We start from the raw sequence: 115,343 nt of genomic DNA on the forward strand, positions 1-115,343 counted from the left end.
AAAGAGGCTAGAAACTTCCCACATAATCCAATGTGCCATGCCATTTAAACGCAATACTAAGGCGAGTGAGACAGCAATTGCACCAGCGCCGAGTAGATCACTCAACCAGAGATGGATTGATAGCGAAGCGACCGCAAAAAGGAGAATATAATTTGAGGCTTCCACCCAGAAATTAAGCCCCGTAACCAAACGCATCTGTTTATGCACCGTCACTAAAAATCCGTCCATTGATTCTTTGGCATAGGCAGTCTCTCTAGCGGTATGCGAGAAAAGTTTTACGGTGGTAATGTTGGAATAGGTATCTACGATTCGTCCAGTCATTTGCGAACGGGCATCGGCCTGCTCCATCGAAACCTTCTTCAGCTTAGGTATGTACCAGCGCAGAATTGCAGCATAGGCAAGCACCCAAGCTAACATCGGCAACATCAACCGCCAATCTGCATACCCCATGACAACGATAATAGCGGACATATATACCAGCGCGTAAACCGCTACATCAAGTAGCTTCATGACCGCTTCTCGTACCGCCAAAGAGGTCTGCATAACCTTCGTAGCAATTCGTCCAGCAAAGTCTTTCTGATAGAAACTAATTCCGTGACGAAGCAAGTGCTGGTGAGACTGCCAGCGAATTGCCATGGGGAAATTCCCCAATAAACTCTGGTGAGATAATAGTGAATGCAGCCCGACAAGGAGCGGCGCACCAATCAGAATAAATGCACCAATCCAAGCAAGTAGCTCACCCTTTTCGGCTAATAACTCTTCTTTGGAGTAGACACTCAACCAATCAATCAGCGTTCCAACAAAGTTGAACAGGGCAACTTCAAAGCCGGCGACAATGGCGCTTAGCACCGCCATTAACAATAATGGTTTTTCAAAACCCTTCGTAAAGTGACGACAAAACCCCAAAAGACCTGACGGTATCGGACTATGATCTATGTCCGGATAAGGCTTCGTCCAACGTTCGAACCGCTTGTACAGCCACTTCATGAGTACTAATTCCTCTAAGGCAATAAAAAGCGGCTACATCAGCCGCTATAGTTAATCTTCTTTTGACCGGAATTCAAAAGCGAGTTCCGAATTCAATCGCTCCACTCATGAAACTTGGATCCGAATGGGTGCCACTCGTATCAAACCAATCCTGCGAAACACTTGCTTTGATGAACATACTGGAATCAATCTCCCAACGAAGACCAACGGTCGCACCATAGCCCAAATTCGTTTCCGTGTAGGTTTGATAGTAGTCATTACAAATGTAGCCCCAATAGGGATGCCAATAGCAGCCTATCACCGGATCGCCATCAATGATATTGGAATCAAAGTACTGCCAGCCGGCCGAGGCTGCAACATACGGAGTGAAAGCGCCCGAAAAAAAGTTGTACGTGCCATTAAACATAAATGAGGTAAAGTCGCCCTTGTGACCAAACTGAATGTCTGGCTCGCCGGGCGTCGCCGAAATTACATTCGCTTGGTAATTGGATCTTAGGTAATCCACATCAAAGCCAACGCTAAGATGATCGGTGAAGTTGTAAGCGAGACCGAACATGAAACCATAATCTGATTCGAACTCAAGCGATGCCCCCTCTTCGCTCCCCAGAAACTCACTATCCTGGTACTTGAGCCCAAACGTTGCCTCCCAATGGCCGCCTCGCTTTCCAATTGCTGAGGTCCATTGCGCGTTGGTACTTGTTGCCAGCATGACCGTTACCAGCAGCGTAATTACTCGAATCATGATCCACCTCTTTTTAACAAGTTCGATACCTGAGTAATAATAGCCTGCAGCGACGCTGTTAGTGGGTTTTTAGCAAATTTAATTGCATATTCACCGTTAGCAAACGGTCTAGCTTGTGCCAGCGTTAATCAGAGAGAGCAATTGGCCAATCTACTGCGTCCACCCATGGTGCGACATACTCATTGGAATTATCTAGCCATTTTCGTGTATAACGACCGTCTGCATCGTAAACAGCGGACTGCTTTTCGAGATTAAAGTGTCGGCCACCTCGGGTATCGGCTCCTACACCGGCAATGTACTGCCAATTACCCCAGTTCGCTGCAACATCGTAATCAACGAGATACTGCTCGAAATAGGCAGCACCAAACCGCCAATCGCAGTTCAATTCGTTCACCAGGCAACTGGCAACAATCTGTCTTGCGCGATTCGAGATATAGCCAGTTGCTCGAAGTTGGTTCATGCAGGCATTAACGAGTGGAAACTCAGTGGAACCGGCGCACCATTGGGCGAACCGTGTCGCATTAAAAAAGGTTAATGGCCGTCGAGAGGCACTGCCCTGAAACCGAAATGATTTGGGTCCTTGACGAATAGCCAAGTGATGGAAATATTCTCGCCAAAGTAATTCAAAACGAATCCAGTAGGTAGAGGTATTAGCGATATGCTTCCGTTCATAGTCACTAACGGCAGACCATACCTGCCTAGCCGACAGATTTCCGATGGCTAGATAAGGGCTAAATTTGGTGGATGAATCCCAGTCATCAAGCGCATTTCTCGTGTCTTTGTAGCAGGCTGCGTTCGCACTGCTAAAATAATCTATCAAATGCTTTTGAGCGGCAACACTTCCGCCTTGAAACCTGGACTGAGAAGGCGTTGCAAGCTGAGGCCACCGCTCTTCAATGCGCGAAAATATCGTCTCTAGTGACTCAGTACTGGCTACGGAAGCAAGCTCGAAGCTATGTGACGGGGATGGCGAACTTAGCGGTAAATCACTGCTTTCAACATACTTTCTAAATTGACTAAAGCTAGTCATCGTGGGGTGATCTTGCGCGAGCTGGACCGAATTGAATAGCGTAAGGTCCGTGTTGGTAATAACTCGTGAAACGTTGGCAGCAACAGCGCTAAGTTGTTGAGCCTCAAAGTAACCAGTCGGTGTTGAGCAACCCAATAAATCGGCGTTCCAACTACGTAATTGAAGCGATAGCTCGGTGATTGGGTCGCCGACTAAGAGTGTCAGTGCGTGCCCTTTGTCCTTAAGTTGTCGATGTAAGTCGGATAAGCTTTGCTTCAAGAACTGCCAGCGAGGTGCGGCCATTCTCGGCTGGTGAAAACGAAGTGGATGAAACCATCTGGGGTCGATAACGTAAACGAAGCCCACGCACTCACTTCGATTTAACAGCTCGCGTAGTGAGTTGTTGTCATCTAAACGAAGATCTGCGTTGAACCAAAATAATCCAGTTTTCATAAGCACTCCTTCCTACGAAGAGTACGCCACTGGAAGCAGATTGGTTCAATCAAGTGCGGCAGAGGGGTAACCGATACTCCCGTTACCCCGAACTTAGAATCTACTCCTCAAATTGTGCAATTTCGCCGGGCTTTCGAAGCATCTTATTCACTTCATCTCGGTGCATTTCTTCAAGCATAATCATCTCTCGTGCATACTCTTCTAGCAGTACTGACTTACCCTCTACAATTTTCAGCAAGTCATAATACGCGGCTAGCGCAGCACCTTCATGTTCCAAGCTTTCACGCATGATATCTCCCACATCATGCTTCTCAGTCTCAAGAAGTGGCCCAATCTTAAGTGAGGGATGCCCGCCAAGTAACGTAACAAGCTCTCCCGCTTTGTGTGCATGATCCAAGCTTTCGGTGGCGTTTCCCTTAAGCCACGAGACAATGGGAATGCGGTTATAGCCGAAAATCATTAGTGAGTAATGGGTGTATTTGACTACGCCCGCTAGTTCGTACTCCATAATGGTATTCAGAGCCTCAATAGCCTCTTTAGTAGTAGCTTCATTCATCATCATTTCCTCAATAGCTTTTTCAGTTTATAAATGGGTGTAGAGTCAAAATTTGCAGCAAAAGGCCACTAAAAAGACCTTACTTGTTAGGTAATGAGCAATTAATAGATAAATATAGTCGCAGGCGATAAATTTGCCAACTAAGCAACTAAATCCGAGGTAGTACTCAGATTGAGCTAGGTTTGAAGAAACGAAGGGGTTGCAACGTGCGTCATTCGGCCGCTAGAGGCGTTAAACTTTATTGGAAGTCTCTACGCTTAGTATCCGCACTAAGGTTTGTTAGGCGCTAACACCACAATTCAATGTAGTGAGTTCAAAAACCATATAGACGTTACTATACGGCTTTGCTCAGTTTAGATGTGCTGGTCAATTAGGATAACGTTGCCATCTGGGTCTTGTATCGAGAAGCTTGCCGGCCCCTGATCCGATTCAATGGAGGATTGGGTCACTTCTACGCCATTAGCCTGACAATGCTCAATCAATTCTCGAGCGTCAGTAAAATCGCCAATCGGTTCTGCATTTTGATCCCAACCCGGATTAAAAGTAAGGATGTTACTCTGAAACATACCTTGGAAAAGCCCAATATTCGTATCGCCATTTTTCATTATTAAAAAATTATGCGCTTCATCGCCGGCAAAAGTGTGAAAGCCGAGTTGCTCGTAGAATTTCTTCGATTCCTGTAAATTCGTCACCGCTAGGCTGACCGAAAAACAACCTAATTTCATATCAAACCCTCCCTAAGTGAAATAATTCACCCATCGCTAATTACTGGCTGCTGTAACACCGACTGAGCTGGCACTCGCTGCAGCGGCAGCTTGTTGGCTGGCAATCTGATTAGCAATCACCGAAGCGCTCTGTTGCTCACTAGCCATAATACACGTGCTATAACCTAATCCCTTGAGCGGGTTCGTCCAAACAACGCTCCCATCACGGATGTTAAGACAAACGAGATGACCGCCTGAATAGGCAAAAACTTGATCATCTTCGTAATAGACATTCGTGATGGTCGAGCTTTTCAACTTGGTTCGCCAAAGCTCCTTGCCGTCGCGCTTATCAATACACACTACGTGACTCTTTATACCTAAAAATAATTTATTCAAAGTTCAGCCCCTAACGGAAATTATCGAAAGTTTCTATCGGTCGTACTAGAACGCTAGCCACTTCTGAAAAAGGGCGAATTGTCATTTAGTTGTGGCTCAAAGAGCTATCTAAACGAAATCCACCCATTGCAGAATGACGTTATAGGTTCTTAGCATTGTAATTATTCTTACTATTCCCGGCACCATTAAATTATACCTTAATGGCCTTCTTTAATTGTTCACGTACTCCCACGAATTAAACTAATAAGCCCCTTGAGAATAGGTGAGCTCGTAGCTGTGTGAATAAACTTCGAAAATTAAGCCAAAGGGATCTTGTACATAGCACATTCTATAGGGCTTTTCACCGGGATAGTATTCGCGAATTGGCATTCGCTGCTTACCACCATGATCAACAATCTTCTTCACTAAGCCCTCAATATCTGGATCCTGAACGCAGAAGTGGAAAGTACTTGTCTTCCAGTACTCAAACTCGGTTGGCGTCTCATTGTTCTTGAATTCAAACATCTCTACACCAATTTTATCGCCAGTAGACATATGCGCAATTTTAAAAGAGCCCCAGCCGGTACCAAAAACATCAATACACATTTGCCCAATCGGCGTGTCGGCTTCTTCATAAATAACGGTTGGCTCCATAATATGGTACCAGCCCATCACTTCACTATAAAATTTGGCGGCCTTTTCTACATCAGGTACGGAGATTCCAATATGAGAAAAAGTTCTTGGATAAGTTGACATAGTATTTCCTTTCTTACTGTCACGCATCTACTGACACGAGGAGAGCGAAATGCTCCACCCTCTTCCAATGATAGCAGTATATTTTGACATAATCGGTTCGACTGGGCTGGGCTGGGCTGGGCTGGGCTGGGCTGGGCTGGGCAATTTTTCATTAAGCTTAGATGTGATTGCCCCCGCTACCATGAAAAGGTAGGGGGGCAATTTAAGTGATCTAACGCGTGTGAAAGATCGCGTCTCACCTGAGTGTTCACTGTCGAGAATGACTTACAGCGAACGTTTGATGCGTTAGAAGATGAACGTATATAAATACCCAGCTGTGATTGCCATACCAATGATCACTGTCAAAAACGCCAAGATCATTGGATTTTTGAAGATCGATTTAAGCAATATAACTTCGGTTAGGCTCGCCCCTGCACTGCCGATAATGAGTGCCATCACCGCGCCCAAACTCATTCCCTTCGCAGCGAGCGCAGCACTTAATGGAATCACCGCTTCTGCACGAATGTAGAGAGGAATACCAATGATCGCCGCTATCGGTACAGCAAACGGGTTATCCTCGCTAGCCACTGCCGAGACAAATTCAGTTGGCATAAAGCCATAGATGACCGAGCCAAGCGCAATACCACCCATTAAGTAAGGAAGTACTTTCTTAAAATCGTTCCAAGTTGACAACCAAATTAGCTTCCATTTGCTATCTTTCACTGATGACTCAGAATTCCCCTGACAGCCTTTTTTCACTGGATCTATATAGGCTTCTGCCTTGATATATTTTTCGAACCCGAGTTTTTCCAAGGTATAGCCAGAGATAATCGAGACACTCATAGCTACCGTGAAATAGAAGATAGTAACGCCGATACCAAAAGTCACTGCGAATAAGCCGATAATTATTGGGTTCAGCAAAGGGCTTGCAAACAGGAATACCATCATCGTACCAAAACCGGCTTTAGCGCGAAGCAACCCTTTCAAAAAGGGTATCGTTGAACAAGAACAAAAAGGCGTAATCGCACCTAGGAGACTTGCCACAACATAGCCCTTGCCATTTTTGCTACTCAAAATGGTTTGTATCTTGCTAGGTGGAATGTATTCCTGCAGCACTCCAACCAAGTAACTGATGAGTAGAAACAGCAGAGTCAACTCAACGGCCAGAAAAGCAAACATTGCTAAACTATCTTGTAACATTTCCATTGTAAATTTCATATTAACACCATACCTATATTTCTAGAATAATCGAATTATAGACGCAGACATTCCCTTGTCAAGTTATTTCTAGTAATATAGAAATATATTTAACGAGGACACATCAATGAATATTGAAGAAGCGGCAAAGGCACTCAAAGAACTAGGTCATCCATCTAGATTAGCAATCTACAAACGACTCGTTAGGGGCGGTAGCAAGGGCGTTGCTGTTGGCACAATTCAAGATGAACTCGACATTCCCGGGTCAACACTTTCCCATCACTTATCGAGTTTAACCTCAGCCGGTTTGATTCATCAAAGACGCGAGGGGAGAACACTATTTTGTGTGGCGCAGTTTGAGCAGCTAGATTTAGTCATTACGTTTTTACAGGATGAATGCTGTACGGACTAACATGACGAATGAGGCTTTAGCCCCCCGGCGTAAACAAAAAACGTGTGATCAGCTCACGGTTGAGTGGCGATAGTTGGTTCATTAGGTGTCTAGGTCCGAGTGTTCTTTACGGTTTTTTCGAGCTAATAACTGCGTTATTTGATCCTCTTCCCACTCTTCGCCAAAAGGTTGAAATACGTGAATGGCCAGCCCAATAATAATTGTTGCAAACGATAAGAACACGACAATTAGCGGAGCCAAATTCTCTCCGCCATTGTAGTTAGGTAGCATTAAAAGAAGAAAAATAAGCGTGAGTAACCCGCTTAGCCCGTAAAAATACTTTTTTGATTTTATCTTCTCTTGAGCCTGCTTATAACGGGAATTATCTTTATCTTCGACAACTAATTCATCGTCCCCTACCTGGGATTCATGGCCAATCACAGCGTTAAGCTCTTCGATTGAAATTTCAAAGACGGCAGCCAGAGACTTCAAGGTTTCGCTTCCTGCTTTTTGCCCCTTTTCCACTCGCTGTATTGTTCGCACATTTAAACCACTTAAGTGCGCTAGTTGCTCTTGCGACCAATGTCGTTCCAATCTCAATGCTTTCACAAAGCTCTATCCTATTGCTGTTAAATACTGAGCCATTTTATAGCACTAATAGCGTGTCGGCAGTGACAAGTACCCGACTACCCACCGACAAAGCTACAAATTAACTCGCTTTATCACTAAGGAAACGAATATTAGCGCAACATCGCCTTCAACAAAATATCTCAGCGTTACCGAGTTCGAAAAGTAATAACGATTGACGTTCAATGAATACTTACAGTGATTTGCCACGTAGCAACACCGAGAGAAGAAACTTTGAGCACATCAAATTTGGTACGAGCAAGAGAATTTACGCGCGAAGAGTGAATTTTAATCTGAGGAGTTTATCCCAAAAACCTGGCACCGATGCAAAAGCGCCATCAAAAAATCGCCGTTCCTTCCAACTGAAAACGACCGCGAGTAGGTTCGCGCTTATTACTCGCGTGGCTTACTCGCTGACAACCTGCTCATATAATTCTAGAGGAAGCCCATCCGGATCGCTAAAGAAGGCAAACTTTCTTTGGGTATATTCATCTATCCTAATTGGTTCAACGGCCAAACCCTCGGACATTAGATAATCTCGAACTAACTCTACAGACTCAACGTTAAAGGCCAGATGTCTGAGACCTACAGCTTCAGGAAAGCTGGGTCTATCTGGGGGGTTAGGAAATGAAAACAACTCGATCTGCCCAGAATCGGGCAACCTAAGATCAAGTTTAAATGAGTCTCTATCTGCTCGATAATTTTCAGCGATCACCTCCAGACCCAGAAGCGAGACGTAAAAGCGCTTAGAACGTTCGTAATCTGAGCAAATTATCGCTGCATGATGAATGGATTTGAGCATATGACCTCCTTAGCCTATGCGGTTAAATGCCCCCGCCGGAATGCTTCGTGGATCTTAGTTGGCAGTGAACCGCGCGCTAGTATACTTAAAGTAGCGACGGAGCGTGACACGAATGGCTGTGATCGAGCTGAGCGCCCTACTTCCTTACAATATGTGCTGATAAGTGGCTTCGTTTTAGTCTCTTTCAAGCTCAATTTCAGTGGCATAGTGCTGACCATCCTTGTACTCAAAATCTATCTCAACGACTTGCCCTAATTGCAGGTCAGAGAATTGATTTAGACCATCATCGTAATCGGTCGAGTCCGTTGCATGAAAGGTGATGCCTTGAACAACGAGAGACTGGGATTCCTGATCAATGCTTTCGATAGCGCCTTCGATGTCGTTAGCGAATGACGTCGCAGAAAATAACAGACCAGTAGCAATGAGAATTGTTTTTAAGCGGTTATCCATAGCTCTATTCCTTCAACTTGTTCAATTAGCAATTGAAATATAGGTCGTTGCAGGCAAACGCAAGCTTCGTAGAGCTTGCTACGCACTGAGCTTCGCATCCATTTTCAATTTGTAAACCAAGCATAGTCAATGGCGTGTAGTCTGCAGCTGATCTTGGTATTAGCAAGGCGCTATCAACGAGAGAATAGCTCGTTAGACACAAATATTAAGTAAACCAAGATCAACAACACCAGAGCAAAATTAGCAATGAGTCACCTCGCGTTAAAGACGCGTTATGATCACTATGACCTAGAGAGCTTTATAATAATCATGGAAGCCCGTTAAGATATTAGTGATGGCAATCGATGAAAGAATTAGGCCCATTACTCGGCTGATTACACTTGCACCGCTTGTACCGATAAGACGAATAATAAAACCAGCCAGTAGCATTAATATATAAGCTAAAACCAGGACAGCTAACATTACCAACGCAGTTTGCGTTTGCTCCCAAAGCGTATAGACAGAGTTTTTAGTTAAGAGTACCGCCGCTAACATCGCTCCAGGACTGGCTATGGAGGGCACTGCAAGGGGAAAGATCGCCGTTTCTTTGTGAGAATCTTGAATTGATTTTATCTCTTCATCTGGCTTGCTATCGCCAAAGATCATATTGAGAGCGAATAAGAACAGAACGATCCCACCTGATATTTGGAAGGCGGGAAGAGGAATAGAGAGCGCCGTTAATACAATTTCACCCACAACTAAAAAGAACAACAACACACAGGCCGATACAAAGGTTGCGAGCAGCGCAACTCGACGTTTTGTTTTTTCGTCATATTTAGCGGTTACGGCTATAAATACCGGTACGGTACCAATAGGATCAATCACAGCAAAAAATGTTATAAATACAGCTAGAATATCAATCATGTTGTATCCACGTGTTAATCAGCAAACGTTAAGCGGCATGTTCATCAAAGTACAGAACGTGTGAGTCCAAGTCAGTGTTTTTCGCTGGCGTTTTAATTCACCAACTTTTTACGAATTGCCGTAATTATAGTCACTTTCTAGATAACTAAGTGGCTGCTAGAAAAATACAGAGCTATCCAGAAAGTTCTCGGCCGCTGCTATTCGGTATGCCCGCATCGCTGCTCCAGATTTATCATAGACTCAGCGAACGCCCTGCCAAGACGGATGAACCCCTCCGTGTTGTAGTGCCAACCATCGTCCAGGTAGGGAAGATCATTGGTAGCGGTAACGTAATCTGCACAGCTATCGTTTTTCACAAAATCCTGCTGCGCATGCTGGACGGTTTCGATGTAGTCCATTACCGAACCATCGTCCGACATTCCCGAATCCGTTATTCTCCCAATGACCACGGGTAAATCGTCAACGCGTAATGCTGCACGTAAAAGACCCATCAATCTTGCTAGGTTTGCGCGGTAATCATCTGCGGCAGCCTGACTGCTCTCTGCGTCGGCCTCACCTTGCATCCAGACAATACCAGAGGGAACGAGACGATCTGCGATTCCGTCGCCGTCAAGATCGCTTGGTACCAGTGCATTACGCAGAGTCTTGAGCGCATTATCATATTGGTTGATGCCTGCTCCGTCAGAAAAGTCGGGATGCCAGTTGCTATAACCAACGCCCTCGGCCAAGCCCGATCCGCCCAATGCATACTTGATGATCGCAACATTCTCATCATTCGATTGTTCAGCCATGGTCAGACCGAAAAACAACTCGGGCCCGAATCGATTGGACAACTCATTGGTGGTACCATCCGTTTTGAAGCCGGTACCAAGTCCGGGAGTTAATGGCTGCCATACTCCCACGCCGCCGTGCGTTTCATTGTCGAACGCCATCTGCCCCACAAATATCATCGTATTCTGGGGTGGATTAGAAGTATTCGCTGGTAATTCCTCGGCAAACCCAAAGCCCTCCATATTCGACTGGCCGCCAAGAAAATACAGCTTATAAGTCGAGCCTTCATTGATAGGCTTACTGGTTGCGTTGTCAACGTTGATTATTGAGAACACCATAAGAAAGATAATTAGAATCTTAACGTTACGCATCGTGTATCACCCTCTTTCAAGTAATTGTCGAATTCAGTATGGTCATCGCCGTGCTGCAGCCACGAGTCAATAACAACCGTTGCTCCCTACCTACCAATTCGGTGGACCAGGCGTGACGGATAGGTTGACGAAACGGCGTGATCTGCTGAAAGCGACTATTCGCACTGCCATTAAGTGTATCACCCTACGCTGCCGCTGATACAAAATGCTTTGTCGTTGGCAAACCCTTAGCAGCAGATTGATAAGTTGAACCGTAAATAATCGCTTCCCAACCGCCAAAATGGAGCTGAGGAAGGACTTGATTAACGACTAAACATTGAAACTGCTGAGAATCATCAGCAACAGAATGATTACGGCTGCTAAGACAAAATATTTACCCAAATGGGCGTTAGCCTCGAGGTTAGCTTGATGCTGTGCTAACAATGACTGCAATTCAACTTCTGACAAATCTGAGCAGTGGACACATTCGGTATGTTTTTCAGGAGTCTGTAGATTGCAACGAGAACAAAGCCTCACTGGATCCATCCGTCGCCTAGGTATCAATCTCATTTATATTCCATGTTCGCATGACGCCGCTGTTAATCGCGTTCGTGTCTTTTTCGGCCGTTGATTAACGGCAGCTTTGTTAAGTGTTTTTCGCATGCGTCATGCTGAGGTTAGGTTTCGTAACTAAAGACACCCTAGATTTACCATACTTCATTTGAACAACGAACCTAAGAAATTAACAATATCTATAGCGAGAATAGGCGAATCAACATCCGCCAAAGAGCTTTCTTTATCTGGATACCGTTTAAGCATACTTTTCAATGCGTCTTTTTTAAACCATATACCTTTACAGACCGGACAATAATTCGCGCCATCTATGTTTGCAATGGTATTTAAAGAACCACAATCTGATGGGCATAGAGAATTTGTACTTTCAGAGTTATCAGCTGATAAATCGAGAAAAAATTTATCAGCATCAAAATCCTTTGAGTATTTAATTGAATCAATATACCTTTGAGGTAACCAAGAACCTTTGCATGCAGAACAACCATATCCCGTATGATCTTCGGCATTATCAGCAATCAAAACATTCCCATCAGTTGGACACTTCAATACTACCCCCTAAAACATAACGCGTTGATAAACGGCCCAGAAAGGCGCAGCCTTTTAGGCTCCGTTTGAGGGTCTATGGCCCAGAACGAAATTGAACGGTTCGTTATGAACCTTGCTGACCGATTGCACTTTTGAACCCCTCTACGTCTTTCGGTGAAACGAGAATCGTTTTACCTTTGCCATAACCAATCTTAAGTCTTTTTAGAGATAGTGCCGGAGCTGACAACATTGAACGGCTTGGCGTTACAGAATGGATATCACCCAGCGGGATAGACACTTTCATTGGTCCTGAGCGAATGTTGAGTGTTTCGCCTTCAACCAAATAATAAGTGGATAGAATAAGCCAAATTGGTAGACCCACTGCTGATACCGTCACAATGGCAACAATACCTATTGTAACTGCGTCTGTGCTCTCCGTTTTCACCACCACATAAACTATCACTGCAATAGGAAGCACAATTGCCAACAAGTAGAACCACGGCGCCACGGCGCTTGGAAATTTCATTGCGTTCATATTTCCTCTAAGTTTAGATAACGCCTTTCTAAGCGCTCAAAAGAAATTGTTGGCTAAAATTTTCGACGTAGGAGCAAAAGCCAACTGTTATCTGTCCTACTTTAACGACTTGTTAGTTGCTACTTTGCTCTATATTTTTTATGAACATAGACTATGGATACAACTAGGAAAGCCATTAACCCCATAGCAAAATATATTATAAAGAACGTAGAAAGCAGCTCAAAACCAAACAACAGTAAAAATACAATAATTATAATTGAAAGCAGCATAAGAGTATTACCAATTAATGCAGCTGCTTGTTGAGGATCTGTATATTTTGCATCGTCCCAGCCCGAGATTAAATAACGGTGCTGTTTTACAGATATGTAATACCCTGCGACTGCACAGGGTAGGACCGCAAATAAAAATATGAAGAAAATAAAAAAAGTAGATTCAGACATGAAATATCCTTATAGCAACTGACGCTTCAATCAGCCGCCGCTTAAGGTGATAGGCTGGTGTGACCTGTTATATGCTTATGCCGCAAAGAGAGGATCTACGCGCAATTCAGAGCGGTGAGACTCTGCTTGCCAAAGGTCATACTGAGTTTGCTGGTTAAGCCAGCTCTCGGAAGACGTGTCAAAAGCAATAGATAAGCGAACAGCCATTTCAGGGCTTATTCCAGCTTTGCCATTAATAATACTAGATAGTGTTTTTCTGCTGACCCCCAGAGCCTTAGCGGCAGCAGTAACGCTTACACCTATTGGCTCAAGGCAAAGCTCTTTGATTATTTCGCCTGGATGCGGCGGATTGTGCATTAGCATAATGTCACCTCAATGATAATCTTCATAATTGACGATTTCTGCATGCTAACCGTTGAAACGGAATGTTACACGCCAGTTACCACTAACTCTAACAGACCAAATATCAGAGCGATCTCCGGTTAACTGGTTCAGATATAGTCCCGGTAGATTCATATCTTGAGGGCTAGTTGAAGCATTCAAGCGACCAAGAATTAACTTAAGTCGCTTACTGTGCTTAGACTGTATGCCTAAGGATTTCCCAGTTTTGAAGAATCTCTCCAGCCCTTTATGTGTGAATGAAAGAATCATTTACAGGCTGTAACCTGATACCACTCAGGTGTCAAACTGTGATTACATATAACGCCAAGCTAAAGCGCCTCAGTATGCGGTCACATTTGAGCGCCTTGTTAGCACTTTCTACGATGCCAAAGCTCTAAGAACAATGCCAGGTTCTTTGGCAACAACATTTAGTAAGACCAATGCTGGTCCTTGTGGGGTCCGGTCACCACGCTCCCAGTGACGGAGTGTACTCACGCTAATACCAAAAGCAGACGCAAATTCATTTTGAGACATGCCTACCTTTGCCCTGATATTCTTTACATCCACTGGGCCGAACTTGTGGACGACCGCATTTTTAACTTTACCCTCAGAAAACTCAATTGCTTCGGATAGGCCCTGTTTGATACTTGAGAACGCGCTAGCCATTTGAACCACCATAATACTTGAGTAAAAGTTGAGTTAATTTAGCAAGATCATTGCGTTCGGCTTTGTTGATATTAGCCTTTTCGCCCTTACCAAAAACCGTTAAGAGAAAGAGCGGTACAGCGCCATTGTGATAATAGTAAACCACCCTGACTCCACCACTCTTGCCCCTTCCTTGAGCAGACCACCGAAGTTTCCTGATACCCCCAGTGCCCTGTATAAGATCACCAGATTGAGGATGAGAGGCTAAGTAGTTGATAATACTTGTCTTTTCATCATGCTTGAGTAAGCCATCGGCTCGTTTCTGGAATTCTGGGAGTTCAACAATTGTCTGCATAGGTACGACTATAATCCATTGGATTATAGTTCGTCAATACGTGAGTTTTGAGTGCTAACGCTTTGCTACGCGGAAAATAATGGTTGGCTATAATCGCGAAGCGATAGCCAACTGTAATTTTTCCATTTGAGCAACTTGTTAGCTGCTGGTTATAATTAATAGTGATAACGACAAGATATAATTGTAATATGACTATCATTAACGGCATATACAAGACGATTGGACTCATCTACACGTCTTGACCAAAAACCTGATAAATTCTCTTTTAAAGGTTCAGGTTTTCCGATTCCCTCAAATGAAGAGCGCTGAGTGTCGGTAATTAATTGATTAATTCTTTTAAGCGTTTTTTTATCTTGTCCTTGCCAATAGACATAATCAGCCCAAGCATCATCAGTCCAGGCTAACAACCTAGTCATTTGATATTTCTCGCTCAATCACTTGAGACGATTTAAATTGTTCAATAGATCGAGTTAAATGCGCTGCGTTAGCAGGTGATTTTAATAAATGAACAGTTTCCATCAGGCTATTGTAATGATCCATAGACATAACAACAGCATCCTCAGAATCTCTACGTGTAATTACAGTGTAATCAGCGTCGTTTACCACGCGGTCAAGTACAGATTTAAGCCCATTTCTTGCTTCAGTAAAAGATACAATTCTCATAATACTCTCATTCTTAGTTGTACGCTTAATCAGACAAGTCTAACTAAAAAGAGTTAGTTGTGCAATATGATGTACAAGTTTAATTGAAACAGCTAACATCCCGTTAAGCGTTTGTTAACTGTATGTGGTGAGCTTGAACTCTAAGTTCTCTTTTACTGGAAGCCACTCAAAATTGATGATCGAAAATACAACCGTATCTCTATACCCACCGTTCTGTAGCTTTTGATGATTACGAAGAATACCATCCTGTTTTGCACCTAGCCGTGCAATTGCAGCTTTAGAGGCTTGATTGTGCCAGCTAGTCCTAAACTCTACTGCTATCGCTTCGAGACTTTCAAACGCATGAGTTAAAAGCAGCAACTTACATTCGGTATTACATGAACTTCGTTGATAGCTTTTGCTATACCACGTATAACCAATTTCAACACGTTGGTTAGTTGAGTCTGCATTACAAAAGCGAGTTGAACCGATGATTTTTCCTGTCGATTTATCAACAACTACAAATGGTAAAGCTAAGCCCTTAGACTTTTGTTCTAGCGCCTCTGAGACGTACTTTTCGATATTCTTGGCACTTGGTACAGGGGTAAACCAAAGTTTCCATAACTCGCCGTCCGTTGCTGCCTCAACTAAAGCAGCTGAATGAGTCACTGATAAGGGAATCAACTTGACTGATTGAGACTCAAGGTCAACGTCTTTTAGCCACATATTACTCTCCATATATGTGCGAATTTACCTAATACAGCTAACGCCCGCATTTGTCGCTGGTTTGGAGCGCTCCGGAAACCAGTCCGACAACATGCGCTTGTTATGCATAACCCGCTGAGTCAGCTAGCAGGAATTTCCCTCTGACAAATACACCATTACCACGACCAATTTCTCTACCTTCTGAATCGTAAACGACTGACTCTGCGATAAATTGGGATTTATTTCTATTTACTACCTTACCAATAGCTTTCATCTTTCCAGATGAAACAGGTCGCGTAATATAAGTAGTAAACGAAGTTGTTAACACGAAGAATTGTTCTTCAAGCGAGTTAGCTGCAAAAAATGCAGCGTCATCAAGCATTTTAAAATATACACTACCATGTACACCTCCAGCCGAGTGATGATATTTTTCAGACAACTCAATTTCGATAGTGGCCTGACCTTCTGACACTTCCATTACGGGCTCATAGATACTATTGACTGGCGCTGCGGCATACATACTTTCAAGGTTTGTGTAATGTTCTTTTTTAGCCATTTAGTAATCTTATTCATTATAGGTGCATGACCCTGAGCGCAGGGTCGAGTGGATTTTGATTCATTGTGCAAAAACCCAGCGCGAAGCGCAAATGCACCATAAGCGAACGTCTACGAGTCCGACGAGCCATAGCCAGTGTATTGCTCAAGCTTGTTATACGCGCTCTTTAAGGAACGAGATATAGATGACCGCTGCGATTGCAGGAACTGCGGCAACTCCAATTGATGGAATCGCTGCAGGAACCGTAAAGAGCAGATACACCAAGTAAGCAAAGATCGGGGCTAATGCTAGTGAAGTGCTACGAACTGCCTTTAATGCGGCAGCTTTATGTAACGCAGCCACGATACCCACTGAAAAAACAGAGGATAGAATAATAATTAGTATGTTCGGATATACATTCAATGCAAAATACGTATAGCCTGCCAAAGCGTCAGGAGTAACAGCTCCAGCCCCTATTCCTACAATCCAAATAAATGAATACGACAAAGCTAACCCTAGAATCAGTGAGACAGCAGCGTTCTTAAAATTCATAGTACATTCCTTGTGGTTGGTATGGCGCATAACACCTGCCGCAGCCGACTGCAAAAACTGGCGGGTATTTTGACGTTTTTTTGGCAAAAAAAGTGACAGTTTTTGCAGTCGGTTGCCGCACCTGTTAAGTGGCGTGCTGACGTAACTTGCACACGTATTTGTCATATTCTGTTTGGCTGTAATTTTCGGAGCGTTTATTCATGAAACCATGTAATCCATTACTACTTTGAAGCTCTATGCTACCAAATCTGGCCAAACTTTCCTTTAACTCTGAAATAGAAAAATGCTCTTCATATCTTGGCATAACTATGTTTAATGCTATCTCTGGAATTATTTCTAAATGGTTGCGAATTTGAGAGCCATAAAATAAGTATGCTGAACTCACATTCATTTGGTTTAACTTATCAGAGCAACACCATATGGCTGAAGCTCCCATGCTAAAGCCTATAAGATATACAGACTCATCATTTTTTGTTATTTCGTGATGAACTAGCTTAGCGTACTCACCAAGATCACAATGCTCAGTAAAATAGATGTAAGCATCATTTTCATCAGTGAATAGATTTTTCTTACCTTGATAAGGATCTAAAATCACAACATCTTCAGCAATCAAATTTCTAAGTTCGATTAACTCATCTGTGAGTCCGAAAATATCTGATACTAGAATTCCTCGCATACATTCCTCAGACACTTAACGCCGCCGTTAATCGCGGCCTTGATTTTAAAGGCCGTCGATTTAGACGGCTTTGTTAAACGTCAGGCTAAGCCACACCAACACTTATTTGATGCGCTGATCCTAACGCCCTGCTCCATGCTTGATAACGTCCAACCTAGTACGCCCAACCGGCGTGTACGTCAGTTGACGCAAGGTCTATCACGTAACAAAACGTTGTTTACGCTAGCTGACGCAAGGTATATCACGCAACAAAACGTTGTCTACTCAACGATATCATCGACGGACAATCCAAAATGAGGGGAATTGGGAACCTGGAGTATGAAGTGCGGGTAACCATTCCTTTGGTTGCGTTGTTGCTAACGTCGAAGACGTTTAACGCCGCCGTTAATCGCGGCCTTGTTTTTAAAGGCCGTCGATTTAGACGGCTTTGTTAAACGTCAGGCTAAGCCACACAAATACGTATTTGACGCTCTGATCCTAACGCCCTAATCCATGCTGGATAACATCCAACTTAGTACGCCCAACCGGCGTGTACGTCAGTTGACGCAAGGTCTATCACTTCACAAAACGTTGTGTACGCTAGCTGACGCAAGGTATATCAAGTAACAAAACGTTGTCTACTCAACGATATCATCAACATCAGCGACGGACAATCCAAAATGAGAGGAATTGGGAACCAGGGGTATGAAGTGCGGGTAACCATTCCTTTGGTTGCGTTGTTGCTAACGTCGAAGACGTTTAACGCCTGCGTCACAGGCTTAGTTGTAGTTGTAAAGTTTTGCGCGACGATGGCGAAGCCCGGCGCAAAACGAGCAACGCAAACTTAGTCTTGTGCACGCACTTGTTAGGGGCAATTTAAGACACGCTCAATAAACTGAGCCTTTGCCTCTCTATATTCGTTCTCAGACATATTGCATGCAGCACACTTGATGTCATTGTATTCCGCGAGTAACTCCCTTGAACTCAAGAGTTGATCTCTAAAGGTAATAAAGAATTCGTAAACAGATTCATTCTCTACTACTTGCACCGCAACGTCTATATCGTACAAATCAGTAGTCATCATGCACAGCGCTTGATCTCTGTGTGTGTCATGCTTGATATGAAAGCCATGCTCACTGAGTGTGGCGATACTTTTGCTATGTAGGGCGCGATCAACACCTAAGAAAATATCCACGTCACCTTTAGTCATGCTTCCAGGGATGGCTGTGGAACCAATATGCTCAATTCTCGCATAAGGGAGCAAGGTGCTAAGTCTACGAGCCGCATCATCAAAAACTACGTTCGTCTGAGGAGCGATACATTCGTATGGCTTTAGCTGCATAGATGCCCCCTAACGCTTAGCACAGCGGGAATTTAGTTTTGATTTGTTTTGTGCCATTTAGGCACAAAACGAAGCAAAGGTAAATTGTCCGATGCTGCGACTTGTTAGGTTTTACACGAGCGAGATACCGAAATGGGGTTAGAGATTTCAATCTGTGCATGGCTGCCAGATTCACACAACACTCTTATGCTAGGTGGTCCAACCAGCGGAGTAGATAGGCTAATTTCTAAGTGAGTGAGTGGTAGGAATCTTGTGCGTGCAAACTCACCAGAAGCTAGCTCCTCTAGCTCATTCGTCAAGTGACTAGTGACGGTTCGATCATGCTCGATCGAAACAATTAAGGGAAGCGCCTTGAAGGTTATCTTTCGTGGAGTCCTAGATTCGACTAGGGCTGTACGCTCAGTTATATAGGTGAATCTACCGGAATCCTCTACATATCCTTGATAAGGGAAGTAGTGAAATGGTAAAGGACCTGAATACTGTTCTTGGTATCTACCGTCTATTAGCTTTTCGTAAATGATCTCATGTGACATAAGCTTGCCTTTCAGTGCAAGATGAGAGCCATGATTTCTAATCACCGTAACTCTCAGCGCCCCATCACTGGAACTGAATGTAGCTGCTTTCCCTGTTATTCCTACGTCTGCATAAGCGTATGCTGACAATACAGCCAATATTAAGATAAGAAGTCGAACCATAAGAAACCTAACGCCGCCGTTAATCGCGGCCTTGATTTTTAAGGCCGTCGATTTAAACGGCTTTGTTAAATGGGTTATACCACCCTACTTTGCATGGTATTTAGCCTCGGCTCGTAACAGCACTACTATTTATCGACAGATTCGTTATACCGACGCTTGAGGTACTTAATACTAGCGTTAAGTTCCTTTATTTCAGACTGAGTGGCGACGTGTATCGTTTGAATCTGCTTGAGACAGCGATAGGTGAGAAAAATAAAGATTGGCGCACCCAACCAGAAAAATGCCATTACTAACTGCAATAACTGACCGGCTCCTCCTAGCGTTGCAATGATGTGATCCATACAAACTTCCCCATTTAACGCCGCCGTTAATCGCGGCCTTGCTTTTAAAGGCCGTCGATTTAGACGGCTTTGTTATAAACTAAAATCGGTAACCACCACCGAACCCTCCTTGAAATCTACCTCCGTGATCAGCAGACCCAGTACCGGCAAATACAGTCAAATGAAATCCAGGTTGATCAATACCGTTAAAATTGTAAACATATAAACCTAGTAGCCTGCCCGATATATCACTTTCTGCATCGCCTATCTCGGCGTCATAGTACATCGCACCCAAATGTATTCCAACACTATGGTGATTATTAGAAAAAGGAGACGAAGTTAACCAACCTACTCCAGCTCCATAACGGTGATCGGTAGAACCAGCAAAGTGCGTAAATCCGCCGTATCCTAAGCTGGCGTAGAACAACTGATCTTCATTGACTTTAGATAACGATACACCAGCACCGTTATACTCGGCACTTAAGCCAACGCCTAAACGATACTCTTCCTCTGCTAATAATTTTGCAGAGGAAAATAAAGCAATAAATACAACTAATAGATATTTCATCGAATTTCCTTTGTTTTAAAGGCCGTCGATTTAGACGGCTTAGTTAGAAGCGGCGATTGCAACCTCTTTGGTGAAGCCCCAAGTATCTTCCACCTTGATGTCGTCATACTCCATGCTGGAGTAGTCCTTGTCGGGACGAAAGCGCACCGTAAACGATCCATTCCCATTGAAGACGCGGGAAGCATTTTCTAGTTCAAAATCAAGATCGCTCGCTGCTACATATCCAGAGGCAGCATCATTACAACGCTGCATTAGAAAAGCGGCGTCAAGCTCGCTCGAAAGCTCAGCGTCATCTATTGTGCACTCGAACTTAGCTTTATCCGATTCCAGTTGAACATCAAAAACGATATCGTAGCGATACACATCGTGGCTAACTGAGGCACACCCAGACACTACTGCGATGATTAAGATTAGAATTAGAGAGCGCATTTTTTATCCTTATAACACTAAAGCTTTGCAGCAGACGCGAAGCGGATGACTGCAAGAGCGGTTTGTTATATTCAACTCCCTAAGAAGCACGATCCCCCAGATTATGAAGGACTCTCTTACGGCCTAGTGAGTTGAAATGCTAATTTAATAACGAGGACTCGAAGGGCAACGAGAAAAAGGTAAGTACGTTTCTTGGTTTAGCTTCCCGTGAAGCTGATGTTCCGTCTGACTCCAAGCCCTGTTGGCTTGTGCAGCGTAACAGACGCTTCACGGTAGCATAAAAAATAACCCAAGAAACCAGCCTTATTCTGTCGTTTCCCTCTCGTCACTCGATAACTATACTTTCAATGCACCAGCGCTCGACGAACCTGCCAAACCCGGTGATATCGGCTCGATAATGAGCCGAATATAACTAATTTAGTCTACGGAATCCCTGATCCCGTTTCGATAACTGAATGGTCTTTATAGTAACGCCACCAGCTTGTTGTTTAGTCCATTAGATCACAAAAAAGAGAATTTAATCAAAGGGATAATTCTAAAGTTTGATTCTTTGTTATCAGATCTCTTGTCCACACTGTCCTGATAGCTCACTAGATCGATAATCTATGCTTTTAGGTAGCTTTATATCATGAAGGTCAGTGCTATCTTGTGACCCACGAAATCAAAGGCGTGAAACGTTATTTTCACTTTGCTGGCTGTTCAGCGGAGGGGAAATTCGCTATCTCGTCGGGTGAAAAGGCGGAATGACGTCTAATTCTTGGTTTGGGGGTTATGAGGAATGGCGAAAAGTAATGGGGTTTGGGGTGCTATTGGGGGCGGCGGGAAGCGCAAAGCGTTTCAATCAGCGCTTATTGCGAGTTACCTCAGTGATATTGATGACCATCGCGTTGAAAATGAACCGCCTTACTATTCCGGTGGTGAGCCTCGTCTACAAACCCTTTTCCGAAATCGCTGCAGACAACGGGGCTTTTCGCATCGGACGGTGAAAACCTACTGGCATTGGATTCGCCAATATCTTAAATACTTTAACTTCAAGCACCCGCGGGCGTTAAATGAGCGTGACGTTGAGGCATTTCTCTCTCACTTAGCTCAGCATCGGCAGGTATCTAAGGCCACTCAAAACATCGCCTTTAATGCGCTACGATTTCTCTACCTTGAGGTATTACTACTACCGTTTGATAACGTTCAGGCCATTCGCGTGAAACGCGAGGCCCGCGTTCCTGAGGTGTTCACCCACGAAGAAGCGCTAAGGGTCATCAGTCATTTAGTTGGGCCGTATCAAGTGATGGGGCAACTGATGTATGGCTCAGGGCTACGCCTCAGCGAAGTCTATCGATTACGAATAAAGGACGTTGATATTCAGGCGGGACAAATCGTGATTCGAGCAGGGAAAGGCGAGGTTGATAGAATCACCCTTCTTCCTCAATCGGTCATCCCTGCTCTCACCGAGCACTTGACTAAAATACAGGCGCTCCACGATAGCGATATCGCACAGGGCTTTGGGAAGGTGTCTATGCCGAATGCGCTGGCTAGAAAATACCCGTCTGAACAAAAGTCATTGCATTGGCAGTTCGTATTCCCTGCTAGTCGTCTAGCCAGAGAGCCGATAAGTGGTGAATGGGTTCGCCACCACATCCATGAAACGAGTATTCAGAAATCGGTGCGCAAGGCTATCCGCTCAGCACGGATTGGCAAGCGATCATCGTCGCACACCTTTCGGCACAGCTTCGCTACCCGGCTCATCCAACGAAGCGTTGATATTACTACGGTGCAAAAGCTTCTCGGCCATAAGGATGTTCGTACCACCCAGATCTATCTTCATACTGCGGGTGGTATCACCAACATCGTTAAGAGCCCCTTAGACTGAACCCTGTGTTCCCGAGCTTAGATCTCGCTATCGTGGCCGTGTGCTAGGTCCGTGTTCCGCCAGCGCTTCGTCACCACATAGGCTAGAGGTATCACAATCAGCGTAACGAGCATGGCACTAATCATTCCCCCCACCATCGGTGCAGCAATACGCTGCATGGTTTCACTCCCTGAGCCGCTGCTTTGCATAATCGCCAGTAAGCTGAAGATTACCGTTGCAGCCGTCATGCAGATGGGCCTCAGTCGGCGTGACGCCCCCTCTAATACAGAAGTTTGCACCAACAGGTTCTCGTTGATCTTAGCCCGCTCTCCAAGCTGCGTTGGGATGGCTCTGTCAGCCTCCAAAGCAGACGCAGCCGCCGAAGCATTATCCTCGGCGCCATCAACGACAACGTCCTCGGCCGCACCTTTAACCTCTGATAACTTAAGATAACTGAGCATCAGCACGCCTAATTCCACCACTAAGCCAGCCAGAGCTATAAAACCTACCGCTACGGCAATCGATAGGTTGTAGTTCAACAGCCACAGTGCCCACACCCCTCCGCTTACGCCTAAGGGCAAGCACGCGGCAATCAACAGAACATCCGTTGTCGAGCGAAACGCCAAATAGAGCAACACGATGATGATGGTTAACGTTAGAGGAATGATGAGCTGTAACGTCTGTTTTGCCTCGGCGAGGTATTCAAACTGTCCCGCCCATTGCCAGCTATAACCCGGCGTTACATTCAGCTGTTCGCTTAACAGCGCCTCAGTCCTTGCCACGTAGCCGGCAATATCATCATCTTCCGGTGTGATATACACATAGGCTGTTGGTAGTCCGTTCTCGGTCTTTATTGCCCCAGGACCTTCATTAATCGTAACGCGAGCTACGTCGCCAAGTGCCACCCTCGCCCCGGAGGCAGTGACAATAGGCAATGCCGCAAGACGATCATCCGAGGAGCGATAGTACTGCGGGTAGCGCAAATTAATGGGGTACCTTGCCACCCCTTCAACGCTGTAACTCACGTTCATACCGCCCACGGCATAACGTACAACCTCTTGAATATCCCGGATGTTCAAGCCGTAGCGTGCGGCTTTGTCTCGATCAATATCTATATCTACGTAGCGGCCGCCTACCGTTCGCTCGGCATAAACGGATTGCGTTTGCACATCGCCACTAAGCAGCGTTTCAATCTGTTGGGAAAGCGCTTCAATCTCCGTCAAGTCTGGGCCTGATACCTTCAAGCCCACGGGCGTTTTGATACCCGTCGAGAGCATATCGATGCGCGTTTTAATAGGCATCACCCAGGCGTTGCTAAGCCCAGGCAGGGCAACCTGCTGATCGAGTTCAGCAATCAGATCGTCGTAACTTAAGCCAGCGCGCCACTGCTCTCTTGGCTTCAGTTGGATCACGGTTTCTATCATGGTCAGCGGTGCCGGATCCGTTGCGGTATTAGCTCTACCCACTTTCCCGAATACCTGTTCTACCTCTGGAATCTGAGCAATCAACCTATCCGTCTGCTGGAGTAATTGACGTGCCTTACCAATGGATATTCCGGCATCAACCGTGGGCATATAGAGAATATCACCCTCATTTAATGGTGGCATAAACTCCTGACCTAATTGTTGCGCGGGATACCAAGCACTCGCGCCGAACACGAGAAAAGCGAGAATCCACAGTACCGGCGTGCGCAACATTTTTGCTAACAACCATTGGTAGCCAGTCACCATTTTATGGCCTAGACCGCTGTGTTTTGGCGCCTTGAACTCACCCCTAATCAAGTACCCCATCAGCACGGGAACCACCGTTATCGCCAGGCCAGCTGCAACCGCCATGGCATAGGTTTTGGTGTAGGCTAAGGGGGCGAAGAGTTTGCCAGAGGCTCCCTCCAGCGCGAAGACAGGTAGAAAGCTCACGGTGATAATCAGCAGCGAAAAGAATAGCGGCGGCCCCACCTCAATGGAAGCATCACGGACACATGCCCAATGGCTTCGCCCTCGTTTCGCGCTGAGGTGACGGTGGAGGTTTTCAACCATCACAATGGCACCATCCACCATCGCCCCAATAGCAATGGCAATGCCACTCAAACTCATAATGTTTGCATTAATACCCTGCGCGCTCATGATACCCAGCGCTGCAACAATACCCAGCGGTAAGCTAATCACAATTACCAGTGTTGAACGGAAATGCCAGAGAAAGATGCCGCAAATCAACGCGACAACAAATAGCTCTTCGCCAAGACGTTCAATCAGATTTTGCTGCGCCCGTTCAATCAGCTGTGAGCGATCATAAACCGGCTTAATCTCAACACCCTCGGGCAAGCTAGGCGCTAACTGTGATATTGCAGCTTTCACTCCGTTAATGGTGTCTAGCGCATTCTCTCCCGCGCGCATCACCACAATTCCGCCTACCACTTCGCCGGCGCCGTTGAGTTCCGCAACGCCTCGGCGCATTTCCGGCCCTATTCTTAACTGCGCAACATCACCCAGCTGCAGACTCGCACCGTTATGAATTAATCCCAATGGAATGGCACGCAAATCTTCGAGTGACTGCACATAGCCGGAGAGCTTGACCATGTACTCGGCTTCGGCCATTTCAATGACGGATGCGCCAATCTCCTGATTGCCACCCTTAATCGCCTGTTCAACATCCTGCAAACTCAAGTTGTAGGCGCGTAGCTGGTTTGGGTCAACAATAACCTGATACTGCTGAACCATCCCACCCACTGTTGCGATCTCGGCGACGCCGTCCACGCTTTGTAGGCGGTAGCGAATAAAGTTATCGTGAAGACTGGTGAGTTCGGCGAGTGTGGTTTGCTCCGTTTCGTCAACCAGCGCGTACTGATAAACCCAACCTACCCCACTGGCATCGGGTCCAATCGATGGCGTGACGCCAGCGGGGAGCTCATTGCCCACTTGGGCTAGGCTCTCCAGTACTCGGGATCTGGCCCAGTAGGGATCGGTACCATCTTCAAAAATCACATAAATGAAGCTATCGCCAAAGAAGCTGAAGCCACGCACGTCTTTCGCCTTCGGTACCGACAGCAATGCCGTGGAGAGCGGATAACTAACTTGGGCCTCTACCACCTCGGGCGATTGCCCCGGGTAGGACGTTTTTACAATCACTTGTACTTCGGATAAATCGGGAATGGCATCCACGGCCAAACGCTGTGCGCCCACTAAGCCGGACACTAACAGCAACACTGCCAACAAAAGGGTGAACCCTCGGTTGGCAATCGCGATATTGATAATCCACTTAATCATATCGCCACCTATTGTCCATTAATGCGGTTGGAAGCCGCCGAGATATTGGACTCTGAGTCAATTAAGAACTGTCCCGAAGTCACTACCTGATCACCCTCGGACAAGCCGCGCAGAATGATCACGTCGCCATCGGCAGCAAGTCCAGCGCGCACACGGACGCTCCTAAAGCTGCTTTCGCCCACTTTGATCACCACTCTGTCGCTGCGTTCGCCTTTTATGAGCGCTTCCTCTGGAACGATAATCCCCGCCTTGGTCACGCCCGCTTCAATCCGCAGTTGCGTGAACATATTGGGCTTTAACGCACCGTCGTTGTTATCTAATACCACTCGCAGCTGGGCGGTTCGCAGTGCATTACTGACTACCGGATAAATATAATCGACTTCGCCCTCCCACTGCCTACGTGGCATACCGGCTACCCTTACATTCACGGGCTGACCTTGCTCAACCCAGGCTTGCTGTTGTTCAAATAACTCAGCACGCACCCACACTTCGCTTAGGTCAGCAATGGATAGCAATTCTAAAGATGGCTCTACATACATTCCCTCGCGCGCCATTAAGGTTGTCACTACGCCATCGGAGGGCGCCAAGAAGGCAATCGAATCCACCACTTCGCCACCACGCTTTATGTCGGCAATAGTCTCATCATCTAGGCCCATCAATCTCAACCTTCGTTCCGTCGCCGCAATCAACGCGGTGTTATTGCGCTGCACATTAGCGATAAGTTCGTTCTGCGCTGAGACTACCTCGGGAGAATAGAGCTCGAATAACGGCTGCCCTTTACGAACCTCGTCACCAATCGCATAGACATAAACTTTTTCAATCCAACCCTCAACACGCGAGTGCACATGACTCACATCATCTTCGGCATAATCCACGAAGCCAACGGTATCCACCGCTAATGCCAATCGCCCCGACTCCGCTGTCACCGTGGTAATGCCAAAGCTCGCCTGAAAACCCGGATCAATTTGCACCAACCCTTCAACGGACTCTTCGTAAACCGGGACTAAGTCCATACCCATGGGGCTCTTGCCAGGTTGATCTCTTCGATAGTTACTATCCATGGGAGCTACCCAATAGAGCGGCGGCTCGGCATCGGAGGCTTCTGCACTCATGGAGCTTGGAGAGGCCTCGTGTGCGATCATTCCGTGATCGTTAATGAGTAGTTGGGCGAACCAACCGGCGGCAAATAAACTAAGGCCAACTAGGGCGGCTACAAGTAGTTTCTTCATAAAAGAACCTGATATTTCTGAACGACGTTATTGGGTATGAGGGCTCAAAAAGCGGCTATCACCGGAGTGAAAATTCGAACAAATTTAAAGCTAACTCATCAATTTCGCAGCTACCTACTCAGTAATTCAGACTGTAATAAGTAACATTAAGGGGCGAGACTTAACGAATCGGAGGACGAAGTCGTTGGGAAGGTAAGGAATCTATGGGGGCTGGCACTTCAGTCGTAACAAACGTTTGGCTTATCCGCATCAACTGCTGACTACTACGCATCACCAGTCCAAAGCTCAGTGCAGAGCAATCCATGAAGCAACTTAAGGACATCAGCTCACTACCCGTTACGTCGGTCGAGCAGCAGTCGTGATTGACTAACTTCACCGCCGAAGCGCTACCAGGTTGGGCATTAGCCTCGCTACTGAGCTTTAGTCGGCTGTGGTGATGAGACATATCGTTGATAATGGCCGAGCTATGAGACACTTGGTGTGCTTGATGATTGTCACGTTCGCTATCATTAGTAGTCCGATGAACCTCAAACGGGCTGAACTGCATCGAGTTACTCGTAGAAACCAACGAAACATCGTTGAGCGGAACATCGGTATCAGGCGCCCAGGCGAGTGTGATTGGCGAAAAAACGGCCAATACAACGCATAACCAGCTCACTAATACTGTTCTCATTAAACTGCTTCCAAATGTATTATCAAGACTTTAGCACGATCAGGGATAAGAAGCCAACCCGAACTTACCGAAGTGCGGCGCCCTCTGCCATCGCTCGCTCCATCCGGTATGTTTTCGGTCATTGAGTTGTCGCATCACTCGCCTTGACTCACTGCTACGCTGCCTAGTTAACCCCGTCTCGCCTTAGACATCCTGCACTGAGTGAAAATACGAGCGGAAATCTTCGCCGTGAATGGCCAACAATGTGGTTAGCAGCAAGATTTAACGAAAATATTCAAATGGCTTGTGAGCGTATCGATGAAGCGCAAGTTCGGTGACTTAATGAGTAATAACTATCAATGATTTTTCTTGGTAGTGTCCAAAGACGACTGCACATTCATAGAGGTTGCGATAAACTCATTTGAAATCTAAACTGCACTGATAAATATATTTAACACCTGTTCGATAAAATCAACCGAACGTCTAATGCAATCAGCAGATAAACAATTCAGCTGATAGAACCTTACGAAGCTTGGAGGCTAACATGGCACTGCAACTGAAAGATCCCTCACTACTGCAGGGGAAGTTACTCATTAATGGACAGTGGGTTGACGCTGATTCGGGCGAAACTGTGGACGTAACTAACCCCTCAACGGGTGAAATTGTTGCCAAAATAGCTAAGGGTGGTCAGGCCGAAACTCAACGTGCGATCGAAGCCGCTGAAGCCGCGCTTCCCGCATGGCGTAACAAAAGTGCCAAAGAGCGTGCTGTATTATTACGCAACCTCTTTAATCTAATGATCGAACACCAAGATGACCTGGGCGCTATTCTTACAGCCGAGCAAGGCAAGCCTTTGGCGGAAGCTAAGGGCGAAATTGCCTACAGTGCAAGCTTTTTGGAATGGTTCGCTGAAGAAGGAAAGCGTCTCTATGGTGATGTGATCCCAGCACCCAGTGCCGACAAACGAATGGTCGTGATCAAGCAAGGTATCGGTGTAGTAGCCGCTATCACGCCGTGGAACTTCCCATCCGCAATGTTGGGTCGCAAGCTAGGGCCTGCGTTAGCTGCCGGTTGCACCGTGGTTTGTAAGCCAGCTAATGCTACGCCACTTTCGGCCTACGCAATTGGTGTACTTGCCCAACGTGCGGGTCTTCCAGACGGTGTCATCAATATGATTACCGGTCGTACTTCGGAAATTGGTGACGAGCTAACGGGTAATCCAATTGTTAAGAAAGTAACCTTCACGGGTTCAACACCTGTAGGTAAGCACCTGATGGCACAGTGTGCGCAAACGGTAAAACGCACCTCGATGGAACTTGGCGGTAACGCTCCATTTATTGTCTTCGATGACGCAGATCTAGACGCCGCAGTTGCCGGTGCCATGATGTCGAAGTACCGCAATGCTGGACAAACCTGTGTTTGCGCTAACCGCCTATTAGTTCACGAATCCGTCGCAGAAGCGTTCACCGCTAAGTTAGTTGCTGCGGTTGCAAAGCTAAAGATGGGTGACGGGTTCGGAGACGGAGTTACGCTCGGGCCGTTGGTTGACGAAAAGGCAGCCAAAACCGTCAAGACATTCATCGACGACGCAGTAAGTAACGGCGCTAAAATAGCGGCTGGCGGTAACGACGGAGGTCTAGGAGGCTGTTTCGTAGCGCCTACTATCCTGACCAATGTGACCACTGATATGAAGGTATTCCGCGAGGAAATTTTCGGCCCAGTTGCCCCCATCTTTACCTTCAAAACGGACGAAGAAGCGGTCGCTATGGCAAATGATACTGAGTTTGGCCTAGCGTCGTACTTCTATTCCCGTGATATCGGTCGGGTTTGGCGTGTCGCTGGACAGCTAGACTACGGTATTGTCGGTATCAACGAAGGTATCATTTCTACCGAAGTGGCGCCTTTCGGCGGTGTGAAGGAATCCGGTAACGGTCGTGAAGGTTCCAAGTACGGGATGGATGACTACACTGAAATTAAATACCTCTGCATGGGTGGACTCTAAGCTAGTCACCGCAAGCTTTGAGGTACTGAACGCGTCAGCAACAGATTCTCAAGCAGTTAATCCTTTGAAAGCACGCTAACAACTAGCGTGCTTTTTTATAACTACTTGAAACCATTCCGTTTGTACCCGACCCCAAGTTCCGACCCCAAGTTCAAGTTATGTACCCGACCCCAACTGCTACCTCAACTGAATTGAGGCAGAACGCAAGTTTCGGTTTATCTAGGTAGCGCTTCGGTAGCGACAAACTATAGAATGACGAGTAATCGTTAGTACAAGAATTTTGGAATCCAATTATGTCGTCCTTTCGTCCCGCTCGCGGACTTAGTAATCCCCATCTTCAGTCTATTTTATCCAGTATGGGGCCACGCAAAGTGTTAGAGCCTAAACGGGCTAAGAAACTGACCCAGAATGCCGAAGAAGTGGTCATCGAAACGCCGGAAGGAGTGAAGCTACTGGCATATCTAACCAAGCAGTCTTCGATATCGAGTGGCACGGCTAAAGGCCTGGCAATTATTCTTCATGGTTGGGAAGGTTCATCAGATTCGCTTTATGTACTCTCAACGGGCAGAAAGATGCTAACGGCGGGTTATGATGTACTTCGTCTTAATTTACGTGATCATGGCAACAGCCATCACCTTAACGATGAAGTATTTAACTCAACCCGTCTTCAGGAAGTTATCGACGCCGTGAAACTAGCCTGTGATGCTTGGGGTGGCCAACATAATGTGCTCTGTGGGTACTCACTGGGTGGGAACTTTAGTGTCCGCGTGGCGCGTTATGCGCACGAAGCCCATATCAATCTGCATCAGGTAGTGGCCATCTGCCCTGTCCTGCACCCTCCCACTACCATGGAAGCACTCAACAACGGAGTCAGTCTCTACGAACAATACTTTGTCCGTAAGTGGAAGAAATCCCTAAACACCAAGCTTACTCATTTTCCGAGCCTAGATTTCGGTCCAGCACTTCCCAAACTTAAGACCCTAGATCAAATGAATGATTTCTTTGTGTTGGGTTACACGGACTTTGAGCAGACTAATGATTACTTCGAGGCCTATGCCATCGTGGGTGATTTTCTGGCGGAGTTATCAACGCCAACCACAATAATTACCTCCGCGGATGACCCAATGATTCCCCCTGCTCACCTGAAGGAACTAGCACCTTCCGGTTATCTGACGGTTGAGCTAGAGCAATTCGGTGGTCACTGCGCGTTCATCAAAGATTGGCGCTTTGACTCGTGGGCTTCGGATCGCATTGTTGAGATAGCACACAGTAGCTATTCCCAGCAGTAGCTTACTTTGTGAGCAGATCTGCACGAGACACCGAAAGCCCCGTGTAGTGAAGACCTGACGGATGGATCATACGCAATGGCTGGCTTTAACCACCGTACTCGTCGGAATAATATCGTTTAGTAGCGTCATCTAATGCCCCTACCATCGAGGGAGCGCTGGCTTTAACCCGCGATAAAAACTGCTGTGGGGTTTCGCCTTTGTGCGGCTTGATGCCTTCTCTTCTTAGCGGCTTTAACGCCCGTTGATAGCGTTTCGCAGCCGCTGAGTAACGCGGACGATTACGCCAAGTCTGCCAGCCCAGGGACGCGCCAATGATCACCAACATTGTAGCCAACAGTGCTGCCGCGCTCTGCCAGATCGAAGCGATACCAATGCCATCTAACCAACCTTGGCGACGCTGTTCATTAAAACCGGACACCCAGTTAGCGAACCGGTAATTCACGGCGTCCAAGCGGAGCGCCAAGCTTCGTAACATCTCATTACTTGAAGACTGCAACCAACCCTGATCGGCCAACCAACTTACAGCCTCGCCGTCGCCATCCAAACCGCGCTCAATCCGCTCAGGCGCAACATAGGCAGTCGGGTCAACCTGGACCCAACCCTGCCCAGCTATAAAGATTTCTGCCCAGGCATGTGCATCACTCTGTGCCACTCGGAGGTAGGGTTCAAAGGGAGATTCCTCCCCTCCCTGATAGCCAACCACTACTCGGCTTGGAATACCCGCGGCACGCATCACAAAACTAAAACTGGAAGCAAAATGCTCACAAAATCCACGTTGTGTTTGAAATAAAAATTCGTCCACAGAATCATCACCCAACCCGGGAGGTTCAAGTGTATAGGTGGCGTTGTAAAAATAGTGTTGTAATACCGATTCAACCACCGCGTCTGGGCTACCCAGTTCTGCTAACTCTTCGCCCCAAGCCCTTGCCATGGGGTTGTTGTCACTTAATCGCAAATAGTAGGCGCGTTGATCCTGCGTTAGCACTCCCTGGCCAAGCTGGCGATCTTGCGCTTCGCAGAGACGATAGCTTAACCGCTTCGCCAGCGGCTGCTCCGAACGTAAGGTTTGATTCGAATAGCGGCGTATCTCGGCACTGGGCGAATCGGCCCCCTGAAGCTGAAATAACCAAGGTTGAAAATGCGGTTCGACGCTTAGCGTGTACTCGTAACTGCTGTGTTCACAATTCGTCATTCCCTGCGGTGCGTAACCTGACGGTGAATAACGCCCGGTGCGCCATGCTCGACCGTCAAAATAATCCAATACCAGTGCCCGCCAATAGCGATCACGCGGCTGCGGGTAGTCACCACGTACCGTCTCAACCCGAAACGCCGTGGCATTAGACTGAGCTAACGATGCGATATCACCTGGGCTTACTCTATCGCTGAGCCCTGTGACGGCCCTATCGCGCTGCAATGGAATTTGCCAGAGTGAACCGGTAGCGGGGAGGAGAACAAAGAGTATTACCGCAATCAGCAGACTGACTAGCCCCGCTACTGTGGCCCTGGCGATAGACGAACGGAAGTTATTGCTGTGAACGAAGACTAAAACGCTTAGCGCATACACACTGAGTAGTAATGCCCAGAGGCTAAAGAGTAAGGTCTGCGCGTACAGTAGTCCACAAAACGCCACGAAGAAGGTTAGCAAGAGTAAGATATAGGCATCACGCAGACGCTGAGACTCCAAAAACTTAGCGGTCCACATAATAAGCAGCAGACTAACCATGGCGTCCAGGGAAAAAACACTGCTGTAACTCGCGGCAATAATACTGATGCCACCCGCCACTAGCAGTAGCTTTTGATATTTACCCAACGCATTCAGCCAGCCAAAGCTTACCGCTAACCGGGCGATTAATAGTAACGGCACCGCAACGTTTACCCCCCAAGCCAACTCGGTCGCAAAAGGCAGGTAGGCAAAGATGATGACACTCGCGAGTGCGGCTAACTGAAAGCGATTAATTGGTAATTTAGTCATCCGTATTACCTTGGCCATGCAGCGCCAGCGCCTTAAGAACTTGCCGATAGTGATGTTCACTACTGGCGAGATCAAAGTGCTGCTGCCCGAGGCGAAGCCCCAGCGCCTGCTGGTTACTTTGCGCTGAGAGTACCCAGAAACACAGTACCGAAAGACGCTGCTCTGCGTGCCCACTCAAACGGTCAAAGTCCAAGATCCATGCGCCCGCACTGGGCGATCCGTAGTGTTTACTAAACCACTGCTGAGTCTTCGCCAAAGCCTTCCAGTCAACACGAGATAACGGCTCGCCGGGTTGGTATGTCCGCAGCTCATTAAAGTCTTCTCCGCTGCCCGTAATAAGCTGCCGACTCGCCTGTTCAGTATCATCACTCGCATGTTGAGAAAGCGGCATGAAGACACTCGCTAGCGGTGCCGGATAGCCAATGCAAGGTTTAGTGAAACGCAGTACCGTCCAACAGCGGAAAAGCCCAAAGGGTAACAGGGTACGAATCTTAATGGCGGGTAGCGCATAGTAACCGCGTTTTGGGACCGTCAGCTGCCCAATATACTCGGTCTGACCATCTGGCCAGCGCTGCCATTCACCCTTATCTATTTGAACCTCAAGCCCCCCGTTAACTCCCTCTAACTGCAGCTTAATTCGAGCAAGCTCGTCTGCGGGTGCCTCGCTGACGGAAAGCAATCGGACCTTTGCGCCCTGCAACTGACGATGTGTCATCCACATGGTTACAACGAAAACACTGAGTAGCCACCAAGCCAAAAAGCGCGCTGGGTTGTTATCATAGTTGGCTGCACCTACCCATACTAAGCCAAAAATAGCCAGCCAGAAGAATCCTACGATAGTCGGTATAATATAGAGGTTACGATGTGTTAAACGAATTTGATGATCGGCCGTGCTACGACGAACAGCCCATCGCTGAAAGCGTTGAGCCAACTTCATTAGGCGGCAATGACGTCAACGCTGGCGAGTAGCTTCGTACTCGCATCACGCGCTTCGGCGACGCTAGCATGAGGCAGCAGACGATGCCCTACTACCGCATGAAACACCGCTTGGATATCATCGGGAAGCACTACCTGACGACCTTCAATGAATGACCACGCTTTCGCAGCTTGAATCAAGGCTAAGCCGCCGCGCGGAGACAGTCCGTGGTGGACTCCACCTAACTCTCTACTCGCCCGAATTAATCGCAGTGCATAGTCGGTAACCGCTTCACTAGCCTTGACTGCCGTAACCTGTGCTTGAAGTTGCGCAATGGTTTCGGCATTGCCTAGCGCCGCTAAATTAGGAATTTGTAGTCGCGGATTACGCCCTTGAAGAAGTCCTCGCTCCGCTTCAACACTGGGATAACCCAACTCAATACGCATCATGAAGCGATCAAGTTGAGATTCTGGCAAATTAAAGGTGCCATCTTGGGATAGCGGGTTTTGGCTTGCTACCACAAAGAAGGGCTCCGGCAGGCGATAACGCTTACCATCCACACTTACCTGTCGCTCTTCCATGGCCTCTAGCAGGGCACTTTGGGTCTTTGGGTGAGTTCGGTTGATCTCATCGGCTAATAACATTTGGCTAAAAACGGGACCGGGATGGAACTTAAATTCCTGCTTAGCGGTATCGAAGATTGACACGCCAATGATGTCCGCTGGCAGCATATCACTGGTGAACTGGGCCCGTTTGAATTTAAGGCCCAACGTCCTTGCCATCGCCTGTGCAAGTGTGGTCTTGCCCAACCCAGGCAAATCTTCAATCAGTAGGTGGCCGTTCGCAAGTAGACAACTTAGCGCCAGTTTAGTTTGCCCAGATTTACCTAGCACTACCTTATCAAGCTGCTTTAAAACTGCTGTCGTCAACATTTAGGTAACCGCCTCAGAGGCCGCCAAGCCACGGGCGAAGTCCTCGCGCAAATCTTCAACATCCTCTAAGCCAACACACACCCGAATAAGGTTATCACTGATTCCCGCTGCATCGCGCTCCGCCTGGCTAATTCGACCATGAGTTGTGGTAGCAGGGTGAACAATCGTAGTTTTCGCATCGCCCAAATTGGCTGTGAGCGAACAAATTCGGGTGGCATCAATAAACGCCCAAGCGCCAGCTTGCCCGCCGTTGACAGTAAAGCTCATTACGCTGCCATAGCCTGACATCTGTTCACTGGCCGCTGCATGCGACGCGTGCGATGGTAAACCACAGTAATTCACTTTACCAACCGAAGGCTGAGCTTCAAGCCACTGAGCTAAGTCCATCGCATTAGCTGAATGCGCCTTCATTCGCAAACTCAGTGTTTCTAAGCCCTTAAGGAAAACCCAGGCATTAAACGGGCTCATCGTCGGTCCGCAGGTGCGCACGTACACCACGAGCTCATCAATCAATTCCTGTTTACCGCAAACGGCTCCGCCTACAACTCGCCCCTGCCCATCCAGGAACTTAGTGGCTGAGTGCACCACCAGATCAGCACCGTGCTCAATAGGACGCTGTAGCGCTGGCGTACTAAAACAGTTATCGACGGCCAGCAGTGCGCCCACCGATTGGGCAATTGCGGCAACCTCTTTAATCGACACGACATCATTCGTCGGGTTAGACGGCGTTTCCATAAACAATAACTTGGTGTTGCTATCTACGGCATCGCGCCATGCACGAACATCACACAGATCAACAAACTCGGTGCTGACGCCAAACTTCGTCATATAACGGTTGAATAACGCGGTAGTGGTACCGAATACACTACGGGAACAGACGACTTTATCTCCGGCAGCTAAGAAGCTCATGCAACAGGCGAGAATTGCGGCCATTCCCGAGCTTGTTCCTACCGCTGCGTCAGCGCCTTCCATTGCTGCTAAACGTTGTTCAAAGGTGCGAACCGTCGGGTTGGTGTAACGAGAATAAACATTAGCATTTCGCTCACCGTTGAAGCGAGCAGCCGCATCCGCGGCACTGTCGAAGATGTAGCTAGAGGTAGTGTAAATGGGCTCGCTATGCTCGCCTTCCATGGTTCGCTCATGCCCAGCTCTCACCGCTAGGGTATCTAAGCGGGCCTCTGCTAGGCCCTCTGCCATCTGTTTATTACGATCCATGCTTACCTACCCTACTTTTCATTGCGACGAGCACTGACTTCCGTCAATCCTCACGGCGAAACCTAGCCAACTTCGTTATGAATGCCAACTACCGCTTCGTCTTCATCGTCTTCTTTTTTACCGTCATCACTCTTCTTCGCGGCATCATTGCGCGCCGCATCCAAGCGAAGTAAGTACTCAGCGTCTACATCTCCAGTGACGTATTCGCCACTAAAAACCGAGCACTCAAACTCTTTAATCTCTGGGTTAATACCATCAACGCAGGCAATCAGATCATCAAGATCCTGATACACTAATTTATCAGCACCAATTTCCTGTTCAACCTGCTCAACCGTGCGCCCCGAGGCAATGAGCTCCTCTGCACTCGGCATATCAATACCGTATACATTTGGATACTTCACGGCGGGTGCTGCGGAAGCAAGATAAACCTTCTTGGCGCCGGCTTCACGTGCCATTTGAATAATTTGTCGACTCGTCGTACCACGAACAATGGAATCATCGACCAGCATCACATTGCGCCCTTCAAACTCTAACGATACGCAGTTAAGCTTCTGTCGAACTGACTTCTTGCGCTGCGCCTGACCCGGCATAATGAAAGTACGACCAATGTAGCGATTCTTAACCAACCCTTCGCAGTACTTAACGCCTAAGGCCTGTGCCATGGCTAATCCCGAAACGCGAGAGGTATCTGGGATTGGAATGACCACATCAATATCGTGATCCGCCCACTCGCGCTTGATCTTTTCTGCCAATCGCTCGCCCATTCTCCGACGCGCTTTATAAACCACCACATCATCCATCACTGAGTCCGGACGAGCGAAGTAAACCTGCTCGAAAATACAGGGAGTAAGCGTTGATTTTTCGGCGCATTGCTTAGTAAAGAGCTTACCCGATTCAGTAATCACCAGCGCTTCGCCTGGGCGAACATCACGCACTAGTTCGAAGCCAAGGACATCAAGGGCAACACTCTCGGAGGCGACCATATATTCAAGCTCGCCATTTTCCGCTTCACGTTTGCCGTAAACCAGTGGGCGAATACCATTGGGATCACGGAAGGCGAAGATACCGAAACCACTGATCATACCCGTTGCCGCGTAAGCGCCGCGACAGCGTTGGTACAGCGCAGTTAATGCGGTAAAGACATCATCAGGGGTTGGGCGAAGCTTCTTCAGATCACCGAGTTCGTGGGCGAAGACGTTGAGCAGCACTTCGGAATCAGAATCGGTATTGAGGTGGCGCAGGTCCGTTCGAAACAGATCTTCCGCCAGTTCAGAGGTATTTGTCAGGTTACCGTTATGGGCCATTCCAATGCCGTAAGGCGAATTAACGTAAAATGGCTGGGCCAGTGCTGGCGACGATGAACCCGCAGTGGGATAGCGGACATGTCCGATACCAATATTGCCTTCAAGACGCTTCATGTGTCGAGTACGGAACACGTCTTTTACTAATCCGTTAGCTTTTTGGAGCTGAAACTTCCCGCGCGCACTAGTCATGATGCCGGCGGCATCCTGACCGCGATGTTGTAACAAGGTTAGCGCATCATAAATCTGCGTGTTGACGGGGCTCTGGCCAATAATACCAACGATGCCACACATACTTAACTTCTCCCGATTAGGCTTTGTAGCCAAGAATAAAATTGCTGAAAAATATCACGAGCCCAACCTTCAAACTGCTGAAACTCTGGAATAAGTAATGAGGTTTGCCACCAACCGTCTTGATCCACCGGCACTAGGCCCGGCAGAAAGACCACGGCGGCTAAAATAATGATAAAGCCTCGGCCCAAGCCAAAGACCGCGCCTAACACGCGATCGCTACCGGATAGGCCGGTGGCTTCGATAAGCAATGACAACAGACCATTAATCAATGCAACGGCCACCAAGCTGAGGACGAAGATTGCACCGAACGCGGCAAGATATCGCACTGAGGGCGCTTCAATACCAGTAAATAAGGGGGCTAACTGATCAGCGAAGGTCATCGCCAAAACAAAGGATGCAAACCAACCTATGAGACTAATGGCTTCCTTGACGAAACCGCGATAGGCGCCAATTAAGGCGGAAAAACCAATCAGACCTACGATTATCCAATCTACTGTCATCATATTATTATGCTCTAAGGTTTAAATTTCATAATAGAAGTCGTTAAGCCAAACTCTTCGCTTAAGATCTCACGCGTCTCGGTAACATTTTCAAAGACGATCATCGGACCCACCATCACTCGATAGGGTCCTGGAGCATTGCGATTTGGCGTTACAAATGACTTGAGACCTCGCACTCTCAATAGCTCCTCCAACGCATGTGCATTGGCAGCTTCGCTAAACTCCCCCGCATAGATCACCCAAGCTCTCGGTAAATTATTACCTAAGTCATCAATACTAACGCCATCAGATTCAACAATCTTGGATTCATCAAGTTGGTAAAGACTAGCGAAATAATTCTGACTGTCTGGGCTCGGAATCGTAGGAATATCTCGTGTTAAATCACGGTAATCAAGCGGCGGAGGAGGAATATTTAGGGAACCTTGAACTTGTTCCAGCTGATACCGTTCCCATAACGCAGGTATCAAGATGACGCCTATTGCGAGGAGGAAAACGAGGTTAAAGCCTAACTTACGCTTTGACTTTTTCATAGGGTCTCTAGCTAATGGTTGCTAAGCAATGTAATGCGTCGCCGACCGTATAAAACGAGCCAGCAACAAGTATTGTATCCCCATAACGGCTTTCATCCAATGCACATTGAATGGCATCCTTCACACTGGCAAAAGCTTGACTTTCATCCGTCTTTACGATGAATCGCTGTAATTCCTCAGCATTTGCCTCACGACCATTGGCATTAGGGGTTGCGAAATACCAGTGCTGAAAATGTGGTTCAAAGACCTTTAACGTAGCACTAATGTCTTTATCGTGAACCATTCCAACCACCAAGCGGTTTACTCGCTGTAATTCCTTACGCTGGATAAGATAACGCGCTGCGGCGGGATTATGCCCCACATCCAATAACCAAATTCGCCCGCCCGCCTCAATACGTTGCAAGCGCCCAGCTAAGTTCAGACCGCTTAGCAGCCTATCTAATCGTCGGTCTTTAGGGAGCAGCCCTAACCAATGACACACAGCCAGCGCAGCTGCCACCGAGGGCAACGGTAGTGAAGGAATTGCCAGGCCCTGCAAAGCAAGAACCGAGCCGTCCCTGGCGGGAAGTTTAAGTGAGAGAGAAGGCCCTTCTACCTGAAGGCTAAATTCATGATCAATGAAGTAGGGCTCGGTACATAACAACTCTGCATGTTCCCGCATCCCTTCCGGTGGATCCTGCTCGGCCACAAAGAGTGGTCTCGCTGGGCGTGCCACGCCCATCTTTTCGCGGGCAATCTGACGTCGATCAGAACCGAGCCATGCTTCGTGATCCACGGCAATCGAGGTCACCACCGCGATATCTGCATCCAGAATATTAACCGCATCAAGGCGACCACCCAGACCCACTTCAAGTAACCAAAAATCAACTCTGAGTTGGTCGAATAACCAAAACGCCGCTAAGGTTCCAGCCTCGAAATAGCTCAACCCGATGTCACCACGCGCCGCTTCAACAGCATCGAAGGCAGCAACCAAGGCCTCATCGGAGGCATCTAGTGCATTCAGGCGAACACGTTCATTGTATTTAATTAGGTGAGGAGAGGTATAGGCGCCAGTACTGTAGCCTTGGTCGCGAAGCACAGTTTCCAGTGTGCGAACGCATGAACCCTTGCCATTAGTACCGGCAACGGTGATTACCGTTCCATGAGGACGGGTTAGGCCCATCCGCTCAGCAACAAGCCGAACGCGACTTAACCCCATATCAATAGCGGTATGATGACGCTCTTCGAGCGTCAGTAACCACTCGGGAAGCGTCATCTTAGCCGACATCTAAGCCGAAGGCTCCTCTCGGTGAGTCAACTTGGATAGGATTCCAGCCAACTTATCACGCATTTCCGCGCGATGAATAATCATATCAATCGCGCCGTGCTCCAATAGGAACTCAGCGCGCTGGAAGCCCTTAGGCAACTTCTGACGAATCGTCTGTTCAATAATAGACGGGCCAGCAAAGCCAGCACGCGAACCTGGCTCAGCAATATTCAAATCACCCAAGAGTGCCAACGAAGCCGACACACCGCCATAAACCGGATCAGTCATTACACTGATATACGGAATACCCTGGGTCTTCATGCGTTCGATAACAGCCGAAGTCTTGGCCATCTGCATTAATGAGATCAAGGCTTCTTGCATTCGCGCACCACCCGTAGCTGAGAAGCATACTAAGGGGATTCCCTCGGCGAGGGCAACGTTCGCGGCGCGGGTAAATTTCTCACCCACTGCGTAGCCCATTGAACCGCCATGGAAGGCAAATTCAAACGCGACCGCAACGCAAGGGACGCCTTTTACTGAGCCCTTCATGGCTAGGATGGCGTCTTTCTCGCCCGTCTGCTTCTGCGCAGCACTGAGACGATCTTTGTACTTTTTGACATCCTTGAATTTAAGACGATCTTTGGTTTCTAGATTCGGCTCAATCTCTTCGCGCCATTCGGTATCAAGGAAGATATCTAATCGGCTACGGGCGCCAACACGCATGTGGTGCTCGCACTTTGGGCACACATCCAGATTACGTTCGAGTTCCGGACGGTATAACACCGCCTCACACTTGGGGCATTTTTTCCACAAGCCTTCAGGAATATTGGCAGCTTCGCGGTCATCTTTACCACGAACTGCAGGGACAATTTTGTCTAACCAACTCATTGATGCAATTCCAACTTTATCTTTAGCTACACAGAAACATAGCCAGCACTTTCGTGACTGGCTAGTCTATTTGTAACTATTGTAACGCTAAAACTAATCGAATGCTCGATGCATTTCACCAATTATGTGACCAAGTGCATCACTCAGGTCTTCAATAGGCGAGTCTACATGCTCCGCACAGGCATTCACTAATACGCTACCTACCACCGCACCATCTGCAACACTGGCGATAGCTCGGGCCGACTCGGCATCTTTAATACCAAAGCCAACACAGAGAGGCAAGTCGCTGTAGCCGCGCAATTGAGCTAAACGATCTGCCACGGCAGCGATATCCAAGTTCCCCGCACCGGTAACGCCCTTCAAGGACACACAGTATACGTAGCCAGAGGCTAACGATAAAATTGACTTAGCTCGCTCATCTTCGGTAGTTGGAGAAATCAAGAAGATGGTATCAAGACCATGAGCTTTGAAGATAGCATTGGGTTCCACGGCTTCCTCAGGCGGCAAATCCACGGTCAGAACGCCGTCTACACCCGCTTTAGTCGCGTTCTTTGCAAAGGTTTCGTAGCCCATTCGCTCCACGGGATTCGCATAACCCATCAATACCACGGGGGTGGTGTCATCGGTTTTGCGAAATTCGGCCACCATCTCGAGAACTTTACGCAGACTAACGCGGTTAGCTAACGCGCGCTCGTGCCCCAAAGCAATGGTTGGCCCCTCAGCCATAGGGTCAGAGAACGGCACACCGAGCTCGATAATGGTCGCTCCCTGAGCAACCATCCTATGCATCAGCGGTACCGTTGCATCAATAGCCGGGTCACCGGCTACGATATACGGAATCAGTGCCTTTTTACCTTGCGCCTTAAGCTCAGCGAGAACACCCGAGATTCGGCTCATGACTGCCCCTCCACAGAGATACCATCAATGGCAGCAACCGTCAGAATATCCTTGTCTCCACGACCCGAAAGGTTCACCACAATACTTTGATCAGGTGTCATCGTTGCCGCCAGCTTTTCGGCATAGGCTATCGCGTGAGCGGACTCCAGTGCCGGCATAATGCCTTCTGTGTGAGTCAGTTTTCGGAACGCAATTAACGCCTCGTCATCATTGATCGCCACGTAGTTGGCTCGGCCAACATCCTTTAACCAACTGTGTTCAGGTCCCACACCCGGATAGTCCAACCCCGCCGAGACTGAATGCGTCTCAATAATCTGCCCGTCCTCGTCTTCCATTAGGTAGGTACGATTACCGTGCAATACGCCTGGAATACCTGCTGACAGTGGCGCCGCATGACGACCGGTTTCGACACCATCACCGCCAGCTTCAACGCCATACATTTCTACGCCTTCGTCTTCGATAAATGGATAGAACATGCCAATAGCGTTCGAACCCCCGCCCACGCAGGCGACTAACGCATCGGGCAGCTTGCCAATCTGCTCGAGTGATTGACGGCGAGTTTCGCGGCCGATAATAGATTGGAAATCACGAACCAATTTCGGGTACGGGTGAGGGCCTGCGGCCGTCCCGATGATGTAATAGGTGTCATCGACATTAGTAACCCAATCCCGCATCGCTTCATTCATCGCATCTTTAAGGGTTTTTGAACCACTTTCTACGCTGATCACATTGGCACCTAGTAGCTTCATGCGATACACGTTAAGCGCCTGACGCTGGATATCCTCTGAGCCCATGAAGACATGACACTCTAAACCCAAACGTGCTGCAACGGTTGCTGACGCTACGCCATGCTGGCCCGCTCCGGTCTCAGCAATGATCCGCGGCTTGCCCATATGCTTCGCTAACAGCGCCTGACCAATGGTGTTATTAATTTTGTGCGCACCCGTATGGTTCAGGTCTTCGCGTTTGAGATAGATTTGTGCCCCACCCACCTCGTTCGACCATCGCTCGGCATGGTAAAGCGGTGAAGGACGCCCCACGTAATGCGCTAAATCGCGATCAAACTCGGCCCAAAACGCTGGGTCATTCGATAATTGTTCATAGGTATCTCGTAATTCATCAAGCGCTTGAATCAGAGTCTCTGATACAAAGCGGCCTCCGAATTGGCCAAAACGCCCCTGCTCATCGGGGGCTGCAGCAATTTGCTGTAACGACAGGTCTGACAACGACACAGTAGTCTCCTTCACTTTAGTAGTTCACTCGCCTTACAAAAACGAGCCATGGCTTTGGGGTCTTTCACCCCGGGTGACGCTTCAACGCCACCACTGACATCCACCCCAAGAGGGCGAATACTCTGCACGGCTTCTGACACATTTTCAGGAGTCAAACCGCCGGCAACAATACATTTGGATCGCAAGTCCTCAGGAATTAGCGACCAGTTAAAACGCCGACCGGTGCCTCCGGCTACGCCCTTTACGTATGTGTCTAGTAGAATGCCAATTGCGCGCGGATGGTCGGCGAATGCCGTCTCCACATCGCGACTAGATTGAACGCGCACGGCTTTAAGATACGGCCGCTGAAATTGTTCACAAAATTCGGCTGTTTCATCACCGTGAAACTGTAATACCTGAAGTGGCGTCGTCGCGAGTACGGTTCGGATGACGTCGGCTTCCTCGTTAACAAAAAGACCAACCGTTGTTACGAAGGGCCCTACAGCGTGACATATTTGCGTTGCTAAAGGTGCTTGAATCGCGCGCGAACTGGGCTCATAAAAAACTAAGCCAATAGCGTCAGCACCACTCTCTCGAGCCGCCACTGCATCAGCAACTGAAGTAATACCACATATTTTTACTAGCGTGCGCATAGATTCTCCCTAGCAGCCTATCGTAGCGGCAAACGACGCGCTTTACGATAACAGTTTGTGCTAGCTCATCGCACTGTTAATTATAAGTCGCTAACTAAGATGGAATGGCCCTATGGGGCCCCTTGGTAAGTTGACCCAGCTAGGATATTCCACATCGACCAGATACAAGCCTTCCGGTTTTGCGGTCACTCCAGCTTTGTTACGATCTTTGAGCTGAATTAGTTCACCTATCCAATGCGGATCGCGCTGCTCGAAGCCCACGGCCATTAAGCTGCCAACAAAATTGCGTACCATATGCAGCAGAAAGGCATTCGCCGTTACTTCAAAAACGATAAACGGCCCTTGCCGTGAAAAGTGAGCGGCGGTGACATTTCGCATCGGACTGACAGACTGACAACCTGCGCCACGGAACGAACTGAAGTCCTGTTCGCCCAGAAGCGCCTGACAAGCCTCATTCATCGCTTCGAGGTTTAGCGGTCTACGCGCCCAAGTTGCTAAACCAGCAGTATGAGTAGGCCGAGTTGCCGCAGTGCTAATTAGGTAGCGATAGGTTCTAGAGAGTGCACTGTGGCGCGCATGAAAACGCTCATCAACTGGCGTTGCCCAGCGAACGGCCACATCATTAGGTAATAGGTTATTAACGCCTTCGACCCAAGCCTTAGTGGGTCGGATGGATGGCGTGTCGAAATGGACGATTTGCCGTGTTGCATGGACCCCCGTGTCAGTACGACCGGTACAATGGGAGTTCACTGGATGATTGGCAATGGAGGATAGCGCAATCTCTAGCTGCCCCTGCACCGTTCTATCGCTGCGACCGCGTTGAATTTGATAGCCATTAAAAGACCTACCATCGTATTCAACACATAACGCTAACCGTGACTCGCCCTCAACGATCTCATAGCGACGATTAGTATCTTTAACAAAGGGCTTATTCGTTTGCACATTCACTCTCTCGCGATATCGAGTCATTCATTAAAAAAGCGGCCAAAGCCGCTTTCTTAGATTAGACAAGTTTTTAGTATTCTAAAACAATTTAAAGCTCGTCACGCATTGCTCGGGCTTCAGCTACTAATGCTTCATCGGTAGCTTCTTCGATCACTTCATCAAGCAGCTCCATGGCGCCCTCAATATCTTCCATATTGATGTAGGCACGAGCAAGGTCAAGCTTGGTAGCTGCCTCGTCAGCACCCCCTAACAAGGCGTAGTCTGCATTCTCGTCATCCGAAGGCTGCGCCGACTCTTGTTCCTCAGCCGGGTCGACAAATTCGAATGCCTCGCCAGCCAATTCAACCTCACCTAGCGACGAATCGAGTGCGTTGAGCTCGGCCTCTAAGTCAGCCATACCCTCGTCATTATCAGCATCGTTGCCATCAGCATCGTTGCCATCAGCAGCCATCACTTCATCAGAGGAAACAGCTTCAACAGGCTGTTCATCTTCTTCAAGCTCTCCAGCTGGTGCAGTGTCTAATGCCGCATCGTCTACCAATAGCTCAATAGCGCCCTCCGACTCTGGGGCTGTCTCCGCTTCTGGAGCTGTCGCTGATTCTAGCGCGATTTCTGCGCTGAGATCCTCCACCCCAAGGTCCTCAGCGGCTTCGTTATCAATCGGCGCAAGAAGATCGTCCAGCTCTGATAAACTCGAGTCAAAATCGAAGTCTTCAACGGCCTCAAGTTCACTTTCATCAAGTTCGGCAATTGAGTCCAAGTCAATCGCCAGCTCTGTCTCAGCAACAGTTTCCGACAGTGGCTCAATTTCGTCCACCGAGGAAGTCGCTAACGTGTCGTCAAATACCCCACGATCGTCATCCCCAGAAAGTTCTAGTACTGGCTCATCACTTAAGTCATTTGAGCCCGCTTTAATCGCGATGGCCTCGCCACTAAACTCAATGTCATCTTCGAACTCAGTCTTTAGATCGTCGACGACTAAAGAGGCTAACTCAGCGTCAGAAGTATCGTCATCAAGACCCGTTACGTAGGCGTCGTCAGTCGTCCAGTCAATTTCTTCCGATTGAGCAAGTAATTCCGTTTCGGTAGACGCTTGAATGTTGGTATCTTCAACTTCAACAACGTCATCTAAACTTGCCGCTGAATCGAGGGAATCAGATGATTCGATATCACTTAAACTAACAAAAGATGCTTCAAATGCCTCGTCTTCATTGCCATCAAAAGACTCACTGCCATCTAGCGCTTCCGAATCTGAATAAGCCACCGCCTCGTCTTCAACGATGTCGTCATAGTAGGAGGCTGCCGCTTGATCATCGGACTCAACGCTCGCAAAAATAGCAGGCAAATCAAGCGTTAGATCCTCTGCGGTTATCTCAACTTCTTCATCTTCAGATTCACCCTCGGTAGTCGGCTCAGCCGCTAACGCAAGCGCTACCGCTGCTGCTCCGGAGCCCTCGGCGACGGACAAGTCATCTTCATCTTCCACGGAAGGCGTTGGGAGGACTTCACTCTCGCTAACTATTTCGTCATCATTCTCTGCCAAGCTAAGCGGTTCTTCCCTACTCGCTTCAGCCTCAGAGACAACTTCAAGCTCAGCGAAATCTTCAGCCTTCAGCTCTTCGCCCATCGTTAGCGATTCATCGATAGCTTCTTCGTCTAACTCAGACTCTATTTCAATCTCGAGACCGATCTCATCATCGAATTCAGTCTCTACATTAGCTTCAACTACTTCGTCGGCTTCAACTTCAGCCTCTACTTCAGCCTCTACTTCAGCCTCTACTTCAGCCTCTACTTCAGCCTCTACTTCATGCGAATCGTAACCATCTAAGCCAAACTCATCATTACTTGAAGGGCTTTCACCTACCTCGGGCGCTTCAGTCGAATCGGTAGTGGTTCGTTCCGCGCTAAGATCAAAATCCTCGAGATCGAGCTCAAAATCCGCATTGACCTCAGTGGCCGCTTCAGTAGTCAGTTCATCGTTGGCGCTATCAGCCGCTGGTGAAGTTTCCATATCGGCGTACAGGGAATCTAAATCACCTAGCTCAAAGTCAGACTCATCCAGCACGTCGTCGTGTTGGTCGTTCATGTGACTCGCTGCAATCGCCTCTTCGGCTGATTCTGCTGACTCAACCAGCAAATCATCCGCATTAGAGGCTTCTTCCGCCGCGAAACTCGCCCGCAAACCATCGATTTGAGTCTGTACAGACTCGTCGCCTTCTACATTAAGAACATCCGCTTGCTCATCAAAGGCATCTTGATCATTCAGTAATACCAAAACTTCGAGTAACTTTAACCGCGCTGCGGTGTCCGACGCATCTCTCTGAAGAGCACCTTCAAGCAAATTACGCGCCTGTTCGAATTGATCGAATGCTAAGTACCCTTCCGCTGCAGCGATGGGAGATTCGGCATTCAACTCTTCGTCATAGGTCGAATCCACGGACTCAAGGTAGTCAACCAACGTCGATTCCAATTTATCGTCATCGATATCGAGGCTTACTTTGCCATCATTGAAGCCTTCTCTTCGTGCTTCAGCAAGAAGTTCTTGAACCGCACCGCCTTTCGTTGCATCGTCTGAATTAACTAGCGGCTCATTCGAATTACTGTCGGTGTTTTGCTGACGTCGACGCCAGAGGAATCCGCCCAGTATTAAAGCTAAGCCACCTAGCCCTATACCCTGATAGATGGGCTGAGCATACCAGGCGGGCGAATCATTAGTCTGCGCTTGCACGAGCTTGGGTGATTCATCCTGTGGTGTTTCTGCAGGAGCCGTCACGGCAGCGCTTGGTTCAGTCGAAGCGGATTCACTCACTGGCTCAGGCATCTCAACAATCTCGTCATTGAGTGTGTTCACCGCGTCGGCTTGATTCGCTGCAGCTTGAATACGCGCCAACTCTTCAGAGCGTAGCTCGACCAGCTCCGACATGACCTGATTTTGTTCTTCTAAGCTCTCAAGCTGTCTACGTAACTCATCATTTTCATTGCGCAGCCCATCGAGTTCTTCACCTAGTTGGCTTTCTACGTCGTCACCAGCTGTCACTGACAAAGTACCGACTGAACTACCGGTCTGACCATCATTGAGACGGCCGGATACCTGTGCACCAGTTTGCGAGCGAACCTGAGATACGGCATCATCTTGATAAATAGAACGAACCGCTGATTCACTTGGAATCGCTAGGGTTGCGCCGCGCATTAAACGATTAATATCGCCATCAATAAAGGCTTCTGGATTCGTTTGCTGCAGCGCCACAATCATTTGTTGAACGCTGATGTCCGCCGCCGGTTTAATTGATTTAGCGATACTCCAAAGCGTGTCACCATCGCGAACGAAATAACCACTGCTCGAGTTCGCCTTATCCGCTGCCTGGTTTTCGCGCACTGCGACGGTCGCCGCTGGAGTTGCCGCAGGGATGTTCACTGGCTGCTCCGAGCGTCGCGATTGTTCGACCACTGTGGGACGCTGAATTGGAGCCGTTACGGCTGGACCCGCTAAGGTTGGTAGATCCATTAATAGTGTGTATTCACGCAACACCTTGCCTGAGGCCCACTTCGCCTCAACCAAAAAACTAAGGTAGGGCTCACGAACGGGATCTGCACTACTCACCACCACCACGCCACGCTCAACGTCTAAGCGAAAATTCAGCCGAGAGAGAAATGGAGCGCGATCAAGCTGACTTAATTCAAAAGCCCGCTGATCTGCGAGCCGAACAACAAGGCTTTCAGCATCAAATGACGAAGCATCAATGAGGCGGATTTCCGCAGCCAATGGCTCATTGAGAGATGAGGTCAAGGTAACCTCACCCAACCCGAGTGAGTAACTCAGTGAGGAAGTTAACGAAGCAACAGCGGTTGCAGTAACGAGTACTTTACGCAGCATTATTTATATTATCCTTTATCGCTTTTTTAACTCGATCTCATTGCTAATGACGCAGAGCTAGACGGAGTTATACTAAAAAGAGTATATCGCGATAACTTCGAAGTTTTAAACCTTTAACGAACCCAATGCGAACAAATTAACAGTTTTAGGTAAATAAAGGCGCTAAAAGTACAAAACCACCGCTAGGATGGTTTTGATCGATAGAACTGAGTCTCCGTACTCGCTTAACTACGAAGAATCGCTAACATCCGTCGGAGTGGCTCCGCTGCACCCCATAAGAGCTGGTCTCCCACCGTGAACGCTGAGAGGTATTCAGGCCCCATATTCATTTTGCGAACTCGTCCTACTGGCACAGCCAAACCGCCGGTTACCGCAGCCGGTGTCAGCGCGGATAGACTCGCATCGCGGTGATTATCAATCCATTTTGACCAGGGCGTTGCTGCCTTGATAATGGCTTCAATGTCATCCATCGGGACGTTGCGATTGAGCTTGAGCGTCAAACCCTGACTGTGACAACGCATTGCTCCAACTCGGACACAGATACCATCAAGCGGGATATCCTGCTTCGATGCTAGTATTTTATTGGTCTCACATTGCGCCTTCCACTCTTCTCGGCTCTGGCCGTTAGCCAATTGAGTATCAATGAAAGGTAATAGGCTACCTGCCAGAGGATAGCCAAATTGCGCTTTGGGATAGCCATCGCTGTTGAGTGCTGCCGTGATCTGGCGATCAATATCCAAAATTGAGCTTGCTGGGTTGGCCAACGGCTCGGCTACCGCTTCCTTCAGATAACCCATCTGTTGGATTAGCTCGCGCATATTCTTCGCACCTGAGCCACTCGCAGCCTGGTAGGTCATTGCAGAACCCCACTCAACCAAGCCCTCTTTGAAGAGTCCACCGACAGCCATCAACATCAGCGAAACGGTACAGTTACCGCCAATAAAGTCCTTAACACCACTGTTTAGCGATTGGTCAATCACTCCACGATTGATGGGATCCAGAACAATAGCGGCCTCATCACTCATTCGTAATGAGGAGGCAGCATCAATCCAGTAACCATTCCAGCCCGTTGCCCGCAACTTTGCCTGCACAGCCTTCGTGTAGTCGCCACCCTGACAACTAATAATCACTTCCTGAGCACACAACGCATCAATATTATAGGCGTCTTCCAAAGCTGGACAGCTAACACCCACATCCGGTGCAGCACCACCTACATTTGAGGTAGTAAAGAATACTGGCTGCAAACCTTTGAAGTCATCTTCCGCTAGCATGCGCTCCAGTAATACTGAGCCCACCATGCCACGCCAACCTACAAATCCTACTTTCACGTGTAATACCTACTTCGACAATTCATTACAGACGGCTTGACCCATTTCAACCGTGCCAATTTTTGTGCAGCCATCAGAATAGATATCCGGAGTGCGCAAACCGCTTTCCAAAACACGCTCCACGGCTGCTTCAATTTGATCTGCTACCTGCGCCTCACCAAGAGAGTAGCGCAGCATCATCGCTACTGACAGTATAGTCGCCAGCGGATTCGCTAAGTTTTGCCCAGCAATATCGGGAGCCGAGCCATGGCATGGTTCATACATACCGCGTCCCTGCTCATCCAATGATGCTGACGGCAGCATACCAATCGAACCGGTTAGCATCGCCGCGGCATCAGACAAAATATCACCAAACATATTGCCCGTGACCATCACGTCAAATTGCTTAGGTGCTTTGACCAACTGCATGGCCGCGTTATCAACATACATATGTGAAAGTTCAACATCTGGATACTGCGGTGCAATGTCATTCAACACTTCACGCCACAACACCGTAACTTCCAGTACATTCGCCTTATCAACTGAACACAATTTCCGATTGCGTTGCTGCGCCAAGCTGAAGGCCAAATGCGCAATTCGACGAATCTCAGACTCGCGATAAACGTAGGTGTTGAAGCCCTCACGCTCTCCATTTTCAAGTTCGCGTACACCGCGTGGCTGACCGAAGTAGATCCCGCCCGTTAGCTCACGGACAATCAATAGGTCCAAGCCCGAGACAATTTCCGGCTTCAGCGAGGAAGCATCGGCTAGTTGCGGGTATAACAGCGCGGGACGCAGATTACCGAATAATTCAAGCTCAGAGCGAATGCCCAGCAAGCCCTTTTCTGGGCGCTTTGCCATGGGCAGGTGATCCCACTGAGGACCCCCTACAGCACCTAGCAAAATAGCATCGCTCGCCTTCGCGGCGGTTAATGTGGCTTCAGGTAACGGTTCACCCGAAGCTTCAATAGCGGCACCGCCTAACAACCCATCAACCAACTCAATATCCAAATTGTGCTGTTGGATAACTAATTCAAATACTGCTCGGGCTGCACCCATTATCTCAGGGCCAATACCGTCACCGGGGAGAACTAAAACTTGCTGACTCATAACCATCTCTTAATCTATCGCAACCCATGGGTAACGCTGTAAATGTTGCGCTTCGAAGGCGGCAATTGCCGAGCGATCTTCAAGCGTTAAACCAATATCATCAAGGCCGTTTAGCAAGCAGTGCTGACGAAAATCATCAATCTCAAAATCGAAGCTTTCGCCATCGGTCGTACTCACCGTCTTTGCCGTCAAGTTCACGTCAAGCTTAAAGCCCTCGTTAGCCGCGAGCTTTTTGAACAGCGACTCAACGACGTCGCTCGGCAATACAATGGCTAATAAGCCGTTTTTAAAGCAGTTATTATAGAAGATATCGGCAAAGCTTGGCGCAATCACTACGCGAAAGCCATAATCCTCTAATGCCCATGGCGCATGCTCTCGTGAGGAACCACATCCGAAGTTTTCACGAGCCAACAAAATTTCTGCGCCCTGATATCGGGCGAAGTTCAACGGGAATTCTGGATTGAGGGGTCTTCCTGCACAGTCTTGATCGGGCTGACCTTCATCTAAGTAACGAAGCTCATCAAACAAGTTCTTACCGAACCCAGTCCGCTTGATCGACTTCAGGAACTGCTTGGGGATGATCATATCGGTGTCAACGTTGGCTCTGTCCATTGGCGCAACCAACGCATTTAAACGAGTAAATGCCTTCACGCTGACACCTCCGTGTTAATAAATTCACGAACGTCAACAAAATGACCGGCAATCGAAGCTGCCGCGGCCATGGCAGGCGATACGAGGTGAGTTCGACCACCCCACCCCTGACGACCTTCGAAATTACGATTGGAAGTCGAGGCGCAGTGTTCACCCGCGCCCAACTTATCCGCATTCATTGCCAAGCACATGGAACAACCTGGCTCGCGCCACTGAAGCCCCGCCGCCACGAAAATCTTGTCCAGGCCTTCTGCTTCGGCCTGAGCCTTAACTTGCTGTGATCCAGGTACTACTAGCGCTTCCTTAACGGAGGTGGCTACCTGACGCCCTTCAACTACCTTCGCCGCTTCACGTAAATCTTCAATTCGAGAGTTAGTGCACGAACCAATAAATACTTTATCCACGTTGATGGAGGTGATGGCTTGATTAGCACTTAAGCCCATGTAGCTTAACGCCCGCTCAATAGAAGAGCGTTTAACGCTATCCTGCTCGGCCGCAGGATCGGGAACGTTTTGATCCACCGCTAGCGTCATTTCAGGGGAAGTCCCCCAGGAAACCTGAGGCTTGATCTCGGCAGCCTGAAGAACGACTTCGTGATCGAATACCGCATCGCTATCGCTGTGCAGCGTTGACCAGTAGCCAAGTGCTTGATTCCAAGCATCGCCCTTGGGCGCATATTCTCGGCCCTTAACATAATCCAAGGTCACCGCATCAACCGCTACTAGCCCTGCGCGAGCACCGCCTTCAATAGCCATATTACACAGCGACATTCGCCCTTCCATGGATAGCTGCTCAATCGCAGAACCCGCAAACTCAATGGCGTAGCCATTACCGCCTGCAGTACCAATTTTAGCGATAATCGCCAAAGCGATATCCTTACCGGTGATATAGGCAGGAAGATCGCCCTCAACGCGAACTCGCATGTTCTTCATTTTACGCTGAATTAGGCACTGCGTCGCCAAGACATGCTCAACTTCAGAGGTACCGATACCATGAGCTAACGCGCCCAATGCACCGTGAGTCGACGTATGCGAATCACCACACACAACGGTCATACCGGGCAGTGTTGCGCCGGTCTCTGGACCCACAACGTGAACAATACCCTGCTTAGCATCGTTAATCTTGAACTCGGTAATACCGAACTCATCACAGTTATCATCCAATGTTTGCACTTGGATTTTCGACACTGGATCTTGAATACCCGCAACGCCAAGCTGACGTTCCGTAGTGGTCGTCGGGACGTTATGGTCCGGTGTAGCCACATTGGCAGATACTCGCCACGGCTTACGACCGGCGATACGCAGCCCTTCGAAAGCCTGCGGCGAAGTTACTTCATGGAGGAGATGGCGATCAATGTAGATCAATGCTGTGCCATCTGCGCGCTCTTGAACTAAGTGCACCTCCCACAATTTGTCGTACAAGGTAGATCCCGCCACCTGTCTCTCCTAAATCAAATAATTGTTGTACACATGGAGTGTACGCACCAGATCGGATAAAATAAATTCATCTTATGTATCAGTTCGATTACAATAAGTAATCTCTTTTCACTAGGCTCGAGAATTGTTATGGACACGCAAAGTTTAAAAGCTTTTTTATGGGTTGCAGAAACTGGCTCTTTCTCCGAGGCAGCCGAATCATTGCACCTCACTCAACCTGCTGTATCAAAACGTATTGCATCACTGGAAGACCAGTTGAATGTTCGTCTATTTGATCGCATTAACCGCCGTGTCAGCCTAACCGAAAGTGGTCGAGTACTCCTCCCGCGCGCGCAACTCATTCTCAAGGAAGTGATGGATGCACGTCGTGTACTCCGTGATATGACCGGCGAAATTGAAGGTCCGCTAAAAATGGCAACGAGTCATCACGTTGGCTTGCACCGCTTACCACCCGTGCTGAAGGACTTCGCCAAAAGCTACCCAAAGGTTTCCCCAGACATGGCTTTCATGGATTCAGAGAAAGCCTATGAAGAGGTTCTTGCCGGGCGCCAGGAATTAGCAGTCGTGACGCTAGCACCCACCACTAACTCGAATCTGAACACCTACCCAATTTGGCGAGATGACCTCGTATTTGTGGTAGGTAAAGAGCATGCCTTGGCTGAAGTAGGTGAACTGAATATTGAATCGATGTCAAAGTGGCCTGCAATTTTACCCGGTGACGTCACCTACACGGGACGGATCGTTAAGCATCTGTTCGAATCGCGTGAAGTACCTTTGCACGTGGCAATGTCTACCAACTACTTAGAAACTATTAAGATGCTGGTCAACGTTGGCATGGGCTGGAGTGTGCTGCCTCGTTGTATGAGCGATGACTTAGTTCAGTTTGAGCTCACCGACGTAGAAATTTCCCGTAACCTTGGCGTAATCTGGCATAAAGCGCGTACGCTCTCTAATGCGGCGAAGGCATTTATCGGTAGTCTGAATGAGCATCGTGATGAAGGTATTGCGGACATTCCGGCAATCGATTAATCGATAAGCGCATTCTGGTAACACCAACTACGCTTATTGCTTAAACCAATCAGGCCGCTCGTTGAGCGGCCTGATTGGTTTAGATGAGTAATATTGAAATCTCGATAGAACTCGATACTACAATATAAATCGGCAACTTATTCCGCTAAAATTGTCGGGTTACGCTTAATCTCTTCGGCGCGAGAATAGGCTGCGTTGGCAGCACGCTGATTGCCCGCCCGATCAAAAGCGGTGGCAGCTTGATAGTGCTCTGCTACCGCATCAATTGCGGTTCGACGCTGCTCGTTTGGCGTCAAGCCTTCATTTTTGAACAGCGCTTCACTCAGACTCGCCACTTCTAGCCAGGCTTCGCCCGAAGTTTCGTCACGCCCCGTCATCGCAATGAGTTGCGCCTTAATTTGTAGTTGCTCAATCTCCATTGACGTTAACACGTTGATCAACGCTAGCGCCTCGACGCCCGGGTTATTCACAGCCTCCTGCAAACGCCTTAGCTCATTGATACGTAAGTCAACATCTGACAGAAGCTCCTCAACTCGGTCTTCATCGATCGGATCATCATCAAGTTTAGCCTCGCCGCGAAGTGAGTTGCTGATAAGCCACCATTCATTCCGTAGCTGATCTCGCCAGGCTACCGCACTCACAACCGCTTGACTCCAACTCGCTTCCTCCAACTTACTAACCGTCCATTCTCGCGAGCTCGCCATTTGGAAATCTAGCGCTTCTAGCTGACTAGTCGCTTCTTCCATCCAATCCTCGAGTGGGTCTTCTTCAAGCTGGAACGTTGGAGTTCGCTCGGCTGAAACAGTTTGTAGCGTTAGTGGCCAAGCATCCGCACCAGCAATCGTACAGGCTGAGATTCGCTCGCCGCCACTCGCGTTACAGCGCGCTTTGATACTACGCTGTCGCGTTTCACAAGCGCTACGCCATTCGCCTTGGGTAATTGCAGTACAGTCACATTGAATGACAGCGCATTGATCAACCGCCTGCGCATTGATGTTGACACTAACCAGACAGATGGCCGCAATAATAGAGAATCGGTAAAACATAAAAACACCGTTTTATTGTTATTTTGGAAATACTTTCATTTTAGTTTCGCTGATTTTGACGCGCGTCGCAAGTTTTGAATAATTTGGCTAGTTTATAGCTGGCTGACGGGGCATATATAGCACCCATAAAATCAACGCTAATGCCGATGAACAGGCGGCGAAAAGAAAACTAGCCAGGTTAGAATAAAGCCAAATTTCACCGCCGATCAAAGCACCAAAAGCACCGCCCAAACCGAAACAGATCGCGGCGTAAAAGGCTTGTGCTTTATCAGCAGCTTTGGCCGGTATGACTTGAGCTAACCAAATCATGCTCGCTCCGTGATGAGCGGCATAGCTAAACGCATGTAATAATTGAGTAAGTGCCACCCAAGCAGGATCAACCACCCAGTAGGCCAGAACAACCCATCGAACCGTCGATAAGAATAAACAAATAGGTAATGCTGTCGAAATTTTCCAGCGGTGGAAAAGCCTGGTCATCCCCCAGAACATCAGCACCTCAGCAACCACAGCCAAAGCCCACAGGTAGGAAATACCTGATCGCGAAAATGAATTTTCCTCTAAGAACAATGAAAATAGTGCGTAGTAGACACCGTGAGACACCTGCAAGAGAAAAGCGGTCAAAAAGAAGACGATGACGTGGCGCTGTTTAAGAGAAGCACGAAATCCTTCACCGTTATGCTTAGCAATAGTTCGGGAGGGTTCGGGCACCGAGCTTAGCGCCACTCCCAACAGAACCAAAGTTGCGAGTAGAATCACCGGGACCGAGGCACTTGAGCCGTTAGCTAAGAGTTCGCCCAAGCCCATCACCAATGCAATGAAGCTAATTGAACCCCAAATGCGAATTTGGCCGTAGCGAGCGGGATCCTCACTGAACCAATCCAGCGTCAACGCTTCCAGAATTGGTAAAATCGCGTTCCAAAAAAAGCTGTAGAGGGCTACGCTAACGAGAATAACCGTTAAATTGCTAGAGTAAACTAAAGGTATCGCAGACGCTGCGCTCAACCAAGCCAGCCAACGCATCACTTGGACTCGAGACCCCGTTTTCTCGGCGAAGTAGGCCGCGAAATACGGCCCGAGAATTCGCGCTAGGAAAGAGATGGCGAAGACGACCCCAATGGTTCGACCGTCAAAGCCAATATCAGCTAGATACAACCCCCAATAGGGCACCCAAATACCCAGCAGCGCAAAATAGAAGCTATACACACCCGACAGGCGTTTTACCGGTATTCGGATAGCCACGGGCTTAGATTTTCGGTGTTATTGTAGTCACACCTTGATTCTGAGCGCGATGGCGAAGTACATGATCAAGTAGTGTTATCGCCATCATTGCTTCAGCGATGGGTACCGCACGAATACCCACACAGGGGTCATGACGCCCCTTGGTTATCAGCTCGGTACTATTGCCTTCGATATCAATCGTCTCGCCCGAAACGGTAATACTTGAGGTGGGCTTCATCGCAATACTGGCGACGATATCCTGTCCGGTGGAAATACCACCCAGGACGCCTCCGGCGTGATTCGATTTAAAGCCCTGCGGGGTCATTTCATCACGATGTTCAGAGCCGCGCTGCGCAATACAGTCGAAGCCAGCGCCAATCTCGACGCCCTTAACCGCATTAATACTCATCAGACTATGCGCCAATTCAGCATCCAAACGATCGAATACCGGCTCTCCTAAGCCCACTTCAACACCGGTTGCGACCACTGTCACTTTAGCACCCACGGAATCTCCATCTCGTCGCAACTGAATCATGTAAGCCTCGAGTTCTTCGATTTTGCTGGGATCGGCACAGAAAAACGGATTGTCCTCTACCCCTTCCCACGACACCAAAGGCACGGCAATGGGACCAAGCTGAGAAAGGTAGGCACGCACTTCGATACCCAATTGCTTTAATACCTGCTTGGCCACGGTTCCGGCGGCAACACGCATTGCTGTCTCGCGTGCCGAAGAACGACCACCACCACGGTAGTCGCGGATGCCATATTTTTGCCAATAGGTGTAGTCGGCATGCCCTGGGCGAAACTTATGCTTGATCTCACCGTAATCCTTGGAACGTTGATCCGTGTTCTCGATCACCATCCCAATAGAGGTACCGGTGGTTTTACCTTCAAAGACGCCAGATAGAATACGAACCTCATCCGCCTCGCGACGTTGGGTGGTAAATTTAGACTGTCCTGGCTTGCGGCGATCGAGATCAACTTGCAGTATTGCTTCATTCAGTTCAATACCAGGAGGACAGCCATCAACCACGCATCCTAACGCTACACCATGGCTCTCGCCGAAGGTGCTCACTGAAAATAATTTGCCGATACTGTTGCCGGACATAGTCCTTCCTTAATGTAGTAATACGTTGGTCAGTCACACTACCAGTACGTGAAACGTCGATTAAAGCCATCATAGCGAGGCTACGACTGCGTGCCTAGTCGCGTGGGTTATCGTGTAGAGAAGGCGTCTTTATGTGCCAACAGCTCACCGGCTGTTAGCAAGAATACACCATGCCCACCGCGTTCAAATTCCAACCAAGTAAACGGGATTTCGGGATAGGCATCCTGCAAGTGAACCCAGGAATTACCCAACTCACAAATCAGAATACCTTCTTCGCTAAGATGCTTCGGTGCCTCAATGAGTATTCGACGAACCAAATCCAAGCCATCATTACCGGCAGCTAAGGCCAGTTCAGGCTCATGATGATACTCTGCTGGCAAATCCGACATATCCTGCGCATCCACATACGGAGGGTTGGAAACGATAATGTCATACTTACGGCCGGTTAAGCTGTCAAAAAGGTCGGAATTTACAGCGACCACTCGGTGCCCCATCTGATGCCAGGCAATATTTTCTGCCGCGACTGCGAGCGCATCGGTAGAAATATCTGCCAAATCTACCTCCGCATGTGGGAATGAATCGGCGCAAGCTAAGCCGATGCAACCACTGCCCGTGCACAAATCAAGGATTCGCTTAGGCTCCGACACCAACCACGGCTGAAAACCTGATTCAATCAGTTCTGCGATGGGGCTGCGAGGAATTAGTACCCGTTCATCAACCTTGAAGCGCATACCGCAAAACCACGCATAACCCAATAGATAAGGCGTTGGGACTCGCTCTTCCGCACGGCGGGAAAGTAACTTCAGCACCTGTTTTCGCTCGCTTAGCACCAAACGAGCATCTAATACCATCTGATCGCTCTCGGGAGGAAGGTTCAAGGTATGAAGAACGATCTGGACTGCATCATCCCACGCGTTATCGGTACCGTGACCAAAATACAAGCCTGCACGCTCGAACGACGTTGCGCCCCAACGGATATAGTCACGAACGGTGATCAACTCTGTCACTAACGAATCAATTGAATCCTGCATTATTTCCCACTCAAGTAGTTATTACCCTATAATACGAAGCATAGATCCTAAACCCAAGTTTTTACGTAAGGATCGTACAAGTTTTTATTCGTGTTCCTTTCATCTGACCAAAAAGAGACGACAAATGGAAAAGGCATTTGCCAGTATCATCGAAGCCATTGGTGAAGATTTAAATCGCCCTGGTCTGCAAGACACCCCTAAACGCGCTGCCAAGGCGTTTGAGTTCCTCAACCAAGGCTACTCTCAAGATCTCGAGACGGTCATTAACGGTGCCCTCTTCCCAAGTGACTCTCGTGAAATGGTCATCGTGAAGGATATCGAGCTGTATTCGCTCTGCGAACATCACCTGCTGCCATTTATCGGTAAGGCCCATATTGCCTATCTTCCAACGGGAAAAGTACTGGGTTTATCTAAACTGGCACGTATTGTCGATATGTTTGCCCGACGTCTACAGATTCAGGAGTCGCTCACCCATCAAATCGCGACAACGATCCAAGAAGTTACCGGCGCCGATGGCGTAGCTGTGGTGGTAGAAGCTAAGCATATGTGCATGATGATGCGCGGCGTTCAGAAGCAAAATTCATCGATGAAGACTTCAGCCATGCTGGGTAAATTCAAAGAGCGATCGGAAACTCGTGCCGAGTTTCTCTCGTTGATCTCTGATTAACTAGCAAGGTCTTTATGAAACCAGTGATTGATAACTTTGTATCAATCGCTGGGCAATGTCATTAGCCGGTGATTCCATATGTAAATGATGTTCTCCTACTAAGGCGAAGCTCTCCACCCCGGTTAACTCACGCAACTTTGCACGCCAACGATTCATATCACTGCGCTCACATTCCGCATAGAATAGTTGAATATCGCATTCGATGGCGGCCATAGCCTGTTCCATTTGCGCACGCGTCAAACGCACCGGTGATGCGGCCATAAGCTGTCGGTCAGATGACCATTCAAAGCCTCGCTCCGTTTCCCGGACCCCACGTTCCGTTAAGGCCATGGCAGCACTCTCACTCAGCTTAAACATCCCTCTTCGACGGGCAATCACCGCACTTTCAAAACTCGGGAACGCTCGCTTTTCACTTTGCTCAGCTAACTGATTCGTTACCGATTCGCGTAGCTGGGAGACAAACTCTTGATCGCCGGCCAACATCGGCCAACCACCATCTAGCCACGCTAAATGTGCGACGCGTTCTGGCGCTACCGCGGCAATAAGCGTTGCGATAGCGGCGCCTCGCGAGTGAGCCACCAGCGCAAAGCGCCGCCAACCCATCTGGTTAGCCACTGCCAGCACCTCAGTAATATCCGCCCAGATTGAGTAGCCCGCGGAGGCAGAGCGATGGTCACTTCGCCCATGGCCGGCCAGATCCAACGCTAGAACAGGATGCGGCGCCAACAGCGGCGCTAGACGATGAAAGCTCGCGGCATTATCCAGCCAACCGTGCAGCGCAATAACGGGTATAGTCTGCTCGTCATGCTGACCATCGTAATAGATCCCCGTCAGCGTGAGATCGGCGCATTTAAACTGTTTTTCGTGCATCAAGAGAGGTTCTCAGACGGAGTGATTTAAGGAGCGAAGCTCCATACACGCTGCGGCCATAACGTCGCCCTCAAGCACCGCCAACGAAGCCGGAGACATCGGGCAATCATAGGGCGATAAACCTGATAACTTTGCCACCAATGAACTAACCAATGGCTGATGACTAACGAGAAGTAAGTCCTGTTTCTGTTCGGGTAGCAAGTTTAGCAAGTTCACCAACGAGGCCTCAGGCGTGATCAATCGGGTAGTTTGAAAGCTTGCCTCTGCACCCAGTAACACCTTCGCCGTTTGCTGAGTGCGTTGATAAGGACTAACCCAAGTCTCAATCGAAGCCATGGCTGTTCGCCATTGCGGAACGAGTTGTTCAATTTGCGCCACTCCAAAATCTGTCAGTTGGCGATCAAAATCCATACTGTCATTCAACCAGCGCTCAGCCGTGCCGTGACGCAGAATGTATAATTTCACTCCGCGTCTGGCCAATCCGATAGTGGAAACGGACGACGATCCGAACGGTAGACCAAGAAGTCATTAATCTGTAGCACCCAACGAGCAAGTTGGCTGCCCAGCGGTGTTAGCGCCTCAATCGGCTCCTGTCTAACCAGCGCAGCCAACGCCTGAACAATCGCTACAACACCGATAAGAAACTGTATCACCGGCACCACTAACCAAAAGATGGCCATTAACAGCAAACGCACCCAATGGGCGTCCTCGAAAAAACGATAGTTAGATTCTGGTTTCATATTCCCTTTACCTTATGTTCAACATCCGTGGCCTGTTGTGCTGTCATGAGCGAAGTAATAATCTCGCTAATTTCAACATGCTCGTAAATCAGTCTATATAGCCCATCAACTAGTGGCATTCTCACCCCTAACTCATGCGCCTTGTCGTACACAGTTTTAAGCGTAGCAACGCCCTCGGCTGTTTGGCCGATCTCAGCAACCGCCTGCTCTAGGGTTTTACCCTGACCCAATGCTTGGCCTACTCGATAGTTACGAGAAAGTGGCGAGGTACAGGTTACAAATAGGTCACCCACACCCGCTAGCCCCATAAAGGTCATCGGTTCGGCACCTAGTTCACTCGCCAAGCGACACATTTCAGCCAGTGAACGCGTGATCAACATGCTAACGGTATTTTGACCCAACTGCATACTGCCCGTGATTCCCGCGATAATGGCGTAGATATTCTTCAGTGCTCCAGCGAGTTCCGCACCTTGAGGATCATCTCCGGCATAAACGCGGAAAGTAGGCGATGCGAGAACGCTCTGTGAGGCTTCAACTACTTTTATTGAGGCACTGGCTACTAACGTTGCAGTGAACTGGTCATCAGCGATTTCCTTAGCTAGATTGGGACCTGATAAAACGCCGACCGGATTGTGTGGTAAATACTCCTGAATGACTTCACTCATTAAACGGAAGCCGTCGGCGCGAATCCCCTTGGCAGTAGATAGGATTAGCGTGTTACGAGAAATGCAGTGTGCTAGCTGAATACAGACGGTATCGTAAGCCGATGATGGCACCGCCATGATAATAAGCTCAGCGTCTTCAATAGCTGCGTCAAAATCACTCGTGATAGTCAGACGTTTATCCAACATAAAACCAGGGAAATACTCTGCATTCTCGCGGCTGTTCATGACCTCTTTCGCGCGTTCTTCATTGCGCATCCACAGGGCACAGTCAACACCATTTCCCGCCACCAAATTGGCTAAAACTGTTCCGAAGCTTCCACCGCCTAACACGGCAACTTTTGTTGTAGTTTGTGTCATAGTATCCCGTAACGCGAAGGTAGTTATTACCCACGCTTAACTCTGTATATCTCAAGCATAGTCAATGCCTAGATTGTTATTTTTATTATTCTAAGCCATAAAAAAGTGCGAATCGCATTCGCCATTCGCACGTTAGCTTAACAGACTCCAAGGTAAATGAGGTATGGCAAAGATCAACCAGACCTCAACCCCATCAACTAATTAGACAACTCAAGCAATAACTTATTAAGTCGCGCAACAAATGTTGCAGGATCTTCTAGCTGATCACCCGCTGCTAGCTTCGCTTGACCTAATAATAGGTGACTGAGCTCAGCAAAGCGATCTTCATCACTCTCGGCATCCATTTTGGCCACCAAAGCGTGCTCGACATTCAACTCTAAGGTTGGCTTAGCAGACGGAACTTCTTGACCAGCCGCCTCCATAAGTTTGCGCATCTGCAGTCCCATTTCGTCATCCGCTACCACTAGGCACGCTGGAGACTCAACCAATCGGGTAGTAGCGCGAACTGCCTCAACCTCATCAGCCAACACTGCTTGAACGCGTTCAAGTAGTGCCTTGTTCGTCTCAGAAGCCGCTTCAGCGGCCTTTTTGTCGGCCTCATCTTCCAAGTCACCTAGATCAAGAGAACCTTTCGCAACATCTTTAAAACTCTTACCATCAAACTCGTTGAGATGAGCAATAAACCACTCATCCACACGATCTGTTAGCAGTAACACCTCAATACCCTTGCGGCGGAATACTTCTAGGTGCGGGCTGTTCTTAGCGGTATTGAAGTTCTCAGCGCAGACAAAGTAGATATCCTTCTGGCCTTCCTTCATGCGAGAGATATACGCTTCGAGGCTTTGATCCTGAACCGGTGTTTCACTCTGTGTGGTGGCAAAGCGCAACAGCTTAGCAATCTTTTCTTTGTTGTTAGCGTCTTCGGCAGGACCTTCTTTTAAAACCGAACCAAACTCATTCCAAACCTCTTGGTAGACGTCTGGCTCTTTGTTCGCCAGCTTACTCAACATATCCAACGAGCGCTTGGTCAGGGCATTCTTCATCGAGTCTACCGCTGGGTCCTGCTGGAGGATTTCCCGGGAAACGTTCAAACTCAGGTCATTCGAATCCACTACACCCTTAATGAAACGCAGGTAAAGTGGCAGGAACTGTTCGGCGTCATCCATGATAAACGTGCGCTGAACATACAGTTTCAATCCGCGGCTAGCTTCGCGGTGATAGAGGTCGAATGGCGCCTTCTTCGGCACGAACAATAAGCTGGTATATTCCAGTTTACCTTCGACACGATTATGACTCCACTTAGCAGGGTCTTGGAAGTCATTGCTAATGTGCTTGTAGAAGGTTTGATACTCCTCATCACTGACTTCCTGGCGTGAACGCGCCCACAGTGCGGTGGCATCGTTAACGGCCTCGTATTCAGGTGTTTCCGGCTGCTCCTCTTCACCGTAGTGAGCCTTCTCCATTTCAACCGGAATGGCAATATGATCCGAGTACTTCTTGATAATGCTACGCAGGCGGAAGTTATCCGCAAATTCTTTGCCCTCTTCCTTCAGCGTCAACACAATGCGTGTGCCGCGCTCAGCCTTTTCTGCCGTCGCAATTTCGAAATCAGCTTCGCCAGTAGAAGACCAATGCACGCCATTAGCCGCCTCTTCGCCCGCTTTACGTGTAAAGACATCTACTTTATCCGCCACAATGAAGGCCGAATAGAAACCAACACCGAACTGACCAATTAGCTGAGAATCCTTCTGCTGGTCACCACTGAGGTTCTTAATGAACTCAGAGGTACCAGAACGCGCGATGGTACCAAGATTAGCCATCGCCTCATCGCGTGTCATGCCAATACCATTGTCGTCAATCGTTAAAGTACCTGCATCCGCATCGAAGCTAATTCGAATACGTAAATTTGGATCGGTTTCGTACAGAGAATCATTACTCAAAGCTTCGAAGCGCAGCTTATCCGCTGCATCAGAGGCGTTTGAGATTAACTCGCGAAGGAAAATTTCTTTGTTTGAATACAAAGAATGAATCATTAACTGAAGCAACTGTTTCGCTTCGGTTTGAAAACCATGTTTTTCGTTAGCGGTTTCTGCCGTCATGATGAACTCCTAAATAGGCGGTTTATTATCTGTCTCAATAAATGGGGGTGCGATGGCAATATTTCAAGGTATCATAGGTCGAAAAATATAATAGGTTTAAAACTATGTGGCACGGCTTCATCAATCAACAATCGGGTAGCGGCGCCTCCCTCTCTAGTAGACTATCTCGCAAATGCACTCAGCACCCCAATATTGAATGGCACCAAACCCACTCCGAACAGGAACAGCGAAAACAGTTGCAGGAACTCATAGCCCGTGGAGAGCAATACTTTTTGGTCGCCGGTGGCGATGGTACCCTTCACCGCGCCTTAAATGCCCTACAACCCAGCGAGTCTCAACCACTCTGCCTGGCACCTGTGCCAAAGGGATCAGGTAACGACTGGTGCAGGTCTCTCGGAGCACCACTCAATTTTTCTCGAGCGCTAGCGCTAACGCTCAGCAACCCCACTCGATCGATCGATTTTTTCAAGGTCACGGCCGATGAATATTCTGCACTGGGACTGAATAGTGTGGGTTGCGGCTTTGATACCCAGGTTTTGACCTATTTGCAGGAAAACCCTCAGCGACGCTTTAAATACTGGCGTTCGCTATGGGCGATGTTAAAGGAACGCAAAAGCATAACGCTTAATGTTAAGGCACGCCGAATAGAACGTATTCTTCTTTTAATTGGCAAGGGACGCTTCGCTGGGTCAGGGATGTGTCTATTACCTCAGGCCAACTTAAACAATGGAACGCTTGCGGTGACCGAGGTTGCTCCACTTAGTAATGCAGCGCTATACCGAGAACTACTTCGTTTAAAAACCGGCGGATTTATCAGTAATCCCAACGTTCTCCACTATCAACAACAGCAGCTGGAGTTCGAATTCGAACAAGCCACGACGATTCAAATTGATGGCGAACTCTACCCGCCAACTAAGTCGCTAAAGATTGAATTAATACGGAATGCGCTTCGCGTCCCGATTTATAGTTAGTTACCAGGCACAACTTCTGGGACAGGCTTAATCAGGAAATGGGCTCGGGCATTGGCAATTGGGGTATCTTCGGATGTCTGCCAAGCACTAATGGAAACATTCACGACGTTTCTGCCACGACGGACTACTTCAGCACGTGCAAAGGTGTCCTGATCACGCCCAGCACGAATATAATCAATGGAAAAGTCGACAACCTTTGGCAGTGTGGTAACTTTCGTTTCGTAGAGGACTTCCAACATGGCAACCACTTCCATGAAGCCACCAATAACCCCACCATGAATAGCCGGTAAACTTGGGTTACCGATATTGTCAGGGTTTTTGGGAAGCTTAAAAATAAGATCATTACCCAGCTGCATACCTTCTACACCAATGAGCTGGGCATAGGGTATCGCGTCCACCAAACTATCAATAGCACCGTATTCCTGAGCCTCAACCAAGGCCGATAAACTCGTTTCCATTACGCTTCCTCCACTGCAAACTGTTGCAACCAATCTTCAAGTCCGGCGCTCGCCGTCTTGTCTAACTGCATAAAAGTTGCCGTGCAGTGAGCGATGGGTTCGTCTTCCTCACCCTCATGAAAAGCAATGCCTCGAGTAAAGATCACGTTAGTCGTTTTACGGTAAACTTCGGCAAAGCCATACACGGTCTTTCTCGGTTCGGCTGGGCGCATATAGTCAATACGCAAGTCAAGTGTTGGTGCGAGGCCCCATGGATCTAACGCTGAGGCTGAAGCAAAGCCACAGGTAGTATCTAGCAGGGTAGTTAGGGCACCGCCGTGAATAATCTCCCTATCTCTATCACCCAACATATCTTCTTTCCACGGCATTGCCAGTTTGAGCTTTCCGGCTGAGGCCTCTACGGTAGATATGCCTAACACTTCACAATGGCGAATTGACGGAATAACGGCTTTCATGAGCTGCGTGTAATTGATATTCATGACGATCAGTCTTTATTAGTTAACATTTGCCTAGTGTAGCGTAATTCGTCTCCAGCGCTGTAACTTCGGTGATCAAATAGTTGTCTAGACACGCCAATGTCTATTGACTTTGACGTGGTAACACTTCGCTACTGCGATGCAAAACTAACGCGCCTAACCTCAGAACTTTTCCGTAATTAAGGTGGTTCGCTGTCGCCGCTAATACTGAGCTAGTAGCTCTATTACTAAGCCTTCGCATTTACAAAACAGCCTGTAACACTTATAAATAGGACTACAGAATAATAATGGAGCGGCTAACGCCATGAAGACGATTGATCAACAACTTATCAGCTATGCCAGCTATCACCGTAATTTCAAGAATATCCTCACCCACTTCGTAGGCGTACCCTTGATTTACCTATCGGTGGTTAGTCTACTCTCTCGCCCAGTGATTACTCTGGCGAGCGATGCCATCACCTTTAGCTTCACACCTGCCTATCTCCTAGCCGCCATCCTCTGTTTTTATTATCTGCGCCTTCACCGTGGTTTAGGCCTCTTAATGTTACTCTTTAACGCGGGATGTTTTGCACTAGCCGGATTATTTGCGGATTACAGTACCGGCCTATGGCTAGCAGTAAGTATTGCGCTATTTGTGATTGGCTGGATCATTCAGTTCATCGGACATTACTTTGAAGGGAAAAAACCGGCCTTCGTGGACGATATCATGGGCTTGGCGATTGGCCCGCTGTTTGTGGTAGCGGAGTGGGCCTTTATGCTTGGCGCATTTAAATCACTCAACGCAAAAATCGAAGCCCATTTTGACGTGGCTCAATATCGTGACAGCGAAGACTAGCAACGAATAAGTACTCAGTCTTGTTACAACGGCGCCGTTGATCCAGAAATTCGCGACCTAGTACGACCGAGGAACAAACTGCGACCGCGCGATCAAACTGCTTTCTGAGTTGCTCAGAGAGCAGTATTCGGTAATTCGAGCATGTACCGTGCACTGCCCCGCCACTCGCCGTCAAGTTAACGACGCTACGGACGCTATCTGCTCCTCGCCAATCTAAAACCCACATCCGTGAAGGTCGCATCGCGTTGATCGCTATTTCGGTAGGGTGAAGCCACTTGCTCTACCGAGCCCGCCCAGCCACCGCCGCGCATTGAACGGACACTGCAGTCGGCCTTACGAATCCACGCCGAGCCATCATTCGGCGCACCGTTATAATCATTATAGAAGCAGTCTTCTACCCACTCATTAACGTTGCCAGCCATGTCATAGAGGCCAAAGCTATTGGCTCGATAACTACCAACCTCAACCGGGCCATCATCACCGCTATAACAGGCGCCATTGTCTCCCCGACCGTAGCGCGCGTCATCACAGTAAAGCGTATTGCCCGAACTGTAACGAGTACTCGAGCCAGCTCGCGCAGCGTATTCCCATTCAGCCTCAGACGGAAGGCGATAGGATGATCCCGTTTCACGGTTCAGCCAGCTAATAAAGCGTTGAACGTCGTCCCACGAAACACTTCTTACTGGCTCGTCATCGCCAAACGAAGATGAATTCGCCGGTGCTGTGCAGCCGTTCGCGTTAACACATTCACGATACTGCTCCCAGCTAACTTCGGTCTTCTGTAATTCAAACGCAGGAACATTAACGCGATGCACAGGCTTCTCGTCCGTGTAGACATCACCGCCCATGTTAAAGCGCCCTGCCGGGATCGCCACCATCTGTGCGTTAATCTGTGCTATTGGCGTTGCCTGCTCAAGCGTTATCGTCCAATTAGAACCTTGATTCAAATCAATACTGCCCTCAAAGCGTTCATAACCACTTGCGATGACCCGGACTCGATGGGTGCCACGGGGAAGTTGCACCCCAGGGCTATAGGTCACATTCGCTGGTAAGTCGGGTAGGATTACCCGCGCGTTAGACGGTATCAAGGTTAGAGTTAGTGGGACTAAATCTTGGGTTAAGGTGAAGTCAAACTGGCGGTTGTTGCGGTCCACCGAAATACGCTCATCAACATTAGAATAGCCATTCGTTCCACGAACCTGTACTCGATGCTCACCCTGAGTCAGGGCAGTGGCCGCACCATTGGCAACGCGAGTGCCATTGATAGATATTGAGTCAACCGCTGAGTTTGGCTGCACATTGACCGACACCTGATGCAGCTGAACCTCTTCACTTCCGTCATCATTGCCAATAATAGGATCTGTATTCTTCGCAAAGGGATTAACAATAACTACCGCAATCACGGCGACAGCTACCACACCTAGAATGACTTGAACGACACGCCCTCCTCCACTTATCGGGACCGAGGACGACGCTGTACCGGAACTCTTCTGCTGTGAGGCGGGGCCCGACTTTGGCGTCGACGCTGCGGAGCCCGACGTGCGAGGACCTGCAGGCTTTGGTGGCGGAGTAGCTGGCTGTACAGGTTCATTGGTTTGGGCCGACTCCAACGAAGCATTCATCACTTCACGATAAGCATGTACGTCACGAAGTCGATGCTTACGAATTACCGCCATACCCTGCCAGACCGCGAGGATAAAGCCCGCGGGGAAATTTGGGTAGGACGAGGGGTTTAACGCCGCTAGGGGGTCAGGGTCGCCGTCATCCATCTCGTCACGACGAGCCGTTGCCTCGATAGGTTTTACCCCGGTAATACAGCGGTAGAGCGTAGCCGACAGACTATATATATCGGTCCAAGGCCCCTGATTCTTGGTACTCTCTGAGTACTGTTCAATCGGCGAATAACCTGCCGAGATAACACCCGTGATTGACTGTGAAGCCTCCGCCGCAACCCGCCGAGCCGCACCGAAGTCCAATAACATCGCGTTGCCATCCGTGCCGATATAAACATTTCCTGGCTTAATGTCGCGGTGAAGTAAGCCTGCCTGATGCACTTTTTCCAGCGCAGAAAGTAATTGCACTGTCCACGCAACCAGCTGCTGCGGGCCAACCTTACCACCGCTTTTTTTCATATATTGAGTGAGCGTTTCCCCCTCGACAAATCCCATGACCATATAAGCCGTTTGATTGGCTTTCACCAACCGCTTTACGGGTACGACACCGGGGTGTTGGAACTGGGCCAAAACCCTAGCTTCTTCCACGAAGCTCGTTAAACCTTTTTCATAGGATGACTCATCTTCACGACTAATTGGCCGAATAGACACACTGTCAGTATTACGGTTGGCCAAATGCTTCGGGAAATATTCCTTAAGCGCTACGTAGCACGCAAGCGTGCTATCCCAAGCCTTATAGGTGATCCCAAACCCGCCCTGGCCGAGGACAGCTTGAATCTCGTACTCGCCGAGTTGGGTGCCGATAGGTAGGTGACTAGATTCGTGTTCTCTACTCATAGGACTTCCATTGATACCGTTGAAGAGCGCAACAGCTGACGCTCGAATTTTCGTTTTAACTCAATCTCACCCTGCTTGTCGCGCAGGTCTTGACACTCACCATTGCGATCCTCAAGTTTGACACGATACTTTCCCGGGGGTATCGGTAAACTGACTATCTGCTCAGAGCCATCGTCAATGGAAGTAAGAACGATTCGAATGCCGTTATCTTGTGCTTCGTACACTTCCTCAATCATACAGATTGAGCTGGCTTCGCGGCTGTTCGATTCCGAGCTTGCCAACTCGACATCTTCATCGGAATTCCCCCCCCATACCACCAGTACAATGACAAATAACACTAAAGCCAAGGCAATAAGTCGATCTCTACGTCTATTCATGGGTGCTGAAGCAACATCGTTCGCGTACCGATCGTCGGTTGGGACCGAAGCTGCGCTGGTAGAGCCTGAATGGACTGTATCATGCTGGGCTTGCTTCGCCTCAGAGCGTTCAGCATCCTTCGGTATTTGCGCTGGGTGACCGTCCTCATTCACCGTATCGGCTGCCACGGTCGAACTTTCATCATTCTTCATTAACTGTGTCTCGCTCACTTCGTAGTAATAGGCAATGGCAGTGGTGTTATCGGCCTTAGGTGCCTTGCGCTCACAGGCCTGCTCAACTAAATGATCGAGTAGCTGTTGCGATGGAACCGTCGCAAAATGGGTTAATTCATCATCGTTTACGCCCTCCCAAAAGCCATCACTGACTGCCAGTACAACATCCTTAGGCTGGAGTAATTTATACGCTATTCTGGGTTTCACCACCTTCTTGGGCCCAATGCTCTGATAGAGTTTGCCCTGTTCTGGATGATCAGCCATCTCAGCGTCGTCAATTTCTCCCTCGTCAAGCAGCATTTGGACAACTGAGTGATCTCGGGTACGCCAAAGTGCTTTGTCACTGCATAGATAAATCCGCGAATCGCCCACGGTCAATGTGAACAGTTGATCCTGTTGGATGATGGCTATCGCCACAGTACTGTGAGCGTCAGTAGCCTGCTCATTGCTCGCTAAGATGTGTTGAAATTCGCTAACAATCGGGTTAAACCACGCCCTTAGTTCTGTCTTAGCATCATCCGAACTCAATTCAGTTAACTTATCAGCGGCTGACGTTACCAGCTCAATAATGAGTTTGGCGGCAACCTCTCCCGCTTCGTGGCCGCCTAGACCATCGGCTACAATAAGAAGTTGATGTGTGTCCGTCTCAATCGTGGCGAAGCGATCCTCTTGGTAGTCCCGATCTCCCTGTCGTTGCGAATAATAGATAGCCACTTACTAACTTCCCTCAATTAATGCGAGCAATAATTTGCCAATAAACGAACCCGAGGACGAGGAATAGAAACCCTGCCCTGTATCAGCTAGCCGTTCCATAATTCGGGCCGCTTCAGGATTATTCTTCGGATCGGTTAGGACCACCGAAACGGTCTGACTCATATCCCCTGACGACCCCGCCACGAACTGACGTACTAGGCCCTCGGCTCTACTCTGATAGGTGGCAACATCGTCCGTAAAGACAACAATTCGGCGCTCTTTTGCCTCGGGCCTAAAGGGCATTGCTACGGCAATTTCTAGACCAGCCGATAGCGCCTCACCGTCATAGAGATAATCGCCTCCGCCGATACCCCAGCCCTCTCGAACCTGATCAACAAAACGATTAAGTGCTTGGATATCCTGCGCGCTAGACATTTCACGGAGATTAAATACTTGGGTAGGTTGATCAAAGCCATAGTCACCAAAGGTTACAATCCCAACCGAAAAAGTCGGTGCAAGTCGTGCCAACAGCGCAACGAGATCCGACGTCGTGTTCTTCAAACCATCAATTGATTCATCCATACTGCCGGTTACATCTAACACGATAACCAGGTCAATATCCTTCAAGACAAAGGCCTCTTCAGGAACTGGAGGACAAACTGGGCAAGTTTGTATTACCGGGTCTGGACAAGCCGCCGGGACTGGCACTACCGGCGATGGGTCTGCACAAACGGGTGCCGGCGGATTATCCGACGTCTTCGGAAAGAAGGGCAGTGCAATCACCGCGAGTAGAATAAACGCTCCCATTGCCGAGGCGAATAGATCAACCGCGGACATATTGAAGGCACTGACTTCCCGCTTTTTACGCTTCATAGTTTAATCCAGCAGTTCTACATTAAGGAAGACGCCGCCTAGCGCTAACTTATCGCCAGCGCTTAGTGCAACCACCTGCCCCACTTGAAGCGGGATATCGTTCACCTGTGTGCCGTTCGAACTGCCTAAGTCGGTTAACTTAAGCCCATTGTCTTCCACCCAGATACGCGCATGTGCCCGTGACACTTGTGGATTAGCAATGACAACCTGAGCTTGAGAGGCGTTTTTACCAATCACCATACCCTTCTCAGCCTGTCGCAGTGCGCCGCCATCAATTCTAACTCGATAGGGATTACCGCCGCCGTCATGGCCACTCAGTAGCACGTCATTAAAACGAGCCTTGGCTTCCTCTAATGCCGTCTGACGCTTACGCGAACGAATTACGACTAGCAATAAAGCTATCAGCCCGATGACGCCTGCCACGGCACCCATCAAGGTCAGCTGCCGCTTGCGCGACGCCTCGTGCTCTGCCCGGTCCATTGCGGCTTGACGGGCTTGTTGCTCTTCTTCTAACGCCGCCGCCGCAGCTTCAAGTTCGGCAGCCTGTTCCGCTTCCGCAGCAGCTTGAGCGGCTTCAGCTTCAGTGCGTTGTGCCGCGAGTTCGGCTTCCCGCGCAGCAAGTTCAGCCTCCGCTTCACGAGCCGCCGCAGCGGCCGCTTCCGATTGCTCTCGCTCTGCTTCCGCTCGGGCCGCAGCCTCTTCAGCAGCCTGTCGCTGGGCTTCAAGTTCCGCTTGCTGCTCAGCAAGCTCCGCTTCGATACGTTCGAGTTCCGCTTGAGCGGCTTGGCGGGCTGCATCCGCCTCTTGCTCCAAGGTAGGGCAGGCCTCGCTAGCAATGGATAGTTTAACATTCTTACTCTGCAGCAAAGCCATTAGTGCACCAAGGCCTTTAGCATTCACTGGTGTCTCCGAGCCACTCAATTCCGAAGCAAACACACCGGAGAACTGGTCAATGTTCCAGCCTGCTAATTCACCGCAGCGATTCAATACCATCGACCCCACTTCGGCCAGAGAGTAGCTCAAGTCATGCTGGAAAACGCCACCCTCTAACTGCGCTAACACAAAGCCCGATCGCTGTTCATCGGCTGTTAACAGGGCAATACGTTCACCTGCCCTCAACTCACCCGTACTGAACGTCAGAGGCGCGAAGTTCGCGCCCTTCACGGAGAGTATCGTAAACCCCGTTTCAGGGTCAGCAGCTAGGAGATCAGCCTGAAGACGAGCCCCTGTAGTAGGGTCAATCACCGCAAACGAATCACCATTATCAAGCAGACTCCGGCGGGTGACGACTATCTGCTGCGTGACTGGAATCGCAAGCCCTTTCGCTATCGTGTCGCCGCGCTTATTGGATAAAACCTCTAAAGCCGGCTGCGCCATGGTTGATACGCTTAATAGCGCGGCTAAAACGGCGGTCGCAAAGATAAATTTCATTAAGACTCACTCCCTTCCTGTACTTTGATCAACGCGATCGATACGTTGTCCTGTTTCGGATGATTTTCTTTGTGAACAGCTCGCATTAGCCGCTCCGTAATAACCGTGGCTGGCTCTCTCATTTGTTCCCGAATCAAATGAGCAATATGGCCATCACTAAGCGTTTGAATACCGTCTGAAGCCAGTAAGAGCACGTCATCGCCACGAAGTGCTAGGGGGTTATCGGCGACGTCATTGACCGTCAGTGACTTTTTACCCTGTAAAACGTTCATCAACTGATGGCGCTTGGCATTAGACTTAGCTTCTTCCCAGCTGATAATGCCGGCCCGCGCCGCGCGATCGAGATGACCGCCATAGGACTCATCCACATTAAGCCGAATGAGCTCTCCGTTGCGGAACAGCCACAGAGGCGAATCACCGATACTTAACCAGCTAATGCCCTGTTCATCAGCGAGAAGAGACACCAAAGTGGTGCCCATTGAAGTTAAGGTGTCGTCCGTTTTAATCGCTCGAGCCAAGGCATTATTTGCTGCTCCCGCAAGTTGAAGCCAATGCATTGCCCGATCATTACTCAGCGGGTCAAAGCGACTCACTAAGGCTTCAAGTGCAGCCGCGGCGGCTACCTCACCACCCACCGTTCCACCCATGCCATCGCAGACTACGGCTAGTAGTTTGCCATCAGCGAGATGTTGTGCAGTGATACAATCCTGCTGATACGCTCTTCGCCCTTGCCATTGGCTTACACCTACGTCAAAAGTAAACATTTAGTCCCAACCAAAGCCTTCGTTGCAAAGGGCTACAAATCGAAGTGAAGTAGCTCCAAGCGTGAGTTCATCACCACCAGCCATCGCCACTGGCGTCAAGATTGGCGAACCATTGAGATAACCCAATGACTTACCCGTGCCCGGCCCCACATAAAAGGCACGCGCATTCGGGTCGTAAATTACGGTAATATGGGATTCTCGAGAAATACCACCATCGCCGAAGTTCAAGTTGATTCGTGCTCCGGAACGGCCGACTGAATTTTGTCCATAGCCTATTGTGGCCACTTCACCCTTACCCGGGCCATCAGTAACCACTAACCAACCAACTGGCGGATCCAGCATTGCTGCAGAATTCTGCTCGGGAGCTACGGCACTTTCAGTCGTTGTGGAAGCGGCTGGCACGGAAGGTCGAGGTACTCGATAGACTTGTGTGGCCTCATCGTCGTCTTCCACAAAGGTCCTTGCGGGTGTCTGTTTGGCTCCACTCAGGTTGACCTCTACCTCTTCAATATCCAGTGCACGAGTAGGATCTGCCATCGGTTCGGTCGCTCCCACGGCGTTAGCTGAGAAGGGCGCGGTCGCCTCGTCGTCGTCAAAATTACTTGGGCTACGTCTATCCGCATTAGGATCGTAGGGTGCAGTGGCATCATCATCTTGATAATCCGCCTTGAACGGGACGGTATCTACTACGATAGGCTTTCCATCTGGGCCAATTTTTGCAGGCATAACAATTACCTCTCTTGCGATTCGTACAAACGATTAATGAGATTGTGCAGGCAGTAGCGGCCAATGCGATTGACCCCTTCTTCCTCTTTTGCCTGCACGATATGAATAAGGAATACCAGTACCGCGGACTGCAGTAGCGCAACTAACGTGGTATTAAAGGCAATGCCTAACTTCGCGGTGAGCAAGCCCATCCACGCTTTAATGGCATCGCCATCCGTTACCTCCGGCATGTTCCCCGCTTCGCTCAAGGCCAGTGAAATCCCTACTACCGTGCCAATGAAACCAAGCGTGGGTAATAACCAACTTATGTAGCGCAGCATATTGTATTTAATATCCAGCTCGGCATGGATGAGATCAAGCGAGGTGTTTAATAAACTATCGGCCTGCGCTACCGAGTCATTCAATCGGAACTGTTGAATGGTGCGCATAATTAATTCCTGAAGATAATAAAGCCGCTGTGAGCCCGCTCCGCGAATGGAAAGCACTATGCTGCCCAAATCTTTACCGCGTAGCAGCGTTTCTTCGTCCTCGGGTAGTAGTCTCAGGCCAAGCTGCTGCGCTTCGATATTGGCACGTTGATTGCGGATCCATAATTCGCCCAACCCAAAGAAAAAGAATATCCACATCAAATTCTGAATAGTGAACGGATAGAGATCATTCGTTCTATCGATAAGCACATCCACAATACGAATACCCTCGGCAGGCGTATTCAGCGCTAGATCAATCACCAATATCCAAATGACTGCCACTATCACAGAGATTAACGCCACAGTGACCCTCAAATGACTCTCTTTGATCTCCAAAATATTGGTCACACCCTCTCTCCCTTTAAAAATTCGTTCAATATGCCGCTGAGACGTCCAATTTTCACGCGGTCCGTCAATTTCAACTGAGCATTCTTAACCGTTTTCCACTCTCCGTCTCGCTCTACAAAGCAACCGTGAGTTGAGTTCGAGTCAACTAACAAACAGCTGTCCCCACTCACCGTAACTTCGCAGTGAAAACGAGAGATGCTTGGATCGTTCATGACTAACGTATTGCTAGCATCTCGCCCCAGAAAATGAGTACTAAACTTGTTCATGACTTACGCTCCAGCGTGATCCGATTTGCGAGCATTAGCGCATCACCCACTAGCCATCGAACAGGCTGCATCGCCCCAATCGCTTGGCCGTTTAGCACAACGCCGGTTTGACTATTTAAATCCGTTACCCAGAGATCTTCACCAATTAGGCAAACTCGAAGATGACGTCTAGAAACCGCCGCATTAGCGATGACTACATGACTAAACTTTTGAGATCGCCCAAACACCTGACCATCCTTCGTTCGCAGTAGCGACTGATCTAAATACAACTTGGCCCCGTCGATGTGGACCTTATAGGAAGGTTCAGAGCTGCTGGCACGTCCTCTTAACGGCTTTGGCTCTGAGCCATTCCAAGCAGGACTGGCAGCCTGATTGGTGACCTCTGCAAAGGGTTGCCTTCTACTTAACCATAACAAAGCACCACCCGCAGCCAATAGCAGTCCAATAAGCCACCAACGTTGACCATCTGACTCACTATTAGCAGCCGGTTCGGTAGGTTGCGGGGCATTCATCACTGGGTCTGGATTCGGGGTTGGCGTCGTTACTACCGGATCTGGCGCGGGAAGAGGATCGTTCTGCGGAGGAACTACCACAGGATCTGCTGCAGAATCTACAACCGGAGGCGTTTCCGTAGGTTCGGTTGGTGGTGACTGAGAGCTTGGCGCTTGAGGAAGCGGGACAAACTGAATACCCACTGCATCTAAGGCAGCTACCAGAGACTGCACCTCAGTACTACCATGGCCAAATAATTCGACCGCAGCGAGCTGAAATTTTTCTCGAGCATCGCGAAAATCAGTATAGGGATGCATCAGTGTGGCGCCACTATGCCAAATTGATAGCGCCCTGTATGAACCAATACCGGTCACGCTAGGCCCGGAACCAAGACGGCGGTGTTGACCGCCCTGCGCAAGCAGGTAGAAGGCGTGATTGATGATTCCCGAGTTATAATGAACGCCGCCCCAGTCACCCTGCGCAGTGTTAGGCAACTTGACATATTGATTCATATGATCAGGTTGATCATGATTATTAGGGCTAATCATATCGCGAAGCGGCTGACCCACATCTCTTAGCTGCCAAAGCGCATCGGAACGGGCTTGAATGTCGGCGGCATTGTTGGGTCGACCCGATTCAAGCCATTGACGGAAGACGACACCAAAGGCATCAGCTAAGGCTTCATTGAGCGCACCTGACTGAAATTCGTATTCCAGCGCAGAGTTGTAACCAATGAAAGCATGATAAGCCTCATGACCTACCACTTCTTCAAGCGCCATCGTGGTCTTGCTAAACGCATCAAAGGACAATTCGTTGCCTTGACGGACACTCATAGCATCAAAGACGTCACCATCGCCGCACTCGAAGGGCTCACCATCTGAACCGCGATTCATATTAACGAGCAGGTTGTGCCGTAAACCTCTCCCATCTACGCCATCCATGCCCATCATCCTTCGGAAGGCATCGTAGTATTGCGCATTTTGGCTAATCGCCATCACCAGTCGGTCACCGTTCCCTTCAAGGCGATTTTGATAAACAAGAATATCACCATCTGCTCTGCCGGAGAGTGCCACCAAATAGCGCCACCATTGGTCTTGGGATGGTCGATTTTTATGTTGGGCGCAGAAACGCTGATAGTCAAAGATATGCGCTACCGGCTGATTCGCAAAGCTCAAGGAGGAGATACCAAATAGGGCGAGCAATATCGTTAGGCGAACTAACATCACTAGAGCGCTCCTTTAGCTACCTTTCTCACGACTTCGTTACGATGGGCATCAACCAGAACATCCGTGCGACCACGCATATCGCCACCACTAAAGATCCACACTAGCTGAGTCACGCCCGCGCGGGAGTAAACTTGCAACGCCTCAGGCGCCGCGGCAATAACGTTGAAATCCACGCTTGCGTTCGCTGTCTCCCAGGCCGCTTCAATACTAACGGTGGGTTCAACATCTAAGTTAAGATCCACCGCTAGTGCGCCATCAAGCTCAACCAACACATTATCTCGACGAAGTACGACCAAATTGGAATCGTAAACGGGCAAACCTTTATACAATTGCCTGATACGTTCAACATCAACACTACCCACAGTACCCGAATTAAACAGTTCGACGAGTTCATCCTGCTCGCCAAGCCAACCCTGCTCCTGCAGCCAGCCCGTCAGAATTGCCGCATTCTCCTCCGCGGTAGATCCAGCGGGGAGATCGAGTTGAATTTGCGTTGTCGTTTGAGTGGAACCGATGGGCTGAATAGTGGAGTTTTCACTATTCTCTCGCTCCGAAGCCGGCGCGCCGTCGCCGCTAGCATTACGCGTGTCGGCGCTACGCGAAGCCGAAGACGGGTTCGTCGAACCCTGCTCAGAGTCATCGGTTAACGTCGGTTCAAAGGTAAGATAGAGGGCTCCCATAATTAGCAGAGTGCCCATCAGCAGCTGTATAACCCGTTTCATAGTCAGCATCCTGCAGTCATAGGGTGTATTGTTATGCCACTATTCAACCACGAAAAAAGCTTTAGCTCAAAGTTTAATGCTGTGCTGCCTACGGAAGGATCACCGCGAGAAGCGGCTACCGATTACTAAATCGGCACCTCACTCTGTTCGACTTAGTTTTGCTTTGGCGAAAAAAAAGGCCGCCTAAGGCGACCTCTTTTCGAACACTTAACAAACCACTCGCTTACCAGCCAGTAATTTCCTTCAGTGCATCACCGATGCCAGCCAAAGAACGTACTGTCTTCACGCCTGCATCTTCTAGTGCCGCAAACTTCTCGTCTGCAGTACCTTTACCGCCAGCAATGATTGCGCCAGCGTGGCCCATGCGCTTACCTGCCGGTGCAGTAACACCCGCAATGTAAGAAACAACAGGCTTAGTAACGTTTGCTTTGATGTAAGCCGCTGCTTCTTCTTCAGCAGAACCACCGATTTCACCAATCATAACAATTGCTTCAGTCTTAGGGTCGTTCTCAAACATCTCAAGAATGTCGATGAAGTTAGAGCCTGGGATTGGGTCACCACCAATACCTACACAAGTAGACTGGCCGAAACCGTGATCAGTAGTCTGCTTAACCGCTTCATAGGTCAAGGTACCTGAACGCGATACGATACCAACTTTACCTGGCAAGTGAATGTGACCTGGCATGATACCAATCTTACATTCTCCCGGAGTGATAACACCCGGACAGTTAGGACCAATTAGACGAACGCCTTGGTTGTCACAGACCACCTTTGCTTCAAGCATGTCCAGCGTTGGAATACCTTCAGTGATGGCAACAATTAGCTTAACGCCAGAGTAAGCGGCTTCGATAATAGAATCTTTGCAGAATGGAGCCGGTACGTAGATAACCGATGCATCTGCATCCGTCGCGTCTACCGCTTCTTTAACGGTGTTGAATACCGGTAGGCCTAGGTGAGTAGTACCACCCTTTCCTGGCGTAACACCACCAACCATGTTGGTACCGTAGGCAATTGCTTGCTCAGAGTGGAATGTACCCTGACCACCAGTGAAACCCTGACAGATTACTTTGGTGTCTTTATTAATTAAAACGCTCATTACTTGCCCTCCGCTGCAGCAACAACTTTTTCGGCTGCATCAGTTAAGCTAGTCGCAGCAATTACGCCAAGACCACTTTCTGCCAATACTTTTGCGCCAAGCTCAGCATTGTTACCTTCAAGGCGAACAACAACTGGTACTTCAACGCCAACTTCTTTCACTGCACCAATGATACCGTCAGCAATGAGATCGCAACGTACGATACCACCGAAGATGTTAACCAATACGGCTTTAACACTGGTGTCAGAAAGGATGATTTTGAATGCTTCGGTAACACGCTCTTTCGTTGCGCCGCCACCTACGTCAAGGAAGTTTGCTGGCTCGCCACCGTGCAACTTAACGATATCCATGGTACCCATTGCTAGGCCTGCACCGTTAACCATACAGCCGATGTTGCCATCAAGTGCTACGTAGTTAAGTTCGAACTGAGCAGCATGTGCTTCGCGCTCGTCTTCCTGTGAAGGATCGTGCATCTCTTGGATATCTTTGTGACGGTATACTGCGTTGCTATCGATAGATACTTTCGCATCTAGACAGTGCAAGTTGCCTTCATCAGTGATAACCAATGGGTTGATTTCAAGAAGGTCTAAATCCTTCTCGGTGAACATCTTCGCCAAGCCCAAGAAGATCTTGGTGAACTGCTTCATCTGTACTGGGTTCAAACCCAACTGGAAGCCAAGCTCACGAGCCTGGTATGGCTGTGCGCCACACACTGGATCGATGATCGCCTGAAGGATCTTTTCAGGAGTCTCTTCAGCAACCTTCTCAATCTCTACGCCGCCTTCAGTAGACGCCATGAAGATAACACGACGAGTTGAACGATCAACAACGGCGCCAAGGTAAAGTTCCTGAGCGATGTCAGTGCAAGTCTCAACAAGGATCTTCGCAACGGGCTGACCGTTTTCGTCTGTCTGGTAGGTAACCAAGTTCTTACCTAACCACTTGTCAGCGAATGCGTGGATGTCGTCGAAGTTGTTCAACAACTTAACGCCGCCCGCCTTACCGCGACCACCAGCGTGAACCTGGGCTTTAACAACCCACATGTCTCCGCCAATCTTCTTCGCTGCTGCGACTGCTTCTTCTGGGGTGTCACAGGCAATGCCATCTGACACAGGTAGGCCATACTGACGAAACAGCTGCTTACCCTGATACTCGTGCAAGTTCATTTTTTTACCACCTTAATTGTCCCTGGGGGAACACAAGAAAAGCGCCGTAGATAGATGCCCAATCCATGCAGCAAACCATGTACCTATGACGCTTCGATTAAAAACTTAATATATTACTTACGCTTTTTACGATTCGCTACGTGAATAGCATGGCCGTTCACTGCAAGCGCTGATTCCTTAACAGTCTCGGATAGTGTTGGGTGTGAGAACACAATCATACCGATGTCTTCTGCGGTTGCACCGAACTCCATCGCGATAGCAATCTGCTGGACCAAGTCAGCAGCCGAAGGGCCGATGATGTGGAAACCAACAATGCGATCTGTTTTCGCGTCAGCGATCATCTTCACCGTACCTTTGGCTTCGTTAGCAGCCATAGCACGACCCGATGCAGCAAACGGGAATAAACCGACATTGTAGTCGACACCATTCGCTTTCACTTGTTCTTCGGTCAAACCAACCGAAGCAATCTCTGGGTGAGTGTAGATAACGTTAGGAATGATGTCGTAGTTTACCTGAGCCTTTTGACCCGCAATACGCTCGGCAACCATGACACCCTCTTCAGAACCTTTGTGCGCAAGCATTGGGCCGCGAACTACGTCACCACAGGCGTAAACACCCGGTACCGCAGTAGCACACTGCTCATCGACAAAAACAAAGCCGCGCTCGTCAAGCTCAACGCCCGAGTCAGCAGCGAAAAGGCCTTCAGTGAATGGACGACGACCAACACAAACAATTAGCTTGTCGAAAGTGACTGTCTCTTCTTCACCCTTAGCGTTCTGATAGGTCACTTCAACTTCAGAACCATTGACTTTAGAACCGGTAACTCGTGCGCCCAGACGGATATCTAAGCCCTGCTGAGTGAAGGTCTTCTTCGCTTCCTTCGCAATCTGCTTATCCATCATGAACAGGAAGTCTTCCTGAGCTTCCAAGCAAACCACATCAGCACCTAGACGAGCCCAAACTGAACCTAACTCTAGACCGATAACACCAGCACCAATCACGCCAAGACGCTTAGGTACTTCAGTGAACTCCAGCGCGCCAGTAGAGTCGACAATGACGTCATTATCAACTGGAGCGCTTGGGATATTGATAGGTACCGAACCCGTACTGATAATCACGTTGGCCGCTTCGAAAGTTTCCACAGCACCATCATTACCTGTGAATTCAACTTGCTTGTTGGCAAGAAGCTTACCTTTGCCCGCTAGTGCGTCGACGCCATTCGCCTTGAACAGTGCCGCAACACCACCCGTTAAGTTCTTAACGATTTGGCGCTTGCGGCCAATCATCGCTTCGATATCGATCTGAACGTCGCTGGTAGAGATACCGTGCACATCCAATGAATCCTTAGCTTCGTGATACTTCCACGAAGAATCCAAAAGTGCCTTTGAAGGGATACAACCCACGTTCAAGCAAGTTCCGCCAAGCGTTTGCTTGCCGTCTGCATCAACCATCTTGTCGATACAAGCTGTTTTCAAACCAAGTTGCGCAGCGCGAATTGCAGCGACATAACCCGCTGGACCCGCACCAATTACGATGACATCGTATTTTGTAGACATTGAGTAAAACCTTCCTTTAATTACACACCCAATAGGATGCGAGCTGGATCTTCTAGCAATTCTTTAATTGTAACGAGGAAACCGACCGCTTCTTTACCATCGATCAAACGGTGATCGTAAGAAAGCGCAAGATACATCATCGGACGAATTACGACCTGACCGTTCTCAGCCATTGGACGATCTTGGATTTTGTGCATTCCCAAGATAGCGGCCTGAGGTGGATTCAGAATCGGTGTGGAGATCAGTGAACCAAACACACCACCGTTAGTGATAGTGAAGGTTCCGCCTGACATTTCTTCAATCGTCAACTTACCATCACGACCGCGAAGACCAAGATCGCGAATGGTGTTTTCGATCTGAGCCATGCTCATGTTTTCTGCGTTACGAAGACACGGAACAACTAGCCCCTTCTCCGTAGAAACAGCCACACCAACATCCTGGAAACCATGGTAGACAATATCGTTACCATCAATTGACGCGTTGACTGCAGGGAACTTTTTAAGGGCTTCGGTAGCGGCCTTAACAAAGAAACTCATGAAGCCTAGGCGAGTGCCGCCGTTAACTTTCTCGAACTGATCTTTGTACTTGCTGCGCAATTCCATAACTGGCTGCATGTTAACTTCATTAAAGGTAGTGAGCATGGCAGTGCTCTGACTCGCATCAAGTAGACGCTCGGCAATACGTTTACGCATACGCGTCATCGGCACACGCTTCTCAGTACGTTCACCCACTGGAAGCTCAAGCTCTGCCGCAGGTGCCGCGGATTTAGCTGGCGCTGCCTTAGCGGGTGCCGCTTTGAAGTTTACGACGTCTTCTTTCGTAACCAATCCACCTTTGCCAGTGCCCGTAATAGCTGCTGGGTCAATACCCTTCTCTGCCGCTAACTTACGTGCTGCTGGAGATAACACTTTGTCACCTACGGTAACGGTTGCTTCCTCTGCCGCGTCACCAGCGGGTGCTGCAGCAGCCGGGGCAGCAGCCGCTGCGCCTTCTGCAATCACTGCAATCACTTCGTTGCTCTGAATTGTGTCACCTTCGCCGAACAGTTGGGACTCAAGAACGCCATCAGCGGGCGCAACCACTTCGAGTACTACTTTGTCGGTTTCGATCTCAACAATCAGTTCGTCACGCTCAACTGCTTCACCTGGTTGCTTCAACCACGCGGCAATGGTGCCATCCTGAACTGACTCGGGAAAAGTTGGTGCTTTTATTTCAATAGCCATTGTTTATATGCTCGCTTGTTTTGTGGGACTACCCATCAAGTGTTCAATAATTATACGCTTAGTGCGTCCGCTAGGAAACGCTTCTGTTGTTCAAGGTGCAAACTCATTGAACCTGCCGCCGGTGCGGCCGAAGCCTCACGACCCACATAGCTCAATGCTAATGCCGAATCATGCTCATTTACGGCACGGTGCAAGTGGTGCTGACTCGAGTACCAAGCCCCTTGGTTCATTGGCTCTTCCTGACACCACACAACATCCTTTAGGTTCTTGTAAGGTGCCAACGCTGCGGCTAGCTCTTCATGAGGGAACGGATATAACTGCTCCAGACGAATGAACGCTACATCATCTTGACCAGTCTCTTCGCGAGCCTCTACCAAATGGTAGTAGACCTTACCGGAACAAAGTACCACGCGCTTCACCTTAGCAGGATCCGCTGCAGGATCTTGCAAGACGTTCTGGAAACCACCTTTTGCTAAATCTTCCAACGATGACGTTGCCAATGGATGACGAAGAATCCACTTAGGACTCATCACCACTAATGGACGACGCATTGGTCGAACAACCTGGCGGCGCAACATATGGAACACCTGCGCCGGGGTGGTAGGTATACAAACTTGAATGTTGTGCTCTGCACACAATTGGAGGAATCGCTCCAAACGTGCCGACGAGTGCTCAGGACCCTGACCTTCATAACCGTGCGGAAGCAACATAGTTAGGCCACACAAACGGCCCCACTTGTGCTCACCACTCGTGATGAACTGGTCAATAACAACCTGTGCGCCGTTCGCAAAGTCACCAAACTGAGCTTCCCAGATAACTAGCGCATTCGGGCGAGTTGTTGAGTAGCCATATTCAAACGCTAAGACCGCTTCTTCCGACAACAGTGAATCGTTAATCGTGAAGCGCGGCTGTTCGTCAGCAAGGTGCTTCATCGGAATATAGGATGAACCATCCTTCTGCGAATGAACCACTGCATGACGGTGAGAGAAGGTACCACGACCCACATCCTGCCCCGTTAAACGGACGCTGGCGCCATGATCTAGGACGGTTCCGTAAGCGAGAAGCTCGGCCATACCCCAGTTAATCGGGAGTGCGCCAGCCGCCATCTTACGACGATCTTCATAAATCTTGGTAACCTGACGCTGCATCACTACGCCGTCTGGCACTTCACACAGCTTCTGACCTAACTCTTTTAGCTTGGCAATTGGGTAACTAGTGTCGCCTGCCGCATCCCAGTCATGCCCTAAATACGGCGTCCAATCAACGAACAGCGACGAATCGGGCTCAGATACTAGGGCATTCGCGACATCTTTACCCGAGTCAAGCTTCTCACGATACTCGTTCATTAACTGACGACCAAAGCCAGCGGGAATAATCCCTTCATTCTCAAGCTTTGCCGAGTAGCTGGTAAACGCGCTCTTATGCGTTTTAATCACTTTGTACATGAGGGGCTGAGTAGCCGACGGCTCATCCGTTTCGTTGTGACCTCGGCGTCGGTAGCACACCAAGTCAATGACAACATCTTTCTTAAACTCGTTGCGGTAATCTACCGCCAACTGAGTCACGAAGAGCACCGCTTCTGGATCGTCACCATTTACATGCAAGATTGGCGCTTCGATCATCTTCGCCACATCAGTACAGTACATAGTAGAACGAGCATCTTCACGGTTGTTAGTAGTAAAACCAACCTGGTTATTGAGCACGATGTGAATGGTGCCACCCGTGGTATAAGCGCGCGTCTGAGACATTTGGAAAGTCTCTTGAACCACACCTTGACCCGCAAACGCCGCATCACCGTGGATAACGATGGGTACCACCGTATTGCGAACTTCATCCTGTCGGCGATCTTGACGAGCGCGGACCGAACCTTCAACTACCGGGGAAACAATCTCAAGGTGGGAAGGGTTAAACGCCATCGCTAAGTGGACTTCGCCACCGGAGGTCATCACATTGGAAGAAAAACCCTGGTGGTATTTTACGTCACCGGAAGTCTCGACCAGCGTCTTGCCTTCGAACTCATCAAAGAGATCTGCAGGATTCTTACCCAGAATGTTAACGAGCGTGTTTAAACGGCCTCGGTGCGCCATACCAATGACGATTTCTTTAGCACCGTGTGAGCCTGAGCGCTGAATCATTTCGTCCAGCATTGGAATCAGACTCTCGGCTCCTTCAAGACCAAAGCGTTTGGTGCCTGGGTACTTTGAATCAAGATGCTTTTCTAAGCCCTCGGCAGCGCTCATACGCTCAAGCAAATGTTGCTTTACCTCAGTGCTATAAGCCGGCTTCGCGCGAACACTTTCGGTGCGCTGCTGCAACCAACGTTTCTCATCCAGATCCGTGATGTGCATCGTCTCAACGCCAACCGGGCCACAGTAGGTCGCCTCAAGCGCTGAAATAATGTCTTTAAGGCTAGCCTCTTTGAGGTCAAAGAAGGTTGAACCAGTTTGGAACATGGTATCCAAATCAGCATTAGAGAGCTTATGGTAAGCCAACTCTAACCAAGGTACATATTCCTGCTGAGTAAGATTTAGCGGGTCGAGCTTGGCCTTTTGATGGCCTCGCGAGCGATAGCCAGCGATGAGCTCCATGACCGCAACCTGTTTGCGTTCATGCTCAATATCAGCACTGCCTTCGCCACGAACAACAAGTGGGCGGCTCTGATTTTTGGCCATTAATTCAAACTGGTGAATAATTTCGGAGTGCGGAACGTCTTGGGCGTGTGAGCCCTCCACGCGAGGGAGTTTTTCGAAGTAACCGCGCCAGTCCTCTGGGACCGCGTTCGGGTCAAGCAAATAGCTTTCGTAAAGCTCTTCAACATAGCTCGCATTTCCACCTGACAGGTGCGAGGTACGCAAAAGCGCTTCCATAGAGTTATCTTGCATTGCAAGTCCACCACTTATGGGCGTGTAAACCGCCGATTTTTACCACATTTAATCCTCAAAAAGGCCGATGATCCTATTCACCGACCTTTACTACGAGGGATTATCAACGCTAGAGACACAAGTTGCAATGTCAACCTAGGTACGTAATTAGTCGCATACTAAGTTAAGACCATAACTAAAGACATTGCCGTCAGATATTTCAAGCGTCTGGAATTTCTACGAATTCCTTAATCAATAACGCGCAGTTTAAACTGCGCGCTGAAGTAACATTGTGCGAATATGACCAATCGCACGCGTCGGGTTCAAACCCTTCGGACATACATTGACGCAATTCTGGATACCATGACAACGGAAAACGCTGAAGGGATCATCTAACTGAGCAAGGCGCTCTTCGGTGGCTGTATCGCGGCTATCCGCCAAGAAACGATAGGCCTGAAGAAGTCCAGCAGGGCCAATGAACTTGTCTGGATTCCACCAGAACGAAGGACAACTCGTTGAACAACAGGCGCACAGAATACACTCATACAGACCATCTAGCTTCTCACGATCTTCAGGTGACTGAAGACGCTCAATAGCTGGAGCCGGCGTATTGTTCTGAAGGAACGGCGTAACTTTCTCGTACTGCGCGTAGAACTGACTCATATCAACAATGAGATCGCGTACTACTGGCAGACCCGGTAACGGTCGAATAACAAGCTTGTTACCACGTGAAGCTGAGCTCACGGTAGTAATACATGCCAAGCCATTCTTACCGCCCATGTTCATACCATCTGAACCACAAACACCTTCTCGACACGAACGACGGTAAGTGATGGATTCATCCTGCTCCTTAAGCATGCCTAGTACATCAAGTACCATGACATCCTTACCTTTAAGATCAACTTCAAAGTCTTGCATGTATGGGGCAGCGTCGACTTCTGGGTTGTAGCGATATACGCTTACTTTCAACATCTCTGATCTTCCCCTTAATTAGTAAGTACGTGCTTTTGGCTCGAAGGTTGGAACAGTCTTCGGCTCAAAGTTAACATCGCGCTTAGCAATTGACTTAGTCAGTGGGTTGTACATGGTGTGACACAACCAATTCTCATCATCGCGATCTTGGAAATCATCACGTGCGTGAGCACCACGACTCTCGGTACGAGCCTCGGCTGCAACAGCCGTCGCTTCAGCAACTTCAAGTAGGTTTTGCAACTCAAGTGCTTCAATACGAGCAGTGTTGAACGCGTGGGTCTTATCAGCAACGTAGACGTTTTCAATACGCTCACGAAGATCCTTTAGCTTTTCAATGCCCGTTGCCATGAAGTCACCACGACGGAAGACACCGAAGTAGTTCTGCATAACGGTCTGCAGTTCCTTGCGAAGCGCTGCTGCACCTTCACCGTTCTCTGAGCCATTAACCTTATTCAAGCGGGACATTGCGGCATCGATATCACTATCGCGCGCTTCCTTCATCTCAATACCTTCACGGAGCGCCTTCTCAATTGCCAAGCCTGATGCACGTCCGAAGACCACCAAGTCAAGCAACGAGTTACCACCTAAGCGGTTAGCACCGTGAACTGAAACACAAGCCGCTTCACCACAGGCATAAAGACCGCCAATAACTTCGAGCTCGCCGTTATCACCCATGGCCAAAGCTTGACCATCAATGTTGGTCGGAATTCCGCCCATCATGTAGTGGCAGGTTGGGACGACTGGAATTGGACCATCTGCTGGATCGATGTGTGCAAAGGTCTTAGACAGTTCACAAACACCCGGAAGGCGAGAGTAAAGAATATCCTTACCTAAATGATCAAGCTTAAGATAAACGTGATCGCCATCTTCGCCACAACCGCGACCTTCAAGAATTTCTAGCGTCATCGAGCGTGCAACCACGTCACGCGAGGCAAGATCTTTCGCATTCGGCGCGTAGCGCTCCATGAAACGCTCGCCATCTTTATTGACTAGATAGCCACCTTCACCACGACAACCCTCGGTTACTAGCGTACCCGCACCCCAAATACCGGTTGGGTGGAACTGCCACATTTCAATATCCTGAACCTGATAACCAGCACGAAGCGCCATGCCGATACCGTCACCGGTATTGATGTGAGCGTTAGTGGTTGAAGCGTAGATACGACCTGCACCACCGGTAGCCATTACGGTAGCTTTCGCCTTCACGTAAACAGTCTCACCAGTTTCCATACAGATGGCGATAACGCCCGTCGTGTCGCCGTCTTCGTTCTTGACGATATCAACGGCGTACCACTCATTAAGGAAAACAGTTTTGTTTTCCATGTTATTTTGGTAAAGCGTATGCAAAAGAGCGTGACCCGTACGATCCGCTGCTGCGCACGTACGAGAAGCCTGCTGCTTCACATCATAATTCTTTGACTGACCACCAAACGGACGCTGGTAAATGCGGCCATTCTCGGTGCGAGAAAATGGCAAACCCATGTGCTCGAGTTCGAAAACCGCTTCCGGCCCAATCTTACACATGTACTCAATCGCGTCCTGGTCACCAATGTAATCAGACCCCTTAACGGTGTCATACATGTGCCAGCGCCAATCATCATTTGGATCTTCACTTGCGATTGCACAGGTGATACCACCCTGAGCGGAAACCGTGTGCGAACGAGTAGGAAAAACCTTCGATACAACGGCCGTTTTGAAACCGGATTTTGATAGCTCAAGTGCAGCACGCATGCCGGCACCACCGCCGCCTACAATGACAGCATCAAAAGAAATAGTACGCATCGTAGTCATCTGTTAACCCCACAAAATCTGGAACGACCAGACCATATAAAAAACAAGAATAATGAAACCAATCAGTTGAAGCACAAGGCGAAGAACGGTTGCCTTTGCACCCATCATGCGCTCGGTGACATAGTCAGATAATACTGCCCACCAACCAATCCATGCATGACCTGCAAGTGAGAGAATAGCTAGCAAACTGAAGACCTTCACCCATATTGGCTGAAAAGCTGCTGACCATGCTGAGTAAGTTAACTCAGGAGTGCAGAGCACAATGAACCCAACATAGAGAAAGAAGGCAAGAAGAATCACAGCACTAAGACGCTGGATAACGAAATCGGCGACGCCACTGCGACCGAGACTAGTAACTGACTTTACCATAACCATATCCCCACGAAGATTGCTTGTACGATGGCTAACACGATCACGATGCGCGCACCCAAACGACCACCCTCAAGCGTCTCACCTAGGCCAAGATCCATGAGCAAATGGCGAACGCCGGCAATCATGTGGTAGCCGAGGCCGACTAATACAAACCATAGAACAGCCTTTGCGACCGGAGATGACAAGCACTCTTTGACTTGATTAAAGCCTTCTTGACTTGAAAGTGAAGTGTCGAGCATCCAGAGGAGGACGGCCACACCAAGTAGCAAAAACACTCCACTAATGCGATGCAAGATTGAAGCATACGCAGTAATGGGTAATTTGAGCGTCGAAATATCTAAATTGACTGGTCTATTTTTGTTCACAGCTGAACCTTTTTTTGTTGCATCTATAAGGACTGTACATAGGCAGGAGCAATATTGGATCACTACTAACCATGAAGCGCTTGCACGACGAGATTATATTGACCCGTCACTCGCCTTACAAACACTGATACGAAACAGTGATGTATGCGGACTATAAGCTGGCTGAATACTAGCAAAAAAAACAACACTAGATGTATTAAATTAGCTTTTTTTACGCAAAAATCACTATTTGTGCGAATTTATAGCCCCTTAACCCCTCTATAAAAATTTGACATGACTCTACGGCTATATATAGTGTCGCTCCAATAGCTGGAGTGACTGTATCTTTAAAGAATAGCCATCCAACTCAAGCAAACTATCGTAGAATAGTTGACGCAGCGGGTATCAACCAACACTAGGTGTTTTTTACCCACTCTCCCGTTCCGGGTCTATACTAATTAAGCCCTGCGGATCGAGCGATTAGCTCATTCAAAACCAGATTGATTCAGGAGTCGCTAAATGAGCGAAAAAATGGCACGCCTTACCATCGATGGCATGGACGAAGCATTAGAATTCCCAGTATACAGCGGAACAATCGGACCTGACGTAGTAGACGTCCGAAGCTTAGTAAGCAAAGGTTTATTCACCTATGATCCGGGTTTCGTTTCAACTGCTGCAACTGATTCAGCAATTACCTTCATCGATGGCGGTAAGGGCACGTTGCTTCACCGCGGATATCCCATCGAACAACTTGCCGAGCAATCAGACTTTCTTGAAGTATGTTATCTACTATTGAACGGTGAACTACCTTCAACTGAAGAAAAGGCTGAGTTCGTCAACACTGTTACCCGTCACACTATGGTGCACGAGTCAATTGCAGACTTCTTCAAAGGCTTCCGTCGCGATGCACACCCTATGGCGATCATGTGTGGTGTTGTCGGTGCACTGTCGGCGTTCTATCACGATTCGCTAGATATCACTAATCCACGTCATCGCGAGGTTTCTGCATTTCGTCTAGTGGCTAAGATGCCTACTTTAGCAGCAATGACCTATAAGCATGGCATTGGTCAACCATTCATCTTCCCTCGAAACGATCTATCGTTCGCAGAAAATTTCCTGCACATGATGTTCGCAACACCGGCTGAAGAGTACAAGGTTAATCCAGTTCTTGCTAACGCAATGGACAAGATCTTCTTGCTCCACGCTGATCACGAGCAAAACGCTTCAACGTCAACCGTGCGTTTGGCCGGCTCTTCGGGTGCAAACCCATTTGCCTGCATTGCATCAGGTATTGCTGCACTTTGGGGTCCAGCACACGGCGGCGCTAACGAAGCCGTTCTAACAATGCTTGAAGAGATTGGCGATGAGTCGAAGATCGATGAGTTCGTAGCTCGCGCTAAAGACAAGAACGATCCTTTCCGCTTAATGGGCTTTGGCCACCGCGTCTACAAGAACTACGATCCACGCGCTACCGTTATGCGTCAGTGCTGTGACGAAGTCCTTGCTGAGCTCGGCCTTGAGAACGATCCACTTCTTAAGATCGCTAAACGTCTTGAGCAGATTGCTCTCGAAGACCCGTACTTCGTTGAGAAGAAACTTTACCCGAACGTTGATTTCTACTCAGGTATTATTCTGAAAGCACTGGGCATCCCGGTTGAAATGTTCACGGTAATTTTCGCGACTGGTCGCACTATCGGCTGGATCTCTCACTGGAATGAAATGATCAGCGGCTCGTACAAAATTGGTCGCCCGCGCCAGCTTTACACCGGTGCAGCGCCGCGTGACTTCGTAGCCTTAGACAAGCGTTAAGCTCGACTTTAAGCTACGAAAAAAGGCCATCCCCGTAAGGAGATGGCCTTTTTTAACGCCGAAGGAAAAACAGCCTTCGTCAGTAATCAGCTTTGACGCTCACTCAGTCATCTTGGAACTTATTCATCAAGTACCCCGCCAATTCGGGTAAATGCCGCCGGCTGACCAATTGGGGCAGCAACCTTGATAACTTTCCCCGCCGAAGTACCCGAGTAAACATTCCCCGTCCACCAGTGACGCCACTCGCCCGGAGGAATGATCACCACCACTTCGTCGACACCTTTATCTAGAACAGGTGCAACTAATAGATCCGAGCCCAAAAAGAACTGTTCATAACGAAGCCCCCAAAAACGCGTAACATCTGGATATTCTATCAAAGGATGACGGACTGGCGGGATTCCGGTGCGCTCCATTTCATCATATAAATGTCGTCGATAGCTTCCCAGCGAACTAAACACTTCAGTCATCGCTCGGGTACTCGCCAACAGCTCTTCATCATAAATCTGAGCATTAACATCCGGAAGGTTCCCTTCATGGGAGCGAAAGATTAATCCAAAGGCGTTCAACTCAAGCCAGCGTTTTAGTAGCTCAGGGCTTCGATGTACTTCAGCAAGAGGATGATCGATGGTGGTGTAGCCGCCAATGTCAGAGTGATTGACTGAGAGACCCGAGAGAGATGCCGATAGCAGACCGGTGACTGCAGATTTAATACCATCATGCTCATCCCAATCAACCAGTTGATCCCCTAGCCAGAAGACACCGCCAACACCCGCCGACCCGGTAAAAGCTGAACGGTGCCAGATTAAGGGCTCCTCGATTTGCAGTTGATGGGCTAATTCTTGATTAAACTGACTCCACAGAACGGGATAACGATTATGCTTCGCTAAGCCTTCAGCACCGCCCTCGCCCGGATAGGCTTCGGCAAAGTCTGCCATCCAGCCACTCCAATTCAGAGCGTCTATTTCGGCACGAACTTCTTGCTGCAACAACTCACTCGCCGCGGGTTGAAATAGGTCAACGAGATTCGCTGAAAACGAAGTATTTGGGAAGGGTATTGGCTCTCCGTCGACATCCTCCACAAAAGCATTGACGGCGTTTAGTCGGTGCCACATATCCTCTTCCGCCGGTAAGCGAGGGGATTCAACCAGAAAGGGGTTTAGATAACCTAAAACTCTAATATCCGCTTCAGCTAACAGCTCAACCTGCTGCTGCCAGTGAGGGTAATGCCCCGTATCCAGAGCCCAATTCCACCAGAGCTGTTTACCGAAACTCGTCTTCCGTTGCCCCACCCAGTCCTGAAGCCAGACACCCGCTAACGGGACTCCCGCAGCGCGAAGGCGATCGATTTTCGACCAGGCTTCACTGCCGCCCTGCACTCCTGCAATTAAGCCTTGATCCACCCACGTCGGCGGTGCTGACATCCGCCCAGTATCGGCGGTAAATTCCGATATAAACTGTTTTGGGCTGTCCGCCAAGTAGACTTTCATCTTGAGTTGACTAGCCGCGGTGCTGATCATCGCTCGGTCCGATGAGCGAAAATCAAACCAACTCGGTTCGTCATTATTCAACCAAAACGCTCTGCCATACGAGGTAAAGAACCACGGTATCGGCGCATAACTTGAATGCCATTTACCGCCCGCTCCAGCCGTCCAGTCAACCATTGAAGTTAACGGTTCAACGCCTCTGCCGATGCCCTGTTCCGAGACAATAATCGGTAACAAGAGACCACGCATATTAAGATGACTAAACTGCGCTCCAAAGCCTATCGCCGCTTCATCCGTTGGCATTTCGAACATTAAGCTGAGAAGCATCTCGGAAGCAAATAGCGCTTCTGAGCGCTGTTCCAATTCAAGCGTGAACTGATGATCATTGATTGAATCTATTGTCAGTTGGTAGGGAAATGCTTGCGTGCTGCATATCAGCTGACCGCTAATAGTCATTACTTCAGGGGTATCACTATCAAGCGAAACTTGGCTCACTGACTGTTCGCAACTCGACCACGAAAGATCAACCTCCGCCGAAACCATGCCACGGTGTTCTTGAAGAGTCACCGGCTGCGGGTGAACATCCAAAAAGCGCTCGCCGCGGACATTTCTCAAGACAATCTCACCATCGGCATTGCGAATAATTAAATGCCAGGGATTAAGCTCAACGCTAATTCCTTCGAGCTCCCAATGACCAATCACCTCAACGTTGAGGTCATTCCGCTCCCAAGACCACCAGCGCCAATCTTCGAAGAAGACAACGAGCAATAGTAGCCCGATTAACCCAAACCCCTTAAGAATTTTCATATTCCCTCAACTTAGTGCTAGGCTATGTATATTATTGTTGTAGCAATTGATTACTAGACTAGCGTAAAAACGCCAGAATCACTAGGAAGCTCAAAGTGAAAAAAGGTGAACTCACCAAACGTGATATAGTAGAAGCTACTCTGCGGGTTATCGCCTCTCAGGGCGTGCACGGCACGACCTTTCGAGCCGTTGCCGACGAAGCAAATATCAAGTTATCACTCGTTGGCTACCATTTCCCTGATCGTACGATCTTACTCAGAAAGACCATTGCCATTTTATTTAGCCGGCAGTCCGGTTTGATAAACAATGTGTTCAACGAGATTTTCAGTTTAATTGCAAAGTTCAATCAACGAGATTTTCGCCGTTCTATATCACGCGCCGAAATTGCCCTACTACTTTCTGATGCCGTTACGGATGTGATCTACAACTATTATTTATCGGATCGGGTAGACCCTAAGGTACTGTTGAATCTTAAGTTCGACATTCACCCTGACCCAGCCTTACTTCATGTCCGCAACCTCGGTCACAGATCGTTAAAAGCCTATCTCATCGAGCTGTGCCGAAAAATCCACTCTGATAGCCCCGTAGATGACTCGCGATTACTCGCCGGGATCTTCACATTATTTGAATTAGAATCTCTGCAACAGACACGACCTGAATACCGCAAAATATACAATGCAGTTTGGCAGTGCTTTAGTCACATCTTAAATGTCTCAGGCAACCTTCATGAGGTCTCCGAGCGAGTCAAACGACATAAAATGACGTCCTACGATGCCCTGCTAGATCACGAAGACCTGTTTTCCTCGCTATAATAGTTAGTTCCTCGGCTTGCTCCGCTTAGCGCCCTAATTTACACTCCGCCCAACTAAGGAGTTGCCATGTACATTTTTTCTATAACGGCTGTCGCTCGTATTGACCAAGACGGATTCACGGCTGGCACATCAAAACCTTTCATTGTTTATATTAATTTCGCCGATTTATTCGGAGCTCGAGCGCTGGCTCAGGCCTATTTGCTCAAGGCAGGCTTTCACAAGCTTCGCTTCGATGATCAGAAGCATCTCAGTCCTGAACAGCTAAGCGATCATGCAACCGTTGCTGGCAACAGGCAAATCGTAGAAGCACTGGAACACGGTTTTTCATTACAGATATTCGAAAGCCACTGAGCACTTAAAGAGAGCCAGTTAGGAGATTAAGCGAATGAAAACAGAACTTCTCAGCCCTGCGGGTTCACTTAGAGCGATGCGCTACGCGTTTGCCTACGGCGCCGATGCCGTGTATGCGGGACAACCCCGTTACAGTCTGCGAGTCCGCGAGAACGAGTTCAATAAAATGGATGTGATGGCGGCGGCGATTGAAGAAGCCCACAGCTTAGATAAATTGTTTTTTATCGCTAGCAATCTTTCTCCCCATAACAACAAAGTGAAAACCTATTTACGTGATATGGCAGATGTCGTCGCGATGAAACCGGACGCATTTATTATGAGTGATCCGGGCCTGATTGCGATGGTCAAGGAAACTTGGCCTGATCAAGAAATTCATCTGTCTGTTCAATCTAATGCCGTAAACTTTGCCACCGTAAAGTTTTGGAAGAATATGGGTATTAGTAGAGTAATTCTAAGCCGAGAATTATCGCTTGATGAGATCGCAGAGATTCGCCAAGAATGCCCTGATATTGAGCTTGAAGTGTTTGTTCATGGAGCGCTTTGCATGGCCTATTCCGGCCGCTGTCTTCTCTCGGGATATATTAATCATCGTGACTCTAACCAGGGCGCATGCACTAATGCCTGTCGCTGGAAGTATCAGGCCACCCCGGCGGAAGAAACAGCCGAAGGGAATATTCAGGCGAATATGGAGGTAAACACCTTCGAGCCGAAGCCGTTACAGATGGTGCTGCAAGATGTTACCAAGCCCGATGAGATTATCCCTGCCTATGAGGATGAAACTGGCACCTACTTTATGAACTCTAAAGACCTCCGTGCCATTCAGCATGTTGAGCGTCTAATGAAGATGGGTATCGATAGCCTCAAGATTGAAGGACGTACCAAAACGTACTTCTATGCCGCCAGAACAGCTCAAGCTTATCGTCGAGCGATTGATGATGCGGCTGCGGGGCGCCCCTTTAACATGAAATTGATGGATGATTTGGAATCCCTCGCTAACCGAGGTTATACCGAAGGCTTCTATCGCCGCCACGTTCCTGGTGAGATGCAAAATTATGAAAATGGAAGCTCGAAAATGCATCAGCACCAGTTCGTGGGCGATGTAACATTTGTTCAAGATGGCTGGGCAACCATTGAGGTTAAGAACAAGTTTTTTGTAGGCGATACGCTAGAGATAATGACGCCCGCGGGTAATCATAAGCTCCGCCTAACCGCAATGCGCGATAAGCGTGGCGATGATTGCGTAGAGGCCAAAGGCTCTGGCCATATTGTTACCATTCCGTGGCCCCTTCAGGCTAGCCCTAAGCACGCTATGATACTGCGTGAACTCCCGGTAGCGAAAAACAGCTAAGCTATTGCTTTTGTTGTAGAAAACGGTTGACAGGTGTTGAGTAATTGCTAAACTGCGCATCGTCTTTAGGGGCCTTAGCTCAGCTGGGAGAGCGCAACACTGGCAGTGTTGAGGTCAGCGGTTCGATCCCGCTAGGCTCCACCAATTAAAAACCTGATTCCGTGAATCAGGTTTTTTTTCGCCTACCATTTAAGTGTTCAACTTCTCGCTAACTTCTCCGCGCTTCTCCCGAGAGCGCGTAACCGACGCAATCACCTACGATGAGTAGCTAACTTGTCGCGAATTAGTCGCCAAAATCTGGTTCTTCATCTAGCCTGCTAATATAGCTTTTAGCACTTAAGGAAACTAGCATGAAGAAATCAACAGTCTCAATTTTTTCTACCTTCATCTTTATACTGGCCTGTAGTTCATCTGTTGAACTAAAGGAACAGCCGGCAATTGAACAGCATGTTGATGATCACGACCACCATCACGGAGCTGATGGCCACCTCAGCGAGGACGAGCATCATCACGAGACTGACAGCCATGTATTAAGTGAAAGCGAACCCACTGATAACCATTTTGATGATCACGAACACCATCACGGTGTTGACGGCCATATTTCTGAGCATGAACATCATCATGGGGAGGATGGCCATTCATCGGAGCATGAGCATCACCATGGTGAGGATGGTCACGACACCGAACACCAACATCATCATGAGGATAGTCTCCACCTTAGTGAGCACGAGCATCATCACCTAGAGGACGCTGACTCTGACGAAGCTGACGATCACCATCATCACTAAGAATCATTAATCCCAAGGGGGTATGAGGACGGTGGCAAGAATTGCCACTCTAGAGAGTCAATACCCTCTGGGAGTCAGCATCCGCTAGGACGGCACAATTAAAGATCCTAGATCTCCTCTCAACGCCATAGCCAATGTCGTTTCTATTCTGGGAACGAGCTAAGTCGTTGACGACCGTCTCAATGCAATTGGCGCAACTTTGCGTAATAAATCCCGGTGCCTTGGGCAGAATCCTTCTCTCTTGCTTCAGCCAACGTAACGTCCGCCCGATGCGTCCACCCCCGTTTGCGATAAAGCGCCGCCAAGGAGTAATGGAGCTCTACCACTTGCGGCGCAAGTTCAACGGCTCGCTCTAGATGCGCAATCGCTTCAGTCCACTCAGAGCTAGCAATTGCTCGCTCTGCGCGAGCCACATGAGTCACAGGCTGAGCTTCCATATAACTGGCGATCTGCCGTTCAATAAAGCGCACGCGTCTCATATCACCCTGTCGTTGATAGAAGCGAGCTAGAGCATTCAGCCCTATCTCCGGAGCAATAGTCGCCTGTGATGCTCGAGTGAGTAAAGCGGTCTCTTGGGCCAAAGACGGTTGGTAGAAGTTTGCCAGATTAAGCCATAATCCGGCATGCTCGGGAAAAAGCTCAACCGCCTCCTTTGCTAAAATCGCCGCAGTGGTTAAGTCATCCCTACGCCATGCAGAGACGGCTTGATTTGACCTTAGTAAGCCTAGAGCCTCACTGTCTAATAGCGGTTGAGATAAGGACTCCATTGCCTCTTGGCCCGTTACATCAAAGCGAAAGTTAGCTTTACCTACAGTAACGACAGCTACTGCATGATCCATGCGAATCCAGGTGTCATCCATGGTCTCCCAGCCGGAGCTGTCGTTAACAAGTTCGAAGTTAGCCTCCAAGCCCAACTCGCGAGCATGAGTCACTACCCAACTCGCAAAATCTAAACAATTCCCAGTAAAAGCTTCAACATCCTGCCGATTATCAACCAATGCCCTATAACGCCAATTAAAACGTTCATCATTGAATACGAGTTGCCTGAGACGAATTGCCATCCTTCGATTATCTACGGAGCCTCGCGTGCGTAAACGTGAGCCTTCTGCGCGAATGGGATCTACAGGAAACCGAGTGTTAGAAAGTCTTGAAGGACTACTCTTATCAACTGTTACATCACTGAAGGGCTCCGAAACTGCCTGAATTAGTTCGGCTGAAATTGGATGTTCCAACTCTGCGAGCGGACTTTTGAATGGTGGCAACACAACAGTCGCTAGTAACTGCTGGTCCGAGATTTGCTGAGATGATTGCGTGCATGCCTGCAGCCAAAGGATAACCAACAATAAAGAGAAGGCACTCATTCGTTTCATCAAGACAAGTTCTCCCATGTGTGAAGTTCGTAACCGATTAAGCCATCATTATAATCTAGTCATCAAATATAAGGCATTTTGCAGACTAGGCAACTACTAAATGTGCTTTATCGACTTGAGAATGATCGTTGTCTCCATGTCATCAATGGCCTCAATAGCCGCCAACTCTGTTTTGAGTTTGGCTTCAAGGTCCTCCAAACTCTCACTATGAAGACGCAGCATATAATCATACCTACCCGTAATGGTGCTACATTCCGTGACATAATCCATCTGCTGAATAGCGGCTTCAAAGAGCTGAGCTTCAGTGATACCGTTACGTCGTAATTTTACCGACACTAATGCACTGACATTACGCCCTGTTAGCACCGGATTAACTCGCGCATGATAGCCAGTAATCACCCCGCTCCGCTCAAGCTTTCTAACACGTCGCGAGCACGGCGATGGCGATAGGTTTACAGCCTCGGCAAGCTCTGTATTACTCAACCTCGCGTCGCGCTGTAACAGGCGCACAATCTTTTGATCTACTAAATCCATAATTAGTTAAAAACACCCTTTATAGAGTTAAAATAGCTACATTACACCCATATCTAATCACTAAATGATAAATAAAAGCAATAATAGTCATTTATATAAACTGATAATAGAAGAAAAAGTCTGAGGCATTTATGACCCAAAACGCACGCTCATTTGATCACTGGATTCGCAACGATTTCATTGAGATAAATACTCAACTCGAGACCCTCTATTTCAGCAACGTTAGTGATCGAGCTGACGTGACGGGGATAGGCGACGATCTTAAGCACGCCCTGCTTCATGACGGCAAGCAGATGATGATCTCCCTACTCAAGGAGGGAAACACAGATGAAGGCTTTGACGCAGGGTTTGACCTCTTGGGAAATATCGGTTTTTACATGGCTGCCTGTCGGCGACACGAACTTACGGAGCCATCAAGAGAAACCAAGTCACCATTAGTTGAAGCATCGGCGCTGGCACTTCAGGTGGGGGCATCAATTGGGATGATTCCTCGCTTTAGCACCGCTCATTTAACCACGCATAATCAGGCCATAAACGGTAGGGCAAAATCTTTTACCCACCTTAGCGACGAAGCTATCTTCAATGAGTTCAACACCCGCGCCATCCTCGCTTACCAGGAGGCTGCGGCGGCACTCATCAAGGTGGTAGATGTAGGGATCAGTTCGCCCGTTGCCATTGACTTGCTGCATACCGCAAAGGTCGCTTTAGAAAAGGTCTACGCTTCTAATCATCAACTCAATCATCAGCTTGATGTCGACCGCTTCTTTTACTCGGTCCGTCCATACTATAAGTCACATCGGGTCGGCAATAATGTCTATCGCGGGGCCAACGCTGGCGACTTCGCCGGCATCAACATTATCGATTTGCTGTTAGGGTTGTGTCGTGCTGACGAGTCCTACTACTCTCAGCTTTTGGTAGATAAAATGCTGTATATGATGCCGGATGATCAAGCAGCGCTTCGAAATGCGATGCGATTGCCAAATCTACTCGATTCCCTACTTTCATGCTCTCCCGGGAGTTGGCAAAGCGAAGCAGCTGCAGCGCTTATCCAAGTATGCCAAGCTCACGGCGCAACAGCTGAACAGCATCACAACCTATTGGTTGAACGATTTATCCGCGTTCCGTCAGAGCAACTAGCCACTCAACATCATGAGAATCTAACGGCCAGCGGGCCTCCGCTTCCTGTATTATTAGCCGCGTTAGAAAAACTTAGAGATCTCCGCTGCGCTAACCCACGCAGTGATATTGTCACCGCTTCAGCGAAAATGAGACAGCTAGAGGAATTACTATAATGGGCAACCAACCCTTTCAGCATCTCCCTAACTACTGGTTATCACATTCGGTGGGTCGTCCACTGAAAAACGCCTCTGAGGTGCTAACCGAGCAATATCTAAACCATTGGCAGGGTTCTGAGCCCTGGCCCCTGTGGCTGCAAACCATTCAAGAATTTAAAGAACAGGCCAGTCAATTAATTAACGCGGAAGCGACAACGGTCTGTCCGCAGCTAAACGTTTCTAGTGGTTTAACCAAGATGTTGAACGCTATGTGTAAAGGCAAGCCAAACCCCAAAATATTACTTTCCGAAGCGGACTTCGCTACGATCAGTTTTGTCGCTAAGCAGGTTCCGAATGCCGAGCTTCGCTACCTCCCTGCCAACGCCGACGTCACCGTTCTGAGTACTTGGACAGACTATCTCCAAGAGGATCTGGACGTTGCGCTCATTACGCATGTGTTTTCCAATACTGGAATGAGAGCGCCGGTTAAGGAAATCGTTGCTGAGTATCGCAGCCGTTCTATTCGCTCCATTATTGACGTCGCTCAATCCATCGGCATCGTGCCAATAGACGTCGCTCAATGGCAGGCTGATGTGATCATAGGCACCTCAGTTAAGTGGCTGTCAGGGGGGCCTGGGGCTGCCTTTATGTATGTTGAACCCAGCTTTTGCAGCAACCTAGAGCCCAGTGATGTAGGCTGGTTTTCGCACCAAGATCCCTTTGAATTTGACGTCCATAATTTCGAATACGACCAAACCAGTCATCGCTTTCTAGGTGGCACTCCCTCAGTGGCCCCCTTCGCGATTGCGGCGGCAAGTATTGCTGAAATTAATCGTATCGGGGTAACTAATATCTTGACCCATAATCAACATATTGCGGCTCAGCTTACAGCAGATACTCCCGCTACTTGGTGGCATTCACCTGCGCTTGAGACGAAACGTGGTGGAACCCTAGTTTTTAAACCGCCTGAAGACATCTCAAATCGGCTGCTACACGCTCACCAAAACAACCGTATCTTTCTCGATCAACGAGCTACTGGCTTTCGGCTATCGCCATGCTGGACGAATACTGAAGCGGATATCGCGAAATTCAAACGGATAATTAGTGGGAATTGACATCTAGCGTGCCCGTCACAGGGATGTCGGATTCGCGCGACGAAGCATCATACCTATGAGGCTAGCATTTATCGTATTGCTAACACCGACACTCGATGGCTATCAAAAGCTTTGAAGAATGAGGAGTATAGCAACAACCGCTAGCAACCCATAAACAAGTTGGAGAAAACTAGCTTCATCTACGCGGTGGTGCATCCAATTGCCCACCCATGCGCCAGCAAGAACCATCGGTGCCAGCAGTGCAATTGAGTAACCCTGAGCTAATAATCTTCCATCTATTAGGTAGGCAACGGTCAGTACACTATTCAGTGATAGCCATACTGTCACTAGCGTTGCGCGAAAGGCAGCCTTTCCCTTGGCAGCCTTTGACATGGCGTAGACCAGCAGTGGCCCGCCGGAAGCGTACATACCGTGAATAACTCCCGACACACCAATCAACGAGGCGCGTTTCGTTTGCTGAACTGAGGTATTACGGGAATCAACCACCGCATCAACGGGTAAGCTTTTTAGTTGTAAGAGGGCCTGCCCCGACAGCAGTAAAATGAAACTTGCGAAGACGAGCGTGAGAATGTCTTCAGGGAATATTTGGGGTAACCAGTAACCAATCGCCATACCACTTAACATAAACGGTAAGATAACCTTGAGAAGTAAGGACCAATCAATATGACTTCGATTGCGCCAAGCGAGCGGAAGATTCATTAGCAGCGTGAGAGGCACCAAAATCACTACTAAGCTTGGCAAATCAATAATCAGCGCGCCGACACTTAGAGCCAATACAACACTCCCAAAGCCAGTCATTGCGCCCACCGCGAAGGCGCCAAACACAATTAACGCTAATAGTACTTCAATCACGCTTTGAAACCGCCCTTTAGGGGTAAATTACTCTGGGAACACGCCTTGGCTAACGCTTCACTAGCGCTAAAATAAGCGTTGAAGCTAAGCTCACCTATCATCCTACTGGCACACACTACAGAGAGCCTAGTGCCCTCGAACCGATTATCGCTGAGCTAGTTAAATTTAGCATAGATGTGATTATAACGATTTATCGACAACACGAAACCGATAACGCAAAAGTATCAAAAGGAAATAGTGTACTAATCAGCAAACTCGTCTAGTATTATCTAACAATTTGACGCTCAATCTTGAGACGTGACTGACACGTCTCATTTTAAGCGAAATTAACTGGCAATTTTTTGCCATCATCGCTACAAATTCATAATGCTTTACTAAATAGATTTGGATAGATAATTAATCATGACGTGGGTAACTCGAGTTGTATTTATAGCTGTCTTTTTTACTGGCTGCGGCTATCAAAAGACGATGCAAGCGCACATTGATACCAGTGACTCACTCGCGGCAACCGCTGAATCCATGCAGGTCGATCTAGCCAACCTCGAAACTAGCCTCCAACAGCAGCAAGAGCAACTGCAGAATATTAGCTTGCAGTTAGCGCAAATTAGCGAAAGTCTAAGCCAGCAACAGACTCAATTACACCAACATGCAGCCACGCCTGACGAAGTGACCGCCCCCCCCAGCGAACCGAGCCTCGCCGTGCAAGTGCCGCTGCGAAATATGAATAAAACCGTGCTCGGTGGGCGGGAAAGTATTTTTATCCATGCCGCTAATGAAGAGTTTGTTGCTCGCATAGACACTGGAGCGGAAGTTTCTTCCATTCACGCCTCCAATATCGAGTTGTTCGAACGAGATGGTAAAGAATGGGTCCGCTTTACCATTGATCACGAAGCGATCAATGAGCTGCGTCATAGTGTGGTAGAGCGACCAATCAAACGTCAAGCTCGGATCCGCCAAGCAAATAGCGATGAAGCTCAAGAACGTTATGTTGTATCCATGTTGACTCAATTAGGAGAAATTGAACAACACACGGACTTTACGCTGACCGATCGATCTCAACTCACAAATCCAATTCTCATTGGACGAGATTACTTCATTGACATCGCAATTGTTGATGTAAGCCGTGAATTTATTCAATCATCTGCTCCGGGAACCGATTAATGTCTTCTCGTACTCCCTTTTACTTTGCAATTTTCGCGCTTATTGTGGTTGGCCTATTTGCTAGCTGGAACCGACACGCCCAAAGTGGTCTTCCGCTATTACCTAATCATGACCGCGAAGTCTGGGAAATCGAGGCGCGAGTTGAATTTACGGCGCTCGATCGTCCGGTTCTCGCAAGCCTCGCACTACCCGAAGCGAATCAACCGGGTTTTAGGTTAATCCGCGAGGCGTCATCGTCACCAGACTATGGTATGACTTATCAGCAGACGCCTTTTGGCCGAAGAGCCGAGTGGTCGAAACGTGTTGCGGTAGGAGAGCAAGCACTATTCTATCGAGCACAGTTTTTAGTAGATCCAACTAAACTAGAACTCCTGCCTCCCGAATTTCCCCTAGCCGCCCCAAAATTGAACCTTATTGGCCCGGAACGACTGGCCGCCGAATCAATCAAAGAAGCTGCCTTTGAACGCTCCTCCAATGCACTAAGTTTTGGACGAGAATTAGTTAAGCTCCTCAATGATCCAAATGATCAAAATAGAGCGCTTCTGCGCAACCATTATTCACAGCTAGACATACTCTCCACACTATTAAGTGAAGCTGAAATCGCCAATCGGCTAGTAGGAGTTCTTAGCCTTGAAGACGGTCGTCGGCGCCAACCTATTGAGAGGATGTTGCAGTTTTGGACAGGGGCCGAGTGGCTATTATTTGATCCGTCATCGCAGCAGTTTTCTACCTTAGGTGAAGTGCTGATTTGGGACGCCTCGATTCGCTCACTACTGGACGTAAATGGCGGGCGGCTAAGTAGGGTAAGTTTTTCCATGATTTCTCAAGATGTCACGCCTACCGAGGCACTTGCTAGCGTTAATCAAACTACTGAGCCATGGAACCTATCTATTCATAGCCTGCCCCTCGAGCAACAGACGATGTTTAAGAGCATCATGCTAATCCCAGTAGGAGCACTCATCGTTGCCTTTCTACGGATCATGGTTGGATTAAAGACCTCAGGCACGTTTATGCCAATTCTTATCGCCATGGCCTTCGTGCAGACCGAGTTGAAAGTGGGAATTATCGGCTTAGTAGTTATTGTAGGAGTAGGCCTGGTCATTCGGGGCTATCTTTCTCGGCTCAATCTGCTGCTGGTATCACGAATATCGGCAGTTATTATTGCCGTCATTTTAATGATCTCCAGCTTTGCGGTGGTCGCCTACCACTTAAACCTTACTCAAGGCCTCTCGATAACCCTATTCCCGATGATTATTTTGGCTTGGACAATCGAACGGATGAGCATCCTTTGGGAAGAAGACGGCTGGCGGGAGGTTGCGATGCAATTCGCGGGTAGCTTATTAACTGCGGTGATTGTTTACCTAGCCATGACCAACGACGTTATTCGCTATCTGAGCTTTAATTTTATCGGCCTTCAGCTAGTCATTCTGGCATTCATTCTACTGCTGGGTAACTATACAGGCTATCGTCTATCAGAGCTCACTCGCTTCTACCCCCTCGGTGGCAAATCTTAAATGCAGTGGACCAAGTTAGCCAATCCCAGCCAACTTAAACATCGGCATGTATTGGGAATGAATGAGCGTAATATTCATTTTATCGGGCGCTACAACCAGCGTCACCTCTACCCATTGGTAGACAATAAGCTTCTTACCAAAAACATTGCGGAAAAGGCTCATCTAAAAGCTCCGGAGCTGATTGGCGTCATCACTACTCAAGCTGATATTAAACTCATCCATAATCTAGTGAAGAATGGTGAGGGCTTCGTCCTCAAACCGGCTCAGGGAAGTGGCGGAAAAGGCATTCTCGTCATTAGCAGCCAAAGGGACGGCTTGTTTATTAAACCTTCGGGCGGTGAGCTTACTGCCACCGACATTGAGCGTCATATCAGTAATACTATTGCCGGCTTATTTTCACTAGGCGGGCGCAGCGATACGGTCATTGTTGAGCGACTTATTCAGTGTGATCCACTTTTTAATCGCTATAGTTTCGAAGGAGTCCCGGATATCCGAGTGATTGTATTCAAGGGTTATCCTGTCATGGCGATGGTAAGATTAAGTACCAAAAAATCCGATGGCAAAGCGAATCTGCATCAAGGTGCTGTTGGCGTAGGACTAGACTTAGCCACGGGCCGAGCACTTCAAGCGGTCCAGTTTGACGAAGTGATTACTAACCACCCGGACACCAACGCCGCACTTAACGAATTACAGATACCTAACTGGCGGGAGATTTTATGCCTTGCTTCGCAAGCCTACGAAATGACCCAACTGGGTTATCTTGGTACTGATATTGTGCTTGATGCGGATGACGGCCCTATGGTGTTGGAATTGAATGCACGACCTGGCTTAGCCATTCAAATTGCCAACGGTTTAGGTTTGAAACAGCGACTCAAGCACATTGAAAAGCTTCAACAACCCTTCTTCTACCCTACCTTCGAGCAGCGCGTTGACTACGCAATGAACACCCTATCAACCCTCAAATAATCGATGAGTTTAGTAAGTACTACTGGTCAAGCTAGTCAATCACTCACTGACTGTTAATCCTAATTATTATTGATACACTTGGAGAAAACGGTCGTATTACATCTCGTCCCTTGAAGAGAGTTAATTCTTGTATGAAATTTCAAAGTGCCAATCAGTTTAGTCATTCTCAACAGGATAAAATAGGCCTGCTGCTCGTTAACCTTGGCACTCCTGACGCGCCAACGTCTAAGGCCCTGCGCAGTTATCTTCGCGAGTTTCTTTCGGACCCTCGAGTTGTTGAGATTCCCCGCGTTATTTGGATGTGTATCCTCTATCTGATCATACTACCTCTCCGGGCACCAAAATCTGCCCACGCTTATGCTTCCGTCTGGAGCGATAAAGGCTCGCCACTCATGGTTAATGCGATGGCGCAACGTGACGCTCTTCATGCGCTCATGACTGAGCGTCACGGTGAACGCGTAGTAACGGAACTCGCCATGCGCTATAACAAGCCCTCGGTTACTAGCGTGATTCAAAGTCTTCAGGATCAAGGCGCCACCAAACTAGTGGTCTTGCCACTCTACCCTCAATATGCGGCTTCAACCGTCGCGTCCGTATTTGATGCGGTAGCCGCTGATTTCGCCAAGCGCAGGTGGCTTCCAGATTTTCGTTTCATTACGCATTACCACCGAGATCAAGGCTATCAAGCGGCAATGGCGAAACGAATTCGTGATCATTGGGAGAAAAATGGTCAGGCGCATCTATTACTCAGCTTCCATGGCATCCCTAAACGCAGTCTAACACTGGGCGACCCCTACTTCTGCGAGTGCCACGCCACGGGAAGGTTGCTGGCCGAAAGTCTTGGCTTAACTAAAGATGAGTATACGATTAGCTTCCAAAGTAGATTTGGCAAGGCCGAATGGTTAAAACCCTATACCGACGAAACGTTAAAAGGTATGCCAGCCAAGGGGGTTAAGGCGGTAGATGTCTTCTGCCCAGGTTTCTCTGCGGACTGCTTAGAAACCATCGAAGAGATCGCCATTGAAAACCGAGACTACTTCCTCGAATCGGGTGGTGAACAATATCGCTATATTGAGGCACTCAACGACATGCCACAGCATATTAGCGCGCTGGCCGATATCGCCGAACGAGAGATGTCCGGGTGGCTAACTTCAGAAATTGACGGTGATGCTCGCCAACGACATGCTGACGCGATATCCCATCAACTCGCTGGCTAATCTCCTAGGATGAAAAGTCCTTGCTAGTGATGAGCGCTGACGATAACCATATCTCAGCGCTCACAACGCTATTGTTCACCAATTTTATTTTCCCTAAGCGGTTTACATTATCGTTTTTATCGCTAACATAGCGCCCTCTTTAAAATACCGTAAGCCAACCAGAAATTAACTCACAGCACCGCTGAAATGAACTAGGCTTAGTTCCTCGATGTTGCCTTGCTATTGGACCTTGTAATGACCACAGCTCAGTTCTCAACTGTCACCTTTGCTTCCGCGCTATCTGCTCACGAAGAACTCGTCTCGCCAACTCTGGCTCTTGGACTTGTCACGGGTGTCAGTTTGCTTCCTATCGCACTGCAACCCAATGAATGGTTCAATCTTCTCTGGTGTGGTGAGGAGCCAACGGTCGAGGACTCTCAAACCCTAGGCCCAGCCTTCGAAGCGGCGCTTGGCTATCAGCAGTGGCTGTTAGCGAATCCAACTGATGACTGGTTTTCACTCATCGATGAGCTCAGTGTAAGCGAATATGCCATGGGGCTTGCTATGGCACTTAACTGGGGTCAAACCGCTTGGAGCGATGTCGGTCTAGAAGACGGCAGTGATAATGACAACCTCATTGGCGCATTGATGCTCGTCGCTGTAACCCTTGCTTGGCCGAATGAGCAGCGCCCTGAGGGCGTAAATCTTCCTACCGCAGCTTCCGCCGAGAGTCAGTTTAAAACAGCTATTCACGCAGTCCGACTTATCTCAACGGAATATCGCGAGCAGCAAGACAAACAACAAGCGGCTCACTAAAGCTTCTTATCCTTTTGCGCCGCGATCAGTCCCCAGCGGCGCAAATTCAACGCCATCACATTGACTACCGAGCAGCATTGAAACTTGCTCCGCCCAAAAACACATCTATTCAGTCCCTGAACCGCGCTATATAAGACAACAGCTTCAGCTTAAACCGAACCCGAGCACTGACCCATGCCCAAAGATCACATCAGTCTAAACGGGCACCGTCCTTGGCGCCATAGGTTCATCCCTGAAGCCAATAGTTTAACCATTCAGCCTAAAACAGACGCTCCCTATTCGGAGAGTATTGTCGCCTTTTCATCAGTGCCTTCCTAAGTCACCCTGAGCGTTCCTCCGTTGCTAGCTATTTAAAATGATTACGGGTTTAGCCGCCGTAACAATGGATACTAAATCTAGTGTCGAAGACGGTTGTTTCAGTGCTAAACTGATTGTCCAATCAGCCAGGGAAGCGTGCGTGTCGTGTTGCATTTACTGTCATCAAATAGCCAAGATGTGCTGGTTGCACAGCTATCGCAAATTCTCAAGATTCAGGCACCGGCAGATCCGTTTACTAGCACTTCGGTTTTGGTCCAAAGTGACGGCATGGCGAATTGGCTGAAGCTTCAGCTTTCCAGTAAATTGGGGCAATGCAGCCACATTGAGTTTCTTATGCCCAGTAACTTTCTGTGGCAGTGCTATCGCCAGACACTCCCCGAGGTACCGGAGCGTTCGCCCTTTGCCCGTGAGCAGTTGCGCTGGCGCATTGCGCAATATCTGGCTGAACATATTCACCAAGCTGAATATCTGCCACTTAACGAGTATCTACAAAAAAATCCCGGCGATAACGCCCAAGTACAATTAGCCGAAGCGATTACCGATATTTTCGACCACTATCTCATGTACCGGCCTGATTGGCTTATGGCGTGGGAAAGTGGTGACTTCTCGCTATTCAACGAGTTAGGTGCGGACCTTCGCTGGCAAGGGTTGCTCTGGAAAGCCATCGTAAGTTCTATTCCAACGGAGCTTCGCTGGCACCGTGCCAATATCGCCGAGGCCTTTATTAGTAGTGTCTCGGCAGCAGATTTACCGGAACGACTCTATGTTTTCGGTATCAGTAATATGCCTCCCATTATGCTCCAGCAACTACATGCAATCAGCGAGCACTGTGAGGTTTATCTATTTTGGCAGAACCCCTGTAGTGAATTTTGGCAGGAGTTAGCTAACCCGAAATCGCGCGCAGCAATCACCGCAGCGCTAGAAAGTGAGTTCGAAGAGGACAACTTTCAATCCGACAACACCCTGCTTAGTAACCTGGGGCAGCACGGGCGAGACTTTGTACACCAACTTATCGAACTCGATATTTTCGGCGGCAATCATGATATTCGCTTCAATCTTGATCAGAAGGTCGACTTAGGCCGTGATACCCTGCTCGCCCATATTCAGCATGATGTCCTTAGCCTGCAACAAACTCACCACCACTACGATCCCAGCATAAAGCTCTCTACCAGCTATAGCTCAGCGCGCGAAATTCAGGCGCTGCGCGATTATGTCCTCCAACAGCTGGAAGCAGATCCGTCACTAACGCCGGGCGACTTTGTCGTGATGGTGCCGAATATTGAGGACTATGCGCCCTTTTTCGCTACCCTTTTTAACCCCGTTGGCTCGAGTACTTACCTACCTATTGCCATATCAGATAGGGCAGAGATTAGCGAGCAGCCGATTTATCAGGCCATTCAACAACTATTAGGCCTATCTCAATCTAGAGCAACGCGCACCGACATCTTCAACCTACTCGAAATTGCCGCGGTTCGGGCTAAATTTTCCATTGCCGAAGAGCAGATCGCTCAGTTGCGTGACTGGTGTCAGCAAGCCAACGTTTACTGGGGTTTCGACAATGAGCATTGGCAACAACATGGCAACCCCGCTACGGGAAGGCACCACTGGGAGTTCGCCATCGAGCGCTGGCTTCAGAGCCTAATTTTCGCCGATAGTGCGGCGCCATTTAATGACGCTGTGGGTGGCATACGTATCAGCGGTACGCAATCCGAACTGTTGAGCAATTTCATCGAATTCCTAGATACACTCAAGCGGACTTTCGCCATTCAACAGGGAGAAAAATCGCCCGCTGAATGGCATCAGATCATGATAGAAAGCTTCAATAAGTTAATTGCGAGTGATCACGAAGACGCCGAGTATCTCTCGCAGATTTACCGCAAGATAGATGACTACTTTTTCGCTATCAGTAATGCTGAGTTCACCCATGCTGTTAGTTTTGCTTCGGTGAGTCAGCCTCTACTGAGCGAGCTGACAAGTGTCCGAAACAGTCAACGCTTCGCCGCCGGTAGAATAAATATTTGTACTTTCCTGCCAATGCGCTCCATTCCGTTTCGCGTTGTGTGCATGCTCGGCATGGGCAGTGAGCAGATACCGCGACGCGTTGAGGCGCAGCAGTTTGACCTAAGTTTGCGACAGCCGCGGATTGGTGACCGCCATCCCACACGCGAAGATAGATATCTGTTCCTCGAAGGTATTTTGGCCGCTGAGGATGCCCTATATATCAGTTGGATTGGACACTCGATCAAGACTAATGAGGAACAACCCCCATCAATTTTAGTATCCGAATTACTCGATACCTTGGTGGAGACAACAGCGTTATCGAGGGCTGAACTAGAAGCTAAGGCAATTTGCCATCATCCACTCCAGAGCTTTAATTCAAGCTATTATCTGCCTGATTCGCCGCTATTTAGCTACGATGAACGCTGGTTACTCACCCCTTCTCGTGCCGAGAACTTCGATTCACAGCCGCTGGATGTCACCCAGCACGATGAAATAGACATCAATGACTTGGTGGCCTTTTACAAGAACCCGCTGCGTACCTTTTTAAAGCACCTAGGAGTTAGCAAACACTACTCTGACTCCGAGCTAAGTGATGACGAACGCTTTGAGATTAACTCCTTAGAGCGTTGGAAGATCTATCAGAAGATAAATGAACAGGGGCTCTCTGGTGCAATAGCACCGGTTCTTCGCCGTTTTGAGCTCAGCGGAGAGAGTCCCGCTGCGGCCATTGGTACGAATGTTAGCGCCAACCTATCGAGCGAGTTTAATGAATCTATTAGGGACTTGCAGCCATTACTGCCACTGCACCCACAGCAGGCAACGCGGCGCCTAACGGTTCCCTCTCGGGAAGGCCAATCTTCAGCAGATATGGACGATGGACAAATAATCCTCTCGGGAACGCTGCCCTATTACCAAACCGTCAATGGTAACCTAGTCATTCAGTTTGCCAACCACAGTAGTAGCAACAATCCTAAGTACGCCCTACAGCTGCGGATTCATCAGGCTTTCCTCTGTGCAGCAAAGTTAAACTGTACAGCTGTCTTGATAGAAAAAGGCGGAAGCAAAAAAGCCGCTGCAATGTCCACCGAGAAGGCCCTTGAGCTATTGAGTGGATGGATCGATCTCTACCGATATGGTCTAACGCTACCACTACCTCTGGACGCGAGCATTGCCTCGAAGGTTGTGCAGGAGAAAAGCGTCAACGAGAGTGAGTTTAAGTATGAACTCGAGGCGCGCATTAGCCAATTCACTGACTGGCAGGATGCTATTGTACAGCACGCTGAAACCTTTATGGGTGACACCAATCTCTGCTTCGAAGCGGGGGCCAAACTATGAAGACCTTAGACGCTAACACGCTTCCGCTGAATGGCGTGCAGATCATCGAAGCGAGCGCGGGTACCGGCAAAACCTATACCATTGCTACCTTGTATGTGCGCTTAGTTCTTGGCCTCAATGCACCAACACTTAGCCCTGCGGACATCACAGTAGTCACCTTCACCAAGGCCGCTACGGCAGAGCTGCGTGATCGTATTCGGGCTCGCTTACACGAGGAACGAACCGACCTGTCAGCGCAAGTTTATGCGTCCCTAAACGGTGAAGACTTCAAGCCCTCGGCACTTTATCAGCAACTTGTGGCCAAACACGGTAGTCCAAGTTCCGCATCCTGGTCACCATTGGTGGAGCTATCGCTCGCCGAGAAACGTATGGATGCGGCGGAAATTCACACGATTCATAGCTTCTGTCTGCGACTGTTAAAGCAATATGCCTTTGACTCGAAATTACCCTTTGGTCTTGAGATCACCCTTGATGAAGATACCCGACTGCGCGCGGTGAACGATTTCTGGCGCCAGCTGTGTTATCGCCGCAGCGCCGTTGAAGTCACGGCCATTCAGCAGCAGTTCGCAACGCCTGATCAGTTGCTTAGCGCCTTAGGAAAAATAGGCAACGCACGCTACGAGGAGTTTGATTGTTCCGAAGATTCCTTCGACGAATCACTGGCGAAGCTCAAAACGACTCAAGAACAACTGACTCAGCTGTGGGCGCAATACGGCGGTGAATTATTAAGCGAAGTCGAAACTGCGATGCTTCAGGATCGGCTTAAGAAGACGAGTTGGAAGATTGCTAAAAAAGAGAGTTTATACAATCAGGTTGCCTTGATCGCCACCGGCGAAATGCCCTACTTCACGGTATCAACAAAGCAACTCAAAGACCTTTTAAAATTTTCCACGAGCGAACTCGCAAAAGCCGCTATGAAGGGCAAAGAGCCGGTCGGCAGCAATCCATTAACGGACTTTTTGGATGAACTCCCACGGGAAAACGAACTTAACATTTTGTTATTGCGTGACGCCTACTTCGCTTGTATTGAACTAGAAGACCAGCAGGAACGACTTCATGGCACCATGCGCTCGGATAATATCTTAGCGCACTGCGCGAAGTTTATTAGCAACGCTTCGGACGACGTGATCGCCAGTATTCGCTCGCAAATAAAGGTCGCGATGATTGACGAGTTCCAAGATACGGATCCGCAGCAGTTCGCCGTCTTTAAACGCCTTTTTCAGGGCGATGAATCGCAACGAGGCTTGATGCTAATTGGCGATCCTAAGCAGGCAATCTATGGCTTTCGTGGCGCTGACCTCAATGTCTATTTACAAGCTCGCGACGATTTCGCCGGCCTTGATGCGCAATACACCATGGACAAAAATTGGCGTTCTTCCCAAGGGGTCATTGATGCCATTGATGCCATCTTTACTCACGGTGACACGCCATTCATCAATACAAAAATTGAGTTCCCTCGGGTCAGTGCAGGGAAAACCGACATTGCATCGCTAACCTTAAAGGGTAAAACACTCGCTCCGCTGGAATGGCAGCACCACGATTTAGGTGATAAACCCAATAAGCCAGTTCGCGTGCGGGCAACCGCCCAAGCCACCGCGAAACGAATTGCCGAGTTTTTAACTCCTGAGAATGGCGCGACCCTAGGCAGCGAGCCGTTACAGGCAAGAGATATCGCCGTCTTGGTCGATAACAAAGACCAAGCCTTAGCCATGCAGCAGGCCCTGTCCGACTTCGGAATCAGCACGAATGCCGCCCTCAAACAATCGGTTTTCCAGAGCCCCGAGGCAACTGCCTATCACTCGCTGCTGCTGTGCCTGTTAGCGCCTAATAATGAACGACTCATTCGCCGTTTTATTGCCGATCCCTGCTTTGGCTATTCTGCCTTCGAACTGCAACAGCGTTTTGACAACGAGGAGTATTGGCAGCTCTGGACCAGCACCTTAAATCAAGCCTTGTCCCTATGGCAGAGCCGAGGTCCGCTTGCGGCAATTGAATTTGTTGGCCACGAATGGGATCTCTACGCACAGTTGCTTCGCGATAATCAGGCTAACCGCCGATTGAGTAACTGGCTTCAGCTTGGTCAGCTGCTGCAAAATTACGCCGCTAAATCGCCGGGTATTGACGGGCAGCTTGAGTGGTTTCAACAGTGCTGCTCTGAGGAAATGCTCAACGACGCCAACGAACTTCAATTGGAATCCGACGATAACGTGGTGACCATTAGCACTATCCACAAATCAAAGGGCCTGCAGTATTCTGCGGTATTTATCCCCTTCGCGTGGACGGCTAAAATACCCAATTCGAAACAGAATATTGCCGTAGTACAAGATAACAATCTGCGTCGTATTACCACTAAAGGCCGCGTCTACGCAGAATTCGCGAAGGATATGAAAGAGGAGTCCATTCGCCTTCTCTACGTAGCCTTAACACGAGCCGTCAGTTACCTCTATTTGGGCACCATCAACTACAAAGACGCAAAGCAGTCTGCACTCGCTCATCTCAGCGGGGTACTTGGTAGTGATGACGTAGAGCGCGAGATTGCGCAAACCTTCAGCAGCGAGTTAATCCAAGCGTTGCCAACGTTAAAGCAGCAATTACCGCAGCTAAAAATAGCGCCTCAATTAGGTGATCATCAAGCAGAATTAACAGCCCGAGAATTTACCGCTAAGATTGACGCGACGCGCGGAATCAGTAGCTATTCAGCCCTCGTCAAGGAACTAAAACATTCGCCTAAAGCGGCAAGCACAACTAGCACTGATTCCGCCGATGACGAAACCTTAACGCCTTCACGAGAAGAGAACAGGCAAGAAGAGAACTCGCGTTTTGATCTGGCCAGAGGCGCACATGTGGGTAACTTCCTTCACGATGCACTAGAAACGCTCAACTGGAGTAAGTTAGAGAATACCGAACATGATACCGAGCTGGCCGAACTTATGCTCCGTTATGGTGTTCCGGGCTTTGATGAGCCGCCAATGATAGCGCGCTATCGTGATTGGCTGAGCGATGTCATCAACACCCCATTCTGTAAGGGCCTCCGTTTAAAGGATATCCCGGAGCGAGATCGTTTAGCGGAGATGGAGTTCTTTCTTCCGCTGGATCAGCTACTCAGTTCCGAACGCCTTAACCCAATTGTCGCGGAGTATCTAGAGAGTCCATTGCAATTTGCGCCAGTGAGCGGCCATCTAAAGGGCTTCATTGACTTGAGCCTGCGCATTGATGGGAAATACTATGTTGCCGACTATAAGTCGAATTTCCTAGGTGGTAGCTTCGCGGAATATCAGCCCGAGGCTCTGAAATTGGCAGTTAAACACAGCGGCTACACCCTGCAATACTTGATCTACGTTGTCGCGCTGCACCGTCACCTTCGCCATCATCTAGCCAACTACGACTATGACACGCACTTTGGTGGGGTGTATTACCTTTACTTACGTGGCATGCATCCGGATGAAGGCACTAGCGGGGTCTACTTTGATCGTCCGCCGCTCGCGCTCGTGAGCCAGCTCGACAGTTTATTCGCACAGGAGCAAATCTAAATGCCTACGACCATCAGTTATTTAGATGAAAAGTTAGGCCGCTATCTCAGTGGCTTCGCTGCACCAGAGCGTCAGTCATTTCTGCAGCAAATTACGACCCTACTCGCGTCAGTGCGATCTCAAGGTCATAGCTGCTTACCCTTAACTGCGGTGGATGAGCTAGCAACGGGTAATAATATTGAACTGGCTGCAAACTGGCGCGATCAATGGCGCGCTCTGCTTGAATCCGAGTCCACGCTGTTTGGCTCCGGTGGCGGCGTTCAGCCACTACAGTATCGGGATGGTAACTTATATCTACAACGGGATGACCACGCTGAAGAGCAGATTGCGAAAATCCTAAGCCAACATGCCAACGGCTCACGACTTTACGCCGCGCGCGACCTAGATGCCGCCTTAGATCGGCTGTTTGCGGGCGCCGACGCGGGCACCTTAGGGCAACGTCAAGCGGCACTCGCTGCAGCGACTAATCGTCTAGCGATGATCCTTGGCGGCCCAGGCACCGGGAAGACCACAACCGTGGTTAAACTGCTAGCCGTTATTCTTGAGCAAGCACTGACACTTAAGCCGCTCTACAACGTGCTATTGCTTGCGCCTACTGGCAAGGCGGCCGCAAGGCTAGGTCAAGCCATTAAAGCGCAGCGGAATACGCTGGATATTAGCGAGTCGATTCGAACGGCTATTCCTACCTCGGCCAAGACACTTCATCGAGCGCTGGAATGGCGCGGAGGTGGTTTTGCTCGAAATGCCCGAAATCCGCTGGTCGCTGATCTGATTGTAGTGGATGAAGCCTCAATG

At 48.8% G+C, this 115,343-nt stretch carries 108 protein-coding genes and 1 tRNA gene (2 of these 109 cut by a window edge); 24 read left to right on the plus strand and 85 right to left on the minus strand.

Annotation, left to right across the window (positions count from 1 at the left end; all coding sequences use genetic code 11):
• From Q0698_RS03070 to Q0698_RS03105, 8 genes are all read right to left on the minus strand, one after another.
• Nucleotides 1–987, minus strand: partial view of an ABC transporter ATP-binding protein gene (locus Q0698_RS03070; RefSeq protein ID WP_298633623.1) — the 5' portion only. It extends 846 nt beyond the left edge of the window; only the first 987 of its 1,833 coding nucleotides appear in the window; the start codon lies at nucleotides 985–987; the stop codon falls past the left edge of the window.
• Nucleotides 988–1,060: 73 nt separating this feature from the next.
• Complete coding sequence (locus tag Q0698_RS03075; protein WP_298633624.1) at nucleotides 1,061–1,729, minus strand: outer membrane beta-barrel protein; 669 nt, start codon at nucleotides 1,727–1,729, stop codon at nucleotides 1,061–1,063.
• Between the two features lie 124 nt (nucleotides 1,730–1,853).
• Nucleotides 1,854–3,191: a DASH family cryptochrome gene (locus Q0698_RS03080; protein WP_298633626.1), complete on the minus strand. Its 1,338-nt coding sequence runs from the start codon at nucleotides 3,189–3,191 to the stop codon at nucleotides 1,854–1,856.
• Nucleotides 3,192–3,291: 100 nt separating this feature from the next.
• Nucleotides 3,292–3,747, minus strand: coding sequence for a ferritin-like domain-containing protein (locus tag Q0698_RS03085; RefSeq protein WP_298633628.1), 456 nt, complete (start codon nucleotides 3,745–3,747; stop codon nucleotides 3,292–3,294).
• A gap of 353 nt (nucleotides 3,748–4,100) precedes the next feature.
• Nucleotides 4,101–4,472, minus strand: coding sequence for a VOC family protein (locus Q0698_RS03090; RefSeq protein WP_298633630.1), 372 nt, complete (start codon nucleotides 4,470–4,472; stop codon nucleotides 4,101–4,103).
• A 36-nt stretch (nucleotides 4,473–4,508) separates the two neighbouring features.
• Nucleotides 4,509–4,847, minus strand: coding sequence for a PQQ-binding-like beta-propeller repeat protein (locus Q0698_RS03095; RefSeq protein WP_298633631.1), 339 nt, complete (start codon nucleotides 4,845–4,847; stop codon nucleotides 4,509–4,511).
• Between the two features lie 240 nt (nucleotides 4,848–5,087).
• The gene (locus Q0698_RS03100; protein ID WP_298633633.1) at nucleotides 5,088–5,582 is read right to left on the minus strand and encodes a lactoylglutathione lyase family protein; all 495 of its coding nucleotides are present in this window, start codon (nucleotides 5,580–5,582) and stop codon (nucleotides 5,088–5,090) included.
• Between the two features lie 285 nt (nucleotides 5,583–5,867).
• A complete protein-coding gene (locus tag Q0698_RS03105) occupies nucleotides 5,868–6,779 on the minus strand; it encodes a permease (protein WP_298633635.1) in 912 nt (303 codons plus the stop codon).
• 106 nt (nucleotides 6,780–6,885) lie between these two features.
• On the opposite strand from Q0698_RS03105, the gene Q0698_RS03110 reads away from it, so the two are divergent.
• On the plus strand, nucleotides 6,886–7,170 hold the full coding sequence (locus Q0698_RS03110) for a metalloregulator ArsR/SmtB family transcription factor (RefSeq protein ID WP_298633637.1): 285 nt from the start codon (nucleotides 6,886–6,888) through the stop codon (nucleotides 7,168–7,170).
• Nucleotides 7,171–7,251: 81 nt separating this feature from the next.
• Here the strand turns inward: Q0698_RS03110 and Q0698_RS03115 are convergent, their stop codons facing one another.
• The 22 genes from Q0698_RS03115 to Q0698_RS03220 all read right to left on the minus strand — a co-directional run bounded on the left by Q0698_RS03115 (nucleotide 7,252) and on the right by Q0698_RS03220 (nucleotide 20,949).
• On the minus strand, nucleotides 7,252–7,758 hold the full coding sequence (locus Q0698_RS03115; protein ID WP_298633639.1) for a helix-turn-helix transcriptional regulator: 507 nt from the start codon (nucleotides 7,756–7,758) through the stop codon (nucleotides 7,252–7,254).
• Nucleotides 7,759–8,182: 424 nt separating this feature from the next.
• Nucleotides 8,183–8,578 carry a VOC family protein gene (locus Q0698_RS03120; protein WP_298633641.1) on the minus strand — a complete coding sequence of 132 codons (396 nt, stop codon included), beginning with the start codon at nucleotides 8,576–8,578 and terminating at the stop codon, nucleotides 8,183–8,185.
• 174 nt (nucleotides 8,579–8,752) lie between these two features.
• A complete protein-coding gene (locus tag Q0698_RS03125; RefSeq protein ID WP_298633643.1) occupies nucleotides 8,753–9,028 on the minus strand; it encodes a DUF5666 domain-containing protein in 276 nt (91 codons plus the stop codon).
• Between the two features lie 288 nt (nucleotides 9,029–9,316).
• Nucleotides 9,317–9,931 (minus strand): MarC family protein, encoded by a 615-nt coding sequence (locus Q0698_RS03130; protein WP_298633645.1) that lies wholly within the window; start codon nucleotides 9,929–9,931, stop codon nucleotides 9,317–9,319.
• Nucleotides 9,932–10,128: 197 nt separating this feature from the next.
• Nucleotides 10,129–11,073 (minus strand): sialate O-acetylesterase, encoded by a 945-nt coding sequence (locus Q0698_RS03135; protein WP_298633647.1) that lies wholly within the window; start codon nucleotides 11,071–11,073, stop codon nucleotides 10,129–10,131.
• A gap of 696 nt (nucleotides 11,074–11,769) precedes the next feature.
• Complete coding sequence (locus tag Q0698_RS03140) at nucleotides 11,770–12,171, minus strand: hypothetical protein (RefSeq protein WP_298633649.1); 402 nt, start codon at nucleotides 12,169–12,171, stop codon at nucleotides 11,770–11,772.
• Between the two features lie 103 nt (nucleotides 12,172–12,274).
• On the minus strand, nucleotides 12,275–12,676 hold the full coding sequence (locus Q0698_RS03145; RefSeq protein WP_298633651.1) for a PH domain-containing protein: 402 nt from the start codon (nucleotides 12,674–12,676) through the stop codon (nucleotides 12,275–12,277).
• A gap of 128 nt (nucleotides 12,677–12,804) precedes the next feature.
• Nucleotides 12,805–13,125, minus strand: coding sequence for a DUF3784 domain-containing protein (locus Q0698_RS03150; RefSeq protein ID WP_298633653.1), 321 nt, complete (start codon nucleotides 13,123–13,125; stop codon nucleotides 12,805–12,807).
• Nucleotides 13,126–13,200: 75 nt separating this feature from the next.
• Complete coding sequence (locus Q0698_RS03155; RefSeq protein ID WP_298633655.1) at nucleotides 13,201–13,488, minus strand: HigA family addiction module antitoxin; 288 nt, start codon at nucleotides 13,486–13,488, stop codon at nucleotides 13,201–13,203.
• A 45-nt stretch (nucleotides 13,489–13,533) separates the two neighbouring features.
• Entirely contained in the window at nucleotides 13,534–13,776 is a 243-nt protein-coding gene (locus Q0698_RS03160; protein WP_298633657.1) for a type II toxin-antitoxin system RelE/ParE family toxin, read from the minus strand.
• A gap of 108 nt (nucleotides 13,777–13,884) precedes the next feature.
• A complete protein-coding gene (nadS, locus tag Q0698_RS03165; protein WP_298633659.1) occupies nucleotides 13,885–14,172 on the minus strand; it encodes a NadS family protein in 288 nt (95 codons plus the stop codon).
• Entirely contained in the window at nucleotides 14,165–14,506 is a 342-nt protein-coding gene (locus tag Q0698_RS03170) for a type II toxin-antitoxin system RelE/ParE family toxin (protein ID WP_298633661.1), read from the minus strand. The genes nadS and Q0698_RS03170 overlap by 8 nt, the downstream gene beginning before the upstream one ends.
• 155 nt (nucleotides 14,507–14,661) lie before the next feature.
• On the minus strand, nucleotides 14,662–14,922 hold the full coding sequence (locus Q0698_RS03175) for a Txe/YoeB family addiction module toxin (RefSeq protein WP_298633663.1): 261 nt from the start codon (nucleotides 14,920–14,922) through the stop codon (nucleotides 14,662–14,664).
• A complete protein-coding gene (locus Q0698_RS03180; protein ID WP_298633665.1) occupies nucleotides 14,915–15,169 on the minus strand; it encodes a type II toxin-antitoxin system prevent-host-death family antitoxin in 255 nt (84 codons plus the stop codon). Before Q0698_RS03180 ends, Q0698_RS03175 begins: the two co-directional genes overlap by 8 nt.
• A 114-nt stretch (nucleotides 15,170–15,283) precedes the next feature.
• Nucleotides 15,284–15,874 carry a GNAT family protein gene (locus Q0698_RS03185; RefSeq protein WP_298633667.1) on the minus strand — a complete coding sequence of 197 codons (591 nt, stop codon included), beginning with the start codon at nucleotides 15,872–15,874 and terminating at the stop codon, nucleotides 15,284–15,286.
• Between the two features lie 100 nt (nucleotides 15,875–15,974).
• Complete coding sequence (locus Q0698_RS03190; protein WP_298633669.1) at nucleotides 15,975–16,409, minus strand: PaaI family thioesterase; 435 nt, start codon at nucleotides 16,407–16,409, stop codon at nucleotides 15,975–15,977.
• Between the two features lie 153 nt (nucleotides 16,410–16,562).
• Nucleotides 16,563–16,940 carry a hypothetical protein gene (locus tag Q0698_RS03195; RefSeq protein WP_298633671.1) on the minus strand — a complete coding sequence of 126 codons (378 nt, stop codon included), beginning with the start codon at nucleotides 16,938–16,940 and terminating at the stop codon, nucleotides 16,563–16,565.
• 124 nt (nucleotides 16,941–17,064) lie between these two features.
• Entirely contained in the window at nucleotides 17,065–17,616 is a 552-nt protein-coding gene (locus Q0698_RS03200; protein ID WP_298633673.1) for a dienelactone hydrolase family protein, read from the minus strand.
• Between the two features lie 844 nt (nucleotides 17,617–18,460).
• Nucleotides 18,461–18,937 (minus strand): GrpB family protein, encoded by a 477-nt coding sequence (locus Q0698_RS03205; protein WP_298633676.1) that lies wholly within the window; start codon nucleotides 18,935–18,937, stop codon nucleotides 18,461–18,463.
• Nucleotides 18,938–19,757: 820 nt separating this feature from the next.
• Nucleotides 19,758–19,973 (minus strand): hypothetical protein, encoded by a 216-nt coding sequence (locus Q0698_RS03210; protein WP_298633678.1) that lies wholly within the window; start codon nucleotides 19,971–19,973, stop codon nucleotides 19,758–19,760.
• 79 nt (nucleotides 19,974–20,052) lie between these two features.
• Entirely contained in the window at nucleotides 20,053–20,520 is a 468-nt protein-coding gene (locus tag Q0698_RS03215; RefSeq protein WP_298633680.1) for a hypothetical protein, read from the minus strand.
• Nucleotides 20,521–20,559: 39 nt separating this feature from the next.
• Nucleotides 20,560–20,949, minus strand: a complete 390-nt coding sequence (locus Q0698_RS03220; protein ID WP_298633682.1) for a hypothetical protein — start codon at nucleotides 20,947–20,949, stop codon at nucleotides 20,560–20,562.
• 778 nt (nucleotides 20,950–21,727) lie between these two features.
• Between Q0698_RS03220 and Q0698_RS03225 the strand changes: the two genes are divergently transcribed.
• Nucleotides 21,728–22,816, plus strand: coding sequence for an integron integrase (locus Q0698_RS03225; protein WP_298633684.1), 1,089 nt, complete (start codon nucleotides 21,728–21,730; stop codon nucleotides 22,814–22,816).
• A gap of 17 nt (nucleotides 22,817–22,833) precedes the next feature.
• Here Q0698_RS03225 and Q0698_RS03230 read toward each other — a convergent pair whose 3' ends face one another.
• The 3 genes from Q0698_RS03230 to Q0698_RS03240 form a co-directional block, all read right to left on the minus strand.
• Entirely contained in the window at nucleotides 22,834–26,058 is a 3,225-nt protein-coding gene (locus tag Q0698_RS03230; protein ID WP_298633686.1) for a CusA/CzcA family heavy metal efflux RND transporter, read from the minus strand.
• 8 nt (nucleotides 26,059–26,066) lie between these two features.
• The gene (locus Q0698_RS03235) at nucleotides 26,067–27,287 is read right to left on the minus strand and encodes an efflux RND transporter periplasmic adaptor subunit (RefSeq protein WP_298633688.1); all 1,221 of its coding nucleotides are present in this window, start codon (nucleotides 27,285–27,287) and stop codon (nucleotides 26,067–26,069) included.
• A gap of 160 nt (nucleotides 27,288–27,447) precedes the next feature.
• Nucleotides 27,448–27,960 carry a hypothetical protein gene (locus Q0698_RS03240; RefSeq protein ID WP_298633690.1) on the minus strand — a complete coding sequence of 171 codons (513 nt, stop codon included), beginning with the start codon at nucleotides 27,958–27,960 and terminating at the stop codon, nucleotides 27,448–27,450.
• A 523-nt stretch (nucleotides 27,961–28,483) separates the two neighbouring features.
• On the opposite strand from Q0698_RS03240, the gene Q0698_RS03245 reads away from it, so the two are divergent.
• Both Q0698_RS03245 and Q0698_RS03250 read left to right on the plus strand, forming a co-directional pair.
• Complete coding sequence (locus Q0698_RS03245) at nucleotides 28,484–29,941, plus strand: NAD-dependent succinate-semialdehyde dehydrogenase (protein WP_298633691.1); 1,458 nt, start codon at nucleotides 28,484–28,486, stop codon at nucleotides 29,939–29,941.
• A gap of 293 nt (nucleotides 29,942–30,234) precedes the next feature.
• A complete protein-coding gene (locus Q0698_RS03250; protein WP_298633693.1) occupies nucleotides 30,235–31,230 on the plus strand; it encodes an alpha/beta fold hydrolase in 996 nt (331 codons plus the stop codon).
• An 85-nt stretch (nucleotides 31,231–31,315) separates the two neighbouring features.
• Here Q0698_RS03250 and Q0698_RS03255 read toward each other — a convergent pair whose 3' ends face one another.
• From Q0698_RS03255 to leuC, 18 genes are all read right to left on the minus strand, one after another.
• Nucleotides 31,316–33,202, minus strand: a complete 1,887-nt coding sequence (locus tag Q0698_RS03255) for a DUF3488 and transglutaminase-like domain-containing protein (protein WP_298633695.1) — start codon at nucleotides 33,200–33,202, stop codon at nucleotides 31,316–31,318.
• Nucleotides 33,195–34,139, minus strand: a complete 945-nt coding sequence (locus Q0698_RS03260; RefSeq protein WP_298633697.1) for a DUF58 domain-containing protein — start codon at nucleotides 34,137–34,139, stop codon at nucleotides 33,195–33,197. The genes Q0698_RS03255 and Q0698_RS03260 overlap by 8 nt, the downstream gene beginning before the upstream one ends.
• The gene (locus Q0698_RS03265; RefSeq protein WP_298633698.1) at nucleotides 34,139–35,050 is read right to left on the minus strand and encodes a MoxR family ATPase; all 912 of its coding nucleotides are present in this window, start codon (nucleotides 35,048–35,050) and stop codon (nucleotides 34,139–34,141) included. Before Q0698_RS03265 ends, Q0698_RS03260 begins: the two co-directional genes overlap by 1 nt.
• The gene (locus Q0698_RS03270) at nucleotides 35,051–36,265 is read right to left on the minus strand and encodes an O-succinylhomoserine sulfhydrylase (protein ID WP_298633700.1); all 1,215 of its coding nucleotides are present in this window, start codon (nucleotides 36,263–36,265) and stop codon (nucleotides 35,051–35,053) included.
• 62 nt (nucleotides 36,266–36,327) lie between these two features.
• Nucleotides 36,328–37,860 (minus strand): amidophosphoribosyltransferase, encoded by a 1,533-nt coding sequence (gene purF, locus Q0698_RS03275; RefSeq protein ID WP_298633702.1) that lies wholly within the window; start codon nucleotides 37,858–37,860, stop codon nucleotides 36,328–36,330.
• Nucleotides 37,861–37,862: 2 nt separating this feature from the next.
• Entirely contained in the window at nucleotides 37,863–38,363 is a 501-nt protein-coding gene (locus Q0698_RS03280; protein ID WP_298633704.1) for a CvpA family protein, read from the minus strand.
• 11 nt (nucleotides 38,364–38,374) lie between these two features.
• Nucleotides 38,375–38,890 (minus strand): SPOR domain-containing protein, encoded by a 516-nt coding sequence (locus Q0698_RS03285; RefSeq protein ID WP_298633705.1) that lies wholly within the window; start codon nucleotides 38,888–38,890, stop codon nucleotides 38,375–38,377.
• A gap of 7 nt (nucleotides 38,891–38,897) precedes the next feature.
• On the minus strand, nucleotides 38,898–40,157 hold the full coding sequence (gene folC, locus Q0698_RS03290) for a bifunctional tetrahydrofolate synthase/dihydrofolate synthase (protein WP_298633706.1): 1,260 nt from the start codon (nucleotides 40,155–40,157) through the stop codon (nucleotides 38,898–38,900).
• A complete protein-coding gene (gene accD, locus Q0698_RS03295; RefSeq protein WP_298633708.1) occupies nucleotides 40,158–41,024 on the minus strand; it encodes an acetyl-CoA carboxylase, carboxyltransferase subunit beta in 867 nt (288 codons plus the stop codon). It abuts the gene before it with no gap.
• A 93-nt stretch (nucleotides 41,025–41,117) separates the two neighbouring features.
• Complete coding sequence (gene trpA / locus Q0698_RS03300) at nucleotides 41,118–41,921, minus strand: tryptophan synthase subunit alpha (RefSeq protein WP_298633709.1); 804 nt, start codon at nucleotides 41,919–41,921, stop codon at nucleotides 41,118–41,120.
• The gene (gene trpB / locus Q0698_RS03305) at nucleotides 41,918–43,153 is read right to left on the minus strand and encodes a tryptophan synthase subunit beta (RefSeq protein WP_298633711.1); all 1,236 of its coding nucleotides are present in this window, start codon (nucleotides 43,151–43,153) and stop codon (nucleotides 41,918–41,920) included. The genes trpA and trpB overlap by 4 nt, the downstream gene beginning before the upstream one ends.
• A gap of 11 nt (nucleotides 43,154–43,164) precedes the next feature.
• On the minus strand, nucleotides 43,165–43,785 hold the full coding sequence (locus Q0698_RS03310; protein ID WP_298633713.1) for a phosphoribosylanthranilate isomerase: 621 nt from the start codon (nucleotides 43,783–43,785) through the stop codon (nucleotides 43,165–43,167).
• Nucleotides 43,786–43,875: 90 nt separating this feature from the next.
• Complete coding sequence (gene truA, locus Q0698_RS03315) at nucleotides 43,876–44,727, minus strand: tRNA pseudouridine(38-40) synthase TruA (RefSeq protein WP_298633715.1); 852 nt, start codon at nucleotides 44,725–44,727, stop codon at nucleotides 43,876–43,878.
• Between the two features lie 91 nt (nucleotides 44,728–44,818).
• A complete protein-coding gene (locus tag Q0698_RS03320; RefSeq protein ID WP_298633717.1) occupies nucleotides 44,819–48,604 on the minus strand; it encodes a FimV/HubP family polar landmark protein in 3,786 nt (1,261 codons plus the stop codon).
• A 224-nt stretch (nucleotides 48,605–48,828) separates the two neighbouring features.
• The gene (gene asd, locus Q0698_RS03325; RefSeq protein WP_298633719.1) at nucleotides 48,829–49,932 is read right to left on the minus strand and encodes an aspartate-semialdehyde dehydrogenase; all 1,104 of its coding nucleotides are present in this window, start codon (nucleotides 49,930–49,932) and stop codon (nucleotides 48,829–48,831) included.
• Between the two features lie 9 nt (nucleotides 49,933–49,941).
• A complete protein-coding gene (gene leuB, locus Q0698_RS03330; protein WP_298633720.1) occupies nucleotides 49,942–51,021 on the minus strand; it encodes a 3-isopropylmalate dehydrogenase in 1,080 nt (359 codons plus the stop codon).
• A 9-nt stretch (nucleotides 51,022–51,030) separates the two neighbouring features.
• A complete protein-coding gene (gene leuD, locus Q0698_RS03335) occupies nucleotides 51,031–51,672 on the minus strand; it encodes a 3-isopropylmalate dehydratase small subunit (RefSeq protein ID WP_298633722.1) in 642 nt (213 codons plus the stop codon).
• Nucleotides 51,669–53,108, minus strand: coding sequence for a 3-isopropylmalate dehydratase large subunit (gene leuC / locus Q0698_RS03340; protein ID WP_298633724.1), 1,440 nt, complete (start codon nucleotides 53,106–53,108; stop codon nucleotides 51,669–51,671). Before leuC ends, leuD begins: the two co-directional genes overlap by 4 nt.
• Nucleotides 53,109–53,237: 129 nt before the next feature.
• Here leuC and Q0698_RS03345 point away from each other — a divergent pair, with 129 nt between their 5' ends.
• On the plus strand, nucleotides 53,238–54,137 hold the full coding sequence (locus tag Q0698_RS03345; RefSeq protein ID WP_298633726.1) for a LysR family transcriptional regulator: 900 nt from the start codon (nucleotides 53,238–53,240) through the stop codon (nucleotides 54,135–54,137).
• Between the two features lie 137 nt (nucleotides 54,138–54,274).
• Here the strand turns inward: Q0698_RS03345 and Q0698_RS03350 are convergent, their stop codons facing one another.
• From Q0698_RS03350 to prmB, 4 genes are all read right to left on the minus strand, one after another.
• Entirely contained in the window at nucleotides 54,275–55,183 is a 909-nt protein-coding gene (locus Q0698_RS03350; protein ID WP_298633728.1) for a hypothetical protein, read from the minus strand.
• Nucleotides 55,184–55,270: 87 nt separating this feature from the next.
• Complete coding sequence (locus Q0698_RS03355; RefSeq protein ID WP_298633730.1) at nucleotides 55,271–56,422, minus strand: MFS transporter; 1,152 nt, start codon at nucleotides 56,420–56,422, stop codon at nucleotides 55,271–55,273.
• Nucleotides 56,423–56,426: 4 nt separating this feature from the next.
• Nucleotides 56,427–57,509, minus strand: a complete 1,083-nt coding sequence (gene aroC, locus Q0698_RS03360; RefSeq protein ID WP_298633732.1) for a chorismate synthase — start codon at nucleotides 57,507–57,509, stop codon at nucleotides 56,427–56,429.
• A 107-nt stretch (nucleotides 57,510–57,616) separates the two neighbouring features.
• Entirely contained in the window at nucleotides 57,617–58,540 is a 924-nt protein-coding gene (gene prmB / locus Q0698_RS03365) for a 50S ribosomal protein L3 N(5)-glutamine methyltransferase (RefSeq protein ID WP_298633733.1), read from the minus strand.
• 124 nt (nucleotides 58,541–58,664) lie between these two features.
• Between prmB and folE the strand changes: the two genes are divergently transcribed.
• Nucleotides 58,665–59,207 carry a GTP cyclohydrolase I FolE gene (gene folE / locus Q0698_RS03370; RefSeq protein WP_298633735.1) on the plus strand — a complete coding sequence of 181 codons (543 nt, stop codon included), beginning with the start codon at nucleotides 58,665–58,667 and terminating at the stop codon, nucleotides 59,205–59,207.
• A gap of 12 nt (nucleotides 59,208–59,219) precedes the next feature.
• Here the strand turns inward: folE and Q0698_RS03375 are convergent, their stop codons facing one another.
• The 5 genes from Q0698_RS03375 to htpG all read right to left on the minus strand — a co-directional run bounded on the left by Q0698_RS03375 (nucleotide 59,220) and on the right by htpG (nucleotide 63,938).
• Nucleotides 59,220–60,077 carry an alpha/beta hydrolase gene (locus Q0698_RS03375; protein WP_298633737.1) on the minus strand — a complete coding sequence of 286 codons (858 nt, stop codon included), beginning with the start codon at nucleotides 60,075–60,077 and terminating at the stop codon, nucleotides 59,220–59,222.
• A 12-nt stretch (nucleotides 60,078–60,089) separates the two neighbouring features.
• Nucleotides 60,090–60,542: a histidine phosphatase family protein gene (locus Q0698_RS03380; RefSeq protein WP_298633739.1), complete on the minus strand. Its 453-nt coding sequence runs from the start codon at nucleotides 60,540–60,542 to the stop codon at nucleotides 60,090–60,092.
• Complete coding sequence (locus tag Q0698_RS03385) at nucleotides 60,539–60,817, minus strand: DUF4389 domain-containing protein (protein ID WP_298633741.1); 279 nt, start codon at nucleotides 60,815–60,817, stop codon at nucleotides 60,539–60,541. The genes Q0698_RS03380 and Q0698_RS03385 overlap by 4 nt, the downstream gene beginning before the upstream one ends.
• Nucleotides 60,814–61,839, minus strand: coding sequence for an NAD(P)H-dependent glycerol-3-phosphate dehydrogenase (locus Q0698_RS03390; protein WP_298633743.1), 1,026 nt, complete (start codon nucleotides 61,837–61,839; stop codon nucleotides 60,814–60,816). Before Q0698_RS03390 ends, Q0698_RS03385 begins: the two co-directional genes overlap by 4 nt.
• Nucleotides 61,840–62,036: 197 nt before the next feature.
• Entirely contained in the window at nucleotides 62,037–63,938 is a 1,902-nt protein-coding gene (gene htpG, locus Q0698_RS03395; RefSeq protein WP_298633745.1) for a molecular chaperone HtpG, read from the minus strand.
• 104 nt (nucleotides 63,939–64,042) lie between these two features.
• Here htpG and Q0698_RS03400 point away from each other — a divergent pair, with 104 nt between their 5' ends.
• Nucleotides 64,043–64,909, plus strand: coding sequence for a diacylglycerol kinase family protein (locus Q0698_RS03400; RefSeq protein ID WP_298633746.1), 867 nt, complete (start codon nucleotides 64,043–64,045; stop codon nucleotides 64,907–64,909).
• On the opposite strand, the gene Q0698_RS03405 is transcribed toward Q0698_RS03400, so the two are convergent.
• On the minus strand, nucleotides 64,906–65,367 hold the full coding sequence (locus Q0698_RS03405) for a PaaI family thioesterase (protein ID WP_298633748.1): 462 nt from the start codon (nucleotides 65,365–65,367) through the stop codon (nucleotides 64,906–64,908). The two genes, Q0698_RS03400 and Q0698_RS03405, sit on opposite strands and share 4 nt — an antisense overlap.
• Nucleotides 65,367–65,846 carry a PaaI family thioesterase gene (locus Q0698_RS03410; protein WP_298633750.1) on the minus strand — a complete coding sequence of 160 codons (480 nt, stop codon included), beginning with the start codon at nucleotides 65,844–65,846 and terminating at the stop codon, nucleotides 65,367–65,369. The genes Q0698_RS03405 and Q0698_RS03410 overlap by 1 nt, the downstream gene beginning before the upstream one ends.
• Before the next feature lie 301 nt (nucleotides 65,847–66,147).
• On the opposite strand from Q0698_RS03410, the gene Q0698_RS03415 reads away from it, so the two are divergent.
• Complete coding sequence (locus tag Q0698_RS03415) at nucleotides 66,148–66,678, plus strand: Mpo1-like protein (protein WP_298633752.1); 531 nt, start codon at nucleotides 66,148–66,150, stop codon at nucleotides 66,676–66,678.
• Between the two features lie 194 nt (nucleotides 66,679–66,872).
• Here the strand turns inward: Q0698_RS03415 and Q0698_RS03420 are convergent, their stop codons facing one another.
• The 19 genes from Q0698_RS03420 to sdhC form a co-directional block, all read right to left on the minus strand.
• Nucleotides 66,873–69,188 carry an SUMF1/EgtB/PvdO family nonheme iron enzyme gene (locus Q0698_RS03420; protein ID WP_298633754.1) on the minus strand — a complete coding sequence of 772 codons (2,316 nt, stop codon included), beginning with the start codon at nucleotides 69,186–69,188 and terminating at the stop codon, nucleotides 66,873–66,875.
• Nucleotides 69,185–70,492 (minus strand): PP2C family serine/threonine-protein phosphatase, encoded by a 1,308-nt coding sequence (locus Q0698_RS03425; protein WP_298633756.1) that lies wholly within the window; start codon nucleotides 70,490–70,492, stop codon nucleotides 69,185–69,187. The genes Q0698_RS03420 and Q0698_RS03425 overlap by 4 nt, the downstream gene beginning before the upstream one ends.
• A 3-nt stretch (nucleotides 70,493–70,495) precedes the next feature.
• Nucleotides 70,496–71,344 carry a VWA domain-containing protein gene (locus Q0698_RS03430; RefSeq protein WP_298633758.1) on the minus strand — a complete coding sequence of 283 codons (849 nt, stop codon included), beginning with the start codon at nucleotides 71,342–71,344 and terminating at the stop codon, nucleotides 70,496–70,498.
• Nucleotides 71,345–71,347: 3 nt separating this feature from the next.
• Nucleotides 71,348–72,775, minus strand: a complete 1,428-nt coding sequence (locus Q0698_RS03435; RefSeq protein ID WP_298633760.1) for an FHA domain-containing protein — start codon at nucleotides 72,773–72,775, stop codon at nucleotides 71,348–71,350.
• Nucleotides 72,775–73,539, minus strand: coding sequence for a protein phosphatase 2C domain-containing protein (locus Q0698_RS03440; protein WP_298633762.1), 765 nt, complete (start codon nucleotides 73,537–73,539; stop codon nucleotides 72,775–72,777). Before Q0698_RS03440 ends, Q0698_RS03435 begins: the two co-directional genes overlap by 1 nt.
• Nucleotides 73,540–74,265, minus strand: a complete 726-nt coding sequence (locus tag Q0698_RS03445) for an FHA domain-containing protein (RefSeq protein WP_298633763.1) — start codon at nucleotides 74,263–74,265, stop codon at nucleotides 73,540–73,542.
• Between the two features lie 5 nt (nucleotides 74,266–74,270).
• Nucleotides 74,271–75,080, minus strand: a complete 810-nt coding sequence (locus Q0698_RS03450) for a MotA/TolQ/ExbB proton channel family protein (protein WP_298633764.1) — start codon at nucleotides 75,078–75,080, stop codon at nucleotides 74,271–74,273.
• Entirely contained in the window at nucleotides 75,077–75,346 is a 270-nt protein-coding gene (locus tag Q0698_RS03455; protein WP_298633765.1) for an FHA domain-containing protein, read from the minus strand. The genes Q0698_RS03450 and Q0698_RS03455 overlap by 4 nt, the downstream gene beginning before the upstream one ends.
• Nucleotides 75,343–77,061 (minus strand): M4 family metallopeptidase, encoded by a 1,719-nt coding sequence (locus Q0698_RS03460; protein WP_298634252.1) that lies wholly within the window; start codon nucleotides 77,059–77,061, stop codon nucleotides 75,343–75,345. Before Q0698_RS03460 ends, Q0698_RS03455 begins: the two co-directional genes overlap by 4 nt.
• A gap of 2 nt (nucleotides 77,062–77,063) precedes the next feature.
• Nucleotides 77,064–77,786, minus strand: a complete 723-nt coding sequence (locus Q0698_RS03465) for a hypothetical protein (RefSeq protein WP_298633768.1) — start codon at nucleotides 77,784–77,786, stop codon at nucleotides 77,064–77,066.
• 223 nt (nucleotides 77,787–78,009) lie between these two features.
• Nucleotides 78,010–78,882, minus strand: coding sequence for a succinate--CoA ligase subunit alpha (gene sucD, locus Q0698_RS03470; protein WP_298633770.1), 873 nt, complete (start codon nucleotides 78,880–78,882; stop codon nucleotides 78,010–78,012).
• A complete protein-coding gene (gene sucC, locus Q0698_RS03475) occupies nucleotides 78,882–80,048 on the minus strand; it encodes an ADP-forming succinate--CoA ligase subunit beta (RefSeq protein ID WP_298633772.1) in 1,167 nt (388 codons plus the stop codon). Before sucC ends, sucD begins: the two co-directional genes overlap by 1 nt.
• Nucleotides 80,049–80,161: 113 nt before the next feature.
• Nucleotides 80,162–81,604 (minus strand): dihydrolipoyl dehydrogenase, encoded by a 1,443-nt coding sequence (gene lpdA / locus Q0698_RS03480; protein ID WP_298633774.1) that lies wholly within the window; start codon nucleotides 81,602–81,604, stop codon nucleotides 80,162–80,164.
• A 20-nt stretch (nucleotides 81,605–81,624) separates the two neighbouring features.
• Entirely contained in the window at nucleotides 81,625–82,827 is a 1,203-nt protein-coding gene (odhB, locus tag Q0698_RS03485; RefSeq protein ID WP_298633776.1) for a 2-oxoglutarate dehydrogenase complex dihydrolipoyllysine-residue succinyltransferase, read from the minus strand.
• Between the two features lie 50 nt (nucleotides 82,828–82,877).
• Nucleotides 82,878–85,709 carry a 2-oxoglutarate dehydrogenase E1 component gene (locus Q0698_RS03490; RefSeq protein WP_298633778.1) on the minus strand — a complete coding sequence of 944 codons (2,832 nt, stop codon included), beginning with the start codon at nucleotides 85,707–85,709 and terminating at the stop codon, nucleotides 82,878–82,880.
• Nucleotides 85,710–85,955: 246 nt separating this feature from the next.
• On the minus strand, nucleotides 85,956–86,660 hold the full coding sequence (locus Q0698_RS03495; RefSeq protein ID WP_298633781.1) for a succinate dehydrogenase iron-sulfur subunit: 705 nt from the start codon (nucleotides 86,658–86,660) through the stop codon (nucleotides 85,956–85,958).
• A gap of 18 nt (nucleotides 86,661–86,678) precedes the next feature.
• Nucleotides 86,679–88,451, minus strand: a complete 1,773-nt coding sequence (gene sdhA / locus Q0698_RS03500) for a succinate dehydrogenase flavoprotein subunit (protein ID WP_298633783.1) — start codon at nucleotides 88,449–88,451, stop codon at nucleotides 86,679–86,681.
• A gap of 3 nt (nucleotides 88,452–88,454) precedes the next feature.
• Complete coding sequence (gene sdhD, locus Q0698_RS03505; RefSeq protein ID WP_298633785.1) at nucleotides 88,455–88,820, minus strand: succinate dehydrogenase, hydrophobic membrane anchor protein; 366 nt, start codon at nucleotides 88,818–88,820, stop codon at nucleotides 88,455–88,457.
• Complete coding sequence (sdhC, locus tag Q0698_RS03510) at nucleotides 88,814–89,188, minus strand: succinate dehydrogenase, cytochrome b556 subunit (protein WP_298633788.1); 375 nt, start codon at nucleotides 89,186–89,188, stop codon at nucleotides 88,814–88,816. Before sdhC ends, sdhD begins: the two co-directional genes overlap by 7 nt.
• Before the next feature lie 498 nt (nucleotides 89,189–89,686).
• On the opposite strand from sdhC, the gene gltA reads away from it, so the two are divergent.
• Nucleotides 89,687–90,976 (plus strand): citrate synthase, encoded by a 1,290-nt coding sequence (gene gltA, locus Q0698_RS03515; protein WP_298633789.1) that lies wholly within the window; start codon nucleotides 89,687–89,689, stop codon nucleotides 90,974–90,976.
• A 119-nt stretch (nucleotides 90,977–91,095) separates the two neighbouring features.
• On the opposite strand, the gene Q0698_RS03520 is transcribed toward gltA, so the two are convergent.
• Nucleotides 91,096–93,267: an alpha-glucosidase gene (locus Q0698_RS03520; RefSeq protein WP_298633791.1), complete on the minus strand. Its 2,172-nt coding sequence runs from the start codon at nucleotides 93,265–93,267 to the stop codon at nucleotides 91,096–91,098.
• A 95-nt stretch (nucleotides 93,268–93,362) separates the two neighbouring features.
• Here Q0698_RS03520 and Q0698_RS03525 point away from each other — a divergent pair, with 95 nt between their 5' ends.
• From Q0698_RS03525 to Q0698_RS03545, 5 genes are all read left to right on the plus strand, one after another.
• The gene (locus Q0698_RS03525; protein WP_298633793.1) at nucleotides 93,363–94,079 is read left to right on the plus strand and encodes a TetR family transcriptional regulator; all 717 of its coding nucleotides are present in this window, start codon (nucleotides 93,363–93,365) and stop codon (nucleotides 94,077–94,079) included.
• 66 nt (nucleotides 94,080–94,145) lie between these two features.
• The gene (locus tag Q0698_RS03530) at nucleotides 94,146–94,430 is read left to right on the plus strand and encodes a hypothetical protein (protein WP_298633795.1); all 285 of its coding nucleotides are present in this window, start codon (nucleotides 94,146–94,148) and stop codon (nucleotides 94,428–94,430) included.
• Nucleotides 94,431–94,464: 34 nt separating this feature from the next.
• On the plus strand, nucleotides 94,465–95,778 hold the full coding sequence (gene yegQ / locus Q0698_RS03535; protein WP_298633797.1) for a tRNA 5-hydroxyuridine modification protein YegQ: 1,314 nt from the start codon (nucleotides 94,465–94,467) through the stop codon (nucleotides 95,776–95,778).
• 68 nt (nucleotides 95,779–95,846) lie between these two features.
• Nucleotides 95,847–95,922: transfer RNA gene (locus tag Q0698_RS03540), tRNA-Ala, on the plus strand.
• Nucleotides 95,923–96,128: 206 nt separating this feature from the next.
• The gene (locus tag Q0698_RS03545; RefSeq protein ID WP_298633799.1) at nucleotides 96,129–96,566 is read left to right on the plus strand and encodes a hypothetical protein; all 438 of its coding nucleotides are present in this window, start codon (nucleotides 96,129–96,131) and stop codon (nucleotides 96,564–96,566) included.
• 179 nt (nucleotides 96,567–96,745) lie between these two features.
• On the opposite strand, the gene Q0698_RS03550 is transcribed toward Q0698_RS03545, so the two are convergent.
• Nucleotides 96,746–97,936, minus strand: a complete 1,191-nt coding sequence (locus tag Q0698_RS03550; RefSeq protein WP_298633801.1) for a hypothetical protein — start codon at nucleotides 97,934–97,936, stop codon at nucleotides 96,746–96,748.
• A 96-nt stretch (nucleotides 97,937–98,032) separates the two neighbouring features.
• On the minus strand, nucleotides 98,033–98,470 hold the full coding sequence (locus tag Q0698_RS03555) for an Lrp/AsnC family transcriptional regulator (protein WP_298633803.1): 438 nt from the start codon (nucleotides 98,468–98,470) through the stop codon (nucleotides 98,033–98,035).
• Nucleotides 98,471–98,601: 131 nt separating this feature from the next.
• Here Q0698_RS03555 and Q0698_RS03560 point away from each other — a divergent pair, with 131 nt between their 5' ends.
• Both Q0698_RS03560 and Q0698_RS03565 read left to right on the plus strand, forming a co-directional pair.
• Nucleotides 98,602–99,762, plus strand: a complete 1,161-nt coding sequence (locus Q0698_RS03560; RefSeq protein WP_298633804.1) for a monodechloroaminopyrrolnitrin synthase PrnB family protein — start codon at nucleotides 98,602–98,604, stop codon at nucleotides 99,760–99,762.
• Nucleotides 99,762–100,859 carry an aminotransferase class V-fold PLP-dependent enzyme gene (locus Q0698_RS03565; protein WP_298633806.1) on the plus strand — a complete coding sequence of 366 codons (1,098 nt, stop codon included), beginning with the start codon at nucleotides 99,762–99,764 and terminating at the stop codon, nucleotides 100,857–100,859. The genes Q0698_RS03560 and Q0698_RS03565 overlap by 1 nt, the downstream gene beginning before the upstream one ends.
• Before the next feature lie 102 nt (nucleotides 100,860–100,961).
• Here Q0698_RS03565 and Q0698_RS03570 read toward each other — a convergent pair whose 3' ends face one another.
• Nucleotides 100,962–101,711, minus strand: coding sequence for a sulfite exporter TauE/SafE family protein (locus Q0698_RS03570; RefSeq protein ID WP_298633808.1), 750 nt, complete (start codon nucleotides 101,709–101,711; stop codon nucleotides 100,962–100,964).
• Nucleotides 101,712–102,113: 402 nt separating this feature from the next.
• Here Q0698_RS03570 and Q0698_RS03575 point away from each other — a divergent pair, with 402 nt between their 5' ends.
• The 8 genes from Q0698_RS03575 to recD all read left to right on the plus strand — a co-directional run.
• Nucleotides 102,114–102,872: an ATP-dependent zinc protease gene (locus Q0698_RS03575; protein ID WP_298633810.1), complete on the plus strand. Its 759-nt coding sequence runs from the start codon at nucleotides 102,114–102,116 to the stop codon at nucleotides 102,870–102,872.
• A complete protein-coding gene (locus tag Q0698_RS03580) occupies nucleotides 102,872–104,386 on the plus strand; it encodes an inactive transglutaminase family protein (RefSeq protein ID WP_298633812.1) in 1,515 nt (504 codons plus the stop codon). The genes Q0698_RS03575 and Q0698_RS03580 overlap by 1 nt, the downstream gene beginning before the upstream one ends.
• Entirely contained in the window at nucleotides 104,387–105,352 is a 966-nt protein-coding gene (locus Q0698_RS03585) for an alpha-L-glutamate ligase-like protein (RefSeq protein WP_298633813.1), read from the plus strand.
• A 131-nt stretch (nucleotides 105,353–105,483) separates the two neighbouring features.
• The gene (hemH, locus tag Q0698_RS03590) at nucleotides 105,484–106,569 is read left to right on the plus strand and encodes a ferrochelatase (RefSeq protein WP_298633814.1); all 1,086 of its coding nucleotides are present in this window, start codon (nucleotides 105,484–105,486) and stop codon (nucleotides 106,567–106,569) included.
• Nucleotides 106,570–106,803: 234 nt separating this feature from the next.
• A complete protein-coding gene (locus Q0698_RS03595) occupies nucleotides 106,804–107,364 on the plus strand; it encodes a hypothetical protein (protein WP_298633815.1) in 561 nt (186 codons plus the stop codon).
• A 462-nt stretch (nucleotides 107,365–107,826) separates the two neighbouring features.
• Complete coding sequence (gene recC, locus Q0698_RS03600; RefSeq protein ID WP_298633817.1) at nucleotides 107,827–111,018, plus strand: exodeoxyribonuclease V subunit gamma; 3,192 nt, start codon at nucleotides 107,827–107,829, stop codon at nucleotides 111,016–111,018.
• Nucleotides 111,015–114,548 (plus strand): exodeoxyribonuclease V subunit beta, encoded by a 3,534-nt coding sequence (recB, locus tag Q0698_RS03605; protein WP_298633819.1) that lies wholly within the window; start codon nucleotides 111,015–111,017, stop codon nucleotides 114,546–114,548. Before recC ends, recB begins: the two co-directional genes overlap by 4 nt.
• Nucleotides 114,549–115,343, plus strand: partial view of an exodeoxyribonuclease V subunit alpha gene (gene recD / locus Q0698_RS03610; RefSeq protein WP_298633820.1) — the 5' end (the start) only. 918 nt of this gene lie beyond the right edge of the window; the window shows 795 of its 1,713 coding nt (coding positions 1–795); its start codon is at nucleotides 114,549–114,551; the stop codon falls past the right edge of the window.

Origin of the sequence: uncultured Umboniibacter sp., assembly GCF_947497555.1 — a bacterium.
GTDB lineage: Bacteria > Pseudomonadota > Gammaproteobacteria > Pseudomonadales > DSM-25080 > Umboniibacter.

Bases quoted from the DNA above. Each gene is read 5' to 3' on its own strand.
- Q0698_RS03075 (WP_298633624.1), bottom strand. From the start codon at position 1,729: ATGATTCGAGTAATTACGCTGCTGGTAACGGTCATGCTGGCAACAAGT.
- Q0698_RS03080 (WP_298633626.1), bottom strand. From the start codon at position 3,191: ATGAAAACTGGATTATTTTGGTTCAACGCAGATCTTCGTTTAGATGAC.
- Q0698_RS03085 (WP_298633628.1), bottom strand. From the start codon at position 3,747: ATGAATGAAGCTACTACTAAAGAGGCTATTGAGGCTCTGAATACCATT.
- Q0698_RS03090 (WP_298633630.1), bottom strand. From the start codon at position 4,472: ATGAAATTAGGTTGTTTTTCGGTCAGCCTAGCGGTGACGAATTTACAG.
- Q0698_RS03100 (WP_298633633.1), bottom strand. From the start codon at position 5,582: ATGTCAACTTATCCAAGAACTTTTTCTCATATTGGAATCTCCGTACCT.
- Q0698_RS03105 (WP_298633635.1), bottom strand. From the start codon at position 6,779: ATGAAATTTACAATGGAAATGTTACAAGATAGTTTAGCAATGTTTGCT.
- Q0698_RS03110 (WP_298633637.1), top strand. From the start codon at position 6,886: ATGAATATTGAAGAAGCGGCAAAGGCACTCAAAGAACTAGGTCATCCA.
- Q0698_RS03120 (WP_298633641.1), bottom strand. From the start codon at position 8,578: ATGCTCAAATCCATTCATCATGCAGCGATAATTTGCTCAGATTACGAA.
- Q0698_RS03125 (WP_298633643.1), bottom strand. From the start codon at position 9,028: ATGGATAACCGCTTAAAAACAATTCTCATTGCTACTGGTCTGTTATTT.
- Q0698_RS03130 (WP_298633645.1), bottom strand. From the start codon at position 9,931: ATGATTGATATTCTAGCTGTATTTATAACATTTTTTGCTGTGATTGAT.
- Q0698_RS03135 (WP_298633647.1), bottom strand. From the start codon at position 11,073: ATGCGTAACGTTAAGATTCTAATTATCTTTCTTATGGTGTTCTCAATA.
- Q0698_RS03145 (WP_298633651.1), bottom strand. From the start codon at position 12,676: ATGAAATTTCCAAGCGCCGTGGCGCCGTGGTTCTACTTGTTGGCAATT.
- Q0698_RS03150 (WP_298633653.1), bottom strand. From the start codon at position 13,125: ATGTCTGAATCTACTTTTTTTATTTTCTTCATATTTTTATTTGCGGTC.
- Q0698_RS03155 (WP_298633655.1), bottom strand. From the start codon at position 13,488: ATGCTAATGCACAATCCGCCGCATCCAGGCGAAATAATCAAAGAGCTT.
- Q0698_RS03160 (WP_298633657.1), bottom strand. From the start codon at position 13,776: ATGATTCTTTCATTCACACATAAAGGGCTGGAGAGATTCTTCAAAACT.
- nadS (WP_298633659.1), bottom strand. From the start codon at position 14,172: ATGGCTAGCGCGTTCTCAAGTATCAAACAGGGCCTATCCGAAGCAATT.
- Q0698_RS03170 (WP_298633661.1), bottom strand. From the start codon at position 14,506: ATGCAGACAATTGTTGAACTCCCAGAATTCCAGAAACGAGCCGATGGC.
- Q0698_RS03175 (WP_298633663.1), bottom strand. From the start codon at position 14,922: ATGACTAGGTTGTTAGCCTGGACTGATGATGCTTGGGCTGATTATGTC.
- Q0698_RS03180 (WP_298633665.1), bottom strand. From the start codon at position 15,169: ATGAGAATTGTATCTTTTACTGAAGCAAGAAATGGGCTTAAATCTGTA.
- Q0698_RS03185 (WP_298633667.1), bottom strand. From the start codon at position 15,874: ATGTGGCTAAAAGACGTTGACCTTGAGTCTCAATCAGTCAAGTTGATT.
- Q0698_RS03190 (WP_298633669.1), bottom strand. From the start codon at position 16,409: ATGGCTAAAAAAGAACATTACACAAACCTTGAAAGTATGTATGCCGCA.
- Q0698_RS03195 (WP_298633671.1), bottom strand. From the start codon at position 16,940: ATGAATTTTAAGAACGCTGCTGTCTCACTGATTCTAGGGTTAGCTTTG.
- Q0698_RS03200 (WP_298633673.1), bottom strand. From the start codon at position 17,616: ATGCGAGGAATTCTAGTATCAGATATTTTCGGACTCACAGATGAGTTA.
- Q0698_RS03205 (WP_298633676.1), bottom strand. From the start codon at position 18,937: ATGCAGCTAAAGCCATACGAATGTATCGCTCCTCAGACGAACGTAGTT.
- Q0698_RS03210 (WP_298633678.1), bottom strand. From the start codon at position 19,973: ATGGATCACATCATTGCAACGCTAGGAGGAGCCGGTCAGTTATTGCAG.
- Q0698_RS03215 (WP_298633680.1), bottom strand. From the start codon at position 20,520: ATGAAATATCTATTAGTTGTATTTATTGCTTTATTTTCCTCTGCAAAA.
- Q0698_RS03220 (WP_298633682.1), bottom strand. From the start codon at position 20,949: ATGCGCTCTCTAATTCTAATCTTAATCATCGCAGTAGTGTCTGGGTGT.
- Q0698_RS03225 (WP_298633684.1), top strand. From the start codon at position 21,728: ATGGCGAAAAGTAATGGGGTTTGGGGTGCTATTGGGGGCGGCGGGAAG.
- Q0698_RS03230 (WP_298633686.1), bottom strand. From the start codon at position 26,058: ATGATTAAGTGGATTATCAATATCGCGATTGCCAACCGAGGGTTCACC.
- Q0698_RS03235 (WP_298633688.1), bottom strand. From the start codon at position 27,287: ATGAAGAAACTACTTGTAGCCGCCCTAGTTGGCCTTAGTTTATTTGCC.
- Q0698_RS03240 (WP_298633690.1), bottom strand. From the start codon at position 27,960: ATGAGAACAGTATTAGTGAGCTGGTTATGCGTTGTATTGGCCGTTTTT.
- Q0698_RS03245 (WP_298633691.1), top strand. From the start codon at position 28,484: ATGGCACTGCAACTGAAAGATCCCTCACTACTGCAGGGGAAGTTACTC.
- Q0698_RS03250 (WP_298633693.1), top strand. From the start codon at position 30,235: ATGTCGTCCTTTCGTCCCGCTCGCGGACTTAGTAATCCCCATCTTCAG.
- Q0698_RS03255 (WP_298633695.1), bottom strand. From the start codon at position 33,202: ATGACTAAATTACCAATTAATCGCTTTCAGTTAGCCGCACTCGCGAGT.
- Q0698_RS03260 (WP_298633697.1), bottom strand. From the start codon at position 34,139: ATGAAGTTGGCTCAACGCTTTCAGCGATGGGCTGTTCGTCGTAGCACG.
- Q0698_RS03265 (WP_298633698.1), bottom strand. From the start codon at position 35,050: ATGTTGACGACAGCAGTTTTAAAGCAGCTTGATAAGGTAGTGCTAGGT.
- Q0698_RS03270 (WP_298633700.1), bottom strand. From the start codon at position 36,265: ATGGATCGTAATAAACAGATGGCAGAGGGCCTAGCAGAGGCCCGCTTA.
- purF (WP_298633702.1), bottom strand. From the start codon at position 37,860: ATGTGTGGCATCGTTGGTATTATTGGCCAGAGCCCCGTCAACACGCAG.
- Q0698_RS03280 (WP_298633704.1), bottom strand. From the start codon at position 38,363: ATGATGACAGTAGATTGGATAATCGTAGGTCTGATTGGTTTTTCCGCC.
- Q0698_RS03285 (WP_298633705.1), bottom strand. From the start codon at position 38,890: ATGAAAAAGTCAAAGCGTAAGTTAGGCTTTAACCTCGTTTTCCTCCTC.
- folC (WP_298633706.1), bottom strand. From the start codon at position 40,157: ATGTCGGCTAAGATGACGCTTCCCGAGTGGTTACTGACGCTCGAAGAG.
- accD (WP_298633708.1), bottom strand. From the start codon at position 41,024: ATGAGTTGGTTAGACAAAATTGTCCCTGCAGTTCGTGGTAAAGATGAC.
- trpA (WP_298633709.1), bottom strand. From the start codon at position 41,921: ATGAGCCGAATCTCGGGTGTTCTCGCTGAGCTTAAGGCGCAAGGTAAA.
- Q0698_RS03310 (WP_298633713.1), bottom strand. From the start codon at position 43,785: ATGCGCACGCTAGTAAAAATATGTGGTATTACTTCAGTTGCTGATGCA.
- Q0698_RS03320 (WP_298633717.1), bottom strand. From the start codon at position 48,604: ATGCTGCGTAAAGTACTCGTTACTGCAACCGCTGTTGCTTCGTTAACT.
- leuB (WP_298633720.1), bottom strand. From the start codon at position 51,021: ATGAGTCAGCAAGTTTTAGTTCTCCCCGGTGACGGTATTGGCCCTGAG.
- Q0698_RS03345 (WP_298633726.1), top strand. From the start codon at position 53,238: ATGGACACGCAAAGTTTAAAAGCTTTTTTATGGGTTGCAGAAACTGGC.
- Q0698_RS03350 (WP_298633728.1), bottom strand. From the start codon at position 55,183: ATGTTTTACCGATTCTCTATTATTGCGGCCATCTGTCTGGTTAGTGTC.
- aroC (WP_298633732.1), bottom strand. From the start codon at position 57,509: ATGTCCGGCAACAGTATCGGCAAATTATTTTCAGTGAGCACCTTCGGC.
- prmB (WP_298633733.1), bottom strand. From the start codon at position 58,540: ATGCAGGATTCAATTGATTCGTTAGTGACAGAGTTGATCACCGTTCGT.
- folE (WP_298633735.1), top strand. From the start codon at position 58,665: ATGGAAAAGGCATTTGCCAGTATCATCGAAGCCATTGGTGAAGATTTA.
- Q0698_RS03375 (WP_298633737.1), bottom strand. From the start codon at position 60,077: ATGCACGAAAAACAGTTTAAATGCGCCGATCTCACGCTGACGGGGATC.
- Q0698_RS03385 (WP_298633741.1), bottom strand. From the start codon at position 60,817: ATGAAACCAGAATCTAACTATCGTTTTTTCGAGGACGCCCATTGGGTG.
- Q0698_RS03390 (WP_298633743.1), bottom strand. From the start codon at position 61,839: ATGACACAAACTACAACAAAAGTTGCCGTGTTAGGCGGTGGAAGCTTC.
- htpG (WP_298633745.1), bottom strand. From the start codon at position 63,938: ATGACGGCAGAAACCGCTAACGAAAAACATGGTTTTCAAACCGAAGCG.
- Q0698_RS03400 (WP_298633746.1), top strand. From the start codon at position 64,043: ATGTGGCACGGCTTCATCAATCAACAATCGGGTAGCGGCGCCTCCCTC.
- Q0698_RS03405 (WP_298633748.1), bottom strand. From the start codon at position 65,367: ATGGAAACGAGTTTATCGGCCTTGGTTGAGGCTCAGGAATACGGTGCT.
- Q0698_RS03410 (WP_298633750.1), bottom strand. From the start codon at position 65,846: ATGAATATCAATTACACGCAGCTCATGAAAGCCGTTATTCCGTCAATT.
- Q0698_RS03415 (WP_298633752.1), top strand. From the start codon at position 66,148: ATGAAGACGATTGATCAACAACTTATCAGCTATGCCAGCTATCACCGT.
- Q0698_RS03420 (WP_298633754.1), bottom strand. From the start codon at position 69,188: ATGAGTAGAGAACACGAATCTAGTCACCTACCTATCGGCACCCAACTC.
- Q0698_RS03430 (WP_298633758.1), bottom strand. From the start codon at position 71,344: ATGAAGCGTAAAAAGCGGGAAGTCAGTGCCTTCAATATGTCCGCGGTT.
- Q0698_RS03435 (WP_298633760.1), bottom strand. From the start codon at position 72,775: ATGAAATTTATCTTTGCGACCGCCGTTTTAGCCGCGCTATTAAGCGTA.
- Q0698_RS03440 (WP_298633762.1), bottom strand. From the start codon at position 73,539: ATGTTTACTTTTGACGTAGGTGTAAGCCAATGGCAAGGGCGAAGAGCG.
- Q0698_RS03445 (WP_298633763.1), bottom strand. From the start codon at position 74,265: ATGCCTGCAAAAATTGGCCCAGATGGAAAGCCTATCGTAGTAGATACC.
- Q0698_RS03455 (WP_298633765.1), bottom strand. From the start codon at position 75,346: ATGAACAAGTTTAGTACTCATTTTCTGGGGCGAGATGCTAGCAATACG.
- Q0698_RS03460 (WP_298634252.1), bottom strand. From the start codon at position 77,061: ATGTTAGTTCGCCTAACGATATTGCTCGCCCTATTTGGTATCTCCTCC.
- Q0698_RS03465 (WP_298633768.1), bottom strand. From the start codon at position 77,786: ATGAAACGGGTTATACAGCTGCTGATGGGCACTCTGCTAATTATGGGA.
- sucD (WP_298633770.1), bottom strand. From the start codon at position 78,882: ATGAGCGTTTTAATTAATAAAGACACCAAAGTAATCTGTCAGGGTTTC.
- sucC (WP_298633772.1), bottom strand. From the start codon at position 80,048: ATGAACTTGCACGAGTATCAGGGTAAGCAGCTGTTTCGTCAGTATGGC.
- lpdA (WP_298633774.1), bottom strand. From the start codon at position 81,604: ATGTCTACAAAATACGATGTCATCGTAATTGGTGCGGGTCCAGCGGGT.
- odhB (WP_298633776.1), bottom strand. From the start codon at position 82,827: ATGGCTATTGAAATAAAAGCACCAACTTTTCCCGAGTCAGTTCAGGAT.
- Q0698_RS03490 (WP_298633778.1), bottom strand. From the start codon at position 85,709: ATGCAAGATAACTCTATGGAAGCGCTTTTGCGTACCTCGCACCTGTCA.
- Q0698_RS03495 (WP_298633781.1), bottom strand. From the start codon at position 86,660: ATGTTGAAAGTAAGCGTATATCGCTACAACCCAGAAGTCGACGCTGCC.
- sdhA (WP_298633783.1), bottom strand. From the start codon at position 88,451: ATGACTACGATGCGTACTATTTCTTTTGATGCTGTCATTGTAGGCGGC.
- sdhD (WP_298633785.1), bottom strand. From the start codon at position 88,820: ATGGTAAAGTCAGTTACTAGTCTCGGTCGCAGTGGCGTCGCCGATTTC.
- gltA (WP_298633789.1), top strand. From the start codon at position 89,687: ATGAGCGAAAAAATGGCACGCCTTACCATCGATGGCATGGACGAAGCA.
- Q0698_RS03520 (WP_298633791.1), bottom strand. From the start codon at position 93,267: ATGAAAATTCTTAAGGGGTTTGGGTTAATCGGGCTACTATTGCTCGTT.
- Q0698_RS03530 (WP_298633795.1), top strand. From the start codon at position 94,146: ATGTACATTTTTTCTATAACGGCTGTCGCTCGTATTGACCAAGACGGA.
- yegQ (WP_298633797.1), top strand. From the start codon at position 94,465: ATGAAAACAGAACTTCTCAGCCCTGCGGGTTCACTTAGAGCGATGCGC.
- Q0698_RS03545 (WP_298633799.1), top strand. From the start codon at position 96,129: ATGAAGAAATCAACAGTCTCAATTTTTTCTACCTTCATCTTTATACTG.
- Q0698_RS03550 (WP_298633801.1), bottom strand. From the start codon at position 97,936: ATGAAACGAATGAGTGCCTTCTCTTTATTGTTGGTTATCCTTTGGCTG.
- Q0698_RS03555 (WP_298633803.1), bottom strand. From the start codon at position 98,470: ATGGATTTAGTAGATCAAAAGATTGTGCGCCTGTTACAGCGCGACGCG.
- Q0698_RS03560 (WP_298633804.1), top strand. From the start codon at position 98,602: ATGACCCAAAACGCACGCTCATTTGATCACTGGATTCGCAACGATTTC.
- Q0698_RS03565 (WP_298633806.1), top strand. From the start codon at position 99,762: ATGGGCAACCAACCCTTTCAGCATCTCCCTAACTACTGGTTATCACAT.
- Q0698_RS03575 (WP_298633810.1), top strand. From the start codon at position 102,114: ATGACGTGGGTAACTCGAGTTGTATTTATAGCTGTCTTTTTTACTGGC.
- Q0698_RS03580 (WP_298633812.1), top strand. From the start codon at position 102,872: ATGTCTTCTCGTACTCCCTTTTACTTTGCAATTTTCGCGCTTATTGTG.
- Q0698_RS03585 (WP_298633813.1), top strand. From the start codon at position 104,387: ATGCAGTGGACCAAGTTAGCCAATCCCAGCCAACTTAAACATCGGCAT.
- hemH (WP_298633814.1), top strand. From the start codon at position 105,484: ATGAAATTTCAAAGTGCCAATCAGTTTAGTCATTCTCAACAGGATAAA.
- Q0698_RS03595 (WP_298633815.1), top strand. From the start codon at position 106,804: ATGACCACAGCTCAGTTCTCAACTGTCACCTTTGCTTCCGCGCTATCT.
- recB (WP_298633819.1), top strand. From the start codon at position 111,015: ATGAAGACCTTAGACGCTAACACGCTTCCGCTGAATGGCGTGCAGATC.